Here is a 115,343-nt window from a genome sequence, read left to right as displayed (position 1 = left end):
CCACCCAAGAGCTAGCGGAATCAAATGCCAAACTCGTACCGATTCGCGAAGCACTCACACAGAACTAAGCAGTTGCGAGAGCTTGCTCGATTGCATCATTGACTGTTTTCAACGCGTCGGCTTCATTTTCACGCGAACATGTTCGCGCAACAATTACCTCAACCCCACCAGCCGCTATTGATCTTGTCAGCGCCACATTGAGCTCTTCCACACTCGTCACAACAATGCATGGGATACCCAAAGCTTGCACAGTCGCCGCAATATCAGCATCAAGAGGCGTGCCAAATACTCGATCAAACGAGCTAGCAAATTTCGGTGCACCTTGTTCAAGCTGCGAGAAGATTCCGCCGCCGTTGTTGTCGCTAATGACGTAGACAAGATTTGGTTGCGCCTCAACTGAAGGAACTCGCAAGCCATTGATGTCGTACAAGAATGTTAAATCGCCAAGTAATGCAATGCATGAGGCTTGACTGTCACGCTGCGCCGCAACTGCAGCACCCCATGCAGTTGAAACACAACCATCAATGCCTGAAGTGCCACGATTACCTAACGTCACTGCACTGCCAGATGCATTTGCAGCGAAATTGTAAACATGGCGTACCGGCCATGAAGGCCCAACAAAGAACACACCATCTTCAGGAACCGCTTGCCCACAAGCACGAGCGACATGCATTCCGGTGAGACTTGCAATCTCGCCAGCGAGCACAGTTTCAATCGCAACAGCGGCGAGAAGATCAGCACGCTGCCACGACTCCAGCCAATCGCTGCCAATCTCACCCTCACTTGGTGGCAGCGGACACGAAGCCACAACAACGTCGGCTGTACGCGCGGAGTCATTCCATTGAGGTTGCGCATCCACAGCAATATGGAATTTTGCACGAGCAATATGACCTTGCACTGCACGACTCAGCCCAATGCGACCAAGCGTGATCACAACATCTGGAACATGCGCATCAGCAAACTCACCATTGGCGAGAATCAACGCACCGTGCGCGAGCGTGGTGTCACATGCAGCGACGTTGCCGCTTGGTTCACCGATGATCGGCCAACCAAGGGCGTCACCCAACTCATCAACGAGATCAGTCACTTCACCATCAGCTTGATCACCCACAACAATCAAGCCTCGCTCTGGAATTGTTGCGTCATCAAGCAACATTTCAAAGACTTCATCAATAGGCACACTCATGCCGCCAAGCAGGCGTGCATCGGCTACCCAAGGGCGGCCATCTGGTCGACCGGCAAATGGACCACTCTGCATCACTTCAAGTTGTTCTTCAGGAGTCAACTCATCTGTTGGCACGAGCGGTTCAGCAAATTGCACATTGAGATGTACTGGGCCTGCACGCATGACATCAGTAGTCGCAGCAACTGCACGGGCCACCGTTGATCGCCACACCCGATTCTGGGCAACTTGATCGTCGTCGTTATGCGCCGAGGCTGGTGCGGCAAGATCAATCGCATCGCGCACACTGCCACCAAAAATTCCAACCTGATTGATGGTTTGATTCGCGCCAATCCCTCGAAGTGCGCTAGGTCGATCGGCAGTCAACGCCAACAGGGGAACATTTGAGTAGTCCGCCTCAATGATTGCCGGCAACAGGTTGGCAACTGAAGTGCCGGAAGTAGTGACAACAACAGCAGGTACTCCACTTAGCTTGCCAAGACCCAACGCTAAGAAGCCAGCGGATCGCTCATCAACTCGCACGTGCAGCGTTAATTCACCGCGGCTTTCAGCGGCAGCAAGCGCAATCGCCAAGCCAGCAGACCTCGAACCGGGCGCGAGTACTACATCAGTGATGCCACATCGAAGAAGTTCATCAACAATGACTCGCGCTAACGCTGTACTTGGGTTCACATTCCCACCTTTTCATGCCATGGGGCGACCGCTTCGGAGTGCCATGCCTGCTCAAGACGCTTAAGCCAGAACTGTGCCTGATCTTCAGTTATCCGAGCACGGGCGGCCGCCAACGAATGAGCATCCGGCGCCAAACGCTGCACTTTCATGTTTCCGCCGCGAGACACCAACGGTGCGGCAATCAGATCCTGAGCAATCAATTTCCCAGTACCCAAACCGCAAGCACGATCAATATCCAGGGCTCCCGCTAACGCAAGGGATGTACATAAACCGATTGACGATTCCATGCCATTACTGACCACGATCGGCATATTGAGCAGTTCAGCGATTTCTACGCCACGATGAACTCCGCCCACAGGTGCAGGTTTGATGATCGCGACATCGGCAAGTTCCCGTAATTCTTTCAAAGCCCGCGCATCGAGATTCTTATCTTTGCGAATGGATTCATCGACAGCTATCGGTACATCAATGGCACTGCGCACTTCACGCAATTCATCATTGTGTTCAACTGGTTGCTCTACATATTCAAGCGAGTAGGCAGATAGGCACTGGATTGCGTCAATTGCTTGCGTAACGCTCCAACAAGCATTTGCATCAATGCGGATCTGGCCAACGCCCAGGCCAAGCACTTCATCCAGGGTTTGACGCACGGCCGCAACTCGCGCCTCATCGCTGGCAAGATCGCCCGTCACCTTTACTTTGATTGTTGAACAGCCATCAGTGCCCACGACATCACGAACAAGCTGAGCAGCGACTTCACCTGTAACTCCGGGAATGATTGCGTTGACTGCAATGAATTCACGCTTGCTCGTTGGCCAATCACCAAAAGCAGCTTCTAAAGCGGTGGCCAGCCAACGGCCGGCGTATTCATTTCCGTAATCCTCAAATGGAGCGAATTCTCCCCATCCAGATGGACCGTGAATCACGACACCTTCGCGCGACGTCACACCACGAAATTCGCGATGCAACGTGATCGCAAACGGTGTGACGCCTTGGAGAAGCGCGCCGGGTAACGTCACGGACGCTTAGGGAACTTCGAGAAGTCAGGAGTGCGCTTTTCCTTGTAAGCATCGCGACCCTCTTGGGCTTCTTCGCTCATGTAGAACAACAAGGTGGCGTCGCCCGCGAGCTGCTGAATTCCTGCAAGGCCATCGTCAGCTGCGTTATGTGATGCCTTCAACATACGCAAAGCCAAAGGCGACAACTGCAACATCTCGCGTGCAATATCAACGGTTGCAACTTCAAGGTCCTTCAGTGGTACGACTTCGTTGACCAAGCCCCAGTCATAGGCCTGCTCTGCGCCGTATTGACGGCACAGGTACCAAATTTCGCGGGCACGCTTTTGACCAATGATGCGAGCCAGCAGACCCGAGCCATATCCACCGTCGAATGAACCAACCCGTGGGCCTGTTTGACCAAAGCGCGCATTCTCAGCAGCAACAGTCATGTCGCACACCACGTGCAGCACATGTCCGCCACCCATCGAATAACCAGCCACCATGGCAATTACTGGCTTTGGAATACGACGAATCAAAATCTGAAGATCCAACACATTCAGACGACCAACGCCAGCTTGAGCAACAGCATCATCGCCGATATACCCATCGTCGCCACGAATGATCTGATCGCCACCTGAACAAAAGGCGAGGTCTCCTTGGCCACACAAGATGATGACGCCAACGCGACCGTCATCTCGGGCACGAGAAAACGCGTCGATCAACTCGATGATGGTTTGTGGACGGAAGGCATTTCGTTTTTCCGGACGGTTAATCGTGATCTTCGCGATGCCAGCAGCATCTCCCGTGGAGATTTCATATTTGATATCTCCAAACTCACCTTGTGATTCCCACACGCACGCAGGAAGGGCTGATGAGTACCCCGGATCTGACTTTGCCGGTGAATCAGCAGCAACAACGGGAGGCAAGGTGTAACGCGTACGGGTATCCATGAGTGAAACGCTATCGCGACTACGCTTGCAGTGATGCCTGCCCGACCCCTCCTCCACCTCTCGGTCCCCCCGGGCGCTGAGGGCGTGAGCGTGCTCACTGAGGCACTACGCACTGCCTTAGACGGCACAGGCCCAGCTATCGCTCCCATTCCAACGGTTACCCCAGCTACTTCACCTCAGTACGTCAGCCAACTCGTGACCGCGACAAGACCTGACGATGAATCGATCCCTCTGGAATCTGATGAGATCGCCGTCGTGCTGGCCACGTCAGGATCCACGCAGCATCCCAAGGGCGTCCTTCATAGTGCTGCGACCTTGCACGCTCTTTCGAAGGCAATCCAGGGCGATGCGAATCCTCAATGGATTGCAGCACTGCCAATTACGTCAATGGGTGGTTTCAATGTGGTGCTGCGAGCTGCCGAAACTGATCTGCCAGCGTTGGGACTTTCGAGTTTGGGTGGGCTCAATCCATTCACCTCAGAAGAATTCTCTGCAACTGTTCGCATTGCTTTGCAGCACTCGCCCGATGTTCGTGTCTCGTTGGTTGCGGCCCAAGTTCGACGGTTGTTGAGCGAAGCTGAAGGCACAGAAGCCTTGCGATCCTGCGCTCAGATTCTTGTTGGTGGCGGGCCACTCCCCGCTTCCACGGCTCAAGCAGCCCGAGCAGCAGGTGTCAGCCTCACCACTACATACGGCGCAACAGAAACTGCCGGCGGGTGTGTCTATAACTCACAACCTCTGCCGGGCGTTGGCATCAGTATTGATCCGCTCAATAGCGAAATCGTGTTGACTGGCGACATGGTTGCGTTGGGATACCGAAACCAACCAGAACAGACGGCTGAACGATTCTTTGGTCGAAGTTATCGAACTGGCGATTTAGGTTCTTACGAGAACATGCTCGTGATTGACGGACGCAGCGATGATGTGATCACGATTAATGGCATCAATGTTTCGCTTAATGCTGTTGAAGAAGTGATCAATAACTTCGCAGGTGTGCAACTTGCAGCCGTAGTCGCTCAACCATCTAACGATGGTGAATTTGAACTCTACGCAGCGATCACTCTTGAGGATTCATTAGTCGATCAATCTGAACTTGCGCAAATTTTGCGCACTTCACTTCACACTGCACTCGGAAAAGCAGCTGTGCCTCGCAATTTTGCTTTTGTTGATTCGCTACCAACACTTCCCAATAACAAGATCGATCGACGAGCAGTCACTCAACTCACACATGACGGAGCAATATGGCAACGCTGAGCCAATGGGTTGGTGGCTCACGCCCTCGAACCCTTCCTTCTGCAATTGCACCTGTTGCTATCGGAGCTGGCCTTGCTGCTCGCCTCGATAGTTTCATGCTCAGCCGAGTGGCGCTTGCGCTCATCGTGGCACTCGCCCTCCAGGTCGGTGTGAATTTCTCAAACGACTACAGCGACGGCATCAAGGGCACTGATGAGGTGCGAGTCGGTCCAGTGCGACTCGTCGGCCAGAAACTCGCAGAGCCAAAGCAGGTCAAACTCGCAGCATTCCTTTGCTATTTCGTCGCGATGGTTGCTGGCCTTGGTCTAGTGCTCATGACATCACAGTGGTGGCTCATTCTGGTTGGCGTTGCTTGCATCGCGGCAGCATGGTTCTACACAGGTGGCCAGCGCCCATATGGGTACATAGGTTTAGGTGAAGTTTTTGTTTTCATCTTTTTTGGTCTCGTACCCGTCATCGGCACCGTGTACGTCCAAACCCTCAAGGTGAACGCAGCTGATGTCGCTGCGGCATGTGCAATTGGCTTACTGATCTGCACTCTTTTAGTGGTGAACAACTTGCGCGATATTCCAACGGATACTCAAGCTGGAAAACACACGTTGGCGGTGAGACTTGGAGATCGCGGAACACGAATTCTCTATGTCGTCTTTGTCGCACTTGCCTTTGCACTCACGGTTGAGCTTGCAGCACTCACCACTTGGTGGCTACTACTTGGCTTACTCAGTTTTGTTTTCGCTATCCAACCCGTGCGGATTGTTATCAGTGGCGCTGTCGGTCCCGCGTTGATCATTCCCCTCAAGCAAAGTGGCTTGTTGATCTTGATCTACGGCCTGACTTGCGGCGCTTTGCTGGCCTGGACCTGATTGTGCTGCGCGAATTTCCTCCTGCCAGGCATCTTCTGCAGCCGCTGAGTTTGCAATTTTTTGATTGATTCCACCAAAGAACGCACCAACACCTTCACTCATCACATCACGTTGACGATCGAGCATGATGATGCTTATGGCGCTTGAGATCAGCAGGCTCAATACGACTGCAAGTAGGCCCTTCACCGGTGTGAGGAACTGAAGCAGCGCCCAGATGACCAACCAGAGCAGTAAGCGTGCTGCGGTGTACATCACTGCTGTGAGCCACCGATTAGGTGCTTTTGACATGAGCCCACCGTATGCGACACGGTGCGAACGATTCAATTTGGGAGTTAAGGTGTGGCAAGGAGGAAGTCGTGATCAGAGTGTTGGGCATCGTCATCGCGGTGGCGTTCTATATCTGGTTCCTGATTGATGTCTCGCAAACACCAAAAAGCAACGTGCGCAATCTACCCAAGGTGGTTTGGCTGCTCATCGTGTTCGCACTTCCGCTTCTTGGCGGAATCATTTGGTTGCTCACTGGGCGCCCACGATCAAGTCGCCGTCGCAAATCAACGGCAGCGCCAGATGATGACCCTAAATTCCTCGCGAAACTCGCTGAAGACGAATGGCGCCGCAAAATGCGTGAGCGCCGTGGCGAAACGAGCTAACGAAGTCGATTAACTACCGACGCCCCCATACGAATGCAGACTGTTTGCCAAGAAGTTCACACCGAAGTAATTCATCAAGAATGCGATCCAACCGGCTATCGCAATGATCGATGCCTTATTGCCGCGCCATCCTGCGGTTGAACGGGCATGAAGGTAAGCGGCGTATACGACCCAAGTAATGAAGGCCCAGGTTTCTTTTGGATCCCAGCCCCAGTAACGACCCCAAGCATTTTCTGCCCAAATTGCTCCAGCAACAACAGTGAACGTCCACAAAGGAAAGGCGAAAGCCAGCGTTTTGTTGGTAAGTGCGCGTAAACGTTCGGCATCAGGAATACGCGAAGACAATGCGCCTTCGACATTGCCACGCTTCTCAGCACGGTCGCGCACGAGTGACAAACCAGCAGTCGCCGCAGCCATCGTGAAGGCGCCGGCGCAAATTATCGCAGCGAACACGTGGATGACCAACCAATAAGACTTCAGCGCAGGAACAAGTTGAGCTGCTTCCGTGTACAGAACTGTGACCGCGACACCCAAGGTCAGCAACACAGGAATAACAACAAACAATCCAAGCCAGCGTAGATCTACACGCGTGTTTGCGATCAGGTAGACGCCTAACACGCTTAGGGCTGCAGTAATGGAGAACTCGTACATGTTGCCCCAAGGCGCACGGCCTGCCCACACTCCGCGAAGCACAACACCAGTCAGCAACAGTGCAAAAGCAAGCCAACTCAGCGAAACGCCAATATTTGCGGCACGTCTCCCAGGTTCTGCAACAGGAAGTTCAGTCTTGGTGATGACTGCTGTTCCGCCAGCACTCATCTCAGTAGTCACGATGACATTGGCGGGCTTGCGACGACCGCCTGCGAAGGAGGCAGCAAACGCAAACATGGCAAAAGCCACAGCCAGCATCGACGAATAAATTGCGACATTGCTCATACGCGCGAGCGACTCAGGACTCAATGTTCCTCCTCCGGGTTACCCCGTACAACATCAGCTGCAATCAGTGCTTGTTCAACAACATCGAGGTCTTCTGCAAGCGCACCGATGTCTTCATCTTCAAAGGTCGACGTCCGCATGATTCCAGCGATTTGGATAACGGTAACCCCATCACGGGTCATGACCTTCACCCAGACCCGTCGCCTACGAATGAAAAGTGACAGAGATAACCCGAGAATGGCAATAGCCACGAACAGGAGTGCAATTTCTTTACCCGGATCAGAAGCAATTTGGAAAGAAGCCCACCGCTTAAAGCCTACGAACGTGACCGTTCCGGATCCATCAGGAAGCTTCCAGCTTTCGCCAACCTTGAGTTGCTCTAGGCCAATTCTGGACATCTTGTCCGTCACGAGCCGGTAGACGCTTTGTGTCTTTCCCGTATCTAAGCCCAGATCGCCCTTCCAAGCAGACATGAACAACGCTGGATCATCAGGGCCCGGGAAGGTTGAGTGCGGTCCCCGAATTTGATCCAGGGCCGCCGTAGGCAAAAAGAGCGCTTGCAAACCTAATTGAGGCGTTGAATCCGGGATCTTCACCACACCAGTGGAGGTAAACATTCCGTCCTGTGGCAGGAATGGCACAGCGTCTTTGAATATTTCGTTTCCATTTTTATCCGTGACTTTCACGATCGGCGCGTAGCCATGTCCGACCAAGAAGACTTTTGCCCCACCAATCACGAGCGGCTCATTAACTTCGATAAGCGCATGCTGGCGAGGAGCAGCTGGATCTGTCTTGTACGAAACATCCGCTTCAAAGGCTCGTGGCGCACCACGCTGCGCAACTCCGCGCTCGAAGTCCACGGTGAATTTATCTAGGGTGAACGAAAATGGGGGAAGGTCTTGCGCATTGGTGTATCGCCCGCCTCCCCATGCGTCGTACTGCGTCAAGGTGTTAGAAAAACTTGACCCTTCACGAACTATCACGTTGCCTTTCCAACCAAACAATCCGCCTATCGCAATCGCAGCGAGCACGAAGAGCAATGCAACGTGGAATACCAGGTTTCCTGTTTCACGCAAGTAGCCCTTTTCAGCCGCAACCCACTCAGGCGACGATGCTGGACCGCTGACTACGCGCCATTTATGTTTGCGTAACGCCTTGGACGCAATGTGCAACACCTCGCTCGCTGACGCATCTGTGGCCAGCGTTCGCGTGCCAGCCAATCGATCAAGTACACGAGGAGCCGCGGGAGGCGCACTGCGCATTGCGCGGAAGTGCACGCCTACACGCGGAACGACACAGCCGATAAGCGAAATGAAGAGCAATAAGTAGATCGCCGAAAACCAAGGCGACGAGTAAACCTCGAAGAATCCAAGACGATCAAGAGTTGGACCCCATGTCGGATTATTCGCGATGTAATCGCGAACTTTGATTGGATCTACACCACGTTGCGGGTAAATGGAACCGGGAACACTGGCAAGTGCAAGCAAAAACAACAATACGAGCGCGGTTTTCATACTCGTCAATTGACGCCAAGTCCATCGCAAGAACCCGGTATTACTCAGTGGTGGCAATTGACTCATAGCGCTGTCTCAAATCCAGGAAGCGTGACTCGCAACCAAATCGTGAAATCACTCCACCAACCAGTGACAAGCAATACACCAACGATCACCAACATTGCTCCTCCGATGCGCATGACAAGCTCATAGTGATTGCGCACCCAACTCAGCGCACGCCCCATGCGAGTGAAGAGCAAACCGAGTAACACGAATGGCAAACCAAGGCCCAAGCAATAGACCAATGAAAGCACTGCGCCACGCAATGCACTTGCTTCCGTAAATGCCAGACTTTGGACCGCTGCCAGAGTTGGACCGATACACGGAGACCAGCCCAATCCAAACAACAGACCAAGCAGTGGCGCGCCCGCAACTCCCCATGTTGGCAAGCGATGCATCCGCCATTCACGCTGGAGCCCTGGTATCAATCCCATGAAGGCCAGTCCCATGATGATGACAAGTACTCCGAGCACACGATCGATAGTGACTTGGTATTCCAACAAAGTCGCACCGATTGATCCAAACAACACTCCGTAAGAAACAAAGACGACACTGAATCCAGCAACAAAGAGCACACTGCCAAGAAACACTCGCCCGCGGTTGCCTTTTACGTCTGCAAGTTCAGCGCCAGTTAAACCCGTGATGTACGACAAGTACCCAGGAGCTAGAGGTAAAACGCAAGGAGAAAGGAAAGCGAGTACGCCGGCTGCAAATGCCAGCGGTAATGCAAACAGCAACGTACCTTGCGAAATGACATCACTAATCATGACGAACTTCGTTGCACATCATCGATAACGCTTCGTAACGTAGCCTCAGTGGCTGTTCCTAAGATTCGAGCCGCGACTCGTCCGTTCGCATCAACAATGACCGTTGATGGAATCGCTTGCGCGGGCAAGGTTTTCCTGAACAGCAATTGAACTTGACCGTCGGTATCAATCGCCTGCGGATAGGTAATCCCGTAGTTGCGAACAAAACCTTCAGCAGATGTTTGCGAATCGCGGGTGTTGAGTCCAACAAAAACAACCTTGCGTTTATCTGATTGCTTCCAAACCGCTTCTAGATCCGGAGCTTCTTTGCGACAAGGAGCACACCATGACGCCCAGACATTCATTGCTACAACCTTGCCACGTTGCGCACTCAGCGTGAACTTTCCGCCATCCAGGGTTGGCAAGGTGAAATCAGGGGCTGCAACGCGCTGACCTACTGGAATTACCTCGATAGAACCATCACCTGCGACGAAGTTGGTCTCACTGCCAGAAGTTGAACCAGGTTGAGAACTACTGCAACCAGCAATCGGCATTGCAACCAATGCAAACAGCGCGACGCCAATGCTTAAACGAACTCGTGTATGACGCATAAGCATTTCAGCGCGACCCTGGGTCAGGCGCCCGCCACCTTGCTTGCCTTATCCAATAAATCACGTGATGGTTCGGTATAGGTAATCGCCGCAAGTTCATCATCGCGATACGTCAGCGAAGTGATGGATGCAAGCGAGCATTGCCGACTACGCGGGTCGTGCCACAACCGGCGTGACTCTGCCGCGAGTCGCGCAATCCAGATTGGCAACTGATGACTGACGAGGACCACTTCGCCGCCGCGGAATTGATCACGAGCAGCATGCACTGCCTGAGTCATGCGTGCCGCAACTTCGTCATACGGCTCGCCCCATGAAGGTTTAAATGGGTTGTAAAGATGCTTCCACGTGCGGGGTTGCTTAAGAACACCATCGCCGACGCTGACCCGCTGGCCTTCAAAAATATTGTCAGCTTCGATCAAACGGGCATCAGTACCGATTTCTAATCCATGCGCACCAGCAACTGGCACAGCTGTTTGTTGCGCCCGCTCCATTGGCGACGAGATCACTCCGGTGATGTCGTGTCCGCGAAGCGCATTGCCCGCACGCTGCGCCATTTCGTGGCCGAGATCTGATAACACGTAGCCAGGAAGTCGGCCGTACAGCACGCCTTCGGGGTTGTGCACTTCTCCATGGCGAAGCAAGTGAACAACGGTGCGCTTTGGTGTAGCCATTGTGAATTACGCCTTACGTCGAGCTGGTGTACGACGACGACTTGGACGCCAGCTACCTTCACCGGCTTCCAGAGCAGCCAAGCGAAGCTCTTCGCCATGAGCGGCGAGAGCTTCAACGAGGCCGATAAGCGTGCTGGTATCAGCTTGAACGTCTACACGTAGACCATGTTCTTGCGCAGTCTTTGTGGTCTGAGGACCGATCGCAGCAACAACAGTGGTGTGATGTGGCTTTCCTGCAATACCAACCAAGTTACGCACGGTGCTGCTTGAAGTAAACAACACTGCATCGAATCCACCCGTCTTGATGGCTTCGCGCGTAGGCGCCGGAGGTGGTGCTGCACGAACTGTGCGGAAGGCCGTGATGTCTTCAACTTCCCAACCGAGTTCGGTGAGGCCTGCGACCAACGATTCAGTTGCGATATCGGCGCGAGGCAAGAAAATGCGATTGATTGGATCAATCAGTGAGTCGTACCCTGGCCATTCATCAAGGAGTGCAGCCGTGGTCTGCTCGCCTTCTGGGACCAGATCAGGGCGCACCCCAAACTCAATCAATGCTGCAACAGTGGCATCACCGACGGCGGCAACCTTGAGGCCAGCAAACGAGCGTGCGTCCAAACCGTATGAAGCAAGTTTTTCGCGGATCGCGCGTACAGCGTTGACCGAAGTAAAGCCAATCCACTCGTAGCGACCAGAAACCAAGCCGTGCACTGCGCGATCGATCTGCTGCGGGGTGCGAGGTGGCTCAACAGAAATCGTTGGAACTTCCATAGGAACAGCTCCGTGACGACGCAGCAGCGCAACAATTGAATCTGAAGGCTCTTGGGTGCGCGGAATGAGTACTCGCCAGCCAAACAGTGGTTTAGCTTCAAACCAGTCAGCCTTTTCGCGCTGCGACACAACTTCGCCAACAACAACAACGCCAGGACCTGTCTGCTTTGTGCGCTTAGCGATTGCACCAATGTCGCTCAAGGTTCCCGCGAGTGTGCGCTGATCCACCGTGGTGCCTTGACGCGTTACCGCGATCGGGGTTTTTCCATCAGCACCCGCGGCCATCAAATTCGCTGCAATTTCAGTGCACAGATCTGCGCCATTGAGGAACACCGTGGTGATGCCAGGGGACGCGAGGTCAGCCCACTGCAACTCAGGGTCGGTTCCGTCGACAACGCGAACCTGGCGGACTTTGCCGCCGGTCAAACTAAAGCCGGCGTATGCAGGGATACCCGTGACGTCACTGACGCCAGGAGCAATTTCAAAAGGAATCTTTGACTTACGAAGTGATGCGGCTTCTGCGACCAGCGTGCCGTCAATGATTGGGTCACCAGCAATGAGGTGAACGACATTTCTGCCATCCTTTGCTGCATCGACCATGGCCTTGCCGTGATCTCCAGCTACTACAAATTCTGCGTCTGCTTTCGCATGTAAACGCGCAATTGGCTCAGTGATTTCATCGGCGATCACCATGTCAGCATCGCGAATCAGCGCAACTGCGCGCAGCGTCAACAGATCAGGGTCGCCAGGACCTGCAGCAACGAGTGCCACAGTGCCAATAGCCGTTGTTTTCTTACGTGCTTTTGCGGGAATCACAGCAGCGATAACTGGTGTTTCTTCAGTTGGTGCTGCTGTTGCGGTTGCTGCACGAGTCACTTGGTGCTCTCCTGCGGTAGTGGCGGAATTGGACGTCTTTTTCGGGGCGGCCTCAGGTTGGGGAGGCACCACCTGTTTTGGCACCTTTGATGTTGCGGTGCTCACTGTTGTCGCAGTCATGCGTTCATCACCTTCGCAAGATGAGTGGAGTCATCGACTCTTCGTTGTTCATGGAAGGCCAAGATTTGTAGTTCAACAGCAAGGTCGACCTTGCGAATTTCTACGTCTTCAGGAACGACCAGAACTGCGGGAGCAAAATTCAAAATGCTTTTCACTCCGGCGTCAACGAGTCGATCGCAAACCTTTTGGGCGGCTTCGGCCGGCGTAGCAATGACGCCAATGCTTGCTCCACTGTCACGCACCAATGATTCAAGCTCCGCCATCGGAGCAACAACCAGATCAACACCAGTTGCTGCCACTCTCTTTCCCACAACATCTGGATGGGAATCAAGTAAGCCAACGATTTCAAAACCTCGTGATGCAAAACCGCGATAAGACACCAATGCCTGACCCAGATTGCCAACACCAACAATGACGACACCCCAGGGCTGTGACAACCCGAGTTCGCGGCTGATGTGATAGCTCAATAGGGCTACGTCGTACCCAACGCCGCGGGTGCCGTACGAACCCAGGTGCGAAAGGTCTTTGCGAAGTTTCGCTGGACTGACACCGCAACTTTGTGCCAAGTGATCAGAAGAAATTGTCTGCACACCCTCTTCGGCGAATGATCGAAGAACTCGGTGGTAGACCGGCAGCCGGGCCACTGTTGCATCGGGAATCCCACGACCATCGTCGCGCGTGCGACTAGGGCTCAGTTGGCGGGACAAGGACACGGTGCTCCAGGGTTGGATCACTAGGCGCTGGTATCGGGAGACACCGCGGGAAGACCTAGTGAAAGCGGCTTTAATGGTGCAGGCCACTGCCCTAAGGGTAAGGACTTGTGCCTTCGTGCACAAAGTTCATCGGACACTTGCGTCCGATATTAGGACAATGCCCCTCGTAAACGCTCAGGATTGATCCGCCAAAATTCCAAAACTCGGTCATCTACCAGTACAACTGGGATCCGCTCCCAATACTCGTCATACAACTGCGGGTCATCCAGGATTGAGTGTTCATCAAACCCGATATTCAACTCCGAACACACCAACTGGACTACCGCACGCGCGTCTTCACACAGGTGGCAATCGGGTTTACCAATGAGTTGAACGCGACTTGCCGGTAGGTCACTCACACAACGCAGACTACGCTCGAACAATGGCTGATGCAGTAGACCGTGCCCGCGTTGCGGGCTTTGCCTCCGCAGCTGCAGCCCAGCTACCGAGTGAATATGACGCAAAATGCGCAGCGGCATTCTTTGATGTCGACAACACGATCATGCGCGGTTCAAGTTTGTTCCATGTAGCTATCGGGATGGCTCGGCGCAGTTTCTTCACTCCTCGAGAGATCGCCGCTTTCGGGATGGCGCAAGCACGATTCATTTTGCGCGGAACCGAGAATCCAGATGACATGGCACTTGCTACTGAATCTGCACTCGCATTCGTCAAGGGCCGCAGGGTTGATGAAATCGTCGCGTTTGGTCAAGAGATCTTCGATGAATCAATGGTCGACAAACTCGTTCCAGGAACATTGGCACTTGCCCAAGAACATCTTGATGCCGGTCGACAAGTGTGGCTGGTTACCGCGACTCCAATTGAACTCGCGCAAGTGATTGCGAGGCGACTTGGGCTCACAGGCGCCCTTGGCACAGTTTCTGAAGTCGAAGACGGCCGCTATACAGGGCACCTTGTCGGCGCACCATTGCACGGACTGGCTAAGGCAGAAGCTGTAACCGCTCTAGCAGAACGAGAAGGCCTTGACCTAGGTGAGTGTTGGGCGTATTCGGATTCCACAAATGACATTCCAATGCTCAGCGCCGTCGGCAATCCTGTGTGCGTAAATCCAGATCCAATATTGCGCGCATACGCAGAAACACACATGTGGCCAATTGAGGATTTTCGAGCCCGCGCTCATCTTCGCAAGGTTGCCTCCCCTGCAGCGATTGCAGCAGCTGGCGGCTTGGCCGCAGGTTTAGCAGTTGGTTTGCTTGCGGGCCGCGGTCGCAAATCACACGGCTAAGGAATTACTCAAACACATGAGTGCGATGCATCAATCTCGCAATTAACATCGCTTGAATTTTATCTCGAACGATGTCTGTTAACTCGAAAACCACTGCAGGATCATTTGCAGCTTCAGCACCGTAATGCGCTGTTGGAATCGGTTCACCAAATTCAATGGTCCACTTACTCGGTAACGGAATCATTCCCAACGGACCAAACCACGGGAATGTCGGCGTGATGGGGAAATATGGAAGGTCAAATAACTTCGCTAACCCCTTCGCGTCGCCAATGATTGGATAGATCTCTTCTGAACCTACAACCGCCGTAGGAATGATCGGCGCTCCAGTGCGCAATGCGACTGCAACAAACCCTCCACGGCCAAATCGTTGAAGCTGGTAGCGCTTATGAAATGGCTTCCCAACGCCTTTGAAACCTTCTGGCCACACGCCAACAAGTTCACCTTCACCAAGAAGGGCTTCTGCATTCTTAACATTTGCCGGCACATGCCCGGCTTTACGAGCCGCATCGCCAATGAGTGGAAGATTGAACACTAGGTCTGCCGCCAACATACGCAAGAAACGGTGTTGGGGATGTTCATCATGAATGGCGACTTGGGTCATCACTGAATCAACCGCAATGGCTCCTGCGTGATTAGAAACAATTAATCCGGAACCTGCTGCGGGAATGTTTTCAATACCGACAGTGCTGACGCGAAACCAAGCGCGATACAGGGGCCGAACAATCGGCAGGAGCACATTGGCGGTGAATTCCGGATCGAAGCCGGATGCCCCACTCGAACCGGAAGCCGTCAATGTCGACTGCAGCGCTCCGAAGAGTTCCTGCAGCACATCGACGGCTTCACGGCCGGGTACTTGCGAAGATTGAGTTAAGCGTGGGGCTTGTGGTCCAGTGTTTCCAGCAGCACGAGCTGCCTGCGATGGAGTGACCACAGCCAAGAAGTATTCGCTACTTCTTGTTACGACGCTGAACGCGGGTACGGCGCAGTAGCTTCTTATGCTTCTTCTTCGCCATCCGCTTGCGACGCTTCTTGATCACTGAGCCCATTGATACAAACCTCACGTTTATTGCTGACAGGTGAAATTCACCCGTGCTTTGGAGCATTGAGCCTATCGCGGCTCAACCTTTGCCAAGCGGCTGGCTTGGTCGACAGGTGGAACTAGGCGATTTCTACGTAAGAATCGCGCAAGTAGTCATGCACTGCTTGCTCAGGGACGCGAAATGAACGACCGACGCGCACGGCTGGGAGCTCACCATGGTGAACCAAGCGGTACACGGTCATCTTCGACACACGCATGAGCGAAGCCACCTCAGCCACCGTTAGAAAACGGACCTCGCTGAGCGACCGGTCAGTGCTAGTCGACATCTCACACCAAACTTCCTGTTTGCTCATCGCACCAGCACTCTGGTGACCAACGACTTGCAATGCGAAACGGCAATCTAGTCGTCTTACGCCCCAAAGCAAAGTGGAAGGTGAAAACCCAGACGATTAGAACCAGTCTGATGGCTCGATCAGCAATCCCCAAGAGGGAAATACAGCCCTTCGGGTGGCCATAACTGCTTGGTCAAGGTGGTCGTCAGGATCAAATCCGCTATCGAAGGGGCGAGCCCACGGGGTTTGCCCATCACTCATCGTTAATGGACTTGTCTGATGAACGTTCTCCTGGACAAAGGTGAGGTAATCGGCCGGAATCACGGTTTCCGGGGCTACTGGATGACCGATGAGTTCACCCACAAGATGAGCCCAAGCCCGCGGGACCACCTCTACCCAGGCGTAACCACCGCCGCCCACTGCCAGCCACTTGCCGCCTGCGTATTTATGCGCCCAACGATGGACCAACTCATACGACATCCGCTGGCCATCAAGACTCATCATCAGGTGAGCAAGCGGATCAGCTCGATGCGCATCGGCCCCATGTTGGGAAACCATGATTTGAGGCGAAAATTCTTCAAGAACATTCGGCACAATCGCATTGAATGCGCGCAGCCAGCCCTGGTCTCCAGTGCCTGCCGGCAGCGCCACATTGATCGCAGTGCCAGGTGCGTTTGGACCGCCACTTTCCGTGGGATATCCGCTGCCTGGAAACAACGTTTTCGGACTCTCATGCAGTGAAATGGTGACAACCCGGGGGTCATCCCAAAATATGGCTTGAACACCGTCGCCGTGATGTACGTCGAGATCCAGATAGGCAATGCGCTCATAGCCTTGATCGAGTAGCCATTGAATTGCCACCCCAATGTCGTTGTACACACAAAAACCCTCTGCTGCACTTGGCATCGCATGATGCAAGCCACCAGCCAAACTCACGACGTGTTCGAAACCATCGTGATGTATTGCTTTGGCGCCTGCCAGGGTTGCGCCACACACTCGCGCACTCTCTTGGTGCATGTTCGGGAATACAGGCACGTCTGCAGTACCCAAACCATGTAGCGCATCAACTGTTGCCGCATCTTGCGAGGCCTTAACAACTGCATCGATGTAATCGACTGTATGTACGCGTTCCAACTCCTCGCGCGTTGCTGATACAACAGGCGTGAGTAGTTCAACATTTTCGTGCGTAAGGAGCTCAAGATCAGCAGTGAGCTTCATCGCTAACTGCACGCGAATAGGTGCAAGTGGGTGACCTGGGCCAAAGTCATACCCCGTAAGTGCGTCGTCCCACACCACACCTACGCGCTCACTCATGACTTCGACAACTCCACGCTTCGATCGCGCGCTGCAACCATGCCGGCCACAATCGACTCACGAACATTGAGTTCGTCAAAGGCTGCGATCGCCGCTGCAGTTGTGCCGTTTGGTGACGTCACTTTCGCCCGCAGTGATTCGGGTGATTCATCTGATGCTGCAAGGAGTTCCGCGGACCCAAGAATGGTTTGCACAACAGCCGTGCGCGCATCCTGCGCGCTCAAACCCGCAAGTTCAGCTCCGCGGATCATCGCTTCGGCCAGATAGAACACATACGCAGGCCCGCTTCCCGAGGTTGCGGTAATCGCATCCTGCAACGACTCAGGTACTTGCAGCACGGTGCCCACTGCACTTAATAGCATTTCGGCTTTCGCGAGCTGTTCATCAGCACATGACGCACCGGCACTCACACCAATTACTCCGCGCTGAATTTGGGCGGGCGTATTTGGCATCGCGCGAACTACAGCTGATTGAGGAACCAGCGCTTCGATTGTTTGGGTTGTGATCCCGGCTGCAATTGAAATGATGACAACGCCCTGTGGCACTGAAGAGGAGATCTCAGTTAAGGCTGCACGCATGTCTTGTGGCTTAACGACCGCGATCACCACATCTGCGGTTGCAACTGCTTCTGGGGCTTGCGCAACGTCGATGCCGTAGATACGAACGAGCTCTGCAGCTCTCTCCGGGCGCTTTTCCACCACAACAATTTCTGGAACCGGTTGAAGTTCAAGTAGCCCAGCAATCAGGGCCTCGCCCATCACTCCGCCACCAAGTACAGCAATGCGCGTCATGACAGCACCCTCCTTGAAACATCGAACACAACCGTTGTTGCGCCCCTAGCCTGCCATGGGAGCGCTGTGCAACCGTGTAAAGGCCAATGCCTCGGCAAGGTCTGCCTTGCGCACATCAGCTGAAGGTGCCGATCTCGTACTCACTTCAACAATCAGGTTGCCGGTAAAACTCCTGCGCGAAAGCTCCTGAAGTACTTCGGCAACTGGCTGTGTGCCTCGGCCAGGAACGAGGTGCTCATCTTTAGCTGATCCACGTCCATCAGCGAGGTGCATGTGCGCTACCCGCGAATCTAGGTCGCGAATCAGCTCCAGAGCATCAGTACGTGAGACCGATGTGTGCGATAGATCCACAGTGGTGTGCAGGTATTCCTCATCTCGAACATCCCACCCCGGTGCATAGCCCGCGATTTCCTGGCTCAAGGCACGCCAAGGAAACATGTTTTCTACTGCGAACACGATGTCCGTTTCATCAGCCATGCGCGCTAATCCCGTGACGAAGTCTTGTGCATAACTTCGTTGCCAGCGAAATGGTGGATGTACGACGACTGTTTGGGCTCCAAGTAACTCGGCAGTTGCTTGTGCTTTGCGCAATTTTCCCCAGGGATCAGTGCCCCACACTCGTTGGGTAACTAAGAGACAAGGTGAATGAATGGAAAGGATCGGAACCTGATACTCCTGCACGAATTCATTCAAGATATATGAATCTTGACTTGCAGTATCAGTACCGACCATGACCTCAACACCGTCGTACCCCAACTCAGCAGCCATTTCGAACGCGGTTTGCGTTGACTCTGGAAAGACCGATGAGGTCGATAGCCCAACGAGCGGAAGTGTCATGAAGCTCGACGCCACTTGTCTGTGATCTTCGTAGCCACTGCGACTGCGAGTGCGCCAATGACACCAACCACAACTGCGACGACTGAATAACGCTCAGGAGCCAGCGACAGTGCAAAGAAATTCGAGAGCCACGGTATGTAAAGGACTGCCACAAAGGCTGCGATCATCGCCACAACAATTGCTAACCGAATCGCGTTCAATGGGCGCGCACTTTGAATAAGCACTGCAATCGCCACAATAAACAAGGTAACTGTTGCCGCGGCCTGCGCACTCGGAATTGGTTCACCAACACGAAGCGCAGCACCATAACTTGTAAATGCAGCGATCGCGCAGATTGCTCCTGCAGGAGCAGTAAAGAGCAATACCCGCCTGAAGAACCCTGGTCGGAAGCGCTCGGTGTTGGGCATCAACGCTAGGAAGAATCCTGGGATACCGATAGTGAGCGCACCAATGAGCGTTAAGTGTCGCGGTAGGAAAGGGAACTCAACAGCGAACAATCCAGTTGCAATTGAAATCAGAACCGCATAAAAGGACTTTGTGAGAAAGACATCGGAGACACGTTCAATGTTGCCAAGCACACGGCGGCCTTCAGCAACAACACCAGGCATTACAGACCACTTATTGTCTAAGAGAACTAACTGCGCAACCGCTCGCGTGGCCGCTGATCCAGAACCCATCGATATTCCAAGGTCTGCAGACTTCAGCGCCAGAACATCGTTCACTCCATCACCGGTCATAGCCACCGCGGAACCATTCAGGTGGAGCGCATCGACCATCGCTTGTTTTTGCGTTGGCGTCACGCGACCAAATACCGACGCTTTCGTCATCACCACAGCGAGTTCAGCAAGATCTGTTGGCAATGTTCGTGCATCAACAGGTGAATCGGCTCCCGGAACTCCCGCTAAGGCCGCGATAGCACCGACAGTTACCGCGTTGTCACCTGAAATGACTTTGACTTTCACTCCCTGTTCAAGGAAGTAAGCCACAGTCGCAGCAGCATCAGCACGAAGACGCTGATCAATCACCACAAAACCAACAGGGGTAACACCGCTCAGTGGTTGATCAACCTGGAGCTGCCCAGCAACGGTGCCAACCACGAGCACTCGCGAGCCATCTGCCGCTAACTGATCTGCTTGAGCCAGCACACCATCACCTTGGGCTAGCACCATTTCAGGTGCACCCAAGACCCATGTGCCGTGTTCCCCGAAGCTGGCACCAGACCACTTGCGAGCACTCGAAAACGGCACACTTGATGTGGTAACCCAAGTGGAATGCGGATAAGAATCGGCAACTGCTTGAACCGTTGGATTTGGTGCTGACTCAACCGAAGCCAAAGCTGCCAGGGCTTCTGTGAGTTCAGATTCAGTGCCGCTCAGGGTCACAACAGAACGCACATGCATGCCCGGCTCGGTCAGAGTTCCAGTTTTATCAACACATACGGTGTCGACTCTTGCTAACACTTCAACCGCAGGCATGTCTTGGACGAGCACCTTTTTGGCGGCAAGGCGGATAACTGAAACCGCCATGGCAATGCTGGTAAGTAATACCAAGCCTTCAGGCACCATGGTGACCATGCCTGCGATCGTTCCGCGAATCGCATCGGGCCAGGATGCGTTTGCTCGCACAACTTGCGAGAACAACAGCAGCGCACCAACGGGAAGTAATAAGAAAGAGACAGATCGAATAAACCCATTGATCGCATCACGCAGTTCTGAATTTGTGAGATGAAACTTTTTGGCTTGCTCGGTCAATCCGGCGGCAAATGAATCCCTACCTACTCGCGTTGCTTTCATGAGCCCATTGCCCGCTACGACAAAGGAGCCAGACATCGCATCGTCTTGGGCAACCTTGTCGACCGGATCAGCTTCACCCGTCAGCAGGCTCTCATCTATTTCTAACCCGATGGACTCCACCACAATGCCATCAACAACCAGTTGGTCACCTGAAGTGAGCACAATGAGATCGTCCAGCACTACTTCATTTGCTGGAATAGCCAAATCTTCACCATTGCGACGCACTACTGGTTGCGCAGCACCGAGAACAGAAAGTTTTTCTAGCGCACGTGCAGCACGCCATTCTTGAATGATGCCGATTGCAGTGTTTGCAACGATCGCGAACCCGAATAACGAATCTTGAAAAGGCGCAACGATCAGCATTACCACCCACATCGCACCGATGACGAAGTTGAACCAGGTGAGGGTGTTGGCCTTGATGATGTCGCCAAGGCTGCGACTAGTCGCTGACGGTGCGTGGTTGACCTGTCCGGCTGCAATGCGAGCCTCAACCTCTTGTGAAGTGAGCCCTAACTGCACGGTGATCATGACGGGAGCGAGTCCATTCGATGCAAGATCACGCCTTCGCGCAATGCCCAAGGGCAAATCGCTAACTCATCAATACCCAAAAGCTCCATCGCTCCTTCAGCGACGATTGCGCCCGCGAGCAATTGCTCGGCGCGGCCTTCAGACACTCCAGGCAATTGCGCAAGATCGTAAACTGGCATTGCAGCGAGATCTTTCACAAGCTTTTGCACCGCTTCTAATGTGAGCGTGCGCTCAACGAATGGACCTTCACTAGAGGAAGCTGCACCTGCAATGCGCGCAAGTTGCCTAAACGTTTTAGACGATGCAACGGCGATGCGTGGTTCTCCACCGCGACGAACCTTGCCGGCAACACTTGCTATTGATGCGCGCACATATTTACGCAGTTCGCGCAAATCTTCAGCAGACGGGGGATCACTATGCAAATAGGCCCTCGTTAAGCGCCCTGCACCAAGTGGCAATGACACCGCAACATCTGGTTCCTCATCCACTCCTGAAGCAAGTTCAAGGGAGCCACCACCAATGTCTAGCACCAAGAGTCGACCAGCGGACCACCCAAACCAGCGACGCACTGCAAGGAAGGTCATACGAGCTTCATCTTCACCTGAAAGCACTTCAACTTGAAGTCCAGTTTCCTCGACTAGACGATTCAATACATTTACACCATTGCCTGCATCACGGATTGCACTTGTCGCAAAAGCCATGAGTTCGGTAACACCGAGATCCTCAGCGAGCTCTTGTGCTTTGTGGATGAAATCAATCAGTGTTTCCACTGCAGCGTCGTCAACATTTCCCTCTGGGGTGAGATGCTCAGCCAGGCGCAGGGGGATCTTTAACTTTGATGCCGGAATTGGAGCAGCACCGTAATGGGCGTCAACCAACAATAGGTGGACTGTGTTCGAACCGATATCGAGAACTCCCATACGCACGTGCTGACGGTACCCAAATCCACGGGCAAACACACAGCCGACTCCTGAATTCACGTTCACCTTGAACCCTTAAGGTGAGCGCATGCCTGAGATCCTCTTGGAGTTTCCGCGTCAGTGGTTTGAATTTGCTGATCCTGCCGATGAAGACCAGCGCATCCGCCTCGATCTCACCTGGCTCACCTCACGTTGGACCTGCATCTTTGGACGCGGCTGCCCAGGCGTCTACAAGAGTGCTCCCGAGGCAGGATGCTGCACCCTTGGTGCGCACTTCACTGACAAAGATGATCGCAAGCGCACTGAAGGCTGGGTGGCCAAGCTAGATGAAACCCTGTGGCAAAACCACAAGACCGGCACGAAAAAGGGCTGGATGGTCAAGGAAGACGGCGAATGGAAGACCCGCGTCGTGCGCAAGGCCTGTATCTTCCACAATGATCCAGACTTTTCCGGTGGTTACGGCTGCGCATTGCACCACCTAGCAGATCGCGAAGGCCTCTCCTTTGTCGATGTGAAGCCCGATGTGTGCTGGCAAGTGCCGATGCGTCGTTCATTTGAAACCTTGGAAAGCCCTGACGAAACCGAAAAGACCGTCGTCGTCATCAGCGAATTTGATCGTGCGTCCTGGGGCCCCGGTGGTCATGATTTCGACTGGTACTGCAGTTCAAATACTGAGGCACATATTGGTTCGGAGCCGGTGTACATCAGCAATAAAAATGAACTCGTTGCACTCATCGGCCCAGCGGCCTACGAGATTGCCGTTGATGCGTGCCAAAAGTATGAACAACAGGTCAACACCAGCGGACTGAACCTCGCCCCACATCCAGCCGACCCTCAGTAATACGTCAGTCTGGACCGGTACGGTCAACCCATGGCCAAGGTTTCCAGTTCTTATCGGTGCACCGCGTGCGATGCCACCACCATTCGCTGGGCGGGCAAATGCCCCAAGTGCGCAGCGTTCGGCACGATGGATCTACAAACTCCCACGGCCGCAACGCCTGGAATGAAGAGCAACCTCACTGGCACAACTCCCCTACGCCCCGCTCGCCCTGTTACATCAATTACCAAGTCTGGCCCAGTCCCGCGGATCACCACGGGCATTGGTGAATTCGACCGAGTGCTTGGCGGCGGATTAGTTGCTGGCCAAATGTGTTTGCTCAGCGGCGCACCGGGTTCAGGCAAAAGCACGCTCGTGCTTGCCGTCGCCAACTCTCTAGCCAAGCGCCTTGGCCGTCCAGTGCTGTATATCTCAGGTGAAGAGTCCGTGGAGCAAATTGCTATTCGTGCTGAACGCATCGGTGCAACCAGCGAGCACCTCCTGCTCGTTGATGACACCGAATTGGGATCGGCTATCGGGCATATTGATGAGCATTCACCTGAACTTGCACTCGTGATCGTTGACTCTGTTCAAACCATCGCCTCGTCGGATATTGAAGGTCGCGCAGGTGGCGTTACTCAGGTCATGGAAGTTGCACAAGCGCTGACCCGCGTAGCTAAGACTCGAAACCTGCCAATAATTCTCATTGGTCAAGTCACCAAAGATTCAAATGTTGCTGGTCCGCGTGCGCTTGAACACATTGTCGATGCAACGCTTTCCTTGGAAGGCGATGCACACACTTCCCTGCGCCTGCTTCGATCAGTAAAAAACCGATATGGATCACTTGAAGTTGCGGCATTCGAACAAACTGACACAGGTATGGCTGAAGTACTCGACCCCAGCATGTTGTTCCGCGGGCACCGAGATACTCCGGTTGCTGGAACCTGCATCACGGTTACCGTCGAAGGCAACCGAGCGTTAACTGCCGAAGTGCAGGCTCTCGTTGCACCGACAACCAACCCCAATCCTCGTCGCGGTGTGTCTGGACTTGATAGTTCACGCATGGCGATGTTGATTGCCGTTACTGAACGTGCTGCAAGCTTGAAACTCTTTGACAAAGATGTGTTTCTTGCAACCATCGGCGGGATGCGCTTGTCGGACCCTGGCAGCGATCTTGCTGTATGCCTCGCAGTGGTTTCAGCAAGTCAAGAAGCGCCGATTGCTCTTGATGTTGCAGCCATTGGAGAAGTCACTCTTTCTGGCGATGTTCGCCCTGTTCCTCACATGACTGAACGTGTCAGTGAAGCTGCTCGCCTCGGGTTTACCCGATTGCTCGTACCCGTTGGCACCAAAGCTCGAGTCCGCGATAAAGCAATTGAACTCGTGGAAGTGCCAACCTTGGGTCGCGCAGTTTCTGCGTTACGACGTTAGCGCTTTGCAGTAATCGCGAACGGGGTTTTGATGCTTTCCACTGCGCCATTGGTGCCGCTCACGTCATAAGTGCCTGCCTTGGCGAAAGCTCCCTGCTTATCGCAGCTTGCCCCTGCTTTGCGTCCATCCCACGTAATCGTCGTGCGGAACAATTGGCCTGGCTGCAGTACCGAGTCTTTTACAACGTCACTGGCATCGCAGTCATCACTTGACCACACGGGGTACCCACCCGAAGTCACTGCTAGAGCATTGGATTTTGGTCCGATATCGCGCGTACAGGCGAAGGTGCCGATGTTCTGAATACCGAGAGTCAAACGTGGGGTTGAACCAACAACATAGGTTGAGGAATCAGAGGTGGCTGTCACTTCAATGTTGGCATCTGGGCAAGGAGCCGTTGGATCACTCACGGGGACCAGCGCGGTTGAGCTGGCTACTGGAGTCGCTGTCGCAGTTGCTGTTTGGCTCGCGCTTGCCGACACCGCTGGCGTGGGATTCGCGGCAGGCTCCGAGCCCGAACCGCCACCGATCATCCACCAAAGCCCAACCAGCACGGTAAGCGCCACCAATACGACTGCGCCGCGGCGTACCCAATAGACGGTCGGTGCTTCAGGGCCAACTGGTGACATCATTCCACTCACGCCCCCACGGTAGTGGCAGCGCGCATGCCTCATGCGACGATCCACTCGTGGCGCGAGGATTCGATGAAGTCACTGCAGTTATCAACTGGTTTGAGCTGCATCGGCGAGACCTGCCCTGGCGTGGGTCGAACGTCACGCCTTGGGGCATCGTTGTCAGCGAATTCATGTTGCAACAAACGCAGGTTGATCGGGTGATTCCCAAATGGTTGGACTGGATGGAGCGCTGGCCTACCCCCGCCGATCTCGCTGCCGCATCCACAGCTGACGTTTTGCGCGCTTGGCAAGGTCTGGGTTACCCACGCAGAGCGATGCGATTGCAGGCTTGTGCTCAAGTGATTACTGACGAGTTCAACGGTGAAGTTCCCTGTACTGAGGCTGAACTCTTGGCGATGCCTGGTATCGGCCACTACACCGCTGCAGCGATTTGTGCCTTTGCGTTTCACCAACCCACCGTGGTGCTTGATACCAATATTCGACGAGTGATCGAACGAGCCTGGTCAGCGCAGGCCATGCCACCCGCCCACCTCACCAAGCCCGAAGTCGAGCGCGCTACCGCATTAGTACGCGATCAGGATGGCGCTCAATGGTCGGCAGCCGTGATGGAACTTGGTGCGCTTGTGTGCGCAGCGCGCAACCCACAGTGCGACATTTGTCCGCTCAACAAAACCTGCGCATGGCTAGCTGCTGGCAAACCAGACAACGCTCCCGTTCGTCGAAAGCAGCCCTCATTTGCTGGCAGTGACCGACAGGCACGTGGCGCACTGCTTCGTGCTGTCAGTGCCGAGCCTGTTGTGGCGACCAGTGTGATCGAGGCTGCTTGGGCAGACGAACTGCAACGTGAAAAAGCGATGACGAGCCTCATCAATGATGGGCTCGTCATTCGCGTTGATCGAGGTTATGCGCTACCCCAGTAGTTACACCGCTTCAATCGGTGGCGCATCTGGTAACTCGGCGCGTGGAGTGGTGGTGAAGGTGAACTCTCGATCAGTTCCTTCTCCTTCAACATCGACAACCACAATGTTTCCAGCCTGAAGGTCACCAAAGAGCATCTTCTCGCTCAGTGGATCTTCAATATCGCGCTGAATCGTGCGGCGCAATGGTCGCGCACCAAGCTGTGGGTCATATCCACGTTCCGCCAAGAGATCCTTGGCACCAGTGGTCAACTCAATGTCGATATCGCGGTCGGCCAGACGCTTTTCCAAGTTAGCAATCATCAAATCAACAATCTCGATGATTTCCATCTTGGTGAGCTGATGGAAGACGATGACATCATCAATGCGGTTCAAGAACTCTGGGCGGAAGTGTTGCTTGAGTTCTTGTTGAACCTTTGCCTTCATCCGCTCGTACGCAGTGTCATCTTCATTTTCTGCAACGAAGCCGAGCATGACGCCCTGTGAAACATCGCGACTACCAAGGTTCGTGGTCATGATGATCACGGTGTTCTTGAAGTCAACAACTCGACCCTGCGAATCAGTCAAACGACCTTCTTCGAGCACCTGCAACAGTGAGTTGAAGATGTCTGGGTGAGCCTTTTCAACCTCGTCGAACAGCACGACAGAGAATGGCTTGCGACGAACCTTCTCAGTGAGCTGGCCGCCTTCTTCATAGCCAACGTAACCCGGAGGTGAACCAAAGAGGCGTGAAGCAGTGTGGCGCTCTGAGTACTCACTCATGTCGAGAGAGATCAGTGCATCTTCATCGCCGAACAGGAATTCAGCCAAGGTCTTACTGAGTTCCGTTTTACCCACACCTGATGGACCGGCGAAGATAAATGAACCTGATGGACGCTTTGGATCCTTCAAACCTGCGCGAGTACGACGAATCGACTTCGACAACGCCTTGATGGCTTGCTCCTGGCCGATGACGCGCTTGTGCAACTCATCTTCCATGCGAAGCAAACGCGCGATGTCATCTTCAGTGAGATCAGTAACTGGGATACCAGTCATGAGTGCCAACACTTCACCGATCAGGCGCTCATCGACTTCAGCAACGACGTCAAGGTCGCCTGCTTTCCATTCCTTTTCACGCTGAGCCTTTTCTGCGATGAGGTTCTTCTCATCATCACGAAGTGCTGCGGCCTTTTCGAAATCTTGCGAGTCAATCGCTGATTCCTTTTCACGGCGCACAACGGCGATGCGATCATCGAACTCACGTAGGTCAGGTGGTGCGGTCATGCGACGGATACGCAAACGCGAACCAGCTTCATCAATGAGGTCGATTGCCTTGTCGGGCAACTGACGATCTGAGATGTAGCGATCTGAAAGACGAGCTGCTGCTTCAAGGGCTCCGTCTGTAATCGAAACTCGGTGATGTGCTTCGTAACGGTCACGAAGACCCTTGAGGATTTCTACGGTGTGAGCAACGTCAGGCGCATCAACCTGAATCGGCGCAAAGCGACGCTCAAGTGCAGCATCTTTCTCAATGTGCTTGCGGTACTCATCAAGCGTTGTTGCACCAATGGTTTGCAATTCACCACGAGCCAGCATTGGCTTCAGGATGCTTGCAGCATCGATCGCACCTTCTGCAGCACCAGCACCCACAAGCGTGTGCATTTCATCAATGAACAGGATGATGTCGCCACGGGTGCGAATTTCCTTAAGAACCTTCTTCAAGCGCTCTTCGAAATCACCGCGGTAACGGCTACCAGCAACGAGTGCACCCAAATCAAGTGAGTACAACTGCTTGTCTTTCAGGGTTTCTGGAACTTCGCCCTTCACAATGTTTTGGGCAAGACCTTCGACGACTGCCGTTTTTCCAACACCTGGCTCACCAATGAGCACTGGGTTGTTCTTGGTACGACGTGACAACACCTGCATCACGCGCTCTATTTCCTTTTCACGGCCAATGACCGGATCAAGCTTGCCTTCGCGTGCAGCAACGGTGAGGTTGCGACCAAATTGATCAAGGACGAGTGACGTTGACGCAGTGCCTTCAGCTGGACCTGCAGCTGCAGGCTCCTTGCCTTGGTAACCACTGAGCAACTGAATGACCTGCTGGCGCACACGGTTGAGATCTGCGCCGAGCTTCACGAGTACTTGAGCAGCGACACCTTCACCTTCGCGAATTAAGCCAAGCAGGATGTGCTCAGTGCCGATGTAGTTGTGACCAAGCTGCAGCGCTTCACGCAAGGAAAGTTCGAGCACTTTCTTTGCACGAGGAGTGAAAGGAATGTGTCCACTTGGTGCCTGCTGACCCTGGCCAATAATTTCCTCGACCTGACTGCGTACGGCTTCAAGGGAGATACCCAAGGATTCAAGGGCCTTGGCAGCAACGCCTTCACCTTCATGAATCAGGCCCAGCAGGATGTGCTCAGTGCCGATGTAGTTGTGATTCAGCATGCGCGCTTCTTCTTGCGCAAGCACCACTACACGACGGGCTCGGTCGGTAAACCGTTCAAACATCGCCTCACACCCTTCTTAGACGGACTACTCATACAAGCGCCCGGTGTGCTCAGCAAGCCTAACCCCGAGGTGGGCTCATCAAGCAGCGTGGACGCTTGTTCTAAGACAACCACGCCTTGGGGGAAAACCTTCCCGATGAGCTGTACGCCTGCCGCGAACAGGCGGTAACCAGGCCGTAATAAACATCGGCAAGAATGTTGCCCATGTCACACAAGGACTCTGATGCCCGCCTCCGTGAGCACATCCGCGAACTCGGAGCCCTGCTTGGCCAGACCATGGTCCGCCAGGAAAGTCAAAGTCTGCTTGACCTCGTCGAGGAGGTTCGTCAACTGGTGCGGACCGATCCTTCAGCCGCAGCTCGCGCTCTGGCTGACGTGGACCTGCCTACCGCTACTCGCCTAGCCCGCGCTTTTTCGATCTATTTCGATCTGGCCAATATTGCCGAACAAGTTGAGCGCTCCCGTGAGGTTGCCGACCTTCGCCGGCGCACTGGCGGACCAATCCGACAGGTGGCTGCCACAGCTTTGGCTGCACAAGTGAGTGAACAAGACATCAATCATCTCGCTGAGGTGATGTCAGTTCGTCCGGTATTCACCGCTCACCCCACCGAAGCCGCACGTCGATCAGTCTTGATCAAACTGCGTCGCATCGCTGCTCTCCTCCTTGACGACGCAGATGCCATAACGGGTGAATTGCCCAATCGTGCTCGCATCGCGGAACTTGTTGATTTGCTCTGGCAAACAGACGAGCTTCGGTTGGAGCGCCCACAGGTGATGGACGAGGCCCGTAACGTGCTTGGTTATCTCTCCGAACTGAGCCGCGGTCCAATCGGCGCTGTGCTTGAAGATCTCAATGCTGCATTCACCACACTCGGTGCACCTCTTCCTGCATATGCGCAGCCACTGACCTTTGGTACCTGGATCGGTGGCGATCGTGACGGAAATCCTTTTGTCACCGCTGATGTCACCACTTCAGTGCTGCAATTCCAACGCGAACAAGCAGTACTCGCGATCCTTCCGCATATTGATGCACTCATTGATGATCTTTCGATTTCAGAACGGATCAGCGGCGTACATCTAGCACTGCGTCAGGCAGTCAATGAAGATCTCGCTTTGTTGCCCGAATTTGACGAGCGTTATCTCCTCATTAACGCGGACGAACCAATTCGATTGAAGTTGCGCATCATCCGCACTCGCTTGCAACTCACCGCCGCACGCGGAAATGGACCACATCAACCAGGTCGCGATTACTTATCAACCGAAAACCTTCTTGCTGATCTTGAAGAAGTACGCGTCGCATTACTGGAAACCGGAAACGCAATTGCTGCGCAAGGAGTACTTGACCGTGCAAGTCGAGTGATTGCAGCCCTTGGGCTCAATCTGGCGACACTGGATATTCGTGAACACGCGGAGCAGTACCACCATGCAGTTGGTCAACTCTTTGATCGCATCCGCACAGGTGAACAAAAGTACGAAGAGCTTTCGCGCGATGATCGCCTCACGGTTCTCAAAATGGAGTTGTCATCCCTTCGACCTTTAGCACCGACACCGCCGCCACTTGATGACCTCGGTTTGCGCACCTTCGATGCTTACGTCGCTGTTGGCGCTGCCCTCGACACTTTCGGAGCAGGCTCGATTGAATCCTGCATAATTTCGATGACTCAAGGTGCCGATGACGTACTCGCTGCGGTACTCCTTGCACGCGAAGCTGGATTAGTTGATCCAACAGCCTGCAGTGCTCGAGTTGGTTTCGTGCCCTTACTCGAAACGGTTGACGAGTTACGCGCAGCCGGTTCAATCATCGATACCTTGTTGAGTGATCCGGTCTATCGCCAACTTGTTGCCTCCCGCGGTGATGTGCAAGAAGTCATGCTTGGCTACTCCGATTCAAATAAGGATGCGGGAATCACCACTTCGCAGTGGGAAATCCATCTTGCACAGCGCCGACTGCGCGACATCACTGCGAAGCATGGAGTGCGCCTGCGTCTTTTCCATGGCCGTGGTGGAACTGTCGGTCGCGGTGGAGGCCCGACCTACCAAGCGATCTTGGCTCAGCCATGGGGCGTTCTTGATGGTGAAATAAAAGTCACTGAGCAAGGTGAGGTTATTTCTGACAAGTACTTACTTCCAACCCTTGCTCGCGACAATCTCGAGCAAATGGTTGCAGCAGTGATGGATGCAACTTTGCTTCACCGCGCGCCACGCGTTCCAGCTGTTCAGCGCGACCAATGGGACACGATTATGAACCTCGCTTCAGCCAGCGCCCAAGCGCAATATCGCGCACTTGTCGAGAACCCAGTGCTGCCGCAGTATTTTGCAGCTTCAACTCCCGTTGATGAATTTGGCGCGATGCACTTGGGGTCGCGGCCATCTCGTCGCCCTGATACATCAGCGGGCATCAGCGGGTTGCGCGCGATTCCATGGGTTTTTGGTTGGACTCAATCACGCCAAGTTGTTCCAGGGTGGTTTGGTGTCGGAGCGGGCCTTGCTGCTGCACGTGAAGCCGGACACGGCGAAGCGCTTCGTGCAATGTATGAAGGTTGGGAATTCTTCGCCAACTTCATTGCCAACGTAGAAATGACGTTGGCGAAAACAGATCTCAAAGTTGCATCCACATATGTTGATGCCCTTGTGCCTACAGAAATTGCAAGTCCTTTCGCGCTCATCCAAGAGGAGTACGCGCGCACTGTTGCTGAAGTTTTAGCGATCACAGGTGAAAGTGAGCTACTCAGTAACAATCCCACGCTGCAACGCACGCTTGCTGTTCGCGACACCTATCTCTTGCCGCTGCACTCACTTCAAGTGACATTAATGGAGCGCGTTCGCGAGAACAGGGCCGCAGGCACTGAACCCGATCAGTCGTTAAGCCGCGCGTTGTCAGTCACGATCAACGGCATCGCGACTGGACTGCGCAATACCGGTTGATTCCTGCAGCGAGTTCTTTTGCATACTGCAGCTGCCCGGTAGATGTACTCATCTTCTTGGCATCTTGCCTATTGCGCATATTGCCGAGTTCAACAATCACCGCCGGGACATTGCTGAAATTCAAGGTCGATTGATCCCGGCGAATTGATAACGGGCTGGACAAATACGTCGTTGGTGTAGCGCCTGCTTTTTGCATCCCAGCGATGAGCGAGGTTGCCAGTGCTCGACTGGGTTTGGCGATGTCATTCGTCCAACCCTTAATGTTCACGGGAGCGATGACATGAAAACCATGTCCACTTGATGGCGCACCATCAGCATGAATGCTGACGAGCAAGTTGGCATTCACTTTGACGCCAAAACCACCGCGATCCCACACACAAGGCCCCCAAGCGTTGCGTGAGTTCACATCTCGAGTCAGATGTACTTGAGCTCCCTGAGCTTCCAACAGTGCTTTAAGTTTGTTGGCAACCTTCCAGTTGAAGGTCGATTCAGGTAAACCAGCATTCGTGGCGGTACCAGTGGTGTTGCACGACTTCACGATCGAGCCGTTGAACCGAGTCTGCTTCATCTGCGACGCGAACTTCGGATTGCTATTACCCAGTTGGTGTCCCGGATCCAGCGCAATCACCGCGCCAGTGAGCCGTCCGTCAGTTGCCTGTGCTGACGGAATTGCCAATGCCAACAGCGCAAGTGAAATTGCTAAAACGCGAAACTGTTTCACAGCTCAAGCAACATTCGGTGATTACCCAAGGTATTGGGCTTCACCCGTTCAAGGCCAAGCATTTCCGCAACGCCTTCGTCATACGACTCAAGCATGTGTGGGTAAATCGAAGGATCCACCGGAGCGCCCTCAATTTCAACAAACCCATGCTTGCCAAAGAAGCGTGTTTCAAAGGTCAGGCAAAACACCCGAGTGATATCGAGTTCGCGCGCACGAACGAGCAGCGCTTCAAGAATTGCTGAGCCCACACCAACACGAACAGTGTTCGCTCGCACCGCAACGGTGCGCACTTCTGCAAGGTCTTCCCACATCACGTGTAGTGCACCGCAGCCGATCACCACGCCATCATCTTCAGCAACGAAGAATTCTTGAATGTCTTCATACAGCGTGACCGTGGCCTTGGCCAGCAAAATGCCACGCGAGGCATAGTGATCAACCATCTCGCGAATCGCAGGAACATCGCGAGGATGCGCCGGACGAATAAGCACGATAACTCCTGCGGTTGGGGTTAAGCCCGCTCGGGCTTGACCAATGGGAACAGAATCGTCTCACGAATTCCCAGCCCAGTGAGAGTCATCAGCAAGCGGTCAACCCCGATGCCCACACCACCTGAAGGCGGCATGCCGTGTTCAAGTGCGCGCAGGAAGTCTTCATCAAGCTTCATCGCTTCATCATCCCCTCGCGCACCAAGGGCAGCTTGTGCCATAAGGCGCTCACGCTGAATGACTGGATCAACAAGTTCTGAGTAGCCCGTGGCTTGTTCATATCCGTTGATGTAGAGGTCCCACTTTTCCACCTTGCCAACTTCAGTTCGGTGATCGCGAGTCAGCGGTGAGGTATCAACTGGGAAATCCATCACGAAGGTTGGTTGACCATCGAAGGTCGAAATCACGTGGTGCTCGAATAGCTCTTCGACAATTTTGCCTTCGACCCAATTAGGTGCAACCGCAATATCAACAGCATTGGCAAGTTCTACTAGACGTGTGCGTGGGGTTTGCGGAGTGATCTCTTCGCCGACTGCTTCCGAGAGCGAGCCATACAGTGAAACCTCGCGCCACTCCCCTGACAGGTCGTACTGGGTTCCATCCATGTGAGTAACAACCTGCGAACCAAACACGGCAACGGCAGCTTCTTGAATGATTTCTCGAGTAATTTTCGCCATCTCACGGTAATCCGCATATGCCTGATAGAACTCGAGCATTGCAAACTCAGGTGAATGCGTGGAATCGGAACCTTCATTGCGGAAGTTTCGGTTGATTTCATATACGCGCTCCATGCCACCAACAACTGCTCGCTTTAAGAACAGTTCAGGAGCGATACGCAAATACAACTCAAGATCAAAGGCATTTGACGACGTGATGAATGGTCGTGCAGTCGCACCACCATGCATGGTTTGCAACATTGGTGTTTCGATTTCAAGATAGCCACGGTCATTCAAACTCTGACGAATCTGTCCGACGGCCTTCACTCGCGTTTGAGCCATCTGGCGAGCTTCTGGGCGCATGATCAAATCAAGATAACGCTGACGGATACGACTGTCATCGTTCATTGGTTTATGCGAAACAGGCAGCGGCCGAAGTGACTTCGCGGCCATAGCCCATGAATCGGCAAGCACGGAAAGCTCACCACGCTTCGAAGTGATGACCTCGCCTTCGACGAATACATGATCACCGAGGTCAACTAAGGCTTTCCAGCTTTCAAGTGCTTCTTCGCCAACCTTGGCAAGTGACAACATCGCCTGAATCTCGGTGCCGTCGCCCGAACGCAAGGTGGCAAAGCACAACTTGCCGGTGTTACGTACAAAGATGACTCGGCCAGCAATGCCCACACTGACGCCGGTCTGCACATCAATCTCAAGGTCAGGGAATTGTGCTCTGACAGCAGCGATCGTGGAAGTAATCGGTAGCGCTACCGGGTACGGCTCGCGACCCTGCTCGGCAAGCTTGTCGCGCTTGTCGTGGCGGATCCGCATTTGCTCTGGGAGCTCAAGCTCCTCGTCATGTTCGGTAGTCACGGTGAGCAAGGCTATCGGCTAGCCCTACGCTGCCCACATGCTCGTCAAAGCAGCCGCAAACGCGCCGTTCAATCCAGCCTCCCCCATCACCAGCGTTCTCTTTGATGTGCACTCCACCCTCGTGGATCAGGGCAGCAGCGCCGACTGGCTCGAACTGGCTCTGATCAAGGCGCCAACTGATCTGACCGCGGCTCATCGCGAAACCCTCGAACTCTTTCTTGACCGAATTTGGGAGAACGGCCGGGTTGTGGATCCACAAAGTTCCCGAGATCTCTCGCCAGAGGCACATGCGGATGTCTTCTTCGCGCTTGTTTCACAAGGCCCCGCAGTTGCCCCGGCCCTGGCTCGAGCACTGTATGACGTGATGCTGGATACCTGGCACGCCTACGAGGATGCAGTGCCCACACTTCAAGCATTGAAAGATCTCGGTATCAAGATCGGCTTGCTTTCCAATGTTGGCGTTTCCATTCATCATGTTCTTGAACGAGAAGGTTTGGCAAAGTTCGCTGATGGCATCGTGCTGTCTTGTGAAATTGGAGTGGTGAAACCTAACCTAGAAATGTTTCAAGCCAGCCTGAGTTCAATTGGCAGCACAGCAGCCGAAACTTTGATGGTCGGCGACAGCGGCCACGACGATGTCGGTGGCACAGCACTTGGCATGCGCACCTTGGTGCTTCCGCGCACGCGCGGACCACTTCATGGTCTGGCTGTGGTGGTTGGTCTTGTTGCTGCGTCGCAGTAAAACGTCGTGAACCTAGCGAGTGGTGTTGCGCTCGAACACTAAACGCAAACCAATCAAGGTGAGATCAGGTTCATGATGGGTAATTGTGCGTGATTCACCAATCACGATCGATGCAAGCCCACCCGTAGCAATCACTGCAGTGACTTCATCTAGTTCTTCACTGATGCGCTCAACCATGCCATCAACCTGACCAGCAAAGCCATACAGGGCACCAGACTGCAGCGCCTCGACTGTGTTCTTGCCAATCGCTGCACGTGGACGAACAAGTTCAACCTTGCGCAGGGCAGCTGCTCGCTGAGCCAAGGCATCAAGTGAAATTTCAATACCGGGCGCTAACGCACCACCGATGAACTCACCTTTCGCTGACACAACATCAAGATTGGTTGACGTACCAAAATCAACCACGATGCTAGGCCCGCCATAGAGAGCAAACGCTGCAACCGTGTTAACAATGCGATCAGTTCCGACTTCCTTTGGGTTGTCAGTTAGTACCGGCACGCCTGTTTTTGTTCCTGGCTCAACAATGACCGTTTCAACATCAGCGAAGTACTTCGCAAGCATCACGCGCATTTCACGAAGTACTGCGGGGACAGTGCTGCACAGCGCAATGCCGGTTACCGGTGGGTGATCCTCAAGTAATCCATGGAAAGTCAGGGCAATTTCGTCAGCCGTAGTGCGTGAATCAGTTTTGATTCGCCAGGAAGCATTGAGTTCCTCACCATCGAACATGCCAAGAACTGTGTTGGTATTGCCAACGTCAATCGTGAGAAGCATTAGCTCTCCGTCCTCAGGTCAGCACCAATGTCGAGTACCGGCGCTGAATGGGTCAGCGCACCGACAGCAAGGTAGTCGACTCCCGTTGCGGCGACCTCACGAGCCACCTCCAAGCTCAATCCACCCGAGGCTTCCAATCGAGCGCGGCCCTTGGTTCGAGCAACAGCATCGAGCATCTGCTCGGTCGTGAAATTATCGAGAAGCACGAGGTCAGCTCCAGCTTCCAGCACATCATCAAGCTGCTGGATTGAATCAACTTCAACCTCAACAGGAACTCCCGGGAAGTTTTGACGAACCAAATTGAATGCTTCCGCAACTCCACCGGCAGCTAACACATGGTTGTCTTTCACTAATGCAGCATCGGAAAGTGACATGCGGTGGTTCACGCCACCACCACAACGAACCGCGTATTTTTCCAGGGTACGCATGCCCGGTGTGGTTTTACGGGTATCGCGAATTGCTGCACCAGTTCCAGCGATCTCATCGACCCACACGCGAGTCGCGGTTGCGATACCGCTGAGGTGACCAAGGAAATTCAAGGCAGGGCGTTCGGCTTGCAAGAGTGCATGCGTTGAGGCGCGCACTGAAATTACAACGCGACCAGCTTCAACGAGTTCGCCATCGTGCGCCCCGAATTCAATTTCCACATCTTCATCGCCACATACGGCCATGAATACGGCGGCAGCAACCGGCACACCTGCGATCACACCACCACGTCGTGCACACAGGTCGAGCACTGCGATTTGATCTGTTGGCACTGTTGCGACAGTCGTGACATCGACTCCGCCATCAAGGTCTTCCTCGATAGCTAGGTTGATCAGGGTTTCCAATGCCAATGGTTTCAAACGAGCATCGATGAGCATCGATGAGATGGTTGGACCAAACACCTTCGAATTGTGTTCAGTCATGCTTGCCTTCCATCTGAGTACGACACCCCTGACCGAGGCACCGTGCGAGTGGTCAATGTTCCATCACTATTGAGGTTGCTTACAAGTCGAACCCGCCACTGAGTGTCATTTTGATCAGGAAAGTCTTCCCGCCAATGAGATCCACGGGTTTCTTCACGCAATGCTGCGTGGCGTGTGAGTGCCGTTGCAATTGTCGCGATGTTGGTCGTTTCCCAGTCTTCCGCAATTGGCTTACCTTGCTCAGTCGCTGCGAGGGCGTTGAGTTCAGTACTCGCTAACTGCAATGACTCAGAACTGCGCAACACGCCCACATGGCGATCCATGGTGGTTTGTACTCGACGACGTACCTGATGTGGCAATAACCGTTGGTCACTATGCGAGGGGAGAATTGGATCGCGAACAACACGAAGCCCGCGTTCAATTTGTGCACCAATGCGGCCAGCAAATACCAGGCCTTCAAGCAATGAGTTCGACGCTAACCGATTGGCTCCATGTACACCCGTGCAGGCAACTTCACCACAGGCGTACAACCCAGGTATGGAAGTGCGGCCGGCTAAATCGGTGAGCACCCCACCTGAAACGTAATGCTGAGCTGGAGATACTGGAATGAGATCAGTGATGGGATCAATACCGCGTGATCGGCAGGATTCAAGGATTGTCGGGAATCGTTGAACCCACATATCTGCGCCAAGGTGCCGGGCGTCAAGCCACACGTGATCAGTACCCGTTGCGCGCATGCGACGCATAATGGCTTTAGCAACAACATCGCGCGGCGCTAAGTCAGCCATTTCATGCTCGGCAGTCATGAAGCGAGTGCCCTCAGCATCAATCAGGAATGCACCTTCACCGCGCACGGCTTCGGAGACCAAAGGTTGTTGGCCTTGAGCAAATGGACCAAGCCACATCACCGTGGGATGGAACTGCACGAACTCAAGGTCAGCCACATCTGCCCCAGCACGCATCGCAAGTGCGACACCATCGCCTGTGGAGACATAAGGATTCGTGGTCTGGCGAAAGACTTGCCCAAAGCCTCCCGTGGCGAGCACCACCGTTGGCGCAAGCGCTGCCCCAACACCGTCGCGCTGCCCAGTGCCAAGCACATGCAAGGTGATGCCTTGTGCTGCTCCTGTTTCATCAGTGATCAGATCCAAAGCAAGTGCATTTTCTACAAGTTCAATACCTGGATCGCGAGCTATAGCCTCAACCATTGCGCGTGAAATCTCTGCGCCTGTTGCATCTCCACCAGCATGTGCAATGCGATCGCGATGGTGACCGCCTTCACGCGTGAGTGAAATTCCACCGTCTGGTTCAGTATCAAACCGAGCCCCAAGTTGAATCAATCCGCGAACCGCTCCCGGCCCTTCCGTGACAAGTACGCGCACGGCTTCCTCGTCACAAAGCCCAACACCAGCAAGCAACGTATCTTCAAGATGCTCAGCAGGTGAATCATCATCAGCAAGTGCTGCAGCAATCCCGCCTTGCGCCCACCGCGTAGAACCTTCATTGACTTGGGCTTTTGTTATGACAAGAACAGTCCGACCAGCCCTGCGTGCATGTAAGGCAGTAGCCAGACCAGCGATACCAGAGCCCACGACTATCACGTCTGCTCGCACTGTCCAGCCCGGTTGAGCGGCAGCAAGCTGTACAGGTAAACGAATCACGATGATCCACCAACACGACAAGCGATGTTGTCGATCAGGCGTGTACTTCCAAGGCGAACTGCGATGAGCACTCGCCCTTCCCCTGGAACTGCTTCACCCAGTTGTGGATTCGTGATGACCAGATAATCAAGGGAAAACTCTGGGTGATCAGCAAGAAGAGCGATGCCTGCGCGCTCACCTGCACGCGCTCCATCATGAGCTGCAACCTCAGCAGCAACCTGAATTGCGCGCGGAACAAGGGATGCGACCTTGCGTTCTTGCGTTGAGAGGTAACGATTGCGACTGCTCATAGCCAAGCCATCATCTTCGCGCACAGTAGGAACGCCGATCACTTTCACGGGAAACCGCAAGGACTTCACCATGGCAGTAATGAGTGCCAGTTGCTGAAAATCCTTTTCACCGAAGAAGGCGTAATCAGGAGCGGTCAGGTGAAGCAGCTTGCCAACAATGGTCAGCATTCCCTTGAAATGACCCGGGCGCGCAACGCCATCAAGAATGTCACCGAGTTTTCCTGGATCCACCATCACTTGACCACCGAGGTCATCGAGACGATCAGTGCCATACATTTCTTCAACTGAAGGCGCGTACATCACGTCTGCACCTGCGAGCTCGCTCACTTCAAGGTCGCGATCAAGGGTTCGTGGGTAACGATCAAAGTCTTCACCCGCACCAAACTGCGTCGGGTTTACAAAATTCGTGACGACCACAAATCCTGAACGACCAACCACTGCACGCGCTTCGCGAATAAGGGACGCGTGGCCTTCGTGAAGCGCACCCATCGTCATCACAACAGCAACAGGATGCGACGCGCCACGTGCTGCGAGGAGTTCAGCGTGAGTGGAAGCCAAGAGTGAGGTCATGTCGATTCCCCTTCTTCACTCAGCACACCCAAGAGTGCCTCTGCATGCGCTGTAGACAGTAACCCAGCATCAACTGCTCGATCTGCAGTTACGCGGGCCAGTACTCGGTAACTTGAACCTGCGAGCTCGGATTGCTCAGTAAGCACAGCAAGATGTGCCTTGACGCTCGCCGCGTCACCTCGCGCCACTGGCCCGGTCAATGCTTGGTCGCCCAGTCGCAACGCGTTATCCAAACTCGCACTCAACAGTGGAGCAAGAACACGACGCGGTTCTTCGATGCCGGCCCGCGACAACAACTCGGCACTTTGGGCTACCAGGGTGATGAGGTAATTGGAGCCGAACGCCAAAGCTGCGTGATACAGCACTCGCTTCTCTTCTGGCACCCAAATGGGATCGCCGCCGATCTCAATGACGAGCGCTTCGGCAGCACTTCGCAATTCATCAGGCGCCGTCACTCCAAACGGGCACTCTTCGAGGCGTTGGAGATCCATGCTTGTTCCGGTAAAAGACATCACCGGATGGATAGCTAGCGGCAGGGCCCCAAGCGCAGCTACTGGCGCCATCACGTCAGTGCCATAACGACCACTCAAGTGCACCCAGAACTGACCTGGCTTCACTGATTGGCTCGCAGCAAGACCTTCGAGTAACCCAGCTAGCGCATCGTCGGGAACTGCGACCAGCACCAAATCACAGGCCGCAACCACCTGATCAATATCAACGATAGGGACACCCGGCAAAAGCGCTTGAGCTCGAAGGCGTGAGAGTTCAGAAACAGCGGCAACAGCCACCACTTCATGACCAACACGATGCAGGGCCGCGCCAATCACGGAACCCGCTCGACCGGTGCCAATGACACCGACACGGAGGCGGGGAGGAGCCATCACACGTAGGAGCGTAGAGGCTCGCTACCGTGCGTTGCTGTGGTGGCCAAAATTCCCGAAGATCTCGCTTGGGATCTGGCCTGGGCAAAGGCCGCGACCGGTGATCGTGGCTTCTACTCCCATTCCCTGCCCTATGACCACTTCACCACCAGCGTTCAACAATCCACATTGGCTACCGACCTGCTGCCCTATGTGCGCACCGCCCTGCTCCAAGGGCCTCTCAGGTTCATTGATGTTGGCGCTGGAACCGGATTATTGGCGGAGCACATTTCAGATTTGCTTACACCTGCAGAGCGCGAACGCACGACCCTTATCTGTCTTGATGTCAGACCGCGACCGGCACATCTCTCGGCAGCTATCGACTGGATTGAGGGTGATGTCAGGGAAACCATCATCCAGATTCCTGCGGGACACACTGTGTTGGTGGCACATGAATTCCTCGATGACCTCCCCTGCGCAATGGCAGAAGTAGGTAGCGATGGAGTGGCGCACATCATGGTTGCTGATCACACGCATTTCACACCCACACTTGGCGCGGCCTTAGATACGACAAGCCCAGAATATGAATGGTTAAAGAAGTGGTGGCCGACTACTCGCCCATTCATGCGGTGCGAAATTGGAATAACTCGCGATGCTTGTTGGCGTGACCTCACAGCGCTCGTCTCGTCAGGCTTTGCCATAGCCATTGATTACGCGCACATGCGGGCCGATCGAATTCGAGGAGTGTGGGATGGCGGCACACTTACGGGTTACCGCGCTGGGCAAACACTTACACCGCAGGCGACTGGGGAAATGAACATCACTGCACATGTTGCTCTCGATGCTCTTGCTGACGCTTCATCAGGAACACCACACATCACCATGCTTCAAGACGGCCCTACTCCTGATTTCTGGTGGCTTATTGCTGCGTATGCAATTGAATTTCCTCAACCTGCGAAGATGACACCGTGAACGAGGTCTTAGTTGCAATAGGTGCGGCGCGAAATCTGCCGGCTGATTTCCATCTTGATCTCGGGGAACTCCATCCCACTGGGCAAGGCGCTATGCAATTGGCCTTGCACACAAACGAATCCATCATCACTTCAGCAGATCCGCGGATCGGCTTTGTTCATCGCAGTGCCGAAAAACTCTTCGAAGCCCGCGACTACCGACAACTGATGATGTTGGCGAATCGCCATGACTGGCTCAGCGCCATGAGTTCAGAACTGGCCATCGCACTTGTTCTTGAAGATGCAATGGGAATACTGACTCCGGAACGTGCAACCTGGTCTCGAATGTTACTCGCCGAAATGAATCGCGTAACTGCGAGTTTGATCATGCTTGGCACGACTGATCCAAAATTTTCCCAGCTCATGGCACACCGGGAAACCTTTCTAGCGCTTCTCGAAGAACTCACTGGATCACGCATTCACCCAATGTTTGTGCGCATCGGTGGCATTGCCACTCCCTGCTTCCCTGAATGGCTCAATTTACTCTCGCCAGTCATCAAGGAACTTCAGACGGATCTTCATGATTTACCTCAGAAAATAGGCGATCGCTTTGCGCAGTTGGAAGGCATTGGAGTTATCACTCCAGAACAAATACACGAATATGGGCTTTCTGGATCGATAGCTTGGAGCAGTGGGGTTGCGAATGATTTACGCATCACAACTCCCTATCTTGCTTACGAACACGTCCCTCATTGTTTTCCGATAGCTCACGGATCTGGCGATATCCCATCGCGCTTTACGTTGATTGCTGAACACTTACTCGCAAGCTTGAGCATCATGGACGAGGCAATCCAGTGGCTTCTTGCAGCAGGTGACGGACCCACCTCAGTTCAACTTCCTAAGGTGGTCCGCGCACCAGAACTTACGATTTATGGCGCGATTGAAGGTCCACTTGGAACTATCGGGATTTTGCTCGACAGTATCGGCGAAAAAACACCGTGGCGTTTGAAATTACGTACGCCAGCATTCGCAACAATTCAGAGCTTGACGAGCACTCTTGTTGGGCTTCCAATGGATGCGTTAGTGCCCATGTTGCAATCGTGCACGTTTATGGTCGGCGACGCCGACCGCTAATTACGAACGCTCGCGAATGTAGGTAGCAAAGCGTGCGCGCAGCAAGCTTTCGGTGGTGTCATCGAGTTCTGTTTCACCAAACATCTCACGAACGGCACGAACTGTGTCGATGAATGTTCCACCAACAGCCCCTAAGTCTCCGCCTTCGCCCTCGATTGCGTTCATGCTGGGCATGTGGCTGAACACATCAGTGAAGAAACCCAAATCAAGATGCTTTTCAGCCAGGTGAAAGGCCTGATGGCGCAATTCTTCGAATGGAAGGTCTTCAAGGACTGGTTCGGTGCTCATGGACTGACCTTATCTAGCCCTGATCCATCCGAGTCACCCTCTGCCGGCAATCGACACAGATGTTCTAGCCATAGCGCCGCGGCTACAAGCGCGATTGCTCCAAGCGCCGCTGCCCCCGCCGACCACACCGTTGACGTTCCTGCTGGGGTAGCCAGATCGGGCAGCGTGCCAACGCCAAGACCAATATAGAAACCGGCAACAAGAGCACCAGTTCTTGATGCAGCCATCGCGAGTGCTGCGGTGCGGGCCGCCACGATGGGCGCCAACGGCACTGAACCCGGAGCACGCTGCAGGCGTGGCTTTGCCAAGTAGGCCCAAATGAAGAGTGCGAGCGCAAGTATCCAGAGGGTGAGGGCAGCCAGAAACGGCACGGGTACCGCGCGGCCAACTTGGCCGTTCATCACACTTGCGAGAACAAATCCCACCAAGGCACCGATGACAGTAATGATGAGCAGCAGGCGAATACGGGTGGGCTTCATTGGGAGACCATCAGATCTACCCGCGGTTCCAGTGTTCGTACGCCAGTCACATCAACACGTTGGATGAGTTCAGCAATTGGCTCACCGTGAATCACTGCGGTTGAGTCAACCGCTAACCATGGAACCAGCACAAAGCCACGTTCATGCGCACGCGGATGCGGAATCGTCAACCGCTGCGAATCTGAAATGAAGCCATCGATATCAATAATGTCGATATCCAGAGTTCGCGGACCCCAACGCACTTCACGAGTGCGTTGCCAATCAGCTTCAATTGCGTTCGCTCTTGTCAATAAATCATCAGGTGTAAGGGAAGTGTCAATAAGGACCACTGCATTGACATAGACCGGTTGTTCTGGCCCGCCTACTGGTTCAGTTTCAAACACAGGTGAGGCTGCAATCACTTCAATGCCTGGCGTCGCCGCAAGCGCCTCCACTGCACCCTGCAAGGCTGCTTTCGCATCACCCAAATTTGCACCGAGTGCAATCACTGCACGAGTCATGGACGAATGATTTTCACAGCTACGTTGGTAAAGGGAACCGGGATTGGTGCTTGCGGCTTATGCACAATAACTTCAACGCCTTCCACACCCGCAAATGCCAAGACATCTTCCGAGATTCTTTCCGCAAGCGTTTCAATTAAGTTCAATGGTGGACCAACAATGCGATCGTGAACGGCTTGTGAAATCGCTCCATAGTCGACTGTGTCTGCAAGGTCATCACTCGCGGCAGCCTTGCTCGGATGCAGGTGAACGACAAGATCAACGGAAAACTCTTGACCGTCACGGCGTTCATGGTCGAAGACACCGTGAAAACCGGTTGCAGTAATCCCGTACACCAGAATCTGATCCGCGCTCATCCTCGCCCCAATCGCCAAGCTGAACCTACTCGAACAGCATCAACGCTGCCGACAACATCGTGCACGCGGACAGCCCATACGCCAGCAGCAGCAGCTAGAGCAGAAATTGCATCTGTGGCACCATCGCGTTGGTCCACAGGTCGCATCACTCCGTCACTACTTCCAAGTAACGAACCAATGAATCGTTTGCGTGAAGCACCAATGAGCACCGGGTAACCAAGCGCTTCTAATTTCTCGAGTTGATGAAGAATTGCCCAGTTGTGATTTGCCTCTTTAGCAAAGCCAAGACCCGGATCAATCACGATTGCTTCTGGAGCAATGCCCGCTCTCAAGGCAACATCAACTCGGGCACCTAATTCTTCAATGACATCAGTTACGACATCCCCGTATGAAGTGAGGGCATTCATCTCAGTGCTGTGGCCGCGCCAATGCATAATCACGTAGGGCACCTGCATATCAGCAACAGCGTGCACCATTGCTGCATCCGCTAACCCACCGCTTACGTCATTCACCATGAACGCACCCGCTTCAATTGCCGCGACAGCAGTGCTCGCGTGCATGGTGTCAATACTGACGTGCACTCCCACTTCAGTGAGCCCGGCAATAACTTCGAGCACTCGAGCTTGCTCATCATCTGCTGTAACTCGCGTTGCACCGGGGCGAGTTGATTCCCCACCGACATCAACAAAAGACGCACCTTGGTCGCGCAGTGCGACACCGTGGGCGATGGCGGCATCAACGTCAGCGAATTTGCCGCCATCAGAAAATGAATCTGGGGTCACATTGAGAACGCCTACAACTAATGCATGCTCGACACCAAGAAGTGAGGCAGGAAGCCCCAACGGGTGTCGAATGTTCATCGGCCTTGGATAAGTGACATTGCTTCTGCGCGGGTAGCTGGTTCGAGCAGTGATCCACGTACAGCACTTGTCAATGTCTTTGATCCTGGCTTACGAATACCGCGCATTGACATACATAGGTGTTCTGCTTCGACAACAACAATGGCTCCGCGAGGCTCAAGAATGCGCACGAGTGCATCTGCAATTTGCGAAGTAAGGCGCTCTTGTACCTGTGGGCGACGCGCATAGAGATCAACCAGACGAGCCAACTTCGATAAGCCAGTAATGCGGCCATTTGGACCAGGAATGTAACCAATGTGAGCCCGCCCATGGAACGGAACCAAGTGGTGCTCGCAGGTGCTGTACATCTCGATATCCCGCACGATGATCATTTCCTCGTGACCAAGGTCGAAGGTTGTGGTCAACACATCTTCAGCCTGCATGTGCAGACCAGCAAAGATCTCTTGATACGAACGTGCGACGCGAGCAGGAGTGTCTTTCAGGCCATCGCGATCGGGATTTTCACCAACAGCAATGAGTAGCGCACGAATCGCAGCTTCAACACCTGGAGCATCAAATTCGCCAACCGCTGCGTTTGGATCAACGCTGACTGGATCGATGGTCATTACGCCTCGTCTTCGGTAGTAGCTTCGACAACAATAGTTTCAACTTCGGCAACCACCGCTGGGCGTGGATGCTCAATCGGTCCACGCGAATCAGGCAGGCGGCGAGCGGAACCTGTCCATGCTGGACGTGGCTCATTGAGATGAAGGGCTTCAAAGACCGCAGCGATCTGTTCGCGATCTAACGTTTCCTTTTCCAAGAGTTCCTTCACGAGTGCATCAAGTACATCGCGATTGGCTACGAGAATGTCGTAGGCCTCTTGGTGTGCATTTTCAATAAAGGTACGCACTTCTTCATCGATGGCTCCAGCAATTTCTTCGGAGTAATCACGCGTATGACCCAAATCGCGACCCATGAAGACTTCACCTTGTGGCTGTCCGTATCGGATTGCCCCCAGACGTTCGGTCATGCCGTATTGGGTCACCATTGCGCGGGCAAGCGCGGTTGCGCGCTCAATGTCATTCGATGCGCCAGTTGTTGGATCGTGGAAGATCAACTCTTCAGCAGCGCGACCACCGAGCATGTACGCCAGTTGGTTTTGCATTTCACTGCGAGTTGTTGAGTACTTGTCAGCTTCAGGTAACACCATCGTGTAACCAAGTGCACGACCACGAGGCATGATCGTGATCTTGTGCACTGGATCATTGCCAGGAAGTGCCGCAGCAACAAGTGCGTGGCCTGCCTCGTGATACGCGGTGATGCTCTTCTCGTGATCGTCCATCATGCGAGTGCGCTTTTGCGGACCTGCCATCACTCGATCGATAGCTTCATCAAGTGCCGCATCATCAAGGCGCTCGAACCCAAGGCGTGCGGTCAATAACGCAGCTTCGTTGAGAACGTTGGCCAGGTCTGCTCCAGTGAAACCAGGCGTACGGCGAGCAACTGCCATCAGGTCAACTTCATCAGCCATCGGCTTGCCCTTGGCGTGTACCTCAAGAATCGCAAAGCGGCCCAGCAAATCTGGCCGATCAACTGCAATCTGGCGATCAAAACGGCCAGGGCGAAGTAGCGCTGGATCCAAAATGTCTGGACGGTTTGTTGCAGCGATCAAGATGACACCACCGGTGACATCAAAGCCATCCATCTCCACCAGCATTTGGTTCAGTGTCTGTTCACGTTCATCGTGCCCGCCACCCATACCAGCGCCGCGATGGCGACCAACTGCATCGATCTCGTCAATAAAAATAATCGCTGGAGCATTCGCTTTGGCTTGTTCGAACAAGTCGCGAACGCGACTTGCGCCAACACCTACAAACATTTCAACAAAGTCTGAGCCTGAAATCGAAAAGAACGGAACTCCAGCCTCACCAGCGACTGCACGCGCGAGCAAAGTCTTGCCGGTGCCGGGAGGCCCGTAGAGCAATACGCCCTTGGGGATCTTGGCGCCAACGGCATGGAACTTCGATGGGTCCGCGAGGAAGTCTTTGATTTCTTCAAGTTCTTCAACTGCTTCATCAGCACCGGCGACGTCGGCGAACGTGGTTTGAGGCATGTCCTTGTTGACAAGTTTGGCTTTGGATTTACCAAAACTCATGACCTTGTTGCCGCCACCTTGCATTTGCCCCATGAAGAAGAACAACAAGAAAACCACGATGGCAATTGGGAGAAGTGAGAACAGCAGTGTGACCAAGATATTTTCACTTGGTACCACCACGTTATAGCCACCTGGCAATTGACCAGCGTCAGCCTTGAGTTGGAGTAACTCCTGCAGGTTCACACCTTGGCCAGTGACATAGGAGGTGCGGAGCTTGGATCCGTCTTTCAGGGTGAGCTCTAGGAGCTGATCGCGATCAGTCAGAGTCGCGGTATCAACCTTGCCACTTTGAATGTCAGAAACAGCCTGGCTGGTGTCGACCTGGGTAGGTGCACCTACCCCTGAAAGGAAACTTGAACCAACTAATACGAAGGCAACAGCAAGAGCTACCCAAAAAATTGGTCCGCGAATGATCCTTTTGAAGTCCACCGCCTGACGGTACTACGGGTGCACGGGCTGCCAAGCCAGTGGACCGGGGCTTTCGCGCTCAGCGATCAGGCGCCGTAGACGTGCGGAGCCAGGGTCCCCACACACCGCAAGTTACGGTACTTCTGGTCGTAATCCAGGCCGTAACCCACGACAAACTCATTAGGGATGTCAAAGCCCACATATTTTGGATTGACTTCCACTTTGATTGCTTCTGGTTTGCGCAGGAGCGAGAAGACTTCAACTGAGGTTGCGCCCCGCGAACCTAGGTTTTTGATCAGCCACGAGAGGGTCAGCCCTGAGTCAAGGATGTCTTCGACGATGAGCACATTGCGGCCCACGATGTCGTTGTCGAGGTCCTTGAGAATACGCACCACACCGCTTGATTTCGTGCCTGAGCCGTAGGACGACACTGCCATCCAGTCCATCTCAGTACTTCGGGTCAACGTGCGCGCAAGATCAGCCATGATCATGACCGCACCCTTGAGAACACCAACCAGCAGCAGATCTTGACCGTGATAATCCACCTCAATCTGCGCAGCAATTTCATTGATGCGCGTTTGGATTTCGGCTTCGCTCAGAAGTACGTGAGCAAGATCGTCACCAATGTGTTCAGGTAGCAAGGGGGTCTCCTGCGTTGAGGGTTGATTTAGGCGAGGTAAGGGTCAGCCTTCCATATTCACGACAGGCAAGCACACGGGCTGGCAAACTCACTGGACCTTGGCCTCGCCATTGGGTAATAAGTGCATCTACTGCCTGCACATGACCCAAAGTGACTGCGTCGCTGCCAGCTCCCAGATCCATACACATACGACGAATCATTCGGGAACGGATAGCGGATGGGAGCAATTGAAAATCATCTATACCGACGCTCATCGAGCAATCATCGAAAGTGACCAGCGAATCAAACTCCTGCGCGGCCCATTGATCTAAAGCGTCAGCATCATCACTGGCTAATAGCGCCGATCGCGCCAACCCCGCAACAAACCCCGCACCTAAGGCTTCCTCCAGCCCTTCAAAGGCAGCGCGAACTCGCACTCGCGTGAATCGAGGGTCAAGATTGTGCGGATCACTCCACGGAACCACACCAATTGCGGAACACACATCTTTGGCACTTGCATGTACCACTGCGCGCGAGACCTGCAAGAGCGGACGCACAAGTAATCCATTGCGAAACTGCATCGCGGCAATCGATCTGGTCCCAGATCCTCTTGCCAATCGCAACAACACAGTTTCAGCCTGGTCATCTTGCGTGTGCCCAAGCAGAATGCACGAGGCTTGATATTTCGCAGCCATTGCTTCTAAAGCTTCATAGCGCGCTCGACGCGCTGCTGCCTCCGGTCCGCCATCCCCGTTCACTGCGACTTCAGCAACGACGACGGAATCAATTCCGAACTCAATACACGCAGCTGCTGCAGCTTGAGCAACCTCTGCTGACGCGTCTTGCAACTGATGATCAACGATGACCGCTATCACCGAAATTTCGCGTTGTTTGCCCACAAAAGCAGCAGCCGCTGCTAATGCCAATGAATCTGGGCCTCCTGAGCAGGCAACGATGATTGTTGAACCAGATCCAATATTGGCGAGTGACTCGTGAACCGCAGAACGCACGGTCAAGGTCTGTGATGATGCCCAATGGCGCTCAGGAATATCTTCGCCCATAGTTACACGCATCCGCACAGACGTAGTTTCGTCGCGAATTGATCAACGGCGTTTCGTGCTTTTGCAATAGAGGCAATGTCATTGGCGAGAATCGCGAACACCAGCACTCGTCCTTGAACATCTGGAACCATTCCTGCGAGCGCGACTGCTGATCGCAATGTTCCAGTTTTCGCACGGACGAAACCAGCGGCCACCTTTTGAGATCCTGAAGTAAACCGATCAGCCAACGTCCCAGTAAATCCTGCGACTGCTAACGCTGGTGCGATGCCATCAAATGATCCATTGGCTGCAAGAACGAGAATCTTTCCAAGCGTTTGTGGCGCAATTCGATTCTTACTCGACAGACCGCTGCCGTCGGACAGCTGCATGCCTTGCACCGGAATACCCAGTTCTGTCGCCGCACTCTTCATCGCAGCTGCACCACTTGCGAAGCTTCCTGTTCCCGACTGCGCAACACCAGACAGATGAGCAAGTGACTCTGCTAAGTCATTATCCGAATCTGTGAGCATGTGATTGACCAGCTGTTGAACCGGCGCTGACTCAACCTTGGCAATTTGCGTTCCGCTGATTGGCGCTTTGGCCTCCACACCGATGTTCACTTTCACTCCACTTTTACGCAGAGCCTTCACAAATAATTGAGCGGCGTACTTCGCTGGGTCATCAACGCGTGAATTACCGCGCGGATTGACACGACCTTGGTCAACCATCAATGCCGCGACAGGAGCTGCAACACCAGCAGCAGGAAATGACGCTGACCAGCCTGGGCCCAACTTACGGCCAGTAAAAAGTGAACTGTCGTAGTTCACAAGCACTGGAGCTGACTGCACTTGCTTGGCGACTTGAGTGGCCAAGGACGTCAGTGACGCTCCTGGACCGGAACTTGCGAGCATTGGGTCACCGCCGCCGATCAGCGTCAGTGTTGAACCTTCAACCACGACGCGAGTAGCAATGCGATGTGTAGGTGTGAGTAACTTGAGTGCTGTTACTGCGGTCAATAACTTCAATGTTGATGCAGGGAGCAACGCAGTCGAACCTTGTGAATCAAAAAGCATGTCCCCCGTGGCCGGGTCCCCGACCCAAGCGCCAACAGTGCCCAAGGCTGGACGCTTCACCGTGGCACTCAGCGCCGCTGTTAGACCTGCAGCGGTTGGGGTCGGTGCTTTGCTACCGACAACTGGGATTGGGTTCAGCACTAACGAGGAGTCATCAGCCGCAGATGCAAGCGATTGCGTGATGGGTGACGCACACCACAACAGCAAAAACCCTAGAAATAGCGCCATTTTTCGCTTATGTGTCACCTGTCACCTCTCTTCTATGCAGTCATCGCACCATCTATAGGGAAGACTAGGCGACTATGAACCCCTTGGTATTCGACGTCACGATTGAAATTCCCGCAGGTAGCCGCAATAAGTATGAGGTAGACCACGAGACCGGCCGTATTCGCTTGGACCGCATGCTCTTCACCTCAACTCGTTACCCACATGACTATGGCTTCATCGATGACACCTTGGGTCAAGACGGCGATCCACTCGACGCACTTGTGATGACTCAGGAACCCACCTACCCGGGCGTTGTCATTCGTTGCCGCGCTATCGGCATGTTCCGCATGACCGACGAAGCAGGCGGCGATGACAAGGTGCTGTGTGTACCCGCTGGTGACCCACGCCTTGAACACCTTCGCGATATTCACCATGTTTCTGAATTCGATCGTCTCGAAATTCAGCACTTCTTCGAGGTCTACAAGGATCTTGAGCCAGGTAAGAGCGTTGAAGGTGCTGACTGGGAAGGTCGCGTTGAGGCAGAAGCAGAAATCGTTGCTTCACAGGGCCGTTATGTACCGGGAAGTCACAAGCACTAAATCTTTCAGTAGAAAGAGCCCCAGCCGACGGCTGGGGCTCTTTCTTATAGGACGTGTGGAGTTGCTACTCGTTCGAACCAGCATTGGCCGCAGCATTCACCTGAAGCGGCGCAAAAGTCTTGATGCGAATTGGTTCTGGCAGTGGCGTCACACCAAAGGCTTCAAGCGAACCTTGACCAGCTAGGCGTACGAGATATTGCGCAAACGAGAGAGGCAGGGGGTTGGCTTTGTCGTTGCACACCAAAAGGTGCGCGACACCCATCACGGGCCAACCAATAAGTTCTTGTCCCTCGCTCAGCACAATCTTTGAAGCAGCAATATCGAACTGACCTTCAACTGGAACGCCGCCTAGACCTGGCCCATAAACAAGCATGTCTTTGGATTCGCTGCCAGCAAGTGTGCTGGTCTGGTCTGTCATAGCTGCTGATCCGACCTTGGCTAACTGAATATCTTCAGCGGTGACCCAGATGTCGGTATTAGGTCCCGCCGGCAGGGATGCCATACCCAATACGTTGTTATTCGCGGTGGTGACTGGCAAAATCGCGATTTGTCCTTCATTCGAGGTAATTGAAGTAACCAGATCGGCAACCGTGTCGAAGGATTCACCGGCCGACAGAGTGCCAACGGTGCCTTGCTTCCAAGTGTCTGGGGCTGTTGCACTAAGCCAGGCTGTCATTGCCTGGACACTGCCTTGATCAAACTTCGACGTCACCAATTGCAGTGGTGGAAGCCCATCAAGGAGCAACCCTTCATTTGATGCAGTAATCAGTGGATCGTCCCAAGTCTTGACCGTACCGCTGAGGATTCCAGCAATTGCTTTTGGCGATAATTGAATGCCTTCAAGTCCTGGTTCATTTAATGCCATGGTTACCGGATAAGTGAAAGCAGGAACAACAAGTGTGGTTCCTGATACACAACTCGATGCTTTAAAAGAAGCCAGTAATGCAGGTGAAGGACGCACGTCAACTAATTGCACCGGTGCGGGCTGATCTGCTGCCACTTCAACCACCGCCTGGTCTGGGCACGTGGTGGTGAGTGACTGACCAACAGCATCAACAGCACCGAAAAACATTTCAGGAGCTCCCACATCAACGCTGCCTGTTTGGCAAGTGATGTTTGCTTCCGCCTGAGCTGCCAACACATCTGGTGGAAGAGGTGGCGTGCACGCACTAAGGATCAGTGCTGCTGCAGCCAATGGCACTGCAAAAAACGCAGTGAGGGCGACGCCCCGTGAATTCTTACGAGACATCGCCCTCACCTTTTCGCTTTGGTGTTACTGAGTTTTCAGAAGGTTTGACTACTTGATATTTGCTACAAGTGCCTTTGCCTTTGCGAGCACTGCGCCAGCAACTGGAACGTAACCAAGCTGTGCTGCACGCGAAGGTCCACACTTCTGGATCAAGTAATCCTGGAACTGACGAACACCCAGACCGTTAGGTCCCTTGCCATCGGTGCGAGCAATGCCGTAGCTGAAGATCGCCATTGGGTACGCGCCCTTGGCCTTGACGTTGTAGTCAAGTGCAACCAAGCCACGTGAGTTCAGGTTGGTTTGAGTTGCAAGGTTCTTCGCTGCTGATGCGGCTGAAGGAGCAATGAATTCGCCAAGAGCGTTTTCAATGCGAGCTACTGGGTAGCCCTTTGCGTCGCCGAAGTCAACAGCACCGATTGCTCCTGAAGTGGCATCAATCGTCGCGATGATGGTGGCGTTGTCCTTGCCAGCCAATGAACTGGCAGGTGGCTTGCCGCCTGGGAATGCAGTTGAGAAGTCATCTTGAACCTTGCTCCAGATGCTTGGCGCAAAAGCGTTCAAATACTGCAGGGTGTTGTTTGAAGTACCTGAGTTGCCTGAGCGGTAGACCACAGTGATGTTCTGAGCTGGGATCGAAGCCGCAATGCGAGCATTGGTAGCAAGGATTTCCTTGTCATTCCACTTCGTGATTGCGCCAGCCATGATCTTGCTGAGTGTGGTGCGCTTCAACTGGATTGATGAACCAAGGGTCTTGCCGGTCTTGGCGTTCTTCAAGTTGATTGGGAAAGCAAGCGCGCCACCGATGTTTGGAACGTAGGTCCAATCGAAGGTTGGCTCGCCACTTGTGTACGCGGAGTCGGTCTGACCATAGGCAAAGGTGCCCTTGGTGAAGTTACTCTTACCGGTGCCTGAGCCCGTTGAGGTGTAGTTGATCGTGAAGTTTTTCTGCGAGGCGTTGAAATCAGCCGCGCACTGGGAAATGAATGGGTATGGGAATGAAGCTCCACCACCACTGATGGTCTCTGCTGCCTGAGCAGGTGCTGCAACGGCAATTGCTGAAGCAGCAAGGGCTGTCGTTGCAATAGCTACGAGAGTGCGACGCACTGATTTCTCCTTTGATGATGTATGTAGGTCTTACTTTTATGAATGTAGGTAAGCCAGGTTTACGAATTACGTCGGATCTATGACATATACCTGACAGTTAGATGAACAGTCGGTGTCACGAATAGCCCCATGCATGGTGAACAGTTGGTTACCCGAAACGACCGTTGACGTAGTCAAGGGTGCGCTGATCTTGTGGGTTGCCGAAAATGTCAGTTGTTTTACCTTGCTCAACTACATGACCTGGTTCACCCTCAGCTGCGAGGAAGAAGGCCGTGTTATCCGCGACACGAACAGCCTGTTGCATATTGTGCGTAACGATGACGATGGTGATGTCCTTTGACAATTCACGAATGGTTTCTTCGATCTTCAGTGTTGATGCTGGGTCAAGAGCGGAACAAGGCTCGTCCATCAACAACACATGTGGATTCACAGCAAGTGCTCGTGCAATCACAAGACGCTGCTGCTGACCGCCCGAAAGCTCACCCGCTGCATGATCAAGGCGATCCTTCACTTCATTCCACAAGCCTGCAGAAGTAAGAGTCTGCTCAACGATTTCATCGTGATTGCTGCGCTTCATGCCGGAAAGCTTCAGGCCCGAAAGCACGTTGCCACGAATGGTCATTGATGGGAATGGATTTGGCTTCTGGAAGACCATGCCGATATTCAGGCGAATGTGCACTGGATCAACCGTTGGGCCATAAATATCTTGACCTTCGTACAGCACTTCACCAGCAAGCGCCGCACCTGGAAGCAACTCGTGCAAACGGTTGAGCGTACGGATGAAGGTTGACTTGCCACAACCTGACGGTCCGATCAGTGCCGTCACAGTGTTCTTCTCGAACTTCATGTTGACGCCTTCAAGCACCTTGCGGGTGTTGAACCAAATGCTGATGTCGCGCGCTTCGAGCTCAACCGGACGAATCTCAGCCTCGTCGTTGAATTCCTGCTCCAACGCGACAACGCTCTTCTCGAACTCTGCTGTTGACATGTCGTCTTCCTCCATGGTTGATCTCGCCTTGCCTTACTTAACTTTGTTGCGACCGATGAGCCGCGCAGCCGTGAACAAAATTGCAACTACCACCATCAAAATCAACGCCGAGCCCCAAGCGCGTGTAACTGCATCGGGATAAGGCTGAGCTACGTTTTCAAAGATCGACACAGGCAGTGTGCTGATCGGATCTGAGAAAGGATTCGTCACCGTTGCGTCGTTCTTTCCAGCAGTCATCAGGAGCGGGGCAGTTTCACCGATCACTCGAGCAACGCCAAGGATGATCGCAGTGACAATGCCTGTCTTGGCGGCAGGAAGCACAACCTGGAAAACAGTGCGCGCGCGAGTCGAGCCGAGTGCAAGGGCTCCGGTGCGAAGGTCGTCTGGGACCAAGCGCAACACTTCTTCTGCGGTACGAGCAACCGTTGGCAGCATTAAAATCGCGTAAGCCAATCCGCCAGCAAAGGCGCTGGTGTTGATGGCGCCAGTCAAGATCAAGGTCGTAAGGATGAACAAGCCAGCAACTACGGAAGGCACACCCGACATCGACTGCACGAAGAAGCGAACGTAAGGAACTGCCCTGCCACGGACTTCAGTGATGTAGATCGCCGTGGCAATGCCAATTGGCACAGCGATCAATGCAGAGATTGCGACAATCAACAACGTACCGAGCGCGGCATGGGCAATTCCACCGTACTCAAGCGGTGTTGATGGACTGATGTAGGTCGAATTTTGGGTCAGGAAAGGAATCGACAGGGCTTTTATGCCGTGCGAGAGCAATGACCAGATCACCGAAATGATGACCACAAAACTGAAGATCGATGCACCAATGGCATTCACAATGATGAGCGAGTCACCAATGCCGCGCTTGCCTTTAGTGAGGTAGGCGGCAATACCTGAGGCAATGAGCTGAAGCGGCAGGTAAATCACCATGACCAAGGCGTCGGGGATATCACTGAACTGGAACATCGCTACGACGATGAGCAACGGCACGATTACAGCTAGAGCGACAGACACATCAAATTTTTTGGTGCGCTTGCTCCATGGTCGGGTGCGTTCTTGCTGTTGCAAGGTCGGAATTCTTGAAGGATCAAATAGTGTCGTCACTTCTTCAACCGTCCTGTCCGGCTCACAATGAGGTTGGCGATCATGTTGACGATGAGAGTCATGAGGAACAAGAAGAAGCCAGCAGCGAGGAGCAACTGAACTTCGAATGGACCGGAGGCTTCACCAAAGCGGGAAACGATCAACGTTGCGACAGAACCGCCACCTGATTCGATGACGTGGTACCAGTTCGTGTCGTACACGAGCTTGAGTACGAAGAACACTGCAATGGTCTCACCCAAAGCGCGGCCAAGGCCGAGCATCACACCACCAACGATGCCGCCGCGGCCATAAGGCAGAGCGACATAGCGAAGCATTGTCCACATTGAGCAACCAAGCGCTTCAGCTGCGTTGATCAAATCCGGTGGTGTGCGACCAAGTACTTCGCGCGTAACCGACGTTGTAATCGGAATCACCATGATGGCAAGCACAAAACCCGCGATGAATGGCGTTCCTAAGAAGTTGCCAGATGCGTTTTCAAAGAATGGAATCCAACCCAAATATTCGTTGAGTAGTCGTTGCCACTCTTCAGCTTGAGGATTCAAAACATAGAAGGCCCACAAACCCAAAATCACCGAAGGAATAGCTGCCATGAGGTCGATTGAGTTAGTCAAAATCGAGGCAAGCTTCTTTGGCGCAAGAAACACGATAAAAATTGAAAGCAACAGAGATGCCGGGACCGCAATGACCAGGGCCACTACCGAAAGCAAGATCGAGCCGTACAGCATGCCGAAAATGCCAACGGATACCGGATCAGTCGTGAGATCCCACGCTGTGGTGGTGAGGAAGCTGAAGCCGAGCTCTTGAAACACAGGAAGTGCTTGGGCACCCAAGAAGATGGCGATGCCCGCCAAGATGATGAGCGAAATAAAGGCCGCAACCGTAATGGCGCGATTAAACACCCGGTCGCCACGATGCGAGGTCGCTGCCGCCTGAAGATCGCGCTGCTGAAGGTCCGGAGTGGCCATGTCCAGATATTGGAGTAGGCAGATTGACGCATGGGGGGCATGCGGGGGAACAGCGACTGACGCAAAGATGAACGACAGGTGAATTCGTGCCAAGGGGTACCTCTTGAGGGCTCAATCATGAGGGGGCAAGGTTGACCCATGCAGATTGAAATGTGGTCAGACTTGGTGTGCCCCTGGTGCTTTATCGGCAAGCGCCAGCTAGAAATCGCCCTCGAGCTGTTCCCCCACCGTGATCAGGTCACCATCAACCATCGGGCTTATCAACTCAATCCCCATGCCGAGCCCACGACCACGCCAACCACACAAATGCTTGCCGATAAATATGGCGTGAGCCTTGACGAAGCCAACGTAATGCTGCGCAATGTCAGCGATGCCGCCAAAAGCGTTGGACTCAACTACCAGCTTGAACGAACACTGAGCGGTAATACTCGCGATGGCCATCGACTCGTGCTGTGGGCGCAGCGCATTGATCACACTCGCGGGCAGCAACTTCTCGAGATTTTGCTCAGTGCTTATTTCGAACGCGGTGAATCCATTTTCGGTCATGAAACTCTCGCCGCCTTTGCGCCGCTTGCAGGTTTCGATGCGACAGAAGCGCTGACCTTCCTGCACTCGAATGACTTGATTGATGCTGTTCGTCGTGATCAGGAAATTGCACAAGCACTTGGCTGCACAGGTGTTCCATTTTTTGTGATTGACGATCGCTTCGGTGTTACCGGAGCACAGTCGAGTGAGCTCTTTGCATCGGCATTGCAGCAAGCCTGGGACTCAAGAAACACGCACCCATGACAGGGCAGATATTTTTGATTCGCCACGGCGAAACTGAGTGGAGCGTGTCGGGAAAACACACTGGTAGCACTGACATTTTGCTCACCTCCACGGGTGAGGACTCTGCAAGGAAACTCGCAAGCACTGTTCCCAAAAATCCTGATCTCGTTTTGAGTAGTCCGCTCACTCGCGCACAGCACACCGCATCGCTCGCAGGACTGGTCGTCACTCGAACTGAACCTAATCTGACCGAGTGGAACTATGGCGAATTTGAAGGTCGCACTACTGCTGAGATTCGCGCTGAACGCAACGAAAATTCTTGGCTCATTTGGGACTCACCGATTCCAAATGGTGAACAACTCAGCGATGTTGCAACTCGCGTTGATCGTGTAATCGCTGAGTCACTTCCTACCGTGCTCGCTGGCGGAACGGTAGTGCTCGTTGCTCATGGTCATGTATTGCGCATCCTCACGGCACGGTGGCTGGGTCTTTCCCCAATCCATGCCCGCTACTTCGCTCTCTCCCCTGCCACGATTTCCACCTTGGGCTTTGAACATGAACAACACGTGATCACCAAATGGAACTCCCTTACGTAGATACACGCTAGGTAATTTGGCTCTGTGTAGATTGATTCCGTGCAAACCAACGCATCCACTCCACGCCAGCTTCGTTTCGCTGTCTTCTTGCAGTCATTCGCAGCCCTATTGCTCATTGGAGCGGGGATTGTGCGCATCAACGCGACGGGTGTCGATGTGTGGGCAGTGGTTTTCCTCTTCTTAGGCCTGGTCGCTGCCACGGCAGCCGTGCTGATCGTGCGAGCAATCCGCAGGTCCTAGACTTCTCCATACCAAGGGGAGCTCGCATATTCGGCGGGCTGAGAGGGTGGACGCATCCACCGACCCACACAACCTGATCTGGGTAATGCCAGCGCTAGGGAAGAGGTCGAAATGTTTTCATCCGTGTTGAAAAAAATTGCCGTCATAGGGGCCGCAAGTTCACTTGCGCTCCTCGCCGCCTGCGGTTCCTCCCAAGAACAAGCCGGGCCAGCGACGGTCACGCTCCTTACGCACGACTCATTCGTGGTGAGCGAAGCGCTCGTTGCTCAACTCAAGAAAGACACCGGTATCACACTCAAAATCACCACAGCTGGCGATGCTGGCGCCATGGTGGCTGGAGCGGTTCTTGCATCCGGATCTCCAAGTGCCGATGTGATGTTCGGTATCGATAACACGCTTCTGACGAAAGCCGCGAATGCTGACGTGTTCGCTGCCTACACATCAACAAATCTCGATTCGGTAATTCCTGAATTGAAAACAGATACGGGTAACGGATTCGTGACACCTATTGATTACGGCGACGTATGCGTAAACATTGATGATGCTTGGTTCGCAAAGAACCAGGTGGCAATACCTACAAGTATCGATCAATTGACCTCTCCTGCTTACAAAGATCTTCTTGTTGTGCAAGACCCGGCAACTTCATCGCCAGGACTTGCATTCATGTTGGCCACCAAAGCCAAGTTCGGCGATCAATGGACCAACTACTGGAAGCAACTTGAGGCAAATGGGGTGCAGATATCTGGCTCCTGGACAGACGCGTACGAAAGCGCATTTAGTGCATCCGGTGGTACTCGCCCACTCGTCGTTTCCTATGCAACTAGCCCACCCGCGGAAATTGTGTATGCAGAAGACCCAAAGCCAACAAAGCCTTCAACTTCAGTGCTGACCGACGGGTGCTATCGACAAATCGAATTCGCTGGAATTTTGCGCGGAACCCAGAATGAAGCGGCCGCACAAAAAGTTGTGGACTGGTTGCTTTCACCGGAGGTCCAAGCCGACGTGCCTTTGTCGATGTTTGTTTTTCCTGCACGAGCAAATACCCCCCTTCCTGAGGTGTTCACCCAATTCGCTGCAAAAGTTAAAAAGCCCTTGCAACTCTCTGCCACTGACGTAGATGCCAATCTCAAAACCTGGCTCAATCAGTGGGGTCAGGTGATGGGTCGCTGAATTCACCAGCATGGTTGAGATGGGTGTGGGTACTCCCCGCACTCTTTCTCGGCATTGCGCTTGGCTATCCATTAGTCAGCGTTCTGCACCGTTCATTCGCTGACATTCAATCCATTGAGTTTTCCCCACAGTTGGGTATCGCTGCATCCGCAGCACTACAAGCGCTCATCAGCATGGTGGGAGCCTTGCTCATTGGTATTCCCATCGCTGGCGTACTCGCTACCTATCGATTCCGCGGACGGGCTTTCACGCAAGCGATTGTGACGGTGCCATTCGTACTTCCAACAGTCGTGATCGCTTTAGCGTTTCGTGAGTTGCTTGGGACGATGCTCAGCTCAGGTCTGCTACTCGTAGTGATCGCCCACATCTATATCAACCTCGCAGTTGTGGTGCGCATTGTTGGTGCAACCTGGCAACAACTTGATCAACGCATGCTGATCGCCGCTCGTAGCCTTGGCGCATCGCCATTTCGCGCCTTCATCACTGTCACACTTCCTCAACTTAAAGCGTCGATCACTTCGGCAGCGTCAATTGTTTTTGTCTTCTGTTTCACATCTTTAGGCGTTGTTCTCGTTTTGGGAAATAGCTCAACGAGAACTTTAGAGACTCAGATACTGCGGGAAACGTCTTTACTTCTCGACTTCCCCACTGCAGCCATCACTGCCATGCTTCAACTGATCGTGGTGACGATTGCTCTCGTTTTGGGAGCACGTGCATCAATGAATTCAACTTCGAAGATCCGCACTATTCGTTTCGCGAAAATACCAAAACCTCACGGGCTACGCACTCGCGTGTATGTCACGAGCATTGCTCTTGTCACTATCGTTCTTGTGACCTTGCCTTTAATTTCGTTAATCAATGGTTCACTTCACGACTCGAATGGATGGACTCTTCAGTGGTGGAGCTCACTCACTGATCTTGATGCAGGTACAACGCGCTTGGGTTCCCCCATCATGGCAATCGCCACGTCCTTGAAATATGCACTCATTACGGGGATTATCGCTGGTGTCATCGGCGTACTGGCTGCGATGAGCGTGCTCAGCCACCGTCTCGGGAGAGCGGTTTTACTGATCGCACTCGCACCCCTCGGAATTTCAGCGGCGACATTGGGCTTGGGCTTTATGTTGAGCTTTGGTCGCGCGCCGTTTGACTTGCGGGGAACGGATCTTCTCGTTCCTCTGGCTCATTCGATTGTGGCTGTACCTCTCGTGATCGCAGTTGTGCTTCCAACCTTGCGCGCAACTGACCGAAGAATTGCTATCGCAGCCAGTGCCCTTGGAGCTCGGCCCACTCGTGCCTTCTTTACTGCTTATGGCCCCGTGCTGCGAGTGGTTGCGATTGCCGCAGCCGGATTAGCGGCCTGTGTTTCACTCGGTGAATTCGGCGCAGCGTCGTTTCTGGCCCGCTCGAGTTCTCCAACTGTGCCAGTGCAAATTGTGAAACTGCTGCAACGACCAGGTGAACAATCATTTGGCGTCGCCTGTGCCCTCGCTGTGATTCTCGTCATCGGAACCTTGGCCTTAGTTGCCGCCATCGATAGTTTGGGAGCAAAGCGATGGAAAAAGTCATGAACACATTGCAATTACAAGGCTTGCAAGTCGGTTATGAGTCAACGCTGCTCACTGCAGACTTCACGACGAATTCAGGAATTGTGGCAATTCTTGGGCCGAGCGGATCAGGCAAGTCCACATTGCTGTCAACAATTTTGGGGAGCCAACCGCCTCTATCTGGATCCCTCTTCATCAATGGGTCAGACCTAACACATACACCTATACATCAACGCTCGGTTGGCATGGTGTTTCAAGACCCATTGCTCTTTGCGCATCTCAATGTTGAAGAAAACATCATGTATGGCTTACTGCGCCACCAAGTTGCCAAATCACAAGCTCGCGATGAAGCCAATGAACTCTTGGAGTGGGTTGGCATGGCCGGGTATGGCAAAGCATCAGTCCAGGAACTTAGTGGAGGGCAAGCTCAGCGAGTTTCACTTGCTCGAGCATTGGCACCGAACCCTGCAGTGCTGCTGCTCGATGAGCCATACAGCGCACTTGATTCTGATTTGCGAACTCGCCTTGCATCGGAAGTTGCTCTTCTCCTACGGGAGCGAAACGTTGTTGCAATTCACGTCACTCACGATGAAGCGGAAGCCCACAGCATTACGGAATCGGTTTACCGAGTTACAAATTATCAATTAGAAGAAGTAACTAGCGAAAATCAACGGTGAGAGGCGCGTGATCACTCCAGCGCTCCGCATAAGTAGCGGCTTTACCCACAGTTGCCGTATGCGCTCGCTCAGCTAATTTCGCCGTTGCGATCACATAGTCAATACGCCAGCCACCATCAGTATCGAAACCCTTACCTCGCCACGACCACCAGGTATACGGACCGGGGCCTTGGCCCCCGAGGATGCGCCCGAGGTCATGCCATGATTTTGCGAACCAGCGATCCAAGTAATCGCGCTCTTGACGCAGGAATCCAGAATTCTTTAGATTGCCCTTCCAATTCTTGATATCTACTTCGTGATGCGCAATATTGAAATCTCCACAGACCAACACTGGGTTTTTGCGGCGAGGTGACTCCAATTTCTTTAACCGCGCATCCATAGATTCAAGGAACACGTACTTCTCATCTTGCTTTGGGGTATCCACCTCACCAGCATTGATGTACACGGACACCACAGTGATGACACCGATTGCTGTCTCAACATCAACTTCAACCCAGCGCCCTTGCTCATCTAATTGAGCATCGCCAACAGTGATGCGCTTTGCAGGATTCTTCGTGAGTACCGCAACGCCAGCTCTACCCAATTGCGGGGCGGGTGAATGCTGCACGTGGAAGTGCGCAAGTGGTGAATCTTGCAACACAGCATGTAATTGTTCATGAGTTGCTCGAACCTCTTGAAGGCAAATCACATCCGCGTCAGCATCGGCCAACCATTCCAAGCCACCCCTGCGAGCTGTGGCACGAATTCCATTGACATTGGCAGTGATGACTCGAAGCATTTGAGCATCGTGCCAGATGGATCAATGGTTGTTAGCAACCGCGGTTGGTGGCCCGCCAATGTGACGCACCAGAGTTTGCGTGCTCCCAGTTATAGACGGTGCTAAATGCTGCGTCTTGCCAAAATCGTGTCCACTTATGCATCGGCGTTGTTCGTAGTCGGAGCATGGCAACTTCCGCTGCCTTTTCACCAAGTACCGACTTGAATTCAGGGAACATCATCCAAGTTGCTCCGCGTGCAAGGGCTGGTGACATTTGATACGCACCGCGATAGGTGCCGCTGTGTGACACAGAAAAATAATGTCCTGAACTCTCGCGACGCACGATGCATCGACGCACGCGTTCAAGTTTTGCGCGATAAAACTTGCCGCGATACAAGCTGGGCTGCACACCAGTGCGGTCAAGGGTGGCCTTGGAAACGAAGGCGAATTTCCAAGTCTTTGTGACAAGCGATGCACTTCGTGGGGTCATCTCCACCGCGGTGCGCGCAACCACATCTGTGGTCTGCCCCATTCCCGCAATCTCAGTTGTGGTGGTCAACGACTCTTCAGCGAAAGCAGGAGCTGCCATCGGGAAAAGCCCGACTCCTGCTGTGGCCGCCAGAACGGCGACCTTGTGCGCAATGCGCATTCGTCCTCTTCGATCAGCACGCCAGATGCGTGCATGGTGAAACCTCAGGTCCCTGTGCCCACGAGCCATCTGTCCGGCCAGCTGCACTCTCCAACATGCATGACCGCTATCTCGAATCTCACGAGATAGACCACAAGGGCCACGATGCTCCCAGCTGTTGCCGGGGAGTTTTCCGAAGGTGATTACTCACCTCATCTGGAATGACCATAGGAAATCGGTCTGACAGAACCAAGCAGGTTTTTGTCCACAGGGGTGGGTATATGTCGGCTTTGTCCGATATGAGGCGTGATCTGACCCACTCAGAACCCAATGTCCCCCATTCCCGGCTGTGACATGAGTCATGTCCGGTTTGCGGGCAATTGGCGTGGTTCTCGCGTGTGGTTGAATAAGTAAACATTCGTTCACTTCTAGGTGGGGCTCAGCATGCTGCAACGTCCAGGGCGCACCTTTTCGCCCGGCGTGGTGATTGCCGTTCTTGCCATCAGTGGCATGGCGGCCTCCTTAATGCAGACCCTTCTGGTTCCCCTTTTAGGTGATTTGCCGGAAATTCTGAACGCATCCGTGGATGACGTTTCCTGGGTGATCACCGCAACGCTGCTCTCAAGTGCCGTGGCAACTCCGACCCTGTCGCGCCTGGCAGACATGTATGGCAAAAAGCGAATGCTGATGGTCTGCCTGGTACTACTGCTCATCGGGTCGGTCATTGGTGCCGTGAGTGCAACCTTGCTCTGGGTCATTGTTGCCCGCATCTTTCAAGGCGCCGCGGCTGCGTTGATCCCAATCGCCATGAGCATCATGCGCGATGAACTCCCCGAAGAAAAACTCAGCTCAGCAGTGGCACTAATGAGCGCGACCTTGGGAATTGGCGCAGCTATTGGCATGCCGTTGTCAGGTGTGGTCTACGGACTTTTTGGGTGGCAGGCAATCTTTTGGGTGTCGGGCCTTTTCGCGGTGATCATGATGACCGCGATCGCCATTGTGGTTCGGGAATCGGAAATTCGCACCGGTGGAAAATTCGATTACCTCGGAGCCATCCTGCTTTCTGGTGCTTTGGCTGCACTCCTGCTTGCCATTTCAAAAGGCGGTTCATGGGGTTGGAGCAGTTCGCAAACCTTGTACACGTTTGGCGTCAGTGCTGCGATCTTTGCGATCTGGGTGCCCCTTGAGTTCCGCAATCCACGGCCTCTCGTTGATTTGCGCGTAAGCCTGCGGCGCCCCGTCCTCATGACTAACGTCACGTCAATACTTATGGGCTTTGCAATGTACGCAAACATGTTGGCAACATTCCAGCTCTTAGAAATGCAATCATCAACGGGTTACGGCCATGAACTCACCAGTCTGCAGGCAGGCTTAGTCATGATCCCCACCTCATTGACCATGGTGATACTTGCTCCAGTGTCTGCACGAATCACGAAAATCTTCAGCGCAAAGATCACTTTGATTACGGGCGCGGGGCTGATGGGCTTCGGTTACGTTTCTCGCGTGTTCTTCAGCGACACTGTGATGCTTATTGCGATCGCAGCCGTGATTGTTGCAGCTGGAACCGCTATCGCATTTGCTGCGATGCCTTTGCTCATTATGGGTGCAGTTCCGGATACGGAAACTGCTGCAGCTAACGGCCTCAATACCTTGCTGCGCAGCATCGGATCTTCTGTTTCAAGTGCGGCGATCGCCGGCGTGTTGGCTGTGATGGTTATAGAAATTGATGGCCAGAACCTGCCTACTGAGCATGCGTTCCAAGTGATCTTCATCTTGGCTGCTGCCGCATCAATCATTGGCGCATTCATCGCTACAGCTATTCCCAAACCAGAGCACAATGAACTTGAACCCATCGATCCAGAAATTGTTGAACAACTCAAAGAGTTACATGAGGAGAATCGATGAAGCCAAGTTCACGCGACCTAGTCATTGAAGCAGCGCGTCGATTGTTTGCCGAACGCGGATACCCATCGGTCACAATTCGCCAAATCGCAGCCGAAGCTGGCCTCTCTGCATCAATGGTGATGAAAGTCGGCGGCAATAAAGCCAAGATTTATGAAGACGCAGCACCAACAAGCTTGGATCAATTAGACACATCGACTCCTCGCGAGGAGATTGGTCAATCACTGGCTAACCGCGTTTTGCTACGGCGCAAAAACGACATGTCCGAACCGTGGGCGCAGGCTGTGTTCAGAACTGCAGATGCTCCTGACCCACAAGGGTCACGAGAAGAGTTCCAAGAGTGGGTGCGAACGTATCTGACGAAGTGGGTCGATCCAGGCCCAGATCTCGAGGCACGCGTCGAACTCTTGGCTTGTTTAATGCTCGGACTCGCCGTCGGATTGCGCACACAGCGTCTATTGAGCGAAACCTCTGATGAGTGGATAGCTGAGCATTACGGCCGACTATTGCAGCAAGTCATTGAGGCGGACGTAGTGCCGGGTTCTTTCTAAAATCCCAACTCGTAATTTTGGTTGGAGTTACTCGCAACCAACCGTGTCGTCCATCAACATGGAACGAGTCACTATTTGCGTATTTACGTGCGAAGGACAATTCAATTGGCGCAAGTTCCGCATTCGGTTTCGGCTCGCGCGGCACTTCTCCCACAACTGAGATGGTTCCCTCTATTTCCACACCGTGAAGTTCAAAAAAGTCGCGCCCTCCATCGACAACGATTGCTACGAGTGGGTGGCGCTGCAGATCAACCCAACGTTGACTTTTCACGATTGAGTTAAGCCAGAGATACGTTCCGTCCCAAATAAACCACAACGGCGTGACGTGTGGATTTCCATCTGCACCGACGGATGCCACTCGACACACTCGTTCAACTGAGAGATATGCATCGCGCTCTTCGGGTGTCATTGAAATTGCCACACTGCGCTTTTGCGCTTTCAAATCGCTCATTGCTAGCGACCCTTCCACTCTGGTGCACGTTTTTCAAAAAAGGCAGCATGGCCTTCCTTCATGTCTTCTGACTGGAGAATTGCATCGATTGCAGTTTGGGTTGCTTCCCACCCCGCAGCATCGTCATCTTTAAGTTGAGAGTTGATCGCCGTCAACGTTTGTTGAATTGAATAGGGCGATGCTTGGCAAATTTTTTCCGCCATGGCGATCGCCGCAGCAAGCGCCTGTTCTGGTGGCGTGACTTCTGCAACCAAGCCAAGCTCAAAAGCACGCTCAGCGTCAAGAATCAATCCAGCAATCAGCATTTGTCGAGCAACGTTGATTGGCAACGCACGCATTGCCCGAAAGAGCGCGCCTGAAGTCGCAATAACTCCGCGCTGAACTTCTGGAAGGCCGAACCTCGCGGTCGTTGACGAAACAATGAGATCGCAAGCAAGCGCGACTTCAAAACCGCCGCCTAGCGCATTGCCTTCCACTGCTGCGATGAGCGGCTTCTTTCGGTCGCGCCGGATGAGACCGTATTCGCCGCCACGCTCTGTACGACCCGCATCACGCGAACTGATGTCAGTGCCAGCGGAAAACATTGTTGAAGTACCTGTAAGCACGCCCGCCCAAAGTTCAGGATTGTCATCCAACTCATTTAGCGCGGCATCGATTCCAGCAGTGACTTCTGCATTGATCGCATTGCGCTTTTCGGGTCGATCAATGGTGACCACTAGCACTCGGCCATGAATCGCATGCTGCACAGTCACGAGCGCCACCTTATGACGCACCTGCCTGTGAATTGCGACAAATGAAGGATTCGATGACAAATCTCGCAACGATCGGTATCGTCCAACTGCTTGAACTATTGGAGGGGTGCGATGGCTGAGCTCGACCAGCTTCGCACTCGAGTGCGTGCATTTTTGGCACAGGAAATTGCCACTGGTGGCTTTACACCGCATTGCGATCCTTGGCTGATTGGTTTTAATCGAGAATTCAGCCTGCGTCTTGGTGCCGCTGGACTCCTTGGACTCATGCTCCCGACCCAATATGGCGGCGGCAGTGGCACCATGGCCGATCGCCTCATCGTGAGTGAAGAGTTACTTGCCGCAGGTGCGCCCGTCACAGCTCACTGGTTCGCTGAGCGTCAATTCGCACCCTCGGTACTTCGTCATGGCACATCAGAACAGAAAGATGAATGGCTTCCACGCGTCATCCGCGGAGAAATCTGCATTGCTGTGGGCTTGAGCGAACCCGATGCCGGTTCCGACTTAGCAGCGGTGCGCACGAAAGCCGAACGCACCGACGGTGGCTGGTTTATTTCTGGCACCAAAATCTGGACAAGCGGCGCACACCTTGCAGATGCGATCGTGGTCTTAGCCCGTATAAGCGGCGAGAAACATGAAGGACTCAGCCAATTCATTGTTCGACTTCCCAATAGCGACGTAAGTATTCGCGGGATCAACATGGTCAGTGGTGATCGTCATTTCAATGAAGTTCACTTCGAATCTACATTCGTTCCTGATGCCGATGTTCTAGGAGAAATTGGCCAGGGCTGGAAACAAGCAATGGAAGAACTCGCCTACGAACGCGTAGGACCTGAACGTTACCTTTCCACGCTGCCACTCTTGCAGGAACTAATTTCAGGTCTCGGAGAGAATCCTGAATCTAGCGCCGCACTCGGTGCAGTCCTCGCAGATATTCGAACCTTTCGCACGATTAATCAACGAGTCATTGAACATCTTGATTCGGGTAACACTGCAGCGATTGACATTCCCTTACTAAAAACCATCGGCACGAATTTCGAACAGTCGACGGTCCTCACGGCTCTCGCAATAGCGAACGATCCTTCGCGAACATCGGCGATTTCTGCCAAAGCTCAAGAGTTACTTCGTGAGGCTCAGTACCAAGCACCAAGTTTTTCTATCCGCGGTGGAACCAATGAAGTGCTTCGCGGCATCGTGAGCAAAGGTCTACTGCGATGAGCGCGATGGATTGGCCCCTCACCCCTGAGCGGCGAACGGTGGCCGACTCAATTCAACACATGTGTAGCGATGCAGATGCACTCACATTGATGAGTGATGCAGGAATTCCTTGGATTGGAATTGATGAAGCATTAGGTGGGTCGGGCGGGGATCTTCAGGATGCAGCTACCGCGATTCGCTCAATTGCCATGCAGGCTCACAGCGCACCAATTGCTGAGGCCCTGGTTGCCGGATCGGCTTTAGCTCAATGCGCGATGCAAATGCCGTCCGGTCTCCTGACTCCAGCATTCGCCGCTGACTCAACACTCGTGATCAACGATCCTTCAGGAAGCCCAACTCTGACAGGCATCATTCATGGGGTTCCCGCAGCTGACTGTGCGGAATTCATTGTTGTGCCTGCTGATAGATGGCTATGCCTTGTTCACACAGCCAACGCCTCCCTTGAGATTACTGACAACATTGCTCATGAACATCGCAGCAGTGTGACTTTCCAAGAAACGCCCGTTCACTCAATGGCGAAACTTCCCAGCGGCGTGTCACATCTTGATCTTTATGCTCAACTCGCATTCGCGCGAGCGATTCAACTTTCCGGAGCGCTCAATGCTGTTCGAGATTTGAGTATCGAATTTGCTAAGACTCGGGAACAGTTTGGCAAGCCGATCTCCAGTTTGCAGGTGATCGCGCATTACCTTGCGGAACTTGCCGAACTCGCACTCGTTGGTGAAGGCGCGATAGCGACTGCGCTTGAAGTACCAACAAGTCTCAATTTCGCCATCGCCAAGTCGGTTACCAGCCGGGCCGCAAGAGAAAGCTCACGCATTGCACATCAAATACATGGCGCCATGGGCATGAGCCAGGAATACGCATTAGGGAAATTCACGACGCGAATGTGGGCATGGGTGGAAGAAGCAGGGCGCCCAGAATTCTGGAACACCTACATTGGGCACACCTTCCTCAATCAATCGCACACTGATCTTTGGCTCAGCATTTCCGATGTAATAGAAGGTGAACGCACATGAGTGAAGAGGTCCTTTACGAGGTCAACGATGGCATTGCGCTGCTCACCTTGAATCGGCCACAACGCCGCAACTCCTTCACCCTTTCCATGATTCATCGCTGGGCAGATTTACTGATTGAAGCCAATACCGATGATGCCGTGCGAGTGATTGTCGTGACTGGTGCAGGTGGCGCTTTCTGCGCCGGCATTGATTTGGATGTGCTTGACACTATTGAACTCACAGCAAAAGCACGTCGGGATTTCCTCACTAATGAAGTTCATCGTGTGGCGCGAGCCGTTGAAGCGAGCGATAAACCCATCATTGCTGCAGTCGCAGGTGCAGCCGTTGGCGCTGGCATGGACATGGCGTTGATGTGCGATATTCGAATTGCGGCGCAGTCTGCAAGATTTGCCGAGTCCTACGTCAATCTCGGGCTCGTACCTGGAGACGGTGGTGGGTATTACCTTCCTCGACTCGTGGGTACCGCGAAAGCACTTGAACTCTTACTGACCGGCGACACGCTCACCGGGCAACAAGCCGCAGAGCTCGGAATTGCCAATCACGTTGTTACAGACGATGCGCTTATGGATACGACCAGGAATCTTGCAGCCAAGATCGCCGCCAAACCACCCATTGCCGTCAGATTGATTCGTCATACCGTCTATGAATCACAGCGCACAGACTTGGCAACTGCCCTTGACCTTGTAGCCAACCACATGGGTGTCGCAATGTTGACTCAAGACCATCAAGAAGCACTCGCAGCCTTCAGAGAAAAGCGTCCAGGCAACTTTCAAGGAAAATAGCGGCGCGCACTGGCGCTCATTCCTTACACAACCCTGACATTTCTCGGTTTACCGAGGGACCTTCAGAGGAAACCTTCAAGTAACGGCATCAGCCGAACTTAGGAGGAACCACCATGAAATCAGTATTGATGAGTGGTGCCGCATGCGCAGCGATAGTCGCTCTCTTTGGCACCACACCAGCCTTTGCCGCCACGGTTGCCCAAGAGCCGGCCCCCACAGTTATTGCAGTTGCAGCCCCGCGCGCCACACTCACGATCCTGGCGAATCGCATCAATGGAATTACGGTCACTGGCCACAACGGCGGTGTAATTACAGCGAAAGCGGCAGGTCACGTCACTAAGAGCACGCGGGTTTCAGTGAACACTCCTGCAGTGATCGACCGACTCGATGCGGGTACGAGATATCAAGTTCTACTCAACAACAAACGCATTGGTTTTGCCAATGTGGTCGGGCAGGTGGGTGCAACGCAGCAGCTGACTGTTGAGACGACTGATCAAGTTAATGAAGTGAGCCTGACCTGGAAACATGTCGTGAATAAAGGTGAAGGCGTTCCTGTGTCATTCACTGCTGCCGCGACGATAGGCAATTCTCGCGTTCCCGTTTCTAAAGTCGTCACCACTGATACGCACGCAATACTCAAAGGATTAAGTAAGACCGAGCGCTATACCTTTACTGTGACTGCGAGTAACTCAGCTTCAACTGGACGTGCATCAATTGCCGCTATGCAGCAAACCCTTGCTCAAATTTCAGGATCATTTGCAGAACCTGTCGCCGCACCAATAACGACCGTTCAGATTGCAGCCCCTGAACCAGTACCGGCTCCCGCACCCGCACCCGCACCGGCACCCGCACCGGAACCGGCCACGAGAACCATCTATGTGTGCCCTGATGGTTACACCGATGCAGGCGCACTATGTCAAAAGCTCTTGGCTTACACCTTCCACGATGTCACCACCACGAGTGCGTACACCTATCACCAGCAATTCGTGCAGACCGGATCGCACATTTCGTTTTCTACAGATGGGAGCAATGGTGGAACCTACTACGCAAAGGATGCTTGGAATTCCTCAGACGGCAGCGCCGAGGGATATTACGCAGTCATTCCGGATGGATACAACATCACTGTCAAAGACGCCCCACCAACCGGCTTCACGGATGACGGTGCGAAATACACCAAGACAGACAAGGTGAAGGACAACCTCCCATCTGGCTACACCGACAACGGAACCAGCTGGGTTACCACAACGGCAAAGATCGCCAAGGTAGTTCCTGCTTAATGGTTCGAGTGCGTGGATCGTTAATCATCACCGATCCACGCACTCTCATCTATGGTGGTGGGATGCGCCCACATCTGTTGAATGCATCTGAAGTTGAAGCACAGATTGATCAATTGCCTGAGTGGGAAAGCCATGGAACATCCATCTCGCGCACATTCACCGGCACTTCGTTCACGCAAGTCATCGATTGGGTTATCGCAATTGCGGCTGTTGCCGAGCAAATGGACCATCACCCAGATCTTGATATTCGATGGACGAAACTCACCATCGCACTCACCACACACGATCGCGCAGGTTTAACTCAGTTGGACTTCGATCAAGCTGCAGTAATTAATCAGATCTGCACGTAACTAGCCTCGAGCAGCTGCTTCTAAGCCAGAAATCTCGAACTTGGTCATCTTGAGCATGGCTTCTTGAACTCGCCCAGCGATACCTGAGTCACTATTACTTAAGTACTCGAACAACACAGATGGCACGATTTGCCAGGTCACACCGAAACGATCTGTAACCCAACCGCACTGCATGGGTTCTCCGCCTTCAATTAGTGCAGACCACAGGCGATCGATTTCTTCCTGTGATTCGCAAGTAACCATCCACGACGTCGCTGGAGTGAGAGCGTAGTGAGGGCCACCATTTATGGCCGTGAACGATTGACTTCCAATGGAAAACGACACAGAAAATACTGGACCATCATCACCTGCACGGTGAACACTTAGCACCTTTGCATCATCAAAGAGTGATACATAGAACTCCATTGCCACTTCTGCAGAATGCTCAAACCAGAGAAACGGAGTTATGTTGGTCATTTCCGTAACGCTACCCCTTGAGCGAGCGAGGCCGAAACAAAGACTCTTGCATAAGTTTGGCAACCATGGCTCCGCTGGCGTCAAACATCTCTCCCGAATACAAGCCTCGCCCATCATTAAGCGACTCACCTTGAAGTTGCATAAACATCCATGAATCCGCCTTAACCGGGCGCAAGAACCAAATCGCGTGATCCAAACTACTGAGTGCAACATCGTCGCGGCGTGGCACAAGTGTGAAAAGGCCGGTGAACATGTCAGAGATATACGTAACAACACACGCATGCAACAACGGATCATCGCCAAGATCAACAGAGGATTTGGTCCATACCTGACGAATCATGTCGCCGTCACTCGTTCCCGTGGGCTCCTGAAAATCAATGTCGCAGGTGCGCATATCGAGCACTTTCAAATCAGCTTCGTGCGGCTTTGGGAACGCGGGCAATGTTGAACCTTGGGCATCTGGTCCGTGTTCGCTCACATGGAAGGACGCGCTCATAATCAAAATCTCGCGGCCTTCTTGCATTGCACTTACCGTGCGAGCCGAATATGAACGACCGTCGCGATCGCGATGGACGTAATAATCTACTGGTTTTAGCGGATCACCTGCACGTAAGAAATAACAGTGCATTGAATGCGGGGTGCGGTCTTTCTCAACTGTCAATCCTGCAGCGCGCAATGCTTGAGCTGCGACTTGACCGCCATAGAGGTTCATCGGATCGGCGAACACCGTTGCTGCACGAAAAACATCACGCGCTGGCTCTTCGAGCGAAAGCAAATCAAGAAGCGCAGGCTTTTGGATTTCCATGGTGGCCTTTCAACAGCAGTTCGGCACTCATGTGAGCATTCCGATTCATTTCAGGCTATCAAGAATCTCGATTAGATATAGACCAACGAATGTGGGCTACCTCCTATCGGAAGTAGCCCACATTCGTTGATTAATGCAACTACGCCTTATTGATTGCCTGGCCCGTTGCCTTGTTGATCCAAGGAGCACACGTTGCGGCCTTGTCAGCAACGAGCTGGCCACTCTTCACAACACTGAACCACAAGCACCTTGGTGGGTTACCAAGTGGCGTGAGGCCTGGTGCGTAAGTGATGTACTCAGGGAGCATGCCACCAGCGTTGTAGTGATCAACGGTACGCAAACCATTGACAAATGAATCGCGAGTTGGGCATTTGCCTGCCTTCTTAAGCCCCATGATGAATTCATCAGCGACAATCCAGCCCACCGGTGCGGTCGCACCATAAGGGTTGAAGCCAGCACGAAGCATTGCGCTATTGAAGGTCTTCATCGCACGAACATTTGCCGTTGGTGGAACTGCCCCGTAGGTGGCACCGATAACACCTTCAAGTGACGCGGCATTCTTTGCGGCAATCGTTGGATCAGCAAGCGGGTTGATGAGTTGGACCTTGATGTTGGTAGCGCCCTGCTGCTTAATGGCGTTAGTGATCGAGATGCCACCATCAACAGACACCTGCTCGAATACACCATTTGCAGTTGAGTTCTTGAGGCGCAGAGCGGTTGAAGTTGCATCGTAGGCACCAACAGGAAGGTCAGTGAGCTTCAAGGCCTGCGTAGCTCCCATAGATGGAATGACAGCCCATTGAGCATTGGCAGATGCAATACCGCCTGCTGAAGCATGCGACAGCACCGCGATGTTGGTTGCGCCGCCATCCTTCAAACGCTGAATCGTTGCGCCTGATTCGTAATCGTTGTTCCACACACCTGTTGCACCGAAGACGTTGCGGTAGATGCCGTACGCCAAGTTACTGCGAAGGCCAGTAACAGGAACGTTACGGCTCACAAGGAGGGGGTACATCGTGTCAACGAGGCTTGCCACGGTGAAACCGAAGACATTGTCTTGATCAAGTGCCTTATTAGTGAGGTTGGTCTGAATGGCACCACTGCTCATGTCGTCATAGGTTTCCGTGACGAGCTTGCGACCGTTGACGCCACCCTTTGCGTTTTCTTGGTCAAAGCGCAGACGAACTGCCTTATCAAAGCCCGCGAAAGTAGACCCGTAAACACCGGTAAGGCCTGACATGATGCCCACCTTGATGGTGCCATTTTCAACACCAGGCGTTGGAGCACAGGTAACTGGCTTGGCAGGCGCTGCCGTTGCCGGCATCCCAACAGCTGCTACCAGCATCGAGGCACTTAGGCCACCCACAATGAGACCCGCAGTGATGCGTCCTCGCTTGGAAGAAATAGACATGCAAACCCTCCCGTTAATTCAGAGCGCTACCTGCGCCTGAGGAGCTTGCTGAATCAATGTGATCCAGACCACTTATATTGGAGAGTAGGGAATAGATTTGTGCTTCGCAACCAATTTATAAAAACGTTATAAATAGGTCCATTCAGTGGGATTTGCCTTACTTGCTGGCAATTCGCTCGACCTGACTGCGAATGCCTGCCCGCACGGTTTCATCCATCCATGCAGCGGCAACGTCCTTGGCAACATTGCCACCGATATTGGCGATGCATTGTTCAGTGGGTGCATGCAACGTTGATTTCACGAGGGCATAACTGATTGCTGGAATGTTTTTCAGCTCTAAAGCATTCGCGTGAGCGGATGTAAGAAGGCCCTCTGGTGCGACAACTTCATCAACAAAGCCTGCCGCTAAGGCTTCATCAATTTTCACTGCACGAGCACCCAACAGATGCATGCGCAATCCAGTGCCCATCACGTAACGAGCGACTTCAAGAAGCGCAGGAGGAAATGCCACGCCAACACTGAGTTCTGGGAGTCCAATAACTCCGGCCGCCATCATGCGGTAGTCGGTGGCAAAAGCAAGAAGTGCCCCACCTGCAATGGCTGCTCCTTCAACTGCAGCAACGACGGGTGCGGGATGGCGAAAGATCGCAAGTGTTGCATCTGTAAGTTCTTGAAGCAGCGCATCTGAGTAGTCGGCGCCTTCATCGAGTAGGCGACGCATATCTAGACCAGCAGAGAATGCGCGCCCATTTCCAGTCAGTACTACAACTTCATCTGGCGCAAGCCCGCTGAACACCGCATGAACTTCGGTAAGAAGTTCTAGATCAAGTGCATTGACCTTGCCGTGTTGCATAGAGACCAATGTGATCCCGCTATCGCGGGTTACTTGAACGCTTGAAGTCATCACAGTTCCTGTCAGAATCGAATTGCCTTGTACTCAAGATATTCCTCAAGGCCATACTTCCCAAGTTCCCGGCCTATGCCGGATTTCTTGTAGCCCCCAAAAGGTGCGTGGGCATTGAACGCTCCGTTATTAATCTGGACCTGCCCAGTACGCATTTTGCGGGCAAAGGCAACACCCTTAGCTTCATCCGCAGTCCAGACCGCACCAGATAATCCGTAATCAGAGTCGTTCGCAACTCGCAGCGCTTCTTCCTCATCTTCAACGGGAATCACGACGAGCACTGGCCCAAATATTTCCTCTTGCGCGACCTTCATCTTTGATTTCACATCCGTGAAAATCGTTGGCGTTACGTAGAAACCATCACGATCTGGTGCCACCGCGCTTCCAGCAAGAAGACGGGCACCTTCGGCGATACCTGCTTCGATGTAGTGCAACACACGATCTTGCTGAACGGCAGATGCGACAGGCCCTACGCGTGTTCCAGGATCTAGCGGATCGCCAATTGCAAATTTTGCGACTGCGGTTTCTAGGAGCGCTTCAATTTCTTGTAGTTGAGACTTGAGAACAATCAAGCGGGTCAGTGCAGAACAGACTTGACCAGAATTTAAGTAACACCCACCCAACGTGCTTGATACTGCGCGGCCAAGGTCAGCGTCAGCCAAGATCACAGAAGCCGACTTCCCACCAAGTTCCAATGCAACTTTCTTCACGTCTTTTGCGGCCAGCGTCGAGACGCGCACACCTGCAGCGGTTGATCCCGTGAAACTCACCATGTCCACCATTGGGTGCGATGCAAGCGCTTCGCCAACTTCCGCACCGACTCCGCACACTAAATTTGCAACTCCAGCTGGTAGTCCAGCTTGATGAATCACTTCGAAGAGTGCGATTGATGACAACGTGGTGAGTTCTGCAGGCTTCACCACGATCGTGCATCCGGTCGCTAACGCCGGAGCAAGTTTTGCAACTACCTGATGCAGCGGAAAGTTCCATGGGGTAATAGCACCGACAACGCCGATGGGTTCTTTCACTGCAAGGAAATTTTCACTGCGCTCTTCAAGGACGAGTGCATCCATTGCATCAGCGGTAGAGCGCAATACATCTAGAGCCAAGCCAACCTGCACTGCTTTTGCGATACCAATGGTGGTGCCCACCTCTTTTGCAGCGAGCTCAGCGAACTCATCAGTGCGAGCTTCGATGCCATCGGCAATTGCACGCAAGAACCCAGTGCGAACAGAAGTGGGTTGCTCGCTCCAAGTCGTAAAGGCCAGCGATGCTGCCTGTACGGCTTGATCAATATCCGCGGCCGCGCCTGCCTGCACCTGCCCCATTGGAGCACCATCAATAGAACTCACCAATTCCAGCGCGGTGGATCCGGTACCAGCGCAGGGATGGCCATTGATGTAGTTGGCAGCAAGGGACATTTCGTACTCCTTATGAACGTGGCGCAGCAGGGAGCTAAGTCTCACGAGTTGCAGTCGGCTATGAAGGAGAAATATGAAATTCACCCCTTGACCGGTAACTAGCATGCTAGTAGGTTGCGATTCTCGACGAGATAAAGAGGTTACCCATGCCGCTAGCAATCTGCGCAATGGCACACACCCCACTAATGAACTTCAATGAACCTGGCCCTGGCGTGCGCGCTGAAGTTGAAGCTGTCTTTGCTGACGCACGCGCCAAGATTTCCCAATTCAATCCCGATGTCGTCGTGATGTTTGCTCCCGATCACTACAACGGCTTGCTCTACGACATGATGCCGCCGTTTTGTGTGGGCTTCCAAGCACGCTCATTCGGTGACTACGGCACACTCTCTGGTCCACTGAATGTTGACCGCGAATTAGGCGAAGCAATTGTCGCTGAACTCTTCGCATCCGACATCGACATTGCCTACAGCGAGCGCCTACTCGTTGATCATGGAGTTGCGCAATCACTGGAGTTACTCCTGGGATCCCTCGATGCCAAGCCAATCGTTCCCATCATCATCAACTCTGTTGCAGAACCAATGGGCCCACCGCGTCGTTCAATCGCGTTGGGTGAAGCAGTGGGAAGAGCCATTGCACACCTCGATAAGAAGGTGCTGCTGATTGCATCAGGGGGTCTTTCCCATGACCCACCTGTTCCACGTCTGTCTGAAGTGCCACCTGAAGTCCAAGAGCGACTCATCGCTGGCAGAAATCGCCCAGCTGACGCACAAGCAGCACATGAAGCACGCGTGATTGCAACAGGTCTTGAATTTGCTGCTGGCCGCGCGAACATCATGCCGCTGAATCCACAGTGGGATACCGACCTCATGCGCATCTTGACCTCCGGTGATCTTTCACCGATTCATACATGGACCACTGAATGGATGACCGAACAAGGCGGACACTCAGGTCACGAAGTGCGTTGCTGGATCGCTGCGTACGCGGCACTCGGTGTCGCCGGCACATACGACACTTCCCTTTCCTATTACCGAGCTATTGATGAATGGGTTGCCGGCTTTGGCATCGCATTCGCACAAACGGCCTAACTCCTCAACAACACAAGGAAATAAACATGACTTACGAAACAGACGTCCTCGTTGTGGGTTCCGGGCCTACCGGTATGACCACCGCACTCGCCTTAGCTACGTACGGCGTCAAGGTGCATGTGGTTTCAAAGTGGAACTGGCTGGCGAATACGCCACGCGCTCACATCACCAACCAGCGTGCAGCGGAAGTGCTGCGCGATCTCGGTGTCGAAGAAGAAGTAACGAAATACGCAGTGCCATGGGAGCTCATGGGCGACACCTTGTTCACCACAAGCCTTGCCGGTGAAGAAGTTGCACGACTTCGCACATGGGGCACTGGCCCAGATCGCGCTACCAACTACCTACAGGCAAGCCCATGCACACTCCTTGACGTGCCACAAAACATCGTCGAACCAATCTTGGTGAACAACGCGGCTAAGCGTGGTGCCAACATCAGCATGAACACTGAATACGTGTCACATGTACAGGATGCTGATGGCGTTACAACAACGCTCCGCGAACGTCTCACTGGCCGCGAATATGAAATCCGCTCGAAGTATCTCGTCGGTGCTGACGGTGCACAATCCAAAATTGTTGAAGATCTTGATTTGCCATTCGAAGGTCACTTGGCTCGAGCCGGCACGCTTTACACCTTGTTTCATGCAGATCTTTCAAAGTACGTAGAACATCGTCCAAGTATTTTGTACTGGGTGATGACTCCAGAAGCTGACTTCGGCGAAATTGGCATGGGCTTGTTGCGCACGGTGCGACCTTGGAACGAATGGATTGCTGGCTGGGGCTTTGACATGAACAAGGTCGAAGAAGTGAAGGAAGCAAATAACCTGCACAGCGGCCCTGTTCAATTCACTGCACCTGATGCAGATGTTGAAACGGTCACGCGCAAAATTCGTGCACTTGTTGGCGATCCAGATCTCGAGATTGATGTGAAGTGGTCCTCAACTTGGTTTGTGAACCAGTCACACGCAACGAATTTCCAAAAAGGGCGGGTGCTCTGCGGAGGTGACGCCGTTCACCGCCATCCACCATCAGGTGGCCTTGGTTCAAACACCTGCATCAGCGATGGTTTCAACCTGGCTTGGAAACTCGCGTATGTGATCAATGGTTATGCGGGATCAGGACTCCTTGAGTCGTACAGCCAAGAGCGCGTTCCCGTTGGTGAACAAATCGTGACACGTGCCAATAAGTCTCGCCATACCTATGCGCCCTTGCGCGAAGCCTTTGCTGCTCCAGAAGCAGCTGATCGAATTCAAGGCGGTCTGGACAAGTTGGCTGATCCAACCCCTGAAGGCGCTCAAGCACGCGCGGCACTTCGAGATGCAGTTGAGTTGCGTAACTATGAATTCAATGCGCTTGGTGTTGAAGTGAATCATCGCTACGAATCCAACGCAGTGATCGCAGATGGGACGGTCGAAACGTGGGAACGAGATCCTGAACTTTTCTACCAAGCTTCCACTCGCCCAGGCGCAAAGATTCCACACGCATGGCTAGTCGATAAAGCAGGACTTCGCGTTTCAACGATGGATGTTGTCGGCAAGGGCAAGCTTTCGCTCGTCACTGGTCTTGCTGGCAAAGCGTGGGCTGATGCAGTGAACGCGCTGAATCTGCCATTCCTGCAAGCCGTGGTCATCGATTCACCAAATGCGCGTGATCTTTACGGTGACTGGGCTCGCATTCGCGAAATCAGTGAAGCTGGCGCACTATTGGTACGCCCAGATGGCTTCATTGCTTGGCGACAAATGAGCGACGTCACTGATCAAGCTGAGGCAACCAAGCAACTCACGGCTGCTGTGAACGCTGTGCTCAGTAAGTAATTCGCAAACGCCACACAGCGGCCTGCATCTACTCGTGATGAGTGATGTGGGCCGTTGTTGCGATATGAGTATGAGTAAGCGAGCGTGCGCGTTCCGCATCGCCAACAGCCAACGCATCAATGATGTGTTCGTGATCATCATGTCGATCATTGAGGGCGCCACTTAACGCGCCTGGAACTCCGGTTGTGTTGATCAGAAAATCAGAGAGATCATGCATGCGTTGAGATAACTCGGTCATGATCCGCGAATTGGCCATCGCATAGATAGTTGCGTGGAACTGACGGTTCAGTCCGAGATACGCCTGCGACCGCTGAGCACTATCCGTGAGCGTGCGTAGCGCAGCAATTTCACCAGAAATGCGTCGCAACTCATCTAGTTGCTCCGTTGTAGCTCGCACTGCGGCAGCGGCCGCAATTGATCCTTCAATGCCGCCAAACATGCTGAAGAAGTCTGCGATTTCTGTGGCGGTGTAGCTTGCGACCTGACAACCAACCTGCGGAATGATCTCAACTAGGCCATCAGCATTGAGCATGCGCAGCGCATCCATGACTGGTTGCTTACTGACACCGTATTCGCCTTTGAGGGTTTCCACTCGAATCCAAGAGTGCGGTGCAAATTCACCGCTAACTAACCGGGCCTTCAAGAGTTCATATACCTGAGCTGACATTCGCCCAGATGGTCGATGGGCCTGCTGACTCATCGAAGGAACACTCACCTTCACAATCTATCTGGTCACTCATTGAGCAAGCAGGATTCGCTCCACAATAGGCTCACTCTTCTTCACAACGCATTGGAGTACTCATGCCTGGTCCGCTCACTGGAATTCGCATTGTTGAACTTGCTGGTCTTGGTCCAGTGCCGTTCGCGGTCAACATGCTGGCCAATATGGGTGCCGAAGTTGTGCGCATCTCGCGTCCGCCAACAAATCCTGCAGCCCTCACTGGTTGGTCTCCGTTCTTAGGCACCGAGGTCTTTGCAGATCTCAAGAATCCTGACGATGTCGCCATGGTGCTCGAACTTGTTGAGTCCGCTGACGTATTCCTTGAAGGAATGCGACCGGGAGTCACAGAGCGCCTAGGGCTTGGACCTGACGTCTGCCTTGATCGCAATTCTCGACTGATTTATGGACGCATGACGGGCTGGGGCCAAGAAGGCCCGATGGCCAAGATGGCAGGCCATGACATCAACTACATCAGTCTGACTGGTGTGCTGCATTCCATTGGGCCCAAGGAAGCGCCCGTTCCGCCGATGAGTTTCATTGGTGATTACGGCGGCGGTTCCCTCTTTCTTATTGTCGGCATCTTGACCGCACTCTTTGAGCGAACCACCACGGGCAAGGGTCAGGTTATTGATGCAGCAGTGGTCGACGGCGCAAGTGTGCTGATGCAGCCATTCTTGGAAATGTCCAATGGTGGTGCATTTTCAACGGAGCGTGAATCAAACTCACTTGACGGTGGCGCGCCGTACTACCGCGTTTATGAATGTCGTGATGGAAAGTTCATGGCTGTCGGCGCGATGGAACCGCAGTTTTATGCAGCATTTATCAATGTGATCGGCCTAGATGAATCCACGTTGCTTGATCGTGATGACAAAGCGAACTGGCCAGCTCTTCGCGAACAATTTGCTGCGATCTTTCTGACCGACGATCGCGACAACTGGACAGTGCGTTTTGAAGGAATTGATGCGTGCGTCACTCCCGTGCTTACGCACCTTGAAGCACCAGATCATCCACACATGAAGGCTCGCAACACGATTACGCGACGCAATGGTGATTTGAAGGCAGCTCCAGCACCACGGCTCTCGTCGCATCCGATTGATTTCGATGAACAGCGCAGCGGAACAAAGTCCACACTTGCTGAAGTAGTGCAGAGCTGGAAGTAGTTACTTGGGCAGCCCGATTACCGCATCATCGATTGGGCTGCGTTCGGTGCGAAAGCTGTTCGCGGGATTGCTCTCGTCTGCATATCCAAAGGACACCGCACACACGATGCGTTGCTCGTCATCAAGATTAAAATAGTTGCGCACGACTGGGGAATATCTCGCTATTGATGCTTGCGCAATAGTTCCCAACCCGAAACTCGTAGCGATCAACATCAGTGTTGAGACATAGCCACCTGCATCGACGAGGGCGTAATCATTGAGGGTCTTGGGGACCGAAATGATTGCAACGTGTGGTGCGCCAAAGAATTCATAGTTCAAGGCTGATTGCCGAGTGCGCCCATCAAGGTCGTCACGCGCCAATCCAACAGCTTCAAACAGTGCCTTGCCCGATAACTTGCGACGCTGCCCAAATTCACCTGGGTAATCAGCAGGAAAACTCAGATCCGGCTTGCCTGCTGGATCACTTGATGCCTGAGCTTTCAACAAAGCCGCAAATTCCGCACTGGCTGGGCCGGAAAGTAAGTTCACCTGCCATGGCTGGGTGTTGCACCACGAAGGGGTGTGCTGGGCCAAGGTGAAGATGTCGCGAATCTGCTCTGCTGGCACTTCCGTGGGCAGAAAGGCGCGGCAACTATGTCGCGCTGCCACCGTCTGGCCAACGGCTTCAGCCTGGTCATTTGGGAAATACATCTATCCTCATTTTCGATAAATCACCCAAGAAAATACTTTTGGGATATCGTCCCTTTAGACTAATCCATGTCGAAAGGTTGGGTGCGATGTCGACGGCACTTGAGGGTATTCGCGTACTTGAAGTAGGCGGAGCAGCCGATTTTGCCGTGCCCTATGCCGGACTCTTGCTCGCAGATCTTGGCGCTGACGTCATTTTGGTAGAAGACCACCACGGACATCCCCTTCGCGCAGGGCACCCCGCGCTTCCAATCGATCCCGCTGTCCATGGCGCAGTCTTCGACTTTCTCAATACCGGCAAACGCAGTGTCGCCATTGATTACTCAACACCTGGAAATGTTGAGTTTGCCGCCCTTGTCGCCAGTGCTCACATCATTTTGACCACCTTGCAGCCTGATGAGTTCGCTGCCCTCAATCTCGCGATTCCAAACAACCAACCACTCGCAATCGTGCATGTCACCCCATGGGGATCAACAGGCCCGTACCGCGATCGCCCCGCGACCTCATTGATTGTGCAAGCTGCAGCTGGATGGGTGACGAGCCGCAAAGAAGTGGTGATGGAACCTGTTCAAGTTGGCGGCCAGATGCATGAATGGGCAACCGGTGCCTACATTTCAGTAGGTGCACTGACTGCACATCGCGCTGCACATCAACAGCAACAATCCATCACCGTTGATTTCTCTGAGTTTGAAGCAACACACTCAATGCTTTGTTACGACCGCTTGCGTTACGACGCTCGCGGTGAGCTTGGCGTGCCACGTGATCGCATTTTGATTTCGCCTTTTGGTATTCGTCGATGTGCTGATGGTTGGGTTGGCATCAACACATTGACACAAGCGCAGTGGGAAGATGCCTGCCGCATGACCGGCCTTGAGGATTACTACGGATTCATGCAAGAAATGAATCGCGGTGAAGGACCACTTGATGAGTTCAGTGCCAAGGTCGATGCCTTCCTTGCGGACAAAACAGTCAATGAACTTGTGACGCTCGGCCAAAGCATGCGCGTGCCAACGATTCCAGTCACCCAAGGCAAAGAAATGTTTGCACTCGCGCAATGGCAGGAACGTCCATTCTTTTATGAAGTGGACGGCGAAAACCAGAAGTACCAAGTGCCCGGACCACCGTGGCGCTTATCAGTAACACCCGCACGCCAAAGCACATCGGCAGGTCAGCGATGAACCAGCCATTGCCATTCGCTGGCATTCGAGTGATTGAATTTGCGCACTTCTGGTCTGTTCCCTACGGAACTATGTTCCTTGCTTCTCAAGGTGCCGACGTAGTCAAGGTTGAAAGTGTGCAGCGCCCTGACGTATGGCGCGCAAACCACACTGCACCAATCCTGGGTGATCGTTGGATGGATCGCGGATTGCTTTGGCAAGCCACGAACCTTGATAAGCGCGACATCACTCTCGATGCCGCAAGTGATGAAGGCCGTGCATTGCTCAAACAGCTGTGCACTGGTGCCGACATCTTTATCGAGAACTACGCCTCACATGTGGTTGAAAAACAAGGGCTTTCATATGAAGACCTCAAAGCCATCAACCCAGGCATCATCATGGTTCGCGCTCCAAGCTTTGGCAATGAAGGCCCATGGAAAAGTTACGTTGGTTGGGGCGATGTCTTCGAGCAGGTCTCTGGCTTTGCGACAGTGACCGGGTATCCAGATAGTCGCCCACAAACTCCTGGTGGCTACATGGATCCCATCGTGGCGATGCACTTAACAACTGCAATCATTGCTGCACTGGAATATCGCGATCGCACGGGTTTTGGTCAACTCATTGAAGTGCCACAAAGCGAAGTCGGCATGGCGATGGCTGGCGCGATTTTGATTGCCGACCAGTTTGGTTACCCCCCAACTCGCCCCGGCAACCGCGCACCTGGTTTTGCTCCACAGGGCGTGTATCGCACTGGAGATGCCGAGAAGACTTACATCGCACTATCCATTCGCAATGATCAAGAATGGGAAGCACTGATCGCCATCACTGGCGCACCGGCACTTGCAGCTCTTGCATCAGCAGGGCTTGACATTCGCCACGAGCACCACGATGCAATTGATGATGCAATTGTGCAATGGACCCTTGCACACACTGCCGATGAAATGCTCGCTCAGCTACAGGGCGCGGGTATTCCGGCATCGCGCTTGCTCAAACCTGTGGATTACAACATTGAGCCGCAACTTGTTGAACGCGAGTACTACCAGGAATTGGATCATCCACTTTCGGGCCCACGCTTATTCCCAACGTTCCCTATGCATTTCTCATACGAAACTGACCGCGCGATTCATAGCCGACCAGCACCAATGCTTGGGCAACACAATGAAGAAATCTTGCGTGGTGAACTTGGCGTGAGCGAATCTGATTATGAGGATTTGCTTGCCAAGAATGTGATTGGCACTGAACCACTAAAGGGCTGAGGCAGCGCTCTTTCCAGCGATGCGACCAAAACTGGCACATCCAGCAAGTGAGTTACCACTTCCTGCATAGACGTAACCCAGGAATCCACCGGTTGCTTCACCTGCGGCAAATAACCCAGGAATCGGATCACCATTGTGATCGACCACGCGCGCCTTGGCATCAATCATCGGGCCTGTGCCAGTAGCAGCAATCGTTGCTGGGCGGATTTCCTTGCCATAGAACGGCGCTTGCACAATCGGGCGTAAGAATTTGGCTTCTTTTCCAAATGCGTCAACGCCTTCAGCAGCTCCAGCGTTGTATTGCGCGATGGTGTGCTCGAGTTGCTCTACAGGAAGATTGAGAGCAAGAGCGAGTTCCGCAACGGAGTCGGCTTTGGTGATCGCACCTTTCTCGATCATTTCTTCCATCATCGGCACGTTCCAACTCGCACTGCGACGCTTACCAAAGGCTGGCACAACCTGCTTATAGGCAGGCATCTCATTTTCAGGATCAACATGAAGGGCCTGATCATCAAAGATGATGAAACCCTTGTTGTCGTTCAGTGAGAACGCGCGATCGACAGCGCCATATGGAGACGACTCATCAACAAAACGTGAACCTTGTGCGTTCACCATGATCTGCCAACCTGGAATATACGGCTCTTGTGCATTTACGAAATTGGGATGTGGCAATCGAAGACCACGATCGAAACCACTGATGCGTGCATTGGCTTGTTCAGCAAAATCGATTGCGTCACCTTGGGCACCATCGGCACCCATGTACCAAAGCCAGTCGCCAGCTGATGTTGCATTTGGCCACCACTTGGCAACCTTTTCCGGATTAGCCCCATAGCCACCTGAAGCAAGGATCACTGAACGCGCAAAAACTTCATCCTCGCCAACCATCGCACCAACAACTGCGCCATCGCGAATGATGAGGGACTTCACTGGCTGTCCAATTGCAATGTCAATTCCTAAAGACTTGGCTTTCGCAGCCAACACATTGACGATGCCTTGGCCCTTTTCTTTGGCCACAACTCCGCGAGGAATGTTTTCACTGCCACCGTAAATCACAAGATCATGGAACTCGACACCTTGCTCTTCCAGCCAATCAATTGCTGGCCCAGACTCTTCGGTGAACGCCTTGATTAATCCACCCGGGAGTTCCCATTGGGTCCATGCCATGTATTCGTTGAAGAAGTTCTTTGCAGAGTCTTCAATGCCGTGCTTGCGCTGCAGGCGAGTGTTCGCACCAAGGATCATGCCGTCACACAGGCGAGTGGATCCACCGACAACATCCTGAGATTCGGCAATGAGCACTTGCTCAGCACCTGACTGGCGGGCGGTAATTGCCGCGGTTAATCCAGCAAGGCCAGAGCCAACAACCAAGACGTCGATTGCATCTTCTTCGTGAGACATGACTTCCCTCATTTACCTGATCCAGCGATCAGCACTGCCTATTTCTACCAGCACGCTTTCCTTATCAGCGTGTGAATGGGCTTTTAGTCTGTCTCACTGATGAATTCATATGGGGTAATCCCAATGGATTCAATATCAATGCAATCTGGCAGCACGATGGTGCCATCAGCGACACGACTGGTGAGCGCATTGATCGCTGTTTCAAGGTCACCTTCGACGGTGTACAGAGCCGCACGTGACTGATCAACTGACGGACGACCACTTGGCCACACCAAGTGACTCTTCTTCCATCGCGATGCAGCGACATAACCTGGTATATCAAGCACCTCAGGCACATGCTGTTGCTCGTACCAAGCCTCAAACTCTGCTTCCTTGCCAGGAACTGGATTCGTTAGGACCAACAGCATGCTCTTGCTCATCTGGCACATCCCTTTCAAGGTCTCAACTACTGAGGACTTACTTGGTGACTCGTTTCTTCACTAAATCTGTGGTTTGCACATCCCAGGTTGCAGGGGTGACGCCTTCATCGCGCAGTTGATACTTCAGCACCCGCCCAACGCCATTTTTTGGCAATTCTTTGCGGAATTCAACGTACCGCGGAGTTGCAAATGAAGGAACCCGCTCACGACTCCAGTGCCATAACTCTTCATGGGTCAGGCTTGCGCCTTCAGCTAACACCACAACGACTTTGATGTCATCCTCACCAAGCTCACTTGGCAGGGCATGCACTGAGACTTCTCCGATGGCATCGTGAACCATGAAGGTTTTTTCCATTTCAAAGCCAGAGATGTTCTCTCCACCCTTGCGCATGTAATCTTTTTTACGATCGGTGAAGTAGATGTATCCCTCTTCGTCCATGCGCACCATGTCACCTGTGTGCATCCACAGATTGCGCCACACTTCAGCTGACTTTTCAGGTTGTTGCCAATATCCAGAGAACATCACATCTGGCTTACTTGGGCGAAAACACAGCTCACCTGGAGTTCCATAAGGAACTTCGCAGTCATGATCGTCAAGAACAATCACATCGAAATCATCATTGCGCTTGCCTGCAGAACCCTGCGGCGTATCAGCCAGGTACGGCACGCTCGTTCCGCAATACACCTCAGTTGAGCCGTACTGGTTGTTAGCAATGTACTTCACGCCAAAGCGGTCGTAGAAGGCTTGCTTTTGTGCCGGAGTGAACGGATTGCCGACAACAGCACGCACTTGCCCAAACGTGCGTTTCATTGCTTCATCTTCGGGAGCGGCAATGAGAATTGGAACCATCGAGGCCATGATCTTGGCAACTGTTGCGCCCGAGGTTTCGATTTCTGCCCAGAAGTTTGACGCTGAGAATTTCAATGAAATAGAAACCTTGCCGCCAACGATGATGGCGCCAAGAATTGCTTGCAAGCCACTGGTGTGAAAGAGCGGAAGTGGGGTCCACACAATGTCGTGAGATTCAAGGGCCACCAAGTTGGAGCCGGCTCGCGCAATATTGCACAAATAGTTGTGACTCATCATGCACGCTTTGGAAGGCCCTGTTGTGCCCGAGGTATACATCAAGGCGCCAATATCCGATGGAGAGTTTTCCACCACCTCAACGGTCGCCGACTCGCCCCAGTGATCGCTCAATGCTTGAACTGCAAATGGCGTTGCGGCGGTTTCAGAATATTCGCCATTTACCAACACCAATGACACGTCAGGAATGCCATCAGCAACCATCGCGATGCGCTCGAAATACTGAGCATCAACAACAACGAGTTTTGCCCCGCAGTCAGCAAGCGGGTGACGGAGGAACTCCCCTTTATTCGCAGTGTTGATCGGCACCCAAATCGCGCCGATTTTGTTCGCTGCAATCCAGGTCGCAACAGCCTGCACGCTGTTATCCAACATCGAAGCAACACGCTCGCCAGGCTGCACACCTAGCTTCAAGAATGATGAAGCTAGGTGTGAGCTCAGGCGATCAAAGTGCGCATAGGTGTAACTCTCACCGGAGAAATCAAGAAACACCGAATCAGGAACAGCAGCTAATGAACGCGCAAATGCAGCTGTGACGCAATCGCGAGTGCCAGTAGCCCAACCGTTACTGATATTTGACATGTCTCTTGTTCTCGAAGGTTTGGCGAATTACTTCTTCAACGTGCGAAGAGCGGTGTTCACGATGTCTTCAGGCTGGATGTGCCAGACCGCTTCCAACGATGGAGAGAACGGAATTGGAATATCCAAACCACCGATACGAGCGATTGGTGCAGCCAAAGTGCCCCATGTGCGCTGTGTGAGTTCCGCTGCAATTTCTGCACCAACACCACCGCGGCGGTGAGCTTCGTGGATCACGATGCCGTGACCAGTCTTCATCACCGATGCTGTCAATGTTGCCCAGTCAACAGGAACGATCGTGCGAAGGTCGATGACCTCAGCATTGATGCCGTGGTTGGCCTTCAACAGTTCAGCTGCCTTAAGCGTTGGCAACATTGAAGCGCTGTAAGAAATCAACGTGATGTCTGATCCCTCGGTGCGGATTGCAGCCTGACCAAATGGGATCAGGTATTCGCCTTCAGGAACGGGGTCCTTTTCTGCGTAAAGAGTCTTGTGCTCAATAAACATTGTTGGATCATCCATGCGAATGGCAGTAGCCATCAGGCCCTTTGCGTCAGCAGCAGTCGATGGCAAGGCAATTGCAAAGCCAGGGATGTGCATGAACAGTGCTTCAAGTGACTGACCGTGCTGAGCACCAACGCCGCCGCCTGCGCCCTGCTGGGTGCGGATGGTCATTGGCACACGGAAGTCGTCACCACTCATGAAGCGCTGCTTGCCAGCTTGGTTGAGAATCTGATCAGCAGCAACCAGCGAGAAGTCCATGAACATCAATTCGACGATCGGACGCTTGCCCACCATCGCTGCACCAATTGCAGCACCGACAAAGCCAGCTTCTGAAATTGGTGTATCCATGACTCGCTCAGCACCGAACTCTTCATATAGTCCCTTGGTCACCTTGTAGATGCCGCCGTAACTGCCAATGTCTTCGCCCATGATGAATACATCTGGGTCGCGCTGCATTTCAATTTGAATTGCTTCGCGAATTGCCTCGCGGTACGGAAGTTCGCGCGCGCTCATCGTGAGGTCTCCATCCATGCAGCAGCGCCGCGGTTGATCGTTGAAGGGTCAGGTAGTGGTGAAGCAAGTGCTTCTGCTTCTGCGGCATTGAGATCGGCCTCAACTTGTGCGCGAATTGCTGCGGTTTCCGCTGGTGTCTTTCCTGCAGCAATGAGGAGTGCTTCGCATGCTTCAATCGCGTCGCGGGACTTCCACTCTGCTTCTTCTTCACGCGTGCGGTAATCACACAAGTCACCTGGCATATGGCCGCAGTAGCGGTAGGTCATTGCTTCAATGAAGGTTGGGCCTTGGCCTGCACGTGCACGAGAAGCCGCTTGCGAAACAACATCAGCAACTGCGCCAACAGACATGCCGTCAACACGAACACCTGGCATGCCATAAGCAGAAGCGCGAATGCTGAGTTCGTCAACCTTCACTGCATCCTTGATTGGCGTCATTTCTGAGTACAAGTTGTTCTCGCATAGGAAGATCACGGGAAGATCCCACACTGCGGCAAGGTTCATCGCTTCGTGGAAAGCAGCTTGGTTGGTTGCACCATCGCCGAACACAACAACGGTCACTTCATCGTCGCCGTCCATCTTGGCGCGCAATGCAGTGCCGCAAGCGATCGGGAGGTTTGCCGCAACGATTGCGTTGCCTGGAATAACACCCAGTTCAGCGCTACCCATGTGCTTTGAACCACCACGACCATGGTTACTTCCAGCTTCGCGGCCAAGAAGTTCGGCGAAAAGGCTGAATGAAGTCATGCCCCAGGCCAGTGCGTAAGCGTGCCCGCGATAGGTAGGAGCAACGAGGTCTCCATCTTGCAACCCAAGTCGCGTACCAACGGCAACGGCTTCCTGGCCGATGCCAAGGTGCGTTGAACCCTTGAAATGCAACTTTGCATAGAGCTCCTGCGCGCGCTCTTCGAACCCACGGATGCGCAACATTTCTGCATACGCTTCTTCCAACTGCTGAGTACTCAGCGACATTCACTTCCTCCTACACGCCTTGCGGCTTGTACCTTGCTGAATGCAAGGTAGCGAACAAAAATTATGAAACGAATCAGCTTTCGTCAGCCCAAATATCAACGATTGGCACGTCAATTGGGCCTGATGTGTATTGATGAGCACGTGTCAATGTTTCTTCATCAACACCTGCGAGATATCCATCAATCAATTGATGGAATCGGCTAATGCGACCTTCGATTTGATGAGAGATGCTCGTGTATTCAAGACCTGGCGCTTTCAAACCGATTTGGATGTTTGGAATATTGCCAAAGTCTTGAACAGGAATAGCTGGCCACCGTGGATCATCGAGTGAAACCCATGTTGGCTCCTTCGGACATTCAGGTGCTTCGCCTTCAGGGAACAGCGTCATGGAACGCATTTCGAAAATCATTGTGTCCGGTGTCAACGGGCGGAAGCGGTACGAGGTTGAGTTACCGAAGTACGGAAGTGTGAAGTAGTTCGGGAACGACGGATTCACTGTTGGGCGATTGCCCGCGGCTTCAAGTGCATTGAGATCGGCAATTGGCATACCTAGTGATCGATTCCATTCAACGATTGCATCGTTGAGTTGGCGGCGGTATTCAGGAATTGCTTCCTCAACATTTTCAGGGAGATTGGCCCGCATGCCTGCCGCAATAGTGAGGTCCTTCTCAAGAATCCAGGAATCCATGCCATGACCAAGCACCGTCAAAAAGTCGTTGGTGGCCTTAGCAATTTCTTCTGGGCCAGCTCCGGCAAGACGTGCAGCCAACGAGCTGCCGCCACCTTGGGTTGCTGCGAATTGCTGAGTGGCTGGACGTGAATTCTTTGGCATGAGCTGAGGGTGGGTCTGAAGAACGTGGTAGCCCTCCATGAAGGCTTCAACGCCCACCTTCCAGTTCGCTGGTACTTCAACTGCGTACCACCACACGGTGCGCTGATGCTCAATGTTGTATGCGCCAACGTTGGTGTAGAACGGATCAAGGCGCTCCTTCAGAGAAGCAGCATTGAGATCAAAGTTAATGAAGACGTTGCCGCCCCAAATTTCAGATTTCACTTCACGCAAGCGAATGTTCTTGGGATCCATGAGCGCTTCGCTGAACAGGTGCGGTTGATAGACAAATGTGTTCTCGCCTTTGGTGTTCCAGCACCAGCCATGGAAGCCGCACACGAAACCGCTCTTTGCATTTCCGGTGCCGCGAACCAATGTGTTGCCGCGGTGCGGGCAGACGTTTTGGAAGGCCTTGACTTCAGTTTCGCTTTCGCGAACCACGATGACCGACTTGTCGATAATCGTGTATTCCATGAAGTCGCCAACATTGGGGATTTCTTCTAGACGGCAGGCCATCTGCCAGGTGCGGGTCCACAGGTGCTGCTTTTCCCATTCAAAGAATTCAGCGTCGTAATACCGCTTGGTCGGGATTCGCTCGAGGTTGTCGACCGCAAACGGCACGGTGGCGCGAATCTGGTCAATTGGGTTGCCAGCGCGGGTTGAGTCAGCGATGGTCATGAATGCCTCCAAGGTTGCGAAATCCCGGAGCCAAGGCCCCAGAGCGCAACAATTTCATAGGGCGATGTTTTCTGCAAGGTTTTATTGAAAAGTAGACTCAGAATGTCAGAAATAGATTTTTCCATACTCTGAACAAAGAAATCTATTCTGCTAATATCGCCACCGGTCGCACCCCTGACGAGGTCATCGACCAAGATCCACCCTACGCACGAGTTGCAGGTGATGCGACTTGAGTGTGCAGCCGTGTCGCCCAATAAAAGGAGTCAACCGTGTTGACCGCACAGACCCGTATCTATCGAGGTGAGCATTCATGACCAGAGCAGTGATCGCTGGTGCAGCTGAAACCACCTTCTCTCGTAAATCAGAGAAGGCTGACCTTCAGTTCATGGCCGAGGCAATTCGCCTGGCAATGGCCGACACCGGAATTCCTAAGTCCGATATCAACGGCATCGTCTTTTGCGCAAACGTGCTGCCAGACGACTCCTCATACATGGCAGAGCACCTTGGGCTTGCTGTGAACTGGACGATGAAGGCTGACTACGGCGGCGCGTCATCCGTGATGAGCATCGCGCGTGCAGTCGAAGCAATCGAAGCTGGTCGCGCAGATGTCGTTGTGTGTGTCGGCGGTGGCAACCGTGCTGACTTCACTGATCTTCATCACGATGCAGTCTCGCCTCCCATTGACTACGCGCACCGCAGTTTCATCCTGCCTTACGGCTACGGCGGACCGAACAGCCAATTTGGCATGGTACAGAAGTTGCACATGGAAACTTACGGAACCACCCTTGAACAACTGGGCAAGGTTTCTGTCACTTTCCGCAAGCATGCAGCCCTGAATGACAACGCATTGCTACGCGATCCAATGACCATTGATGACTACATCAATTCACCTTTAATTGCAGATCCAATTCGCAAGCTCGACTGTGTGATGCGTTGTGCTGGTGCAATTGCAGTGATCGTGACCAGCGAGGAATACGCCAAGAAGTTGGCCAAGCCTCCTATTTACATCGGCACCTACGCAGAAAAGCACAGCGCTGGCGCACAGGATCAAGAACCAGATCGTTTGCTCACTGGCTTCATTGACATTCGCGATCAACTGTTCGAGAAGACCAAGCGCGAAGATCTCGACTTCATGCAGTTGTATGACGATTACCCCATGGCAATCATCAAGCAGATCGAAGACCTTGGTTTTTGTGAACTCGGCCAGGGCGGCAAGTGGGTTGAGGAGAACGACTTCTCACTTGACGGACCACTGCCAATTAACACCAGCGGTGGCATTCTCTCGATCGGTCAACCACGTCTCGGTGGCGGTTACATCCCAGTGATCGAATCAATTCGCCAACTACGCGGTGAAGCTGGTCCTCGTCAGATCAAGGACGCAAAGATCGGTTTCGTCAGTGGCATTGGCTTGATGTCCTACCAAACCAACCTTGTTATTTCGTGCGGCATGATGCTTGGAAAGGAGCCTTTCAATGACTAGGCCAACACCAAAGACCGTTCCTTGGGATCGCGACTACTGGGCAAATGGCGAAAAGGGAATCCTCAGCGCGCAGCGTTGCCAGGATTGCAATCGCCTTTGGTATTACCCAAAGCCAGTGTGCCCAACCTGCATGAGTGAGAACTTCATCTACGAGCACCTCTCAGGTGCTGGCGAGATTTACACGTTCTCCATCGTGCGCCGTCCGGAAAATCCTTCATTCGTGGATGAGGCACCGTATGCATTCATCGATGTTCGCCTTGATGAAGGTATCCGCTTGTTGTCTCGTCTTGTTGATGAAGCAGACGCTGCGGACTTGCAAATCGGCGATCGCGTTCAAGCAGAGATGCTTCCTGTCGGAGATGGCACCAAGTTCCTGCCGTACTTCCGCAAGGTGCGCTAACTCATTACAACATAAAAGTTAAGGCCCAGCAGATCATCTGCTGGGCCTTAACTTTTATGAAGGTATGTACTAGCCGATGGTGTTCACCAAGAGGCCAACGCCGCTGAGTTCAATTTCCACAACATCGCCAGCCTTCAAGTAGGTCGGAGGAGTCATGAACTTGCCCACACCACCTGGCGTGCCAGAAACAATTACATCGCCTGGAGCAAGTGGCGTAAAGCCGGTGATGTATTCAATAAGTGCTGGGATATCAAAGATCATGTCGGCCAGCGTTGCGTTCTGTCGCACATCACCATTGACGCGAGTCGTGAGTTCAACTGAAGGAACATCAGCAATTTCATCCAAGGTCACCATTGCCGGGCCAAAGGCTCCGGTCTCAGGGAAGTTCTTTCCAGGAATCCACTGAGTTGAATGCTTCTGCCAGTCGCGAGCAGTGAGGTCGTTGTATGGAGCAAATCCTGCAACAACGCTCCACGCATCCGCTGCAGGAACATTCTTAGCATCGCGACCAATGATCACTGCAAGTTCACCCTCATAGTCAAAGCTGTCAGTTGCTGATGGATGAGCAACGACCGCGCCGTGACCAATCTGCGTGTCAGCAAAGCGAGTGAAGATTGTTGGCTTGAGGTTTGGATCTTGTCCAGTCTCTTCGCGATGTGAGCGGTAGTTCACACCGACACAAATGATCTTGTTTGGGTTAGGAATAACCGGCAACAATTCAACAGCTGCCAGATCCCATGACGTGCCACGTGCCTCGACCTTGACCAAGTCAGCAGGGGCAACAGCAGTAAGGAGGCCGCGAAGATCGCTCACACCTGCAGGAAGGTTGCTGAGTTCAGTCACCGTTGAGCCATCAAGCGCGCCAATACGTGTCTGGCCATCAGCATTGAAGGTCACAAATTTCATTACTGCCTCACCTTTTGTGTCAGTTATTGCTTTGGTTGGAGTTCTGCATCATCGCGAAGCACTGTTCGTGATGCCACGAGCCACTCCCCCTCGACTTTTACAAGTTCGTCGAACATTCTCACACTTCGATCAACCCGAGTGCCATCCACAGTGGTTGCCAAAATCATGAGATAACTCACCGAACTCACTTCGGTAGCTGATTTCGGTGTCAGCATCACTGCAGAAACGTGATGACGGAATTGCTCGCCTCGGGCCTTTGCTCCTGAGTTTGAGTTATCAGCAAACTCAGTGAGCGCTGGGCGACCTGTGGCTGTGAGTTGGTAAGTCGGCGAATGGAATGAGCCGTCAAGTGCATACGTTGCCGCCCAGCCAGCCGCGTCGCCACCATCAATGGCATGCGACTGACGTGCAAACATATCGAGGATCGCGAGGCGATCTTCGACAGTGATGAGTGCAGAGAAATTAGCCACGCTTACGCCAAGCAAGTCCAAGATCGTTACCGATCATTTCCTTCATGATCTCAGTGCTACCGCCGCCAATCGTCATGTAGCGGTAATCGATATACGCCTTGGCAACGGGGTACTCGAGCATGTAGCCGTAACCACCATGAAGTTGTAAGCAGCCATCAATCACTCGCTTACCAAGTTCAGTCACCCACCACTTGGCTTTCGACGCTTCGATGTCACTCAAGCTGCCATCAAGCACCTTGGAAATCAGCGAATCAACATAAACCTGAGCAATATCGAGTTCAGTCGCAAAGGTGGCCATCACGTGCTTGTTCGCCTGGAAAGTTCCAATTGGTTGCTTGAAAGCCTCACGAGTTTTGACGTAATCCAAGGTGTCGTCAAAGACCTGGCGAGCTTGCGACAGTGCGGCAAGTGCAATAGCTAAACGCTCCACACCCAAATTCATCATCAAGTAGTAGAAGCCTTGGCCTTCCTCGCCCAGAAGGTTTGCTTCAGGTACACGTACATCTTCGAAGAACAATTCAGCAGTGTCTTGACCTGCCATACCAATTTTCTTCAACTTGCGGCCGCGCTTGAACCCTTCCATGCCATCCTCAACTACAAGAAGGCTGAAACCACGGTGGCCCGCATCGGGATTGGTCTTGCAGAACACGATGGTTGCATCAGAGTTCAAACCATTGGTGATAAAAATCTTTGAGCCGTTAACAATCCATCCGTCACCATCACGCACTGCACTTGTACGCGCACCGGCAAGGTCGCTTCCCGCGCCTGGTTCCGAAAGACCCAGTGAAAATGTGAAGGTTCCCTTTGCTTGACCCGGCAACCAACGCTGTTTTTGTTCATCGTTCGTGAGGTTCAACAAGTACGGGGCGATGATGTCGTTGTACAACCGAATCGATGGCGCACTAAAAGCCATCTTGCCGAGTTCCTCTTGGATCACCACGTTGTAGCGGAAATCTTCAATGCCTAGGCCGCCATATTCCTGTGGCACCCAGAAACCAACGATGCCCTTTTCGGCAGCTACCGCATAGAACTCTTTATCGACGCGGCCTTGCTCTTCCCAACGTTCATGGTGAGGTGCCACTTCGCGTTCAAGGAACTCACGAACAAACGCACGAAATTCCTCATGCTCTGGTTCGAAAATCGTGCGATCAGGGCCAGTCTTGGACATCACTTCACCAATCAAATTGTCTTACGGGATTTCTACGGTGACCTTCGACAACAACACATCAGGCTGAAGTTGGTTGTCCATACGCACATCAAGATCAACGAGCTTGCGACCCTGATCATCGGTGCGAGTAGCCAACACGGTTCCGCGAACCGTGATGGTGTCGCCTGGGCAACCATGCGACTTCATGTCAACACTGAGTTTGCGCAGGAAGGATTCATAGCCTGCCCACTCAGAAACAAAACGATTTACCATGCCCTGGTACCACATGGTGTTCAGGAAGATGTTGCGAGCATTTCCAGCTTTCGCAAACTCCGGATCATGGTGAATTGGATAGTAATCACGTGTGCCAGCAACATCTTGGGCAAGAGTCGTGTAGCTCACTTCAAAGGTGAGGTTTGGAAGAGCATCGCCTTCCTTGATTTGAGCAAAGTCAATGGATGCGTGGTGGGTCATTTTGTTGCTCCGCTGCCGTTGTAAATCAAGGTGACGTTACGTGCGCGACCAACAAGTCGATTGTCACGCTCGGTGTAGTAATCGATTTCGTACGTGAAGAACACCCCAGGGCCAACCTTGGTGGTCTTGATATCGCTCACAGCAACGAAACGATCTTCCATGGAAAGTCGGCCATCGCCGGGGCCGAAGGGTTCGAAATATTCCTCTTCGCGATTCACAACAGTGACGGTTGTGAACCCATGCTTGGCAAGCACTTCGCGTGCTTGCGCCTGAGGTGATGGTGGGAGCGCAGCTGCTGCAGCTGCTGCCTTGTCCTGTTGTTCCTTTGGCAACCAATGTGCCGGACGATTCAAGGTCATCAACGTGTTGGGTGGAGCAATGAGTCGTCCAAAGCGTGACTTCTTTGCTACTTCTTCATCCCAGTACACCGGATTGCCATCCTCGACTGCAGCGCAGTAATCCCAGACGAACTGCTTTTCAATTTCAATCGCAGTAAATTGACGAGCTCCCGGCTTATTCAAGAAGGGTTCAAGCTCGGCTTTTAATGCGGCAGAGGCGTCTTCCATGAGGACCTTTCGGCTAAGAATGCATGACATGGCGCCAGCGCAGTATGCCCTGCGAGTTCGCGCAATCCTTGAGTAGTTTGTCGCATCGAGTTTCTACTTGTCAAAGGAAATATCGATTTTGCTGCGAAAAAATACTCATGTGGCAACTGGTGCAGGAATTACTCGACGCCGTACTTAGCGATGCCGTCAGCGATCATCGCTTCAGTGTCTTCTGGCCAATTCTCAATAATCATATTTGCCGTCGTGCGCGCATGTTCATTTAAGAGAGAAACTGCCGTGTCAGCATCCCCAGCGAGGACTGCCTCCAGAAGTGCTGCATGCTCTCCGGCGTAATCACGCTTGTTGTGGGTAACCAACGGGCTGACCCACACTCGGTACAGCTCGGTTGCGAGCATGAGTTGCTGACACATATCCAGGAGCAGCGGCACATCGCAGGCGCCAAGCAAGGTGGCGTGGAATTCCTTGTGCGCATTCGACCAATCCTGGGAATAGCGATCTGGGTTCTTTTCCGTGCGGCGCGGGGTTCGAGCCAACCGGTGATGAGCTGCAATGAGTGAGGACTCCCACTCCAGGCCGCCACGCTCCATTGACATCCGCAGGGCCAAACCTTCAACATGGCACAGCACCGTGGTCAGGTCGACGAGCTCGTCCTTATTAATCATCGGAATGAAGAAACCCTGACCAGTGCGCGATTGCACCAACCGTTCACCCGCCAGCAGGGCCAGCGCCTCACGAATCACCGTGGTGCTCGCGTTGTAGCGCTCGCCCAAGACAGATGGTTGGAGACGGGAGCCCGGTGCCAGAGTGCCGTTATAGATTTCTTCGCGAATTCTGGAATACACGTCAGCGGAAAGCGATTTCGATTCACCACGTTTTGACACTGCATACCCCTGATTCTGAAAAAATTCGAATTCCTGCTCGAGAATCGACTTTAGCAAAGGTTTCCAGATGAGTGGGAAATCTTCAAAAAATCGCAGACCCCCTCACAATCGCCAGGAAAATACATGAAGCCTGCGAGATTGATATTTATATGAAGAATAAATATTCTCGAATGATTCACCTTGGCCGTTCAATCCTGCTGCGAGACGAGACTTCACCACTATGACTTCCGCTTTTATCTATGACGCAGTGCGCACGCCTTTTGGTCGTTTTGGTGGCTCATTAGCCAGTGTCCGCCCCGATGATCTTGCTGCCACTGTCGTGGCGTCGATTGCTGCACGTGCTCCTGAACTTGATCCAGCACAGATTCAAGAAGTGGTCTTCGGTAATGCCAACGGCGCTGGTGAAGAAAATCGCAACGTTGGTCGCATGGCGGCTTTACTTGCAGGCTTGCCCATGTCTGTTGCAGGTACCACTGTTAATCGCCTTTGCGGATCCAGCCTTGACGCCGCGATTATGGCTTCACGTCAAATCGAAACTGGCGATGCCGAAATTCTGGTCACTGGTGGCGTTGAATCCATGAGCCGCGCACCTTGGGTCATGCAAAAGCCAGAAGCAACATTTCCTGCCGGCAATGCCACCTTGCACTCCACCACTCTTGGTTGGCGCTTAGTGAATTCAAAAATGCCCGCTGAATGGACAGCATCCTTGGGCGAATGCAATGAGCAGCTCCAAGAAGAATTCGGTGTGAGCCGCGATCGTCAAGATGAATTTGCTGCATCATCACATCAACGCGCAAATGCTGCCTGGGATGCAGGCTTTTATGACGATCTCGTTGTTTCTGTTGAAGGTACTGACCTTGCGCGCGATGAAAGCATTCGACCATCAACAACAGCAGAGTCCCTTGCAAAATTAAAGCCATCGTTTCGCACACCTGGAACTATCACAGCCGGTAACGCTTCGCCCTTAAGTGATGGTGCCTCAGCTGTTCTTCTTGGATCAGAAGCTGCAGCAGCCACTATTGGCAAGCAGCCCATTGCGCGCATTGCTGGTCGCGGAGTTGAAGCACTCGTTCCACAGCGCTTTGGCTATGCGCCTGTTGAAGCCGCCAATAAAGCATTGACCCGCGCCGGCATTCGTTGGTCCGACGTAGGCACAGTAGAACTCAATGAAGCTTTTGCAGTGCAATCACTCGTGTGCCTTGATGCGTGGGGCATTGATCCGGCAATTGTGAATCAGCATGGCGGCGCAATCGCACTGGGACATCCGCTTGGCGCCTCCGGTGGTCGCATTCTTGGCACCCTTGCGAAGAGCATGCAGACCGGTGGCCACCGCTGGGGCGTTGCAGCTATTTGTATCGGCGTCGGCCAAGGCCTTGCTGTCGTTCTTGAAAACACCACCCTCTAACTGCACTGAAGGAATCACATGTTGAAGATTGCTCAGAGCGCTGACGAGGCTGTCTCTGCAATTACAGAAGGATCCACTGTTCTCATTGGTGGCTTTGGCACAGCTGGCCAACCCATTGAATTGATAGATGCACTGCGTCGCCACGGAGCTGGCAATCTCACTGTGGTGAACAACAACGCAGGCAATGGCGATGTCGGACTCGCTGCTCTCTTGGGTGCGGGTCTGGTTTCACGCATTATTTGCTCGTTCCCGCGCCAAGTAGACAGCTACATCTTCGATGATCTCTACCGTTCCGGAAAGATCGAACTCGAGGTGGTTCCACAGGGAACCCTTGCTGAGCGAATCCGCGCTGGTGGCGCTGGCATTGCTGGTTTCTACACACGAACTTCAGCAGGCACTCCACTGGCTATTGGCAAAGAGTCACGCATCTTTGATGGCAAGGAATATGTGCTTGAACTTCCAATTCGAGGTGACTTTGCTTTAGTAAAAGCACATATCTCTGACGGCATGGGCAACCTCGTGTATCGCAAGACGGCCCGCAACTTCGGCCCGATTATGGCCGCAGCAGCGAACGCTTCGATCGTGCAAGTATCCGAAATTGTTGAGACCGGAGCACTTGATCCGGAAGTCATCGTGACACCTTGTATTTACGTTGACACAGTCGTACAAGTAGATGCAGACGCAACCCACGGAAAGGCAACGGCATGAGTTTCCATACGGTTGAACATCTAGATGCAGCACCACTTGATCGCGATGCGATGGCGAAGTTGGTCGCCGAAGACATCCCAGCAAATTCATTCGTGAACTTGGGCATCGGCCAACCAACGAAGGTGTCTGATTACCTCACCCCTGAACGCGGCGTCATCTTGCACACGGAAAACGGCATGCTTGGCATGGGTCCTCAAGCCGTTGGCGATGCCATTGACCTTGATCTGATTAACGCCGGAAAGATTCCAGTAACCGAACTTCCAGGCTCGGCATATTTTCATCATGCAGATTCATTCGCGATGATGCGTGGCGGCCATCTCGATGTCTGTGTCATGGGTGCTTTCCAGGTATCAGCTAAGGGCGACCTAGCAAACTGGAGCACGGGTGGCGATGATTCAATCCCCGCAGTTGGCGGAGCAATGGATTTAGCGGTTGGCGCCAAGGACGTCTACACAATGATGACCTTGTTCGCCAAGGATGGTTCTTCAAAGCTCGTGAATGAATGCACCTACCCACTCACTGGGCTTGGTTGCGTGAGTCGTATTTACACCGATGTCGCAATATTCATTCTAGAAAATGGTGCGGTGCACGTGCGAGAAACATTTTCGATGAGCGTCGACGAATTGCGTTCGCGTGTTCCTGTTGCGTTGCTGACGTACTCGTAACTCGCAAAGCACGTCAGCAACGTCCAGAAGTTCTCTGCACGCAGGAGCTACTACTTGCGCACCTTGATGATGTCGTAACCACTGCCGCGCAAATTCGCAGTTGGCGTGGTTGGGAAGAACCGTGCAGTTACACGGGTTTTGCCAAGCGGCCAGTTTGCAGGTGGTGTCCAAGTGGTGGTGAGCAAACCATTGGTTGGCTTAAGAGCTTTTACTACGGCCTTTGTTGACCCGCCCTTAAATGTGATGTTCACCAAACCAGCAGCCGTGTTAGGGCTCAGTGACAGCGTGATCACTGTTGCTTTGCCACGGCCGACCTTTGGTGCTGCATTGACTGTCACAAATGTTGGAACAGGCTTAGCTGCTGAGGTCGACGTAGGCGTTGGCGTTGGAGTAGGCGAAGGAGTTGCACTGCCGCCAATTTGGACAAGGTTCGTAGAAACTGCCGCAACAGTACCGTTGAGGTTCGTTGCAGCAACCTTTGCGCCAATGAACTTGCCTGAGTCAGCCGCTGTCACTACGTAGGTAGCTGCAGTTGCATTCGCGATAACCGTGCAGCTTGTTGTCGCGTTGGTAGTGCAGCTCTGCCACGAGTACACATAGGCGGTTGGCTCATACGCCCACACACCTGATGAAGCGGTAAGTGTTGCTCCAACAGCAGCGGTTGTCGGAGTTACCGCAGGTGCTGTTGCAACGATTGGTGTCTGACCAGAAAGCACCCGGCCAACCTTGCCGTTTCCGTTCAGCGCAACCCACATATTGCCATCGGCACCTTGCGCTGACACTGCAGGCTTGGCTCCTGCTTCAAGCGCATATGTTGCTTGAAGAGCTCCAGCTGCTGAGAGTACTGCCATCTGCGATGTGCCGTATAACGAAACCCACATGGTTGGGCCAGGGCCCTGAGTGACCCAGATTGGTGAGGTGCCGGCCGGCATGCTGATTTCCAGCACCGTATTCCCTTGGAGCTGAGCCACCTTGTTGGTGCCAAATTCAGCAATCCATAAGGTCGAAGCCACAGTGGTGATACCTGCTGGCTTTGAACCTGCAGCCAACGCAATTTCAGTGATCGTGCCCGATGAGGTGATCTTGCCGATTTTGTCTCCGGCAGATTCGGTGAAGTACATGTCGTTACTACCGGTTGGACCAGCGACAATCGCATACGGTGCCGATGCTGGAGTTGGTATCGCAAACTCAGTGATCACACCTGCAGTGGTGATGCGACCAATCTTGTTACCCGCCTGCTCGGTAAACCAAAGGTTGCCATCTGGGCCTGGAGCAATCACAACAGGTTCTGAGGCCGCAGTTGGTACTGCAAATTCAGTGATCACACCTGCAGTGGTGATCCGGCCAATCTTGTTACCCGCCTGCTCGGTAAACCAAAGGTTGCGGTCAGAGCCAACGGTGATAAAGCGAGGATTTGAAGCAGCAGTGGGCACTGGGTAGTTGGTCACTACGCCTTTGGCATCGACCTTGGCGATTGAGTTGGCTGCGCCAGTGGTAACCCAGATGTTGTTGTCCGGGCCAAGAACTGACCCAAATGGTGAAGATCCAGCTGCGAGCGCGAATGAGGAGTCGTCCCCGGTGGCAGCAAAACTTGGAACAGCAAGGCCTGCAAGTGAAATTGCAAGAGCTGCTGCGGCGACAATTGGGCGAGATGGCATGCGAATCGACATGCCTTCACACTATGAACCCATTGCTCTTTCGAGCGTGACCGACACTCTTAACGTGCGGTAAACCCACCATCGATGACGAATTCTGTACCCGTTGAAAATGTCGCATCAGTGACAAGAAACATCATCATCTTTGCTACTTCATCCGCATGACCCCAGCGAGGAATGATTTGCCCTCCCGGCTTGCGATCACCAGCCGGACTCATGGGAGTGTCAATTGCGCCGGGATGAATTGAAAATACCCGAATGTTGTCAGGGCCAAGATCCATGGCTGCGGATTTGGTCATACCTCGAACTCCCCATTTGCTTGCGACATAGGCGCTAATTCCTGGAGTTCCCACCAAACCGGCAACTGAAGAAGTATTCACAATGACACCGCCGCCAGCGTCTTTCATTGATGCAGCCACTGCACGCATGCCGAAGAACGTTCCGGTGAGATTGACGGCAATTACGCGATCCCAGTCAGATGTACTTGCGGTCGCGATTGGTGTGAGGGCAGCAATGCCTGCGTTGTTGACCAAGATGTCGATGTTTCCGAGCGTGGACACCGTCTCCGCGACAACAGCTGCCCATTCGTCCTCTTGTGATACATCCAGATGCCTATACGTCGCCCCAATTTCGGTAGCAAGTGCAGCGCCTTGCTCATCCGCGACATCACACAGCACCACATGCGCACCTTCAACTGCAAGTTCGCGGCAATGCGCAGCGCCAATACCCATCGCCCCACCGGTGACGATGGCAACTTTTCCATTAACGCGACCCATGGCTAACCCAATCTGGTGTACGAGAGTTACTTAAAAATTTATGAAGTCGAGAACGATGCGGCCACGCACTCCGCCTGCTTGCAAGCGTTCATGTGCAATTTGAGCTTGGTCGGCAGGCAGAACATCGGCTACACGCAAAGTCAGAACACATTCATCTACCTGCTCTGCCACTCGCTGCATTCCAGCAGTGTCATGTGCCGCCTTAGGAACTGCAATGCGATGCACAGCAATCCCCCGACCGGGCTCACCGCTCCATCCACGCACCACAGCCAGCGCCCCGCCATCCTTAATTGCGGGCACAACAAGTTCGTCTTGAATCGACCCATCTGCAAATCCATCCACACCTTCTGGATACAACCCAAGAATATGTGTGGCGACATCATCGCCACGAGGAACGATCTGAACTTCACCAAGGGATCGCACCAGTTCGATATCTGATGGCGCTGCATCAGCAATGACTTTCAATCCTTCAGCGAGTGCCAGTTGTACGACATAAGCGCCATATGCGCCGGCCGCGCCGGTAACTGCCAGTGTGCTTCCCGGCTTCAATGCAAGAGCGTCAAGAGCCAGACGAGCTGTCATCACATTCATAATCAACGTTGATGCGGCTGCAAAGTCCGCAGACTTTGGAGCGTGCACCACTGATGTTGACGGCAACACGATTTGTTCCGCGTATGCACCACCAAATTCACTACTCGGCAACACCATCGCAACAACTCGATCGCCAACTTTCAACCGATCATCATTATCCGGGCCAATGGCATCAATAACTCCCGCCGCATCCATGCCCGGAATGAACGGCGGTTCTTGAATCTTTGCGCGTGCTGCCATGGCACCTTCGCGAAACAACGTGTCGGTGGGATTTACGGCAACGGCATGCACCCTGATTCGCACTTGCCCTGCACCGGGCAGAGGGGTTGGCATCTCAAACACTTGCAACTTCTCTGGACCGCCAAACTCAAGTACACCTACCGCTCTCATGCCTAGGACGATACCTGCTTTTCTTGTTCCGGGCGTGGAGTTGAACGAGGCGCTTGAACTACCCATTGAGGGGCTTCAAATAGGAAGCGACCACGATTATTTTGTGTGACTCGGTAGAGCATGAGTGCAATCGACACCATGATTACTGTTGCCACGATCGGAAAGAACACCTGAACGATTTCGTTGTGTAGATACTCAGGTCGATGGTTTCGCAGATACGACGAAAGAGCCATGAGTAAAGGGAACTGCACCACGAAAATCGGTAGCGTACGCGCGCCAAAGAACGTTCCAAAATTGCGTGGACCTTCGCGCTTCACTAGCAACTCAGCTGCCATTACACCGGCAACGATCCATCCCAATGAGACAGGTAAATATGTGGTCTCGGAAAACTCGGGCACAGAATTACGCCAGAACCCGTAAGCCGAAACCACAACGACAATGCCGATAACCCAGAACCAAGAAGCGCGCTCTGAAACCCACGTAATAACTTCTTTGTAATATGCGCCAAGAAGGTAGAACACGAGGTTCACTGAAATGGCAGTCATCGATGACGCGCCATCAATATTCACGACGTAATCCCTGTTCCACTGCGCAATAGGAGCCCTCAATAAGTTCAAGGCCACGGCTATCCCAAAAATTATCCACAACGGCCACCGTCGTGCTGCTTTTGCAATGATGAAATACAGCAAGAGAGCGTAGAGATACCAATAGCCGCTACTACCTACGATTAAGCGCCGCGGAAAGTCGATGAGGGCCTCGATGGGTGTTTCTTTGACATAGAAAGCGACCACCGTAAAAAAGATCGCGCTCCATAACAAATAGAGATACGTCATTCCATATGTGCGTCGACGCGACTTACCCCAAGGGCGCGAAAGAGCGCTCGCTGCAAGCATGCCGGACACGAGAAAAAAGATCGGCATACGCAGGGGTTCTGTTACGTTCATGACGGTGTGCCAAATATTTGCTGCTACACCATCTGATTGCACCTTGTACATATGAATTTCTGCATGAAAAAGAACAACAAGTAGTACGGAAGATCCTTTAACAAGATCCATCCACTCAATACGTGGGCGTTGAATCTGACTCACTTCGAAGGATCATCCGCTCTTGCGGCGATGCTCCCGCTTTGCAACAGCACCCTTTGAGGAGTCTTTACCAGCGTTCGAGGCGCCGCCCTTGGTCTGACTGCCCTGCTGACCCTTGTTCTTCTTTGCTTCTAATGCTGCTTTGAATTTCTCACGTTGCGCATCGAGCTGTTCATCGGCCATGGGTACAGTCTGGCACCACCGGGACCAAGAATTATGACGCCCCTCGGCTTACGATCAGGAAAGTAGCTTTCAAAGGAGACGATCGTGAAAATCGGTGTTCCACGGGAAATTAAGAGCCAGGAATCGCGAGTAGCAATTACTCCTGCTGGCGTAAATGAATTTGTGCGCCATGGTCACTCTGTCGTGATCGAAAGTGGCGCGGGCGATGGGTCATCGATTCCTGATCACGAATACGTTACAGCGGGTGCAACGATTGCCGATAACTCATCTGACGTTTGGGAACAAGCCGAACTGCTCATGAAGGTCAAAGAGCCGGTCCCCGCTGAGTATCAATATATGCGCAAGGATCAAATCCTGTTTACCTATCTTCACCTAGCTGCATCACGCGAATGCACTGATGCATTACTGACCTCTGGCACCACAGCGGTTGCTTACGAAACCGTAGAGCTTCCTAACCAAACCCTGCCACTGCTGGCACCAATGTCTGAAGTTGCTGGGCGCCTAGCTCCCCAGGTTGGAGCGCAGGCTTTGATGGCAGTTAACGGTGGCCGAGGTGTTCTTCTTGGTGGAGTATCAGGAACCTACGCGGCAAAGGTTGTCGTGCTCGGCGCGGGAGTTGCCGGCATGAATGCTGCAGCGATCGCACTTGGTATGCAGGCTGAAGTACTACTACTTGATCGCAATATTGCGCGCTTGCGTGAGGTCGACGCGATTTATCAGGGACACATGCAAACAATTTCTTCAAATAATTTTGAGGTTGAGCGGGCAGTTCGTGACGCCGATCTTGTAATTGGCGCGGTGCTCATCCATGGCGCTAAGGCGCCAAAGCTGATCAGTAACGAACTCGTTGCGCAAATGAAGCCTGGCTCGGTTCTCGTAGATATAGCAATTGACCAGGGCGGTTGTTTCGCGGATTCCCGCGCAACTACTCATGCGGATCCAACGTTTACGGTGCATGAGTCACTGTTCTATTGCGTAGCAAATATGCCTGCGGCAGTACCTCACACATCAACCTTTGCGTTGACAAACGTCACGCTCCCGTATGCACTTGAACTTGCGAACAAAGGTTGGCGGCGCGCCATGGTCGACGACCACGCATTGGCACTCGGGTTGAATATTCATGAAGGACAAGTGGTGTATCCAGCAGTTGCCGATGCCTTTGCTTTGCCCGTCACTCATCTCGAAGATGTTCTGAAGTAATACACAGCTTCTATTGAGACAATCCACAGACTTCTCACAGATTTGCTCCCGATCCTTAATTCAAATCCACACAGGCATTGATAAGGAGAACTGATGAAGAACAAGAAAGTCATCGCAATTGCAACTGCTGGCTTGGGCTCACTTCTGCTCATTGGCACAACAGGAAGTGCCTTTGCTGCAGACGCAACACCAACTCCAACAAGTTCAGCGACTACTCAAGCAACACCTCATCCGACAGCTAGCCACACGGCTGATCCAGCCAAGAAGGCACTTCGCGAAGCCAATGCCACGGCTCGTAAGGCAGTGAATGAGACGTTCAAGGCAGCGGTCGCCAAGGCGAAGGCTGAATTCAAAGCCGTGTTAGCAACCAACCCAACCCCTGAAGCTAAGGCGGCGGCGAAGGCGACCTGCAAGGCAACTGTGGAAGCTGCCCGCACCGCTCGCCAAACAGCAATGGTTGCCATTAACCCGAATTGGACACCGCACGTCAAGGGTCAGCACGTCGACAACTAAGCACACGCGCGAGGTATCAACAACCCCGCAGAAAGAACGAGCCTCCTTGAAATTTCAAGGAGGCTCGTTCGCGTTCTCTGTGTGATCTAGGCAAGCACCGCATCCAGATCAGCTGCAATTTCCTCCGGCGTGACGCCTGGCTCATAACGACGAATGACATTGCCATCGCGGCCCACGAGGAACTTAGTGAAATTCCACTTAACTTCGTCAGTACCAATTGCTTCTGGTCGGGTATTGCTGATGTGTTCAAAGATGCGACCGCTGTGTGGACCGAAATCGCCTGGGTCTTGAGCACGCAAGTAGGTGAACAGCGGGTCGGCTGCTTCGCCGTTGACATCGATCTTCGCAAGAATTGGGAAGGTCACGTTGTACGTCAACGAACAAAAATCTGCGATCTCGTCAGCCGTTCCTGGTTCCTGCCCACCAAATTGATTACATGGGAAGCCCAGGATCTGCAAGCCACGATCAGCGTGAGTTTGATTCAGAGCCTCAAGGCCTTCGTACTGTGGCGTCAATCCACACTTGCTCGCTACATTCACAATTAGGAGTGCCTTGCCCTGATAGTTATCAAGGCCAACGGTGCTGCCATCAGCAGCAGCTACAGAGAAGTCATACACATTGCTCATGGGTCCTCATTCAGATCGATTGGGCAGAAATTGAAGTTCGTGGGTGCCAACAATTCGCCAGCGCGAGATATTCCGCAGGAGCTGACAATCGTATTTATTCGACGACGACAACTTGGCGCTGAGATCGAAGAGCCATAACCAGAGCAACGATCCAGCCGATGATGGTCCACCCAAGCAGTAAGTTCACCCAAAATACTGACCAATGGCGCACATCCCTGACCGCCGCAATCGCCCAAGGCAACATGTAAAGGCCGGTCAAAATAGCCACAATGATCGCCACGACTTTCGTGGTCGTCCAAGAGCTGTCGATGTTCTCAACCTTGTAGGAACTCACTTGACGCGCTCCAAGATAAAGACGGGGATCACTCGCTCGGTGCGCTTTTGGTATTCGCCATACGGAGGGAAGTCAGCTACTGCGCGCTCCCACCACTGTGCACGCTCGTCGCCTGCGAGCTCACGTGCCAGATAGTCATGGCGCTCGGGTCCGTCTTGCAATTCAACGAGTGGGTTTGCTTGAACATTGAAGTACCACACGGGGTTCTTGCGTGATCCACCTTGAGATGCCACAACAACGTAGGCACCATCATGCTCAACGCGCATCAGAGCGGATTTACGAATCTTCCCTGACTTTGCACCAAGGGTGGTGAGCACGATGACTCCGCGGCCTTCGGGGTCATGAATTCCCTCTAACCCTCCTGAAGATTCGATCAAGGCAACTTGATCGCGCACAAAAGCAACAGGACTCGGTTCATATTCACCTTGAAGTGGCATGTACCCACTCTATTGACTTCTCGGCTCCTATTCGAAAAACCCTTTGAGATATGCCAACTGTGCAGGCACCAACGTGAACCACGCCCAAGAACCTCGACGTTCACGAGTGACCAGTCCTGCATCGGTCAAAACCTTGAGGTGATGGCTCACCGTTGGCTGACTAAGGCCAAGTGGTGCGGTGAGGTCACAAACGCACGCTTCTTGATTCGAGGCTTGCTTCAACATGGACAACAGCTGCAAGCGAGCCGGGTCAGCCACTGCCTTGAGAAGTGCCGCCATGGATTCTGCCGCGGTTCGATCAATAGGCGCCCCTGTTGGATTTGGCCCGCACGCACTGATGTCTTCAAGCACGAGCATCGCCGAACTGCCACTCATCGGTGTTCATCCAATCTTCACGTTGCACTGCGCCCCACAGGTTGACCTTCTTCGGCCTGTCTGATTGTATATCGACATTCGTCAATATAGATAGTTATCAATATAGGAGTTCGCGTGTCCACTGAAACAGATTCCCGCGTGCAGCTGGCCCTCAACGTGGCCGATCTGGAAGCCTCAATCGCTTTTTACTCAAAGTTGTTCAATACAACTCCCCATAAATTGCGCCCTGGGTACGCAAATTTCGAAATCGCAAATCCACCCCTCAAGCTGGTGTTGATGGAAACCACCGAAGCCGTCCGCGGAACTGGCCCGCAGGGTGCCTTGAATCACCTAGGTGTAGAACTCATGGATCTAGCAGCAGTGAGCACTCATGGTGAGCGTCTACGCGCTGATGGTTTCGAACTCGCTGACGAAATGAACACCACCTGCTGCTTCGCCCTGCAAGACAAGTTCTGGGCCCATGATCCTTCGGGGACTCCTTGGGAGTTCTACTCGATTAAAAATGACAACCCCGCTGGAATGCAGATGTTGTCGTTAGCAGAAACCGCAACCGGCGCATGCTGCGCACCAGGGGAAGCGTGCAATTAAATGTCACCTAAACCATCTGTGCTCTTTGTGTGTGTACACAACGCTGGTCGCTCACAAATGGCGGCGGCGTATCTCACCTCGTTGTCCAACGGTGCAATTGAAGTGCGCTCAGCTGGGTCCGCGCCTGCTGGTTCGGTCAATCCAGCCGTTGTTGCAGTGCTTAAGGAAGATGGCATCGATATCGCAGCCGAAGTTCCAAAAGTGCTCACTGTTGAGGCTGTGCAAGCATCCGATGTCGTGATCACCATGGGTTGCGGTGATGCTTGCCCAATCTTCCCAGGCAAGCGCTACGAGGATTGGAAACTCGAAGACCCAGCCGGACAAGGGCCCGACTCAGTTCGCCCTATCCGCGATGAAATTCGCGGCCGTATCGAGCAGCTCATCGCAGAATTGCTCCCCACTTCGTGACTCAAGACACCGCTGTTGAACATGATCATGTCATTGAGAAACTCTCATTTCTCGATCGATTTCTTCCTGTGTGGATTGTTGCCGCGATGGTTGGCGGCTTAGCAATCGGCAAATTCATTCCAGACGCTCAGACCTGGCTTGATGCCGTCAAAATTGGGCAAACGTCGTTACCGATTGCCTTTGGTTTGCTGCTCATGATGTACCCAGTGTTAGCGAAGGTGCACTACGAGGACATGGGCCATGTCACTGGCGATCGCAAGTTGCTCAGTTTGAGTCTGATACTTAACTGGCTCATAGGCCCAATGCTGATGTTTGCTCTCGCTTGGATTTTCTTACCTGATCAACCTGCGTTTCGAACCGGTCTCATCGTCATTGGTCTTGCCCGGTGTATCGCAATGGTGTTGATCTGGAACGACCTTGCATGTGGCGACCCTGAAGCCGGAGCGCTGCTTGTCGCAATCAACTCCGTCTTTCAAATCCTGGCGTATGCACTTCTCGGCTGGTTTTACCTTGCGATCTTGCCGGGTTGGCTCGGCTTGGACACTCAAGACGTAGTGTTTTCAACATGGGAAATCACCAAGGCAGTGCTCATCTTTTTAGGAATACCCCTTGCCTTAGGTTTCTTCACTCGCAAGATCGGCATCAAGGTCAAGGGCAAGATCTGGTACGACACTGTTTTCGCACCGCGCATCGGACCATTCGCACTCTATGGCTTGCTCTTCACCATCGTCGTCATGTTTACCCTCCAAGGTGAGGCCGTTGTATCAAACCTTGGGTCCGTCATTCGCATCGCAATTCCGCTGATGGTCTATTTCGCAATTATGTGGAGCGTTTCTTTCGCTCTTGGCGTTAAGGGCCGCCTGGGATATCCAAAGACGGCAACCCTCGCATTCACTGCAGCTGGAAATAACTTTGAACTCGCCATTGCGGTGAGTATCGGTGTCTGGGGAATTACCAGCGGTCAAGCGCTCGCAGGAGTCGTTGGCCCACTTATTGAAGTGCCTGCTCTCGTTGCGCTTGTGTACGTCTCTTTGTGGTTGCGACGAAAGTTGCAAGCAAGAAGCGCATAATTCGCAGATGGCGTTCACGTTTAGCGGCGAAGTCTGGATCTATTCAGGCGAGGGAGCCTGGTACTTCGTCACCCTCCCCATTGATTTGGCCGATGAGATTCAGGCTCGAACAGCTGGCATGAAACGTGGTTTTGGTTCAGTTCGCGTCAATACAACGATTGGTACGTCAACTTGGGGAACATCGCTGTTTCGTGAGTCAAAATCCGGCTCGTACATCCTTCCGCTAAAAAAGGATATTCGAAGCAAGGAAAAGATTGATGAAGGCGATCAGATACACGTGAGCTTTACGCTCGCCGATGTGTGATTACTGCTTAGAAGTCTTTGATCGCTCATCACGTGCGATCCAATGCGGCACTTCAAAAAGGAATCGACCTATGTTCTTTTCCGTCACTCGATGAAGCACTAACGCGAAAGCGATATCGAAGGCTAAAAATGCAACTGGGAATAGCGCTATAAACCACTGGTTTTGATAGAGGTCAGATTCATTCTTAAACCACTGTTGCAAAATCAACATGAATGGAAATTGCACAACGAAAATTGGCAGGGTCTGACGTCCGACCCTTGTTCCATACGCTCGGACTTTGGGAAACGCCACCAGCGTTGATGCCAACATGACTGCTAAGACGATGTACAGCAGGTTCGCTGGGAGCAATGACTGCTCCCAAGTCCAAGGAGTGTTGAATCGCCAAATACCGACTGCCGATAGGGCTACGGCGATCCCAATAATGCGTGGCCAGCTTGCGTATTTTGCAATCCTTTCAATGATGTCCTTGAAGTGCACTCCTATTAAATAGAACACAAAGTTAATCAGGATCTTGATGAACATCGATCCAGAACCCGGACCAAGGAGGTGGTCGCGATTGAAATTCAAGAGAGGCTCTTTCGCAAGATTCAACACAATTGCAACACCCAAAAGGATCCAGATCGGCCATCGGTGAGTCAATTTAACGATGCAGAAGTACAACACCATGGCGTACAGGTACCAGTACCCATCACCAGCAATGAGAATTAGGCGGAGATATTCAAGACCGTGCTCGATCCATGGTGCGCGCTCGTACCAGGCAACCACAGCAAAGAAGATCACGCTCCACACCAAGTAGAGGTAGACCATTCCCCACGTGCGGCGGCGAATTTTTCCCCACGGTCGTTTGAGGGCAGAAACGGCCAACATGCCTGAAATCATGAAGAAGAGCGGCATGCGCATTGGCTCAAGGATCGTCATCACGATTTGCCACACAGTTTGTGCTGCACCACCGTGGGCTACTGGAGCTGTTAGGTCTACCGCGTGTGAAAGAACGATCACAATCACGGCAGTTGCCTTGATAACGTCCATCCACTCAATTCGTGGACGAGTGTTTGGCATGGACCTGATCATGCCGCACGCGGATGTAGGGCATGAACGCAGACACTGCACGGTGTAACGTGAAATTCATGTCACGGCTTCAGCAGCTTCGAGATGCTGAGGCCTTAGCTTCCCAACTGTTCGAAATGTCCATAGATCAAGGTCTTCTACGTCCTGGGAACACAGAGCTCACTGCCAGCGATGGCATCAAAGATCTCGCGGCAACCCACTTCGGTGTAGATACGTTTTGGCATAAGCGGATTGTTCGTTCTGGCCCAAACACCGTGTATCCCTATCGTGAGAATCCGCAGGTTCGGACATTCACAGACGATGACATTCTTTTTCTGGACTTTGGTCCAGTCTTTTCTCAATGGGAAGCCGATTTTGGTCGTACATATGTGATCGGAAACGATCCAATCAAATTACGCCTTCGGGATGACGCTGAACGCATTTGGAATCTCGGTAGAGGTTTCGCAAAAGCTAATCCCCACATCAATGCACATGAACTATTTCAGTTCGTACGCAATGAAGCGCAAGGCTCGGGGTATGCGTTGGGTGAACAGCGCCATGTGGGGCATCTGATTGGCGAATTTCCGCATGAACGAGTTGAGGATGACAAGGTGACTTCGTACCTGACCGCAGACAATGTATTACCACTTCATCGCGAAGACGGTTCGGGAAATTCATGGAACTGGATCTTGGAAGTTCACTTGGTCAACCCACAACACAACATTGGCAGTTTCTTTGAGCAGTTACTCATCTAAGGCAGGAACTATGAATACGTTCCATGGCTTCGGCAAAGATTTTGTGAAGTACTACCTCACTCTTGAAGAACACAACAATCGTGAGTGGTTTCATGCCAACCGCGCTATGTACGACACCAATGTTGCGTTCCCGCTTAAAGCTTTGGCCGGAGAACTTGAAACGGATTACTCCCCAGTCAAGGTTTTTCGTCCGTATCGCAATGTTCGCTTTTGGCCAGACCTGCCACCACTCAATGAACATGCATCATTGATTGCAAACACTGTAGGTAACGCTGCTTATTACGTGCGCATTGATGCTGATGGCTTGTTGCTGGGTTGTGGAACGTGGCAACCAACAAAGAATCAACTCACAACCTTTCGTCAACTTGCTGATAGTGATGGCGGTGCGAAAGAAATTCGCAAAGTCCTAGCAAAGGTGAAAAAGGCTGGCTTTGAATTGACAACCGAAAATGCCTTGAAATCGGCGCCACGGGGATTCGACAAGGACCATCCACATATCGATCTCCTGCGACTCAAGAGTCTGGCTCTTTCCCAACACTGGGCACCTGAGCCTTGGCTTTATTCACGCGAATGCCTCATGCACATCACCACTGCATGGAAGGCAGCCAGCCCATGGGTGGATTGGCTACGCGCCAACCTTCCCGAGTGATCAAGTCCCCCCTTCACACCATCCCAAAGTTGTGGCATATTCCTGAATGAAAAATCGACTTTTGCTGCCAAAAGAGGATGAATCATGACCAATTCCGCCCTACCTCAGGTCCACCTACGCATTGGTGATCAGCACCTCACCACAGGTTCTGGCGGCGTGCACCAGCACGTGAACCCATCCACAGGCCAGGTGCAAGCAGAGGTTCCGCTTGCTGGCCCCGCAGAAGTTGAAGCTGCTTGCCAAGCTGCTCAAGCCGCATTCCAGATTTGGCGTCGTACGCCGCCTGCAGCACGCCGCGATGCACTCTTGAAGTTGGCAGACCTTATGGGTGATGCGCGAAAAGAAATCGCAGCAGCTGCTGCACTGGAAAATGGTGTTGCCATTGGTTTGGCCACTACTCAGGTGTGGCTCACTCGTCAGTGGATCTCGTACTACGCCGGGTGGGCAGACAAACTTGAGGGAACTGTCAGCAACTCGATGATTCACGGTGGGGATTTCACCTACACGTTGCCAGAGCCCTATGGCGTTATCGCAGTGATCACCACTTGGAACGTCCCGTTGCTCTCGGTTGCGATGAAAATCGGGCCAGCGCTAGCTGCCGGTAATACGGTGGTGATTAAGCCATCTGAGATGACACCGTTCACCCCAGAAATTTTTGCTCGTCTTGCTGATGAAGCAGGTATCCCCGCAGGCGTAATCAACATGGTGCCCGGAACTGCCGAAGCAGGCGCAGCCCTTGTTGCTCATCCTTTGACACAGAAGGTGAGTTTCACGGGTGGGCCTGCAACGGCTCGCATCATCATGGCGTCTTGTGCACAACACTTAAAGCCTTCCGTGATGGAACTGGGTGGCAAGAGTGCGAACATCATTTTCACTGATGCAAATCTCGATGTCGCTGTTCACGAGGTTGTGACAGGCGGATTGGCCAATCTCAGCGGGCAGGCCTGCATCATGGGTTCACGCGTGTTACTGCATGAAGATATTTACGACGAAGTGATCTCTCGTCTCAAAGCTGGCGCTGAAGCACTGACTATTGGAGATCCTTCCGTGCGGGGAAATGTGATGGGTCCCGTCGTGAATGCAGCCGCGACACAGCGAATTCTTGGACTTATTGAAGAAGCAAAAGCTAACGGTGATGGAACTCTTCTGACTGGCGGTACGAAGATGGGTGGTGACCTTGCCGATGGAAACTTCATCGCGCCAACACTTTTTGTGGATGTCGATCCGACCTCATCCCTTGCCATGAATGAAGTCTTCGGCCCGGTATGTGCGGTGATTAAGTTCAAGACCGAGGAAGAAGCAATCGCCATAGCAAACTCAACACAGTTTGGTTTAGCGGCCTACATTCACAGCAACGATCTCAATTTGGTTCACCGAGTTTCAGAAGAACTTCGCGCTGGGTCGGTCTACGTCAATGGTGCATATCCAGTCGTGCCTAACACGCCGTTTGGTGGATTGGGCGAGAGCGGCTTTGGCCGCGAAGGCGGCAAGCCAGGCATTGAAGAATTCATTCGCCCGAAGTCAGTCATCATCGCCGGCCCACGACAAGGAGTGAAGAAGTGACTAACAAAACCGCAGATCGCATTGCCGATCGCGTCATTGTTCTGACCGGGGCAGCAAATGGCTTTGGCAAATTGGTCGCCGAGCAAGCCGCTGAGCGTGGAGCCTGCGTCGTTGGCTTAGACATTAACGAGGAAGCGCTCGCAGAAACCTTTGCTCCTCTGGCAGCCAAGGGTTACAAGGTTGCCTGGCAAAAGGCCGACGTATCAAAGCTTGAAGACATGCAGGCCGGTGCTGCACTCGCTGTTGAGAAGTTTGGCCGAATCGACGTCATGATCAACAACGCCGGCATCATGCCGCTAGCTTTCTTTTCCGATCACGATAAAGCCGCAGCCGCTTGGGATCGCGCGATCGACATAAACATCAAAGGCGTCGTGCATGGCATCTCAGCGGTGTACGAGCAGATGATCAAGCAAGGCCGCGGTCACGTCATTAACGTGTCTTCAACGTACGGAAATTCACCAACAGAAGGTTCAGCTGTGTACGGTGCAACAAAAAGCGCCGTCAACATGATCTCTGAATCCTTGCGCATGGAAACCCAAGGCAAAATCAAGGTTTCTGTCGTTCGCCCAACGGGCGTAGCTGCGACCGGTCTTGCGAAATCCATCATTAACTTCAAAGCAGTGATCGGCATGCTCGGTCATCACAACGACGCCTCACTAGACAAAATGAAAATGATGATGAGTGGCACACTTCCTGAAGAACTCTCTAGCCCTGAGTCCGTCGGGTACTTCTCTCTTGCACCCGAATACATTTCTGATGCAATTCTTTATGTGATTGATCAACCATGGGGTGTTCTCATTAGTGACATTACAGTTCGAGCGTCAGGTGAGGCGACACTCTTCTAAGGGCGCTTGCCACCTTCATTGATGGCCCAACGCACAAACATAATGATGCCGAAAATGACAAGGCCGACAACGGCAACTGATTCAATGATTCCAAGCCACATA

The 115,343-nt window shown here is 53.1% G+C and carries 123 protein-coding genes and 1 riboswitch (1 of these 124 running past the window's edge); of the genes, 46 read left to right on the top strand and 77 right to left on the bottom strand.

Annotated features, from left to right (window positions below):
* A protein-coding gene (locus PHN51_05885) for an isochorismate synthase (GenBank protein MDD2818311.1) crosses the window boundary here: on the top strand, positions 1-68 show its end. Its footprint begins 1,219 nt before the window's first position; the window shows 68 of its 1,287 coding nt (coding positions 1,220-1,287); its start codon lies off the left edge, out of view; it ends in the stop codon at positions 66-68.
* Here the strand turns inward: PHN51_05885 and menD are convergent.
* Genes menD through menB form a run of 3 tightly spaced genes read right to left on the bottom strand, consistent with a single transcriptional unit; the run spans position 65 to position 3,803 of the window.
* Positions 65-1,855 (bottom strand): 2-succinyl-5-enolpyruvyl-6-hydroxy-3-cyclohexene-1-carboxylic-acid synthase, encoded by a 1,791-nt coding sequence (gene menD / locus PHN51_05880; GenBank protein MDD2818310.1) that lies wholly within the window; start codon positions 1,853-1,855, stop codon positions 65-67. The genes PHN51_05885 and menD overlap by 4 nt on opposite strands.
* Positions 1,852-2,874 carry an o-succinylbenzoate synthase gene (locus PHN51_05875; GenBank protein ID MDD2818309.1) on the bottom strand — a complete coding sequence of 341 codons (1,023 nt, stop codon included), beginning with the start codon at positions 2,872-2,874 and terminating at the stop codon, positions 1,852-1,854. The genes menD and PHN51_05875 overlap by 4 nt, the downstream gene beginning before the upstream one ends.
* Positions 2,871-3,803 (bottom strand): 1,4-dihydroxy-2-naphthoyl-CoA synthase, encoded by a 933-nt coding sequence (gene menB, locus PHN51_05870; protein MDD2818308.1) that lies wholly within the window; start codon positions 3,801-3,803, stop codon positions 2,871-2,873. Before menB ends, PHN51_05875 begins: the two co-directional genes overlap by 4 nt.
* Positions 3,804-3,836: 33 nt before the next feature.
* Here menB and PHN51_05865 point away from each other — a divergent pair, with 33 nt between their 5' ends.
* From PHN51_05865 to PHN51_05855, 3 genes are all read left to right on the top strand, one after another.
* Positions 3,837-5,057 (top strand): AMP-binding protein, encoded by a 1,221-nt coding sequence (locus tag PHN51_05865; protein MDD2818307.1) that lies wholly within the window; start codon positions 3,837-3,839, stop codon positions 5,055-5,057.
* Complete coding sequence (locus PHN51_05860; GenBank protein ID MDD2818306.1) at positions 5,045-5,920, top strand: 1,4-dihydroxy-2-naphthoate polyprenyltransferase; 876 nt, start codon at positions 5,045-5,047, stop codon at positions 5,918-5,920. The genes PHN51_05865 and PHN51_05860 overlap by 13 nt, the downstream gene beginning before the upstream one ends.
* A gap of 356 nt (positions 5,921-6,276) precedes the next feature.
* Positions 6,277-6,570: a PLD nuclease N-terminal domain-containing protein gene (locus tag PHN51_05855; GenBank protein MDD2818305.1), complete on the top strand. Its 294-nt coding sequence runs from the start codon at positions 6,277-6,279 to the stop codon at positions 6,568-6,570.
* Positions 6,571-6,579: 9 nt separating this feature from the next.
* On the opposite strand, the gene ccsB is transcribed toward PHN51_05855, so the two are convergent.
* The 8 genes from ccsB to PHN51_05815 form a co-directional block, all read right to left on the bottom strand.
* The gene (ccsB, locus tag PHN51_05850; GenBank protein MDD2818304.1) at positions 6,580-7,530 is read right to left on the bottom strand and encodes a c-type cytochrome biogenesis protein CcsB; all 951 of its coding nucleotides are present in this window, start codon (positions 7,528-7,530) and stop codon (positions 6,580-6,582) included.
* Positions 7,527-9,086, bottom strand: coding sequence for a cytochrome c biogenesis protein ResB (locus PHN51_05845; GenBank protein MDD2818303.1), 1,560 nt, complete (start codon positions 9,084-9,086; stop codon positions 7,527-7,529). Before PHN51_05845 ends, ccsB begins: the two co-directional genes overlap by 4 nt.
* Complete coding sequence (locus PHN51_05840; protein MDD2818302.1) at positions 9,083-9,826, bottom strand: cytochrome c biogenesis protein CcdA; 744 nt, start codon at positions 9,824-9,826, stop codon at positions 9,083-9,085. The genes PHN51_05845 and PHN51_05840 overlap by 4 nt, the downstream gene beginning before the upstream one ends.
* Complete coding sequence (locus tag PHN51_05835) at positions 9,823-10,422, bottom strand: TlpA disulfide reductase family protein (protein MDD2818301.1); 600 nt, start codon at positions 10,420-10,422, stop codon at positions 9,823-9,825. The genes PHN51_05840 and PHN51_05835 overlap by 4 nt, the downstream gene beginning before the upstream one ends.
* 17 nt (positions 10,423-10,439) lie before the next feature.
* Positions 10,440-11,087 carry a histidine phosphatase family protein gene (locus tag PHN51_05830; GenBank protein MDD2818300.1) on the bottom strand — a complete coding sequence of 216 codons (648 nt, stop codon included), beginning with the start codon at positions 11,085-11,087 and terminating at the stop codon, positions 10,440-10,442.
* Between the two features lie 6 nt (positions 11,088-11,093).
* Positions 11,094-12,851: a bifunctional uroporphyrinogen-III C-methyltransferase/uroporphyrinogen-III synthase gene (locus PHN51_05825; GenBank protein ID MDD2818299.1), complete on the bottom strand. Its 1,758-nt coding sequence runs from the start codon at positions 12,849-12,851 to the stop codon at positions 11,094-11,096.
* Entirely contained in the window at positions 12,848-13,564 is a 717-nt protein-coding gene (locus tag PHN51_05820) for a redox-sensing transcriptional repressor Rex (protein ID MDD2818298.1), read from the bottom strand. Before PHN51_05820 ends, PHN51_05825 begins: the two co-directional genes overlap by 4 nt.
* Positions 13,565-13,713: 149 nt before the next feature.
* The gene (locus PHN51_05815) at positions 13,714-13,962 is read right to left on the bottom strand and encodes a glutaredoxin family protein (protein MDD2818297.1); all 249 of its coding nucleotides are present in this window, start codon (positions 13,960-13,962) and stop codon (positions 13,714-13,716) included.
* Between the two features lie 23 nt (positions 13,963-13,985).
* Here PHN51_05815 and PHN51_05810 point away from each other — a divergent pair, with 23 nt between their 5' ends.
* Positions 13,986-14,846, top strand: a complete 861-nt coding sequence (locus tag PHN51_05810; GenBank protein ID MDD2818296.1) for an HAD-IB family hydrolase — start codon at positions 13,986-13,988, stop codon at positions 14,844-14,846.
* A 4-nt stretch (positions 14,847-14,850) separates the two neighbouring features.
* Here the strand turns inward: PHN51_05810 and PHN51_05805 are convergent, their stop codons facing one another.
* The 8 genes from PHN51_05805 to PHN51_05770 all read right to left on the bottom strand — a co-directional run bounded on the left by PHN51_05805 (position 14,851) and on the right by PHN51_05770 (position 22,460).
* Positions 14,851-15,777: a lysophospholipid acyltransferase family protein gene (locus PHN51_05805; protein MDD2818295.1), complete on the bottom strand. Its 927-nt coding sequence runs from the start codon at positions 15,775-15,777 to the stop codon at positions 14,851-14,853.
* 16 nt (positions 15,778-15,793) lie between these two features.
* The gene (locus tag PHN51_05800) at positions 15,794-15,892 is read right to left on the bottom strand and encodes an AURKAIP1/COX24 domain-containing protein (GenBank protein ID MDD2818294.1); all 99 of its coding nucleotides are present in this window, start codon (positions 15,890-15,892) and stop codon (positions 15,794-15,796) included.
* A 112-nt stretch (positions 15,893-16,004) separates the two neighbouring features.
* Positions 16,005-16,211 carry a helix-turn-helix domain-containing protein gene (locus tag PHN51_05795; protein MDD2818293.1) on the bottom strand — a complete coding sequence of 69 codons (207 nt, stop codon included), beginning with the start codon at positions 16,209-16,211 and terminating at the stop codon, positions 16,005-16,007.
* A gap of 123 nt (positions 16,212-16,334) precedes the next feature.
* Entirely contained in the window at positions 16,335-17,531 is a 1,197-nt protein-coding gene (locus PHN51_05790) for an acetoin utilization protein AcuC (protein MDD2818292.1), read from the bottom strand.
* On the bottom strand, positions 17,528-18,322 hold the full coding sequence (gene proC / locus PHN51_05785; protein ID MDD2818291.1) for a pyrroline-5-carboxylate reductase: 795 nt from the start codon (positions 18,320-18,322) through the stop codon (positions 17,528-17,530). The genes PHN51_05790 and proC overlap by 4 nt, the downstream gene beginning before the upstream one ends.
* Before the next feature lie 45 nt (positions 18,323-18,367).
* Entirely contained in the window at positions 18,368-19,159 is a 792-nt protein-coding gene (locus PHN51_05780) for a sugar phosphate isomerase/epimerase (protein MDD2818290.1), read from the bottom strand.
* Entirely contained in the window at positions 19,156-21,480 is a 2,325-nt protein-coding gene (locus tag PHN51_05775; protein MDD2818289.1) for an HAD-IC family P-type ATPase, read from the bottom strand. Before PHN51_05775 ends, PHN51_05780 begins: the two co-directional genes overlap by 4 nt.
* Positions 21,477-22,460 carry a Ppx/GppA phosphatase family protein gene (locus PHN51_05770; GenBank protein ID MDD2818288.1) on the bottom strand — a complete coding sequence of 328 codons (984 nt, stop codon included), beginning with the start codon at positions 22,458-22,460 and terminating at the stop codon, positions 21,477-21,479. Before PHN51_05770 ends, PHN51_05775 begins: the two co-directional genes overlap by 4 nt.
* A gap of 28 nt (positions 22,461-22,488) precedes the next feature.
* On the opposite strand from PHN51_05770, the gene PHN51_05765 reads away from it, so the two are divergent.
* A complete protein-coding gene (locus tag PHN51_05765; protein ID MDD2818287.1) occupies positions 22,489-23,241 on the top strand; it encodes a hypothetical protein in 753 nt (250 codons plus the stop codon).
* A gap of 30 nt (positions 23,242-23,271) precedes the next feature.
* Positions 23,272-24,648: a DNA repair protein RadA gene (gene radA, locus PHN51_05760; protein ID MDD2818286.1), complete on the top strand. Its 1,377-nt coding sequence runs from the start codon at positions 23,272-23,274 to the stop codon at positions 24,646-24,648.
* Here radA and PHN51_05755 read toward each other — a convergent pair.
* Positions 24,645-25,286 (bottom strand): hypothetical protein, encoded by a 642-nt coding sequence (locus tag PHN51_05755; protein MDD2818285.1) that lies wholly within the window; start codon positions 25,284-25,286, stop codon positions 24,645-24,647. The genes radA and PHN51_05755 overlap by 4 nt on opposite strands.
* 47 nt (positions 25,287-25,333) lie before the next feature.
* Here PHN51_05755 and PHN51_05750 point away from each other — a divergent pair, with 47 nt between their 5' ends.
* Positions 25,334-26,200 (top strand): A/G-specific adenine glycosylase, encoded by an 867-nt coding sequence (locus PHN51_05750; GenBank protein ID MDD2818284.1) that lies wholly within the window; start codon positions 25,334-25,336, stop codon positions 26,198-26,200.
* On the opposite strand, the gene PHN51_05745 is transcribed toward PHN51_05750, so the two are convergent.
* Entirely contained in the window at positions 26,201-28,687 is a 2,487-nt protein-coding gene (locus PHN51_05745) for an ATP-dependent Clp protease ATP-binding subunit (GenBank protein MDD2818283.1), read from the bottom strand. It lies immediately after the preceding gene.
* A 203-nt stretch (positions 28,688-28,890) separates the two neighbouring features.
* Here PHN51_05745 and ppc point away from each other — a divergent pair, with 203 nt between their 5' ends.
* Positions 28,891-31,611, top strand: coding sequence for a phosphoenolpyruvate carboxylase (ppc, locus tag PHN51_05740; GenBank protein MDD2818282.1), 2,721 nt, complete (start codon positions 28,891-28,893; stop codon positions 31,609-31,611).
* On the opposite strand, the gene PHN51_05735 is transcribed toward ppc, so the two are convergent.
* Genes PHN51_05735 through lysS form a run of 3 tightly spaced genes read right to left on the bottom strand, consistent with a single transcriptional unit; the run spans position 31,574 to position 34,346 of the window.
* Positions 31,574-32,332: an N-acetylmuramoyl-L-alanine amidase gene (locus tag PHN51_05735; protein MDD2818281.1), complete on the bottom strand. Its 759-nt coding sequence runs from the start codon at positions 32,330-32,332 to the stop codon at positions 31,574-31,576. The two genes, ppc and PHN51_05735, sit on opposite strands and share 38 nt — an antisense overlap.
* Positions 32,329-32,820 (bottom strand): amino-acid N-acetyltransferase, encoded by a 492-nt coding sequence (locus tag PHN51_05730; protein MDD2818280.1) that lies wholly within the window; start codon positions 32,818-32,820, stop codon positions 32,329-32,331. Before PHN51_05730 ends, PHN51_05735 begins: the two co-directional genes overlap by 4 nt.
* Positions 32,821-32,840: 20 nt before the next feature.
* Complete coding sequence (lysS, locus tag PHN51_05725; GenBank protein ID MDD2818279.1) at positions 32,841-34,346, bottom strand: lysine--tRNA ligase; 1,506 nt, start codon at positions 34,344-34,346, stop codon at positions 32,841-32,843.
* Between the two features lie 37 nt (positions 34,347-34,383).
* Here lysS and PHN51_05720 point away from each other — a divergent pair, with 37 nt between their 5' ends.
* Positions 34,384-35,088, top strand: coding sequence for an HAD family hydrolase (locus tag PHN51_05720; GenBank protein ID MDD2818278.1), 705 nt, complete (start codon positions 34,384-34,386; stop codon positions 35,086-35,088).
* Positions 35,089-35,100: 12 nt separating this feature from the next.
* Here PHN51_05720 and PHN51_05715 read toward each other — a convergent pair whose 3' ends face one another.
* The 5 genes from PHN51_05715 to PHN51_05695 are packed head-to-tail and all read right to left on the bottom strand — an operon-like array spanning position 35,101 to position 40,172.
* Positions 35,101-35,862 (bottom strand): type III pantothenate kinase, encoded by a 762-nt coding sequence (locus PHN51_05715; protein ID MDD2818277.1) that lies wholly within the window; start codon positions 35,860-35,862, stop codon positions 35,101-35,103.
* The gene (gene nadC, locus PHN51_05710) at positions 35,862-36,770 is read right to left on the bottom strand and encodes a carboxylating nicotinate-nucleotide diphosphorylase (protein ID MDD2818276.1); all 909 of its coding nucleotides are present in this window, start codon (positions 36,768-36,770) and stop codon (positions 35,862-35,864) included. Before nadC ends, PHN51_05715 begins: the two co-directional genes overlap by 1 nt.
* Complete coding sequence (locus PHN51_05705; GenBank protein ID MDD2818275.1) at positions 36,767-38,431, bottom strand: L-aspartate oxidase; 1,665 nt, start codon at positions 38,429-38,431, stop codon at positions 36,767-36,769. Before PHN51_05705 ends, nadC begins: the two co-directional genes overlap by 4 nt.
* The gene (gene panC / locus PHN51_05700) at positions 38,428-39,291 is read right to left on the bottom strand and encodes a pantoate--beta-alanine ligase (GenBank protein ID MDD2818274.1); all 864 of its coding nucleotides are present in this window, start codon (positions 39,289-39,291) and stop codon (positions 38,428-38,430) included. The genes PHN51_05705 and panC overlap by 4 nt, the downstream gene beginning before the upstream one ends.
* Entirely contained in the window at positions 39,288-40,172 is an 885-nt protein-coding gene (locus PHN51_05695) for a DUF2520 domain-containing protein (protein MDD2818273.1), read from the bottom strand. Before PHN51_05695 ends, panC begins: the two co-directional genes overlap by 4 nt.
* A gap of 42 nt (positions 40,173-40,214) precedes the next feature.
* On the opposite strand from PHN51_05695, the gene PHN51_05690 reads away from it, so the two are divergent.
* Together PHN51_05690 and PHN51_05685 are read left to right on the top strand one after the other, a co-directional pair.
* On the top strand, positions 40,215-41,123 hold the full coding sequence (locus PHN51_05690; protein ID MDD2818272.1) for an SAM-dependent methyltransferase: 909 nt from the start codon (positions 40,215-40,217) through the stop codon (positions 41,121-41,123).
* Complete coding sequence (locus tag PHN51_05685) at positions 41,120-42,235, top strand: hypothetical protein (protein ID MDD2818271.1); 1,116 nt, start codon at positions 41,120-41,122, stop codon at positions 42,233-42,235. Before PHN51_05690 ends, PHN51_05685 begins: the two co-directional genes overlap by 4 nt.
* On the opposite strand, the gene PHN51_05680 is transcribed toward PHN51_05685, so the two are convergent.
* From PHN51_05680 to dacB, 10 genes are all read right to left on the bottom strand, one after another.
* The gene (locus tag PHN51_05680; GenBank protein MDD2818270.1) at positions 42,236-42,523 is read right to left on the bottom strand and encodes a hypothetical protein; all 288 of its coding nucleotides are present in this window, start codon (positions 42,521-42,523) and stop codon (positions 42,236-42,238) included.
* Entirely contained in the window at positions 42,520-43,002 is a 483-nt protein-coding gene (locus tag PHN51_05675; GenBank protein MDD2818269.1) for a DUF3180 domain-containing protein, read from the bottom strand. The genes PHN51_05680 and PHN51_05675 overlap by 4 nt, the downstream gene beginning before the upstream one ends.
* Positions 42,999-43,502: a 2-amino-4-hydroxy-6-hydroxymethyldihydropteridine diphosphokinase gene (gene folK, locus PHN51_05670; GenBank protein ID MDD2818268.1), complete on the bottom strand. Its 504-nt coding sequence runs from the start codon at positions 43,500-43,502 to the stop codon at positions 42,999-43,001. Before folK ends, PHN51_05675 begins: the two co-directional genes overlap by 4 nt.
* Positions 43,499-43,858, bottom strand: coding sequence for a dihydroneopterin aldolase (gene folB / locus PHN51_05665; protein MDD2818267.1), 360 nt, complete (start codon positions 43,856-43,858; stop codon positions 43,499-43,501). Before folB ends, folK begins: the two co-directional genes overlap by 4 nt.
* Positions 43,855-44,718 carry a dihydropteroate synthase gene (gene folP, locus PHN51_05660; protein ID MDD2818266.1) on the bottom strand — a complete coding sequence of 288 codons (864 nt, stop codon included), beginning with the start codon at positions 44,716-44,718 and terminating at the stop codon, positions 43,855-43,857. The genes folB and folP overlap by 4 nt, the downstream gene beginning before the upstream one ends.
* Positions 44,715-45,323, bottom strand: coding sequence for a GTP cyclohydrolase I FolE (folE, locus tag PHN51_05655; GenBank protein MDD2818265.1), 609 nt, complete (start codon positions 45,321-45,323; stop codon positions 44,715-44,717). The genes folP and folE overlap by 4 nt, the downstream gene beginning before the upstream one ends.
* Positions 45,323-47,284 carry an ATP-dependent zinc metalloprotease FtsH gene (ftsH, locus tag PHN51_05650; protein ID MDD2818264.1) on the bottom strand — a complete coding sequence of 654 codons (1,962 nt, stop codon included), beginning with the start codon at positions 47,282-47,284 and terminating at the stop codon, positions 45,323-45,325. The genes folE and ftsH overlap by 1 nt, the downstream gene beginning before the upstream one ends.
* Positions 47,285-47,349: 65 nt before the next feature.
* Positions 47,350-47,889 (bottom strand): hypoxanthine phosphoribosyltransferase, encoded by a 540-nt coding sequence (hpt, locus tag PHN51_05645; protein ID MDD2818263.1) that lies wholly within the window; start codon positions 47,887-47,889, stop codon positions 47,350-47,352.
* 4 nt (positions 47,890-47,893) lie between these two features.
* Entirely contained in the window at positions 47,894-48,955 is a 1,062-nt protein-coding gene (gene tilS / locus PHN51_05640) for a tRNA lysidine(34) synthetase TilS (GenBank protein ID MDD2818262.1), read from the bottom strand.
* Positions 48,946-50,241: a D-alanyl-D-alanine carboxypeptidase/D-alanyl-D-alanine-endopeptidase gene (dacB, locus tag PHN51_05635; protein ID MDD2818261.1), complete on the bottom strand. Its 1,296-nt coding sequence runs from the start codon at positions 50,239-50,241 to the stop codon at positions 48,946-48,948. Before dacB ends, tilS begins: the two co-directional genes overlap by 10 nt.
* Before the next feature lie 56 nt (positions 50,242-50,297).
* Here dacB and PHN51_05630 point away from each other — a divergent pair, with 56 nt between their 5' ends.
* Positions 50,298-50,801, top strand: coding sequence for an inorganic diphosphatase (locus tag PHN51_05630; GenBank protein MDD2818260.1), 504 nt, complete (start codon positions 50,298-50,300; stop codon positions 50,799-50,801).
* 64 nt (positions 50,802-50,865) lie between these two features.
* Here the strand turns inward: PHN51_05630 and PHN51_05625 are convergent, their stop codons facing one another.
* The 5 genes from PHN51_05625 to pstC all read right to left on the bottom strand — a co-directional run bounded on the left by PHN51_05625 (position 50,866) and on the right by pstC (position 56,214).
* Positions 50,866-52,050 carry a substrate-binding domain-containing protein gene (locus tag PHN51_05625; protein MDD2818259.1) on the bottom strand — a complete coding sequence of 395 codons (1,185 nt, stop codon included), beginning with the start codon at positions 52,048-52,050 and terminating at the stop codon, positions 50,866-50,868.
* A gap of 48 nt (positions 52,051-52,098) precedes the next feature.
* Positions 52,099-53,154: a substrate-binding domain-containing protein gene (locus PHN51_05620; protein MDD2818258.1), complete on the bottom strand. Its 1,056-nt coding sequence runs from the start codon at positions 53,152-53,154 to the stop codon at positions 52,099-52,101.
* Positions 53,155-53,302: 148 nt separating this feature from the next.
* Positions 53,303-54,142, bottom strand: a complete 840-nt coding sequence (gene pstB / locus PHN51_05615) for a phosphate ABC transporter ATP-binding protein PstB (GenBank protein MDD2818257.1) — start codon at positions 54,140-54,142, stop codon at positions 53,303-53,305.
* A gap of 33 nt (positions 54,143-54,175) precedes the next feature.
* Positions 54,176-55,249 (bottom strand): phosphate ABC transporter permease PstA, encoded by a 1,074-nt coding sequence (gene pstA, locus PHN51_05610; protein MDD2818256.1) that lies wholly within the window; start codon positions 55,247-55,249, stop codon positions 54,176-54,178.
* The gene (gene pstC / locus PHN51_05605; protein ID MDD2818255.1) at positions 55,246-56,214 is read right to left on the bottom strand and encodes a phosphate ABC transporter permease subunit PstC; all 969 of its coding nucleotides are present in this window, start codon (positions 56,212-56,214) and stop codon (positions 55,246-55,248) included. The genes pstA and pstC overlap by 4 nt, the downstream gene beginning before the upstream one ends.
* Positions 56,215-56,352: 138 nt before the next feature.
* Between pstC and PHN51_05600 the strand changes: the two genes are divergently transcribed.
* The 6 genes from PHN51_05600 to PHN51_05575 all read left to right on the top strand — a co-directional run bounded on the left by PHN51_05600 (position 56,353) and on the right by PHN51_05575 (position 61,212).
* Positions 56,353-57,003, top strand: coding sequence for a DsbA family oxidoreductase (locus PHN51_05600; GenBank protein MDD2818254.1), 651 nt, complete (start codon positions 56,353-56,355; stop codon positions 57,001-57,003).
* A complete protein-coding gene (locus PHN51_05595) occupies positions 57,000-57,578 on the top strand; it encodes a histidine phosphatase family protein (protein MDD2818253.1) in 579 nt (192 codons plus the stop codon). The genes PHN51_05600 and PHN51_05595 overlap by 4 nt, the downstream gene beginning before the upstream one ends.
* A gap of 39 nt (positions 57,579-57,617) precedes the next feature.
* Entirely contained in the window at positions 57,618-57,818 is a 201-nt protein-coding gene (locus tag PHN51_05590; GenBank protein MDD2818252.1) for a hypothetical protein, read from the top strand.
* 4 nt (positions 57,819-57,822) lie between these two features.
* A riboswitch (TPP riboswitch) is annotated at positions 57,823-57,938 on the top strand.
* A complete protein-coding gene (locus PHN51_05585) occupies positions 57,930-58,988 on the top strand; it encodes a thiamine ABC transporter substrate-binding protein (protein MDD2818251.1) in 1,059 nt (352 codons plus the stop codon). It overlaps the preceding riboswitch by 9 nt.
* Before the next feature lie 23 nt (positions 58,989-59,011).
* Positions 59,012-60,559 (top strand): ABC transporter permease subunit, encoded by a 1,548-nt coding sequence (locus PHN51_05580; protein ID MDD2818250.1) that lies wholly within the window; start codon positions 59,012-59,014, stop codon positions 60,557-60,559.
* The gene (locus tag PHN51_05575; GenBank protein MDD2818249.1) at positions 60,556-61,212 is read left to right on the top strand and encodes an ATP-binding cassette domain-containing protein; all 657 of its coding nucleotides are present in this window, start codon (positions 60,556-60,558) and stop codon (positions 61,210-61,212) included. Before PHN51_05580 ends, PHN51_05575 begins: the two co-directional genes overlap by 4 nt.
* On the opposite strand, the gene PHN51_05570 is transcribed toward PHN51_05575, so the two are convergent.
* The gene (locus tag PHN51_05570) at positions 61,193-61,990 is read right to left on the bottom strand and encodes an exodeoxyribonuclease III (protein MDD2818248.1); all 798 of its coding nucleotides are present in this window, start codon (positions 61,988-61,990) and stop codon (positions 61,193-61,195) included. The genes PHN51_05575 and PHN51_05570 overlap by 20 nt on opposite strands.
* A gap of 31 nt (positions 61,991-62,021) precedes the next feature.
* A complete protein-coding gene (locus tag PHN51_05565; GenBank protein MDD2818247.1) occupies positions 62,022-62,618 on the bottom strand; it encodes a hypothetical protein in 597 nt (198 codons plus the stop codon).
* A gap of 423 nt (positions 62,619-63,041) precedes the next feature.
* Between PHN51_05565 and PHN51_05560 the strand changes: the two genes are divergently transcribed.
* Entirely contained in the window at positions 63,042-64,502 is a 1,461-nt protein-coding gene (locus tag PHN51_05560) for an MFS transporter (protein MDD2818246.1), read from the top strand.
* Positions 64,499-65,050: a TetR family transcriptional regulator gene (locus PHN51_05555; protein MDD2818245.1), complete on the top strand. Its 552-nt coding sequence runs from the start codon at positions 64,499-64,501 to the stop codon at positions 65,048-65,050. The genes PHN51_05560 and PHN51_05555 overlap by 4 nt, the downstream gene beginning before the upstream one ends.
* On the opposite strand, the gene PHN51_05550 is transcribed toward PHN51_05555, so the two are convergent.
* Positions 65,016-65,501: a pyridoxamine 5'-phosphate oxidase family protein gene (locus PHN51_05550; GenBank protein MDD2818244.1), complete on the bottom strand. Its 486-nt coding sequence runs from the start codon at positions 65,499-65,501 to the stop codon at positions 65,016-65,018. The genes PHN51_05555 and PHN51_05550 overlap by 35 nt on opposite strands.
* A 2-nt stretch (positions 65,502-65,503) precedes the next feature.
* Positions 65,504-66,253 (bottom strand): enoyl-CoA hydratase-related protein, encoded by a 750-nt coding sequence (locus PHN51_05545; GenBank protein MDD2818243.1) that lies wholly within the window; start codon positions 66,251-66,253, stop codon positions 65,504-65,506.
* A 111-nt stretch (positions 66,254-66,364) separates the two neighbouring features.
* On the opposite strand from PHN51_05545, the gene PHN51_05540 reads away from it, so the two are divergent.
* From PHN51_05540 to PHN51_05520, 5 genes are all read left to right on the top strand, one after another.
* On the top strand, positions 66,365-67,468 hold the full coding sequence (locus PHN51_05540) for an acyl-CoA dehydrogenase family protein (GenBank protein ID MDD2818242.1): 1,104 nt from the start codon (positions 66,365-66,367) through the stop codon (positions 67,466-67,468).
* The gene (locus tag PHN51_05535; GenBank protein MDD2818241.1) at positions 67,465-68,487 is read left to right on the top strand and encodes an acyl-CoA dehydrogenase; all 1,023 of its coding nucleotides are present in this window, start codon (positions 67,465-67,467) and stop codon (positions 68,485-68,487) included. Before PHN51_05540 ends, PHN51_05535 begins: the two co-directional genes overlap by 4 nt.
* On the top strand, positions 68,484-69,269 hold the full coding sequence (locus tag PHN51_05530; protein ID MDD2818240.1) for an enoyl-CoA hydratase-related protein: 786 nt from the start codon (positions 68,484-68,486) through the stop codon (positions 69,267-69,269). Before PHN51_05535 ends, PHN51_05530 begins: the two co-directional genes overlap by 4 nt.
* A 113-nt stretch (positions 69,270-69,382) precedes the next feature.
* Positions 69,383-70,546 (top strand): fibronectin type III domain-containing protein, encoded by a 1,164-nt coding sequence (locus PHN51_05525; GenBank protein ID MDD2818239.1) that lies wholly within the window; start codon positions 69,383-69,385, stop codon positions 70,544-70,546.
* Positions 70,547-70,554: 8 nt separating this feature from the next.
* The gene (locus tag PHN51_05520; GenBank protein ID MDD2818238.1) at positions 70,555-70,896 is read left to right on the top strand and encodes a 4a-hydroxytetrahydrobiopterin dehydratase; all 342 of its coding nucleotides are present in this window, start codon (positions 70,555-70,557) and stop codon (positions 70,894-70,896) included.
* Here PHN51_05520 and PHN51_05515 read toward each other — a convergent pair whose 3' ends face one another.
* The 5 genes from PHN51_05515 to PHN51_05495 all read right to left on the bottom strand — a co-directional run bounded on the left by PHN51_05515 (position 70,897) and on the right by PHN51_05495 (position 75,893).
* Positions 70,897-71,352 (bottom strand): VOC family protein, encoded by a 456-nt coding sequence (locus PHN51_05515; protein ID MDD2818237.1) that lies wholly within the window; start codon positions 71,350-71,352, stop codon positions 70,897-70,899.
* Between the two features lie 10 nt (positions 71,353-71,362).
* Positions 71,363-72,157, bottom strand: a complete 795-nt coding sequence (locus tag PHN51_05510) for a thioesterase family protein (GenBank protein ID MDD2818236.1) — start codon at positions 72,155-72,157, stop codon at positions 71,363-71,365.
* A gap of 139 nt (positions 72,158-72,296) precedes the next feature.
* Entirely contained in the window at positions 72,297-73,568 is a 1,272-nt protein-coding gene (locus PHN51_05505) for an ABC transporter substrate-binding protein (GenBank protein ID MDD2818235.1), read from the bottom strand.
* 157 nt (positions 73,569-73,725) lie between these two features.
* On the bottom strand, positions 73,726-74,472 hold the full coding sequence (locus tag PHN51_05500) for an enoyl-CoA hydratase-related protein (GenBank protein ID MDD2818234.1): 747 nt from the start codon (positions 74,470-74,472) through the stop codon (positions 73,726-73,728).
* An 11-nt stretch (positions 74,473-74,483) separates the two neighbouring features.
* A complete protein-coding gene (locus PHN51_05495) occupies positions 74,484-75,893 on the bottom strand; it encodes an aldehyde dehydrogenase family protein (protein ID MDD2818233.1) in 1,410 nt (469 codons plus the stop codon).
* A gap of 146 nt (positions 75,894-76,039) precedes the next feature.
* On the opposite strand from PHN51_05495, the gene PHN51_05490 reads away from it, so the two are divergent.
* Both PHN51_05490 and PHN51_05485 read left to right on the top strand, forming a co-directional pair.
* Positions 76,040-76,978, top strand: coding sequence for a 3-carboxyethylcatechol 2,3-dioxygenase (locus PHN51_05490; protein MDD2818232.1), 939 nt, complete (start codon positions 76,040-76,042; stop codon positions 76,976-76,978).
* A gap of 26 nt (positions 76,979-77,004) precedes the next feature.
* On the top strand, positions 77,005-78,789 hold the full coding sequence (locus tag PHN51_05485; GenBank protein MDD2818231.1) for an FAD-dependent monooxygenase: 1,785 nt from the start codon (positions 77,005-77,007) through the stop codon (positions 78,787-78,789).
* 28 nt (positions 78,790-78,817) lie between these two features.
* Here PHN51_05485 and PHN51_05480 read toward each other — a convergent pair whose 3' ends face one another.
* On the bottom strand, positions 78,818-79,504 hold the full coding sequence (locus PHN51_05480) for a GntR family transcriptional regulator (GenBank protein MDD2818230.1): 687 nt from the start codon (positions 79,502-79,504) through the stop codon (positions 78,818-78,820).
* Between the two features lie 86 nt (positions 79,505-79,590).
* On the opposite strand from PHN51_05480, the gene PHN51_05475 reads away from it, so the two are divergent.
* A complete protein-coding gene (locus PHN51_05475) occupies positions 79,591-80,670 on the top strand; it encodes a CaiB/BaiF CoA-transferase family protein (protein MDD2818229.1) in 1,080 nt (359 codons plus the stop codon).
* Here PHN51_05475 and PHN51_05470 read toward each other — a convergent pair whose 3' ends face one another.
* A complete protein-coding gene (locus tag PHN51_05470; GenBank protein MDD2818228.1) occupies positions 80,671-81,360 on the bottom strand; it encodes a nitroreductase in 690 nt (229 codons plus the stop codon).
* 86 nt (positions 81,361-81,446) lie between these two features.
* On the opposite strand from PHN51_05470, the gene PHN51_05465 reads away from it, so the two are divergent.
* Positions 81,447-82,535, top strand: a complete 1,089-nt coding sequence (locus PHN51_05465) for a CoA transferase (GenBank protein MDD2818227.1) — start codon at positions 81,447-81,449, stop codon at positions 82,533-82,535.
* Entirely contained in the window at positions 82,481-83,770 is a 1,290-nt protein-coding gene (locus PHN51_05460; GenBank protein ID MDD2818226.1) for a CoA transferase, read from the top strand. Before PHN51_05465 ends, PHN51_05460 begins: the two co-directional genes overlap by 55 nt.
* On the opposite strand, the gene PHN51_05455 is transcribed toward PHN51_05460, so the two are convergent.
* The 6 genes from PHN51_05455 to PHN51_05430 form a co-directional block, all read right to left on the bottom strand.
* Positions 83,759-85,168: an FAD-dependent oxidoreductase gene (locus tag PHN51_05455; protein MDD2818225.1), complete on the bottom strand. Its 1,410-nt coding sequence runs from the start codon at positions 85,166-85,168 to the stop codon at positions 83,759-83,761. The two genes, PHN51_05460 and PHN51_05455, sit on opposite strands and share 12 nt — an antisense overlap.
* Before the next feature lie 83 nt (positions 85,169-85,251).
* The gene (locus tag PHN51_05450) at positions 85,252-85,587 is read right to left on the bottom strand and encodes a hypothetical protein (protein ID MDD2818224.1); all 336 of its coding nucleotides are present in this window, start codon (positions 85,585-85,587) and stop codon (positions 85,252-85,254) included.
* A gap of 37 nt (positions 85,588-85,624) precedes the next feature.
* The gene (locus PHN51_05445) at positions 85,625-87,253 is read right to left on the bottom strand and encodes an AMP-binding protein (GenBank protein MDD2818223.1); all 1,629 of its coding nucleotides are present in this window, start codon (positions 87,251-87,253) and stop codon (positions 85,625-85,627) included.
* A gap of 27 nt (positions 87,254-87,280) precedes the next feature.
* On the bottom strand, positions 87,281-88,267 hold the full coding sequence (locus tag PHN51_05440; GenBank protein ID MDD2818222.1) for an alpha-ketoacid dehydrogenase subunit beta: 987 nt from the start codon (positions 88,265-88,267) through the stop codon (positions 87,281-87,283).
* Positions 88,264-89,238 carry a thiamine pyrophosphate-dependent dehydrogenase E1 component subunit alpha gene (locus PHN51_05435; GenBank protein ID MDD2818221.1) on the bottom strand — a complete coding sequence of 325 codons (975 nt, stop codon included), beginning with the start codon at positions 89,236-89,238 and terminating at the stop codon, positions 88,264-88,266. The genes PHN51_05440 and PHN51_05435 overlap by 4 nt, the downstream gene beginning before the upstream one ends.
* Before the next feature lie 73 nt (positions 89,239-89,311).
* Positions 89,312-90,745: an aromatic ring-hydroxylating dioxygenase subunit alpha gene (locus PHN51_05430; GenBank protein ID MDD2818220.1), complete on the bottom strand. Its 1,434-nt coding sequence runs from the start codon at positions 90,743-90,745 to the stop codon at positions 89,312-89,314.
* A gap of 310 nt (positions 90,746-91,055) precedes the next feature.
* Here PHN51_05430 and PHN51_05425 point away from each other — a divergent pair, with 310 nt between their 5' ends.
* Entirely contained in the window at positions 91,056-92,225 is a 1,170-nt protein-coding gene (locus PHN51_05425; protein ID MDD2818219.1) for a thiolase family protein, read from the top strand.
* Positions 92,218-92,625, top strand: coding sequence for an OB-fold domain-containing protein (locus tag PHN51_05420; protein ID MDD2818218.1), 408 nt, complete (start codon positions 92,218-92,220; stop codon positions 92,623-92,625). The genes PHN51_05425 and PHN51_05420 overlap by 8 nt, the downstream gene beginning before the upstream one ends.
* Before the next feature lie 69 nt (positions 92,626-92,694).
* Here the strand turns inward: PHN51_05420 and PHN51_05415 are convergent, their stop codons facing one another.
* The 6 genes from PHN51_05415 to PHN51_05390 all read right to left on the bottom strand — a co-directional run bounded on the left by PHN51_05415 (position 92,695) and on the right by PHN51_05390 (position 97,069).
* Positions 92,695-93,531 carry a fumarylacetoacetate hydrolase family protein gene (locus tag PHN51_05415; protein ID MDD2818217.1) on the bottom strand — a complete coding sequence of 279 codons (837 nt, stop codon included), beginning with the start codon at positions 93,529-93,531 and terminating at the stop codon, positions 92,695-92,697.
* 23 nt (positions 93,532-93,554) lie between these two features.
* The gene (locus tag PHN51_05410) at positions 93,555-94,001 is read right to left on the bottom strand and encodes a nuclear transport factor 2 family protein (GenBank protein ID MDD2818216.1); all 447 of its coding nucleotides are present in this window, start codon (positions 93,999-94,001) and stop codon (positions 93,555-93,557) included.
* On the bottom strand, positions 93,994-95,169 hold the full coding sequence (locus PHN51_05405; GenBank protein MDD2818215.1) for an acyl-CoA dehydrogenase family protein: 1,176 nt from the start codon (positions 95,167-95,169) through the stop codon (positions 93,994-93,996). Before PHN51_05405 ends, PHN51_05410 begins: the two co-directional genes overlap by 8 nt.
* Before the next feature lie 21 nt (positions 95,170-95,190).
* A complete protein-coding gene (locus tag PHN51_05400) occupies positions 95,191-95,622 on the bottom strand; it encodes a MaoC/PaaZ C-terminal domain-containing protein (GenBank protein ID MDD2818214.1) in 432 nt (143 codons plus the stop codon).
* Entirely contained in the window at positions 95,619-96,218 is a 600-nt protein-coding gene (locus PHN51_05395) for a MaoC family dehydratase N-terminal domain-containing protein (protein MDD2818213.1), read from the bottom strand. The genes PHN51_05400 and PHN51_05395 overlap by 4 nt, the downstream gene beginning before the upstream one ends.
* Before the next feature lie 128 nt (positions 96,219-96,346).
* A complete protein-coding gene (locus tag PHN51_05390; GenBank protein MDD2818212.1) occupies positions 96,347-97,069 on the bottom strand; it encodes a GntR family transcriptional regulator in 723 nt (240 codons plus the stop codon).
* Between the two features lie 220 nt (positions 97,070-97,289).
* On the opposite strand from PHN51_05390, the gene PHN51_05385 reads away from it, so the two are divergent.
* The 3 genes from PHN51_05385 to PHN51_05375 are packed head-to-tail and all read left to right on the top strand — an operon-like array spanning position 97,290 to position 99,847.
* Positions 97,290-98,474: a thiolase family protein gene (locus tag PHN51_05385; GenBank protein MDD2818211.1), complete on the top strand. Its 1,185-nt coding sequence runs from the start codon at positions 97,290-97,292 to the stop codon at positions 98,472-98,474.
* Positions 98,475-98,492: 18 nt separating this feature from the next.
* Positions 98,493-99,182, top strand: a complete 690-nt coding sequence (locus PHN51_05380; GenBank protein MDD2818210.1) for a 3-oxoacid CoA-transferase subunit A — start codon at positions 98,493-98,495, stop codon at positions 99,180-99,182.
* Positions 99,179-99,847, top strand: coding sequence for a 3-oxoacid CoA-transferase subunit B (locus PHN51_05375; protein MDD2818209.1), 669 nt, complete (start codon positions 99,179-99,181; stop codon positions 99,845-99,847). Before PHN51_05380 ends, PHN51_05375 begins: the two co-directional genes overlap by 4 nt.
* A gap of 50 nt (positions 99,848-99,897) precedes the next feature.
* Here PHN51_05375 and PHN51_05370 read toward each other — a convergent pair whose 3' ends face one another.
* The 5 genes from PHN51_05370 to PHN51_05350 are packed head-to-tail and all read right to left on the bottom strand — an operon-like array spanning position 99,898 to position 104,527.
* Positions 99,898-101,517: a hypothetical protein gene (locus PHN51_05370; GenBank protein ID MDD2818208.1), complete on the bottom strand. Its 1,620-nt coding sequence runs from the start codon at positions 101,515-101,517 to the stop codon at positions 99,898-99,900.
* A 47-nt stretch (positions 101,518-101,564) separates the two neighbouring features.
* Entirely contained in the window at positions 101,565-102,278 is a 714-nt protein-coding gene (locus PHN51_05365; protein MDD2818207.1) for an SDR family NAD(P)-dependent oxidoreductase, read from the bottom strand.
* Between the two features lie 30 nt (positions 102,279-102,308).
* The gene (locus PHN51_05360) at positions 102,309-103,259 is read right to left on the bottom strand and encodes an NADP-dependent oxidoreductase (GenBank protein ID MDD2818206.1); all 951 of its coding nucleotides are present in this window, start codon (positions 103,257-103,259) and stop codon (positions 102,309-102,311) included.
* A gap of 2 nt (positions 103,260-103,261) precedes the next feature.
* Positions 103,262-104,347: an acyltransferase gene (locus PHN51_05355; protein ID MDD2818205.1), complete on the bottom strand. Its 1,086-nt coding sequence runs from the start codon at positions 104,345-104,347 to the stop codon at positions 103,262-103,264.
* 9 nt (positions 104,348-104,356) lie between these two features.
* Positions 104,357-104,527: a DUF5302 family protein gene (locus tag PHN51_05350; GenBank protein ID MDD2818204.1), complete on the bottom strand. Its 171-nt coding sequence runs from the start codon at positions 104,525-104,527 to the stop codon at positions 104,357-104,359.
* Between the two features lie 84 nt (positions 104,528-104,611).
* Between PHN51_05350 and ald the strand changes: the two genes are divergently transcribed.
* A complete protein-coding gene (gene ald / locus PHN51_05345) occupies positions 104,612-105,727 on the top strand; it encodes an alanine dehydrogenase (GenBank protein MDD2818203.1) in 1,116 nt (371 codons plus the stop codon).
* 93 nt (positions 105,728-105,820) lie between these two features.
* Positions 105,821-106,240, top strand: a complete 420-nt coding sequence (locus PHN51_05340; GenBank protein ID MDD2818202.1) for a hypothetical protein — start codon at positions 105,821-105,823, stop codon at positions 106,238-106,240.
* A gap of 86 nt (positions 106,241-106,326) precedes the next feature.
* Here the strand turns inward: PHN51_05340 and PHN51_05335 are convergent, their stop codons facing one another.
* The 4 genes from PHN51_05335 to PHN51_05320 all read right to left on the bottom strand — a co-directional run bounded on the left by PHN51_05335 (position 106,327) and on the right by PHN51_05320 (position 108,012).
* Positions 106,327-106,866, bottom strand: a complete 540-nt coding sequence (locus PHN51_05335; GenBank protein MDD2818201.1) for a glutathione peroxidase — start codon at positions 106,864-106,866, stop codon at positions 106,327-106,329.
* Positions 106,867-106,960: 94 nt separating this feature from the next.
* Positions 106,961-107,200, bottom strand: a complete 240-nt coding sequence (locus tag PHN51_05330; GenBank protein MDD2818200.1) for a superinfection immunity protein — start codon at positions 107,198-107,200, stop codon at positions 106,961-106,963.
* Entirely contained in the window at positions 107,197-107,637 is a 441-nt protein-coding gene (locus PHN51_05325; GenBank protein ID MDD2818199.1) for a nitroreductase family deazaflavin-dependent oxidoreductase, read from the bottom strand. The genes PHN51_05330 and PHN51_05325 overlap by 4 nt, the downstream gene beginning before the upstream one ends.
* Positions 107,638-107,664: 27 nt before the next feature.
* Positions 107,665-108,012, bottom strand: coding sequence for a metalloregulator ArsR/SmtB family transcription factor (locus tag PHN51_05320; protein MDD2818198.1), 348 nt, complete (start codon positions 108,010-108,012; stop codon positions 107,665-107,667).
* 114 nt (positions 108,013-108,126) lie between these two features.
* Here PHN51_05320 and PHN51_05315 point away from each other — a divergent pair, with 114 nt between their 5' ends.
* The 4 genes from PHN51_05315 to PHN51_05300 are packed head-to-tail and all read left to right on the top strand — an operon-like array spanning position 108,127 to position 110,382.
* Positions 108,127-108,600 (top strand): ArsI/CadI family heavy metal resistance metalloenzyme, encoded by a 474-nt coding sequence (locus tag PHN51_05315; protein ID MDD2818197.1) that lies wholly within the window; start codon positions 108,127-108,129, stop codon positions 108,598-108,600.
* The gene (locus PHN51_05310; protein ID MDD2818196.1) at positions 108,601-109,008 is read left to right on the top strand and encodes an arsenate reductase ArsC; all 408 of its coding nucleotides are present in this window, start codon (positions 108,601-108,603) and stop codon (positions 109,006-109,008) included. It abuts the gene before it with no gap.
* Positions 109,005-110,078 carry an ACR3 family arsenite efflux transporter gene (gene arsB, locus PHN51_05305; protein MDD2818195.1) on the top strand — a complete coding sequence of 358 codons (1,074 nt, stop codon included), beginning with the start codon at positions 109,005-109,007 and terminating at the stop codon, positions 110,076-110,078. Before PHN51_05310 ends, arsB begins: the two co-directional genes overlap by 4 nt.
* A 7-nt stretch (positions 110,079-110,085) precedes the next feature.
* The gene (locus PHN51_05300; protein MDD2818194.1) at positions 110,086-110,382 is read left to right on the top strand and encodes a DUF1905 domain-containing protein; all 297 of its coding nucleotides are present in this window, start codon (positions 110,086-110,088) and stop codon (positions 110,380-110,382) included.
* Here the strand turns inward: PHN51_05300 and PHN51_05295 are convergent, their stop codons facing one another.
* Positions 110,383-111,441, bottom strand: coding sequence for an acyltransferase (locus PHN51_05295; GenBank protein ID MDD2818193.1), 1,059 nt, complete (start codon positions 111,439-111,441; stop codon positions 110,383-110,385).
* 68 nt (positions 111,442-111,509) lie between these two features.
* Here PHN51_05295 and PHN51_05290 point away from each other — a divergent pair, with 68 nt between their 5' ends.
* From PHN51_05290 to PHN51_05275, 4 genes are all read left to right on the top strand, one after another.
* Positions 111,510-112,184, top strand: a complete 675-nt coding sequence (locus PHN51_05290) for a M24 family metallopeptidase (protein ID MDD2818192.1) — start codon at positions 111,510-111,512, stop codon at positions 112,182-112,184.
* 10 nt (positions 112,185-112,194) lie between these two features.
* Entirely contained in the window at positions 112,195-112,833 is a 639-nt protein-coding gene (locus PHN51_05285) for a DUF2461 domain-containing protein (GenBank protein ID MDD2818191.1), read from the top strand.
* A gap of 84 nt (positions 112,834-112,917) precedes the next feature.
* Positions 112,918-114,396 (top strand): aldehyde dehydrogenase family protein, encoded by a 1,479-nt coding sequence (locus tag PHN51_05280; protein MDD2818190.1) that lies wholly within the window; start codon positions 112,918-112,920, stop codon positions 114,394-114,396.
* On the top strand, positions 114,393-115,241 hold the full coding sequence (locus PHN51_05275) for an SDR family oxidoreductase (GenBank protein MDD2818189.1): 849 nt from the start codon (positions 114,393-114,395) through the stop codon (positions 115,239-115,241). Before PHN51_05280 ends, PHN51_05275 begins: the two co-directional genes overlap by 4 nt.
* Positions 115,242-115,343: the final 102 nt, after the last annotated feature.

This window comes from Candidatus Nanopelagicales bacterium, from assembly GCA_028687755.1.
Classification (GTDB): domain Bacteria; phylum Actinomycetota; class Actinomycetes; order S36-B12; family S36-B12; genus UBA11398.
The sequence above is the reverse complement of the archived record's forward strand: the minus strand, read 5'-3'. Positions and strand labels throughout refer to the sequence as shown.

Coding starts and splice junctions, on each gene's coding strand:
- PHN51_05295 (MDD2818193.1), bottom strand. CDS start 111,441: ATGCCAAACACTCGTCCACGAATTGAGTGGATGGACGTTATCAAGGCA.
- PHN51_05695 (MDD2818273.1), bottom strand. CDS start 40,172: ATGGCTCCTCCCCGCCTCCGTGTCGGTGTCATTGGCACCGGTCGAGCG.
- PHN51_05775 (MDD2818289.1), bottom strand. CDS start 21,480: ATGATCACCGTGCAGTTAGGGCTCACTTCACAAGAGGTTGAGGCTCGC.
- PHN51_05530 (MDD2818240.1), top strand. CDS start 68,484: ATGAGTGAAGAGGTCCTTTACGAGGTCAACGATGGCATTGCGCTGCTC.
- PHN51_05425 (MDD2818219.1), top strand. CDS start 91,056: ATGACCAGAGCAGTGATCGCTGGTGCAGCTGAAACCACCTTCTCTCGT.
- PHN51_05360 (MDD2818206.1), bottom strand. CDS start 103,259: ATGAGAGCGGTAGGTGTACTTGAGTTTGGCGGTCCAGAGAAGTTGCAA.
- PHN51_05780 (MDD2818290.1), bottom strand. CDS start 19,159: ATGACACTTCCGCTCGTTGGGCTATCGACCTCATCGGTCTTTCCAGAG.
- PHN51_05350 (MDD2818204.1), bottom strand. CDS start 104,527: ATGGCCGATGAACAGCTCGATGCGCAACGTGAGAAATTCAAAGCAGCA.
- PHN51_05540 (MDD2818242.1), top strand. CDS start 66,365: ATGGCTGAGCTCGACCAGCTTCGCACTCGAGTGCGTGCATTTTTGGCA.
- PHN51_05375 (MDD2818209.1), top strand. CDS start 99,179: ATGAGTTTCCATACGGTTGAACATCTAGATGCAGCACCACTTGATCGC.
- PHN51_05600 (MDD2818254.1), top strand. CDS start 56,353: ATGCAGATTGAAATGTGGTCAGACTTGGTGTGCCCCTGGTGCTTTATC.
- PHN51_05845 (MDD2818303.1), bottom strand. CDS start 9,086: ATGAGTCAATTGCCACCACTGAGTAATACCGGGTTCTTGCGATGGACT.
- PHN51_05280 (MDD2818190.1), top strand. CDS start 112,918: ATGACCAATTCCGCCCTACCTCAGGTCCACCTACGCATTGGTGATCAG.
- PHN51_05810 (MDD2818296.1), top strand. CDS start 13,986: ATGGCTGATGCAGTAGACCGTGCCCGCGTTGCGGGCTTTGCCTCCGCA.
- panC (MDD2818274.1), bottom strand. CDS start 39,291: ATGACCTCACTCTTGGCTTCCACTCACGCTGAACTCCTCGCAGCACGT.
- PHN51_05795 (MDD2818293.1), bottom strand. CDS start 16,211: ATGTCGACTAGCACTGACCGGTCGCTCAGCGAGGTCCGTTTTCTAACG.
- PHN51_05470 (MDD2818228.1), bottom strand. CDS start 81,360: ATGTATTTCCCAAATGACCAGGCTGAAGCCGTTGGCCAGACGGTGGCA.
- PHN51_05765 (MDD2818287.1), top strand. CDS start 22,489: ATGCCTGAGATCCTCTTGGAGTTTCCGCGTCAGTGGTTTGAATTTGCT.
- PHN51_05835 (MDD2818301.1), bottom strand. CDS start 10,422: ATGCTTATGCGTCATACACGAGTTCGTTTAAGCATTGGCGTCGCGCTG.
- folP (MDD2818266.1), bottom strand. CDS start 44,718: ATGAACATTCGACACCCGTTGGGGCTTCCTGCCTCACTTCTTGGTGTC.
- PHN51_05365 (MDD2818207.1), bottom strand. CDS start 102,278: ATGGGTCGCGTTAATGGAAAAGTTGCCATCGTCACCGGTGGGGCGATG.
- proC (MDD2818291.1), bottom strand. CDS start 18,322: ATGACGCGCATTGCTGTACTTGGTGGCGGAGTGATGGGCGAGGCCCTG.
- PHN51_05680 (MDD2818270.1), bottom strand. CDS start 42,523: ATGAGCACCGAACCAGTCCTTGAAGACCTTCCATTCGAAGAATTGCGC.
- PHN51_05825 (MDD2818299.1), bottom strand. CDS start 12,851: ATGACTGCGACAACAGTGAGCACCGCAACATCAAAGGTGCCAAAACAG.
- PHN51_05575 (MDD2818249.1), top strand. CDS start 60,556: ATGAACACATTGCAATTACAAGGCTTGCAAGTCGGTTATGAGTCAACG.
- PHN51_05325 (MDD2818199.1), bottom strand. CDS start 107,637: ATGCCACTTCAAGGTGAATATGAACCGAGTCCTGTTGCTTTTGTGCGC.
- PHN51_05495 (MDD2818233.1), bottom strand. CDS start 75,893: ATGTCCCTTGCTGCCAACTACATCAATGGCCATCCCTGCGCTGGTACC.
- PHN51_05830 (MDD2818300.1), bottom strand. CDS start 11,087: ATGGCTACACCAAAGCGCACCGTTGTTCACTTGCTTCGCCATGGAGAA.
- PHN51_05595 (MDD2818253.1), top strand. CDS start 57,000: ATGACAGGGCAGATATTTTTGATTCGCCACGGCGAAACTGAGTGGAGC.
- PHN51_05420 (MDD2818218.1), top strand. CDS start 92,218: ATGACTAGGCCAACACCAAAGACCGTTCCTTGGGATCGCGACTACTGG.
- nadC (MDD2818276.1), bottom strand. CDS start 36,770: ATGACTGAACACAATTCGAAGGTGTTTGGTCCAACCATCTCATCGATG.
- PHN51_05840 (MDD2818302.1), bottom strand. CDS start 9,826: ATGATTAGTGATGTCATTTCGCAAGGTACGTTGCTGTTTGCATTACCG.
- PHN51_05395 (MDD2818213.1), bottom strand. CDS start 96,218: ATGTCATGCATTCTTAGCCGAAAGGTCCTCATGGAAGACGCCTCTGCC.
- folB (MDD2818267.1), bottom strand. CDS start 43,858: ATGAGCGCGGATCAGATTCTGGTGTACGGGATTACTGCAACCGGTTTT.
- PHN51_05565 (MDD2818247.1), bottom strand. CDS start 62,618: ATGCGCATTGCGCACAAGGTCGCCGTTCTGGCGGCCACAGCAGGAGTC.
- PHN51_05300 (MDD2818194.1), top strand. CDS start 110,086: ATGGCGTTCACGTTTAGCGGCGAAGTCTGGATCTATTCAGGCGAGGGA.
- PHN51_05720 (MDD2818278.1), top strand. CDS start 34,384: ATGCTCGTCAAAGCAGCCGCAAACGCGCCGTTCAATCCAGCCTCCCCC.
- PHN51_05430 (MDD2818220.1), bottom strand. CDS start 90,745: ATGACCATCGCTGACTCAACCCGCGCTGGCAACCCAATTGACCAGATT.
- pstB (MDD2818257.1), bottom strand. CDS start 54,142: ATGTCAACAGCAGAGTTCGAGAAGAGCGTTGTCGCGTTGGAGCAGGAA.
- PHN51_05555 (MDD2818245.1), top strand. CDS start 64,499: ATGAAGCCAAGTTCACGCGACCTAGTCATTGAAGCAGCGCGTCGATTG.
- menB (MDD2818308.1), bottom strand. CDS start 3,803: ATGGATACCCGTACGCGTTACACCTTGCCTCCCGTTGTTGCTGCTGAT.
- PHN51_05790 (MDD2818292.1), bottom strand. CDS start 17,531: ATGAGTGAGCGCGTAGGTGTGGTGTGGGACGACGCACTTACGGGGTAT.
- PHN51_05405 (MDD2818215.1), bottom strand. CDS start 95,169: ATGTCCAAGACTGGCCCTGATCGCACGATTTTCGAACCAGAGCATGAG.
- PHN51_05675 (MDD2818269.1), bottom strand. CDS start 43,002: ATGAAGCCCACCCGTATTCGCCTGCTGCTCATCATTACTGTCATCGGT.
- PHN51_05435 (MDD2818221.1), bottom strand. CDS start 89,238: ATGTCGCTGAGTACTCAGCAGTTGGAAGAAGCGTATGCAGAAATGTTG.
- PHN51_05510 (MDD2818236.1), bottom strand. CDS start 72,157: ATGGAAATCCAAAAGCCTGCGCTTCTTGATTTGCTTTCGCTCGAAGAG.
- PHN51_05500 (MDD2818234.1), bottom strand. CDS start 74,472: ATGACTTCAAGCGTTCAAGTAACCCGCGATAGCGGGATCACATTGGTC.
- folE (MDD2818265.1), bottom strand. CDS start 45,323: ATGACCATCGATCCAGTCAGCGTTGATCCAAACGCAGCGGTTGGCGAA.
- PHN51_05865 (MDD2818307.1), top strand. CDS start 3,837: ATGCCTGCCCGACCCCTCCTCCACCTCTCGGTCCCCCCGGGCGCTGAG.
- PHN51_05475 (MDD2818229.1), top strand. CDS start 79,591: ATGCCTGGTCCGCTCACTGGAATTCGCATTGTTGAACTTGCTGGTCTT.
- PHN51_05290 (MDD2818192.1), top strand. CDS start 111,510: ATGTCACGGCTTCAGCAGCTTCGAGATGCTGAGGCCTTAGCTTCCCAA.
- PHN51_05560 (MDD2818246.1), top strand. CDS start 63,042: ATGCTGCAACGTCCAGGGCGCACCTTTTCGCCCGGCGTGGTGATTGCC.
- PHN51_05585 (MDD2818251.1), top strand. CDS start 57,930: ATGTTTTCATCCGTGTTGAAAAAAATTGCCGTCATAGGGGCCGCAAGT.
- PHN51_05860 (MDD2818306.1), top strand. CDS start 5,045: ATGGCAACGCTGAGCCAATGGGTTGGTGGCTCACGCCCTCGAACCCTT.
- PHN51_05310 (MDD2818196.1), top strand. CDS start 108,601: ATGTCACCTAAACCATCTGTGCTCTTTGTGTGTGTACACAACGCTGGT.
- PHN51_05385 (MDD2818211.1), top strand. CDS start 97,290: ATGACTTCCGCTTTTATCTATGACGCAGTGCGCACGCCTTTTGGTCGT.
- PHN51_05370 (MDD2818208.1), bottom strand. CDS start 101,517: ATGTCGATTCGCATGCCATCTCGCCCAATTGTCGCCGCAGCAGCTCTT.
- PHN51_05535 (MDD2818241.1), top strand. CDS start 67,465: ATGAGCGCGATGGATTGGCCCCTCACCCCTGAGCGGCGAACGGTGGCC.
- PHN51_05715 (MDD2818277.1), bottom strand. CDS start 35,862: ATGCTTCTCACGATTGACGTTGGCAATACCAACACAGTTCTTGGCATG.
- ppc (MDD2818282.1), top strand. CDS start 28,891: ATGTCACACAAGGACTCTGATGCCCGCCTCCGTGAGCACATCCGCGAA.
- PHN51_05745 (MDD2818283.1), bottom strand. CDS start 28,687: ATGTTTGAACGGTTTACCGACCGAGCCCGTCGTGTAGTGGTGCTTGCG.
- PHN51_05445 (MDD2818223.1), bottom strand. CDS start 87,253: ATGTCAAATATCAGTAACGGTTGGGCTACTGGCACTCGCGATTGCGTC.
- PHN51_05485 (MDD2818231.1), top strand. CDS start 77,005: ATGACTTACGAAACAGACGTCCTCGTTGTGGGTTCCGGGCCTACCGGT.
- PHN51_05550 (MDD2818244.1), bottom strand. CDS start 65,501: ATGAGCGATTTGAAAGCGCAAAAGCGCAGTGTGGCAATTTCAATGACA.
- PHN51_05465 (MDD2818227.1), top strand. CDS start 81,447: ATGTCGACGGCACTTGAGGGTATTCGCGTACTTGAAGTAGGCGGAGCA.
- PHN51_05320 (MDD2818198.1), bottom strand. CDS start 108,012: ATGAGTGGCAGTTCGGCGATGCTCGTGCTTGAAGACATCAGTGCGTGC.
- PHN51_05340 (MDD2818202.1), top strand. CDS start 105,821: ATGAAGAACAAGAAAGTCATCGCAATTGCAACTGCTGGCTTGGGCTCA.
- PHN51_05380 (MDD2818210.1), top strand. CDS start 98,493: ATGTTGAAGATTGCTCAGAGCGCTGACGAGGCTGTCTCTGCAATTACA.
- PHN51_05400 (MDD2818214.1), bottom strand. CDS start 95,622: ATGACCCACCACGCATCCATTGACTTTGCTCAAATCAAGGAAGGCGAT.
- PHN51_05515 (MDD2818237.1), bottom strand. CDS start 71,352: ATGACCAACATAACTCCGTTTCTCTGGTTTGAGCATTCTGCAGAAGTG.
- PHN51_05505 (MDD2818235.1), bottom strand. CDS start 73,568: ATGTCTATTTCTTCCAAGCGAGGACGCATCACTGCGGGTCTCATTGTG.
- PHN51_05440 (MDD2818222.1), bottom strand. CDS start 88,267: ATGAGCGCGCGCGAACTTCCGTACCGCGAGGCAATTCGCGAAGCAATT.
- PHN51_05490 (MDD2818232.1), top strand. CDS start 76,040: ATGCCGCTAGCAATCTGCGCAATGGCACACACCCCACTAATGAACTTC.
- PHN51_05335 (MDD2818201.1), bottom strand. CDS start 106,866: ATGAGCAATGTGTATGACTTCTCTGTAGCTGCTGCTGATGGCAGCACC.
- PHN51_05415 (MDD2818217.1), bottom strand. CDS start 93,531: ATGAAATTTGTGACCTTCAATGCTGATGGCCAGACACGTATTGGCGCG.
- PHN51_05525 (MDD2818239.1), top strand. CDS start 69,383: ATGAAATCAGTATTGATGAGTGGTGCCGCATGCGCAGCGATAGTCGCT.
- PHN51_05570 (MDD2818248.1), bottom strand. CDS start 61,990: ATGCTTCGAGTCATCACTGCCAATGTCAATGGAATTCGTGCCACAGCT.
- PHN51_05285 (MDD2818191.1), top strand. CDS start 112,195: ATGAATACGTTCCATGGCTTCGGCAAAGATTTTGTGAAGTACTACCTC.
- PHN51_05800 (MDD2818294.1), bottom strand. CDS start 15,892: ATGGGCTCAGTGATCAAGAAGCGTCGCAAGCGGATGGCGAAGAAGAAG.
- PHN51_05625 (MDD2818259.1), bottom strand. CDS start 52,050: ATGTCTCGTAAGAATTCACGGGGCGTCGCCCTCACTGCGTTTTTTGCA.
- radA (MDD2818286.1), top strand. CDS start 23,272: ATGGCCAAGGTTTCCAGTTCTTATCGGTGCACCGCGTGCGATGCCACC.
- tilS (MDD2818262.1), bottom strand. CDS start 48,955: ATGCGTGTAACTATGGGCGAAGATATTCCTGAGCGCCATTGGGCATCA.
- folK (MDD2818268.1), bottom strand. CDS start 43,502: ATGACTCGTGCAGTGATTGCACTCGGTGCAAATTTGGGTGATGCGAAA.
- pstC (MDD2818255.1), bottom strand. CDS start 56,214: ATGGCCACTCCGGACCTTCAGCAGCGCGATCTTCAGGCGGCAGCGACC.
- PHN51_05450 (MDD2818224.1), bottom strand. CDS start 85,587: ATGAGCAAGAGCATGCTGTTGGTCCTAACGAATCCAGTTCCTGGCAAG.
- PHN51_05630 (MDD2818260.1), top strand. CDS start 50,298: ATGAACCCCTTGGTATTCGACGTCACGATTGAAATTCCCGCAGGTAGC.
- PHN51_05455 (MDD2818225.1), bottom strand. CDS start 85,168: ATGTCTCACGAAGAAGATGCAATCGACGTCTTGGTTGTTGGCTCTGGC.